At 71.7% G+C, this 114971-nt stretch carries 99 protein-coding genes, 3 tRNA genes and 2 pseudogenes (1 of these 104 cut by a window edge); 52 read left to right on the plus strand and 52 right to left on the minus strand.

The features are described 5' to 3' along the window. Window positions 1-559 carry the 5' portion of an ABC transporter ATP-binding protein gene (locus tag ABZX96_RS11270; RefSeq protein ID WP_355541826.1) on the minus strand. 119 nt of this gene lie to the left of the window's left edge, so only the first 559 of its 678 coding nucleotides appear in the window; its start codon is at window positions 557-559; its stop codon lies beyond the left edge, outside the window. A 335-nt stretch (window positions 560-894) separates the two neighbouring features. Between ABZX96_RS11270 and ABZX96_RS11275 the strand changes: the two genes are divergently transcribed. From ABZX96_RS11275 to ABZX96_RS11290, 4 genes are all read left to right on the plus strand, one after another. Next, window positions 895-2115 (plus strand): sensor domain-containing protein, encoded by a 1221-nt coding sequence (locus ABZX96_RS11275; protein ID WP_355541532.1) that lies wholly within the window; start codon window positions 895-897, stop codon window positions 2113-2115. 62 nt (window positions 2116-2177) lie between these two features. Beyond that, a complete protein-coding gene (locus ABZX96_RS11280) occupies window positions 2178-2849 on the plus strand; it encodes a response regulator transcription factor (protein ID WP_355541534.1) in 672 nt (223 codons plus the stop codon). A 321-nt stretch (window positions 2850-3170) separates the two neighbouring features. Next, window positions 3171-3980 carry an HD domain-containing protein gene (locus ABZX96_RS11285; protein WP_355541536.1) on the plus strand — a complete coding sequence of 270 codons (810 nt, stop codon included), beginning with the start codon at window positions 3171-3173 and terminating at the stop codon, window positions 3978-3980. A 223-nt stretch (window positions 3981-4203) separates the two neighbouring features. After that, a complete protein-coding gene (locus ABZX96_RS11290) occupies window positions 4204-4989 on the plus strand; it encodes a TSUP family transporter (RefSeq protein ID WP_355541539.1) in 786 nt (261 codons plus the stop codon). Window positions 4990-5040: 51 nt separating this feature from the next. On the opposite strand, the gene ABZX96_RS11295 is transcribed toward ABZX96_RS11290, so the two are convergent. Further along, window positions 5041-5391, minus strand: coding sequence for a cupin (locus ABZX96_RS11295; protein ID WP_355541542.1), 351 nt, complete (start codon window positions 5389-5391; stop codon window positions 5041-5043). 329 nt (window positions 5392-5720) lie between these two features. Here ABZX96_RS11295 and cutA point away from each other — a divergent pair. Continuing rightward, window positions 5721-6083, plus strand: a pseudogene (gene cutA / locus ABZX96_RS11300) (divalent-cation tolerance protein CutA); the annotation flags it as partial. Between the two features lie 150 nt (window positions 6084-6233). On the opposite strand, the gene ABZX96_RS11305 reads toward cutA, so the two are convergent. Next, window positions 6234-6959: an ElyC/SanA/YdcF family protein gene (locus ABZX96_RS11305; RefSeq protein WP_355541545.1), complete on the minus strand. Its 726-nt coding sequence runs from the start codon at window positions 6957-6959 to the stop codon at window positions 6234-6236. A 341-nt stretch (window positions 6960-7300) separates the two neighbouring features. Here ABZX96_RS11305 and ABZX96_RS11310 point away from each other — a divergent pair, with 341 nt between their 5' ends. From ABZX96_RS11310 to ABZX96_RS11335, 6 genes are all read left to right on the plus strand, one after another. Then, a complete protein-coding gene (locus ABZX96_RS11310) occupies window positions 7301-8320 on the plus strand; it encodes an adenosine deaminase (protein ID WP_355541548.1) in 1020 nt (339 codons plus the stop codon). A gap of 233 nt (window positions 8321-8553) precedes the next feature. Further along, a complete protein-coding gene (locus ABZX96_RS11315) occupies window positions 8554-10080 on the plus strand; it encodes a deoxyguanosinetriphosphate triphosphohydrolase (protein WP_355541551.1) in 1527 nt (508 codons plus the stop codon). A gap of 397 nt (window positions 10081-10477) precedes the next feature. Further along, window positions 10478-11758, plus strand: a complete 1281-nt coding sequence (locus ABZX96_RS11320; RefSeq protein WP_355541554.1) for an FAD-dependent oxidoreductase — start codon at window positions 10478-10480, stop codon at window positions 11756-11758. Window positions 11759-11898: 140 nt separating this feature from the next. Continuing rightward, window positions 11899-12930: a threo-3-hydroxy-L-aspartate ammonia-lyase gene (locus ABZX96_RS11325; protein ID WP_355541557.1), complete on the plus strand. Its 1032-nt coding sequence runs from the start codon at window positions 11899-11901 to the stop codon at window positions 12928-12930. A 251-nt stretch (window positions 12931-13181) separates the two neighbouring features. Then, window positions 13182-15119, plus strand: coding sequence for a DNA primase (gene dnaG, locus ABZX96_RS11330; RefSeq protein WP_355541560.1), 1938 nt, complete (start codon window positions 13182-13184; stop codon window positions 15117-15119). 522 nt (window positions 15120-15641) lie between these two features. Beyond that, window positions 15642-16838: an RNA polymerase sigma factor gene (locus tag ABZX96_RS11335; RefSeq protein ID WP_355541563.1), complete on the plus strand. Its 1197-nt coding sequence runs from the start codon at window positions 15642-15644 to the stop codon at window positions 16836-16838. A gap of 97 nt (window positions 16839-16935) precedes the next feature. Here the strand turns inward: ABZX96_RS11335 and ABZX96_RS11340 are convergent, their stop codons facing one another. Beyond that, window positions 16936-18555, minus strand: coding sequence for an APC family permease (locus ABZX96_RS11340; RefSeq protein ID WP_355541566.1), 1620 nt, complete (start codon window positions 18553-18555; stop codon window positions 16936-16938). A 296-nt stretch (window positions 18556-18851) separates the two neighbouring features. Here ABZX96_RS11340 and ABZX96_RS11345 point away from each other — a divergent pair, with 296 nt between their 5' ends. From ABZX96_RS11345 to ABZX96_RS11365, 5 genes are all read left to right on the plus strand, one after another. After that, the gene (locus ABZX96_RS11345) at window positions 18852-19814 is read left to right on the plus strand and encodes a LysR family transcriptional regulator (protein WP_355541569.1); all 963 of its coding nucleotides are present in this window, start codon (window positions 18852-18854) and stop codon (window positions 19812-19814) included. A 289-nt stretch (window positions 19815-20103) separates the two neighbouring features. Next, window positions 20104-21249 (plus strand): cystathionine gamma-synthase, encoded by a 1146-nt coding sequence (locus tag ABZX96_RS11350; RefSeq protein WP_355541572.1) that lies wholly within the window; start codon window positions 20104-20106, stop codon window positions 21247-21249. 203 nt (window positions 21250-21452) lie between these two features. Next, complete coding sequence (locus ABZX96_RS11355; protein WP_355541575.1) at window positions 21453-22022, plus strand: cysteine dioxygenase family protein; 570 nt, start codon at window positions 21453-21455, stop codon at window positions 22020-22022. Continuing rightward, window positions 22019-22444, plus strand: a complete 426-nt coding sequence (locus ABZX96_RS11360) for a rhodanese-like domain-containing protein (RefSeq protein WP_355541578.1) — start codon at window positions 22019-22021, stop codon at window positions 22442-22444. Before ABZX96_RS11355 ends, ABZX96_RS11360 begins: the two co-directional genes overlap by 4 nt. Next, a complete protein-coding gene (locus tag ABZX96_RS11365; protein WP_355541581.1) occupies window positions 22441-23331 on the plus strand; it encodes a sulfite exporter TauE/SafE family protein in 891 nt (296 codons plus the stop codon). The genes ABZX96_RS11360 and ABZX96_RS11365 overlap by 4 nt, the downstream gene beginning before the upstream one ends. A gap of 96 nt (window positions 23332-23427) precedes the next feature. On the opposite strand, the gene ABZX96_RS11370 is transcribed toward ABZX96_RS11365, so the two are convergent. Further along, window positions 23428-24867 carry an FGGY family carbohydrate kinase gene (locus ABZX96_RS11370; protein ID WP_355541584.1) on the minus strand — a complete coding sequence of 480 codons (1440 nt, stop codon included), beginning with the start codon at window positions 24865-24867 and terminating at the stop codon, window positions 23428-23430. 217 nt (window positions 24868-25084) lie between these two features. Further along, window positions 25085-25393 carry a YtxH domain-containing protein gene (locus tag ABZX96_RS11375; RefSeq protein WP_355541587.1) on the minus strand — a complete coding sequence of 103 codons (309 nt, stop codon included), beginning with the start codon at window positions 25391-25393 and terminating at the stop codon, window positions 25085-25087. A 286-nt stretch (window positions 25394-25679) separates the two neighbouring features. Here ABZX96_RS11375 and ABZX96_RS11380 point away from each other — a divergent pair. The 3 genes from ABZX96_RS11380 (at window position 25680) to ABZX96_RS11390 (ending at window position 26095) form a co-directional block, all read left to right on the plus strand. After that, window positions 25680-25752: transfer RNA gene (locus tag ABZX96_RS11380), tRNA-Asn, on the plus strand. Between the two features lie 5 nt (window positions 25753-25757). Further along, window positions 25758-25830, plus strand: a tRNA-Asn gene (locus ABZX96_RS11385). A 191-nt stretch (window positions 25831-26021) separates the two neighbouring features. After that, window positions 26022-26095, plus strand: a tRNA-Ile gene (locus tag ABZX96_RS11390). 635 nt (window positions 26096-26730) lie between these two features. Here ABZX96_RS11390 and ABZX96_RS11395 read toward each other — a convergent pair. The 3 genes from ABZX96_RS11395 to ABZX96_RS11405 all read right to left on the minus strand — a co-directional run bounded on the left by ABZX96_RS11395 (window position 26731) and on the right by ABZX96_RS11405 (window position 29189). Next, complete coding sequence (locus ABZX96_RS11395) at window positions 26731-27501, minus strand: hypothetical protein (RefSeq protein WP_355541590.1); 771 nt, start codon at window positions 27499-27501, stop codon at window positions 26731-26733. 152 nt (window positions 27502-27653) lie between these two features. Beyond that, on the minus strand, window positions 27654-27920 hold the full coding sequence (locus tag ABZX96_RS11400) for a DUF4235 domain-containing protein (RefSeq protein ID WP_355541593.1): 267 nt from the start codon (window positions 27918-27920) through the stop codon (window positions 27654-27656). Window positions 27921-27995: 75 nt separating this feature from the next. Next, entirely contained in the window at window positions 27996-29189 is a 1194-nt protein-coding gene (locus ABZX96_RS11405) for a YihY/virulence factor BrkB family protein (protein ID WP_355541596.1), read from the minus strand. Between the two features lie 123 nt (window positions 29190-29312). Between ABZX96_RS11405 and ABZX96_RS11410 the strand changes: the two genes are divergently transcribed. The 4 genes from ABZX96_RS11410 (at window position 29313) to ABZX96_RS11425 (ending at window position 34875) form a co-directional block, all read left to right on the plus strand. Then, on the plus strand, window positions 29313-30155 hold the full coding sequence (locus tag ABZX96_RS11410; RefSeq protein ID WP_355541599.1) for an FAD binding domain-containing protein: 843 nt from the start codon (window positions 29313-29315) through the stop codon (window positions 30153-30155). 95 nt (window positions 30156-30250) lie between these two features. Next, on the plus strand, window positions 30251-33385 hold the full coding sequence (locus tag ABZX96_RS11415; protein WP_355541601.1) for a molybdopterin-dependent oxidoreductase: 3135 nt from the start codon (window positions 30251-30253) through the stop codon (window positions 33383-33385). A 482-nt stretch (window positions 33386-33867) separates the two neighbouring features. Next, window positions 33868-34263, plus strand: a complete 396-nt coding sequence (gene trxA / locus ABZX96_RS11420) for a thioredoxin (RefSeq protein ID WP_355541604.1) — start codon at window positions 33868-33870, stop codon at window positions 34261-34263. Between the two features lie 6 nt (window positions 34264-34269). Beyond that, window positions 34270-34875, plus strand: coding sequence for a histidine phosphatase family protein (locus ABZX96_RS11425; RefSeq protein ID WP_355541607.1), 606 nt, complete (start codon window positions 34270-34272; stop codon window positions 34873-34875). Window positions 34876-34974: 99 nt separating this feature from the next. Here ABZX96_RS11425 and ABZX96_RS11430 read toward each other — a convergent pair whose 3' ends face one another. The 5 genes from ABZX96_RS11430 to ABZX96_RS11450 all read right to left on the minus strand — a co-directional run bounded on the left by ABZX96_RS11430 (window position 34975) and on the right by ABZX96_RS11450 (window position 39255). Further along, the gene (locus ABZX96_RS11430) at window positions 34975-36006 is read right to left on the minus strand and encodes a rod shape-determining protein (protein ID WP_355541610.1); all 1032 of its coding nucleotides are present in this window, start codon (window positions 36004-36006) and stop codon (window positions 34975-34977) included. Window positions 36007-36307: 301 nt separating this feature from the next. Further along, a complete protein-coding gene (locus tag ABZX96_RS11435; protein ID WP_355541613.1) occupies window positions 36308-37438 on the minus strand; it encodes a YafY family protein in 1131 nt (376 codons plus the stop codon). Between the two features lie 96 nt (window positions 37439-37534). Continuing rightward, complete coding sequence (locus tag ABZX96_RS11440; RefSeq protein ID WP_355541616.1) at window positions 37535-37864, minus strand: hypothetical protein; 330 nt, start codon at window positions 37862-37864, stop codon at window positions 37535-37537. Window positions 37865-38033: 169 nt separating this feature from the next. Then, on the minus strand, window positions 38034-38405 hold the full coding sequence (locus tag ABZX96_RS11445) for a hypothetical protein (protein WP_355541619.1): 372 nt from the start codon (window positions 38403-38405) through the stop codon (window positions 38034-38036). A gap of 247 nt (window positions 38406-38652) precedes the next feature. Continuing rightward, a complete protein-coding gene (locus tag ABZX96_RS11450) occupies window positions 38653-39255 on the minus strand; it encodes a TetR/AcrR family transcriptional regulator (protein WP_355541622.1) in 603 nt (200 codons plus the stop codon). A 79-nt stretch (window positions 39256-39334) separates the two neighbouring features. Between ABZX96_RS11450 and ABZX96_RS11455 the strand changes: the two genes are divergently transcribed. Then, the gene (locus ABZX96_RS11455) at window positions 39335-40072 is read left to right on the plus strand and encodes a glucose 1-dehydrogenase (RefSeq protein WP_355541625.1); all 738 of its coding nucleotides are present in this window, start codon (window positions 39335-39337) and stop codon (window positions 40070-40072) included. A 137-nt stretch (window positions 40073-40209) separates the two neighbouring features. Here ABZX96_RS11455 and ABZX96_RS11460 read toward each other — a convergent pair whose 3' ends face one another. The 6 genes from ABZX96_RS11460 to ABZX96_RS11485 form a co-directional block, all read right to left on the minus strand. Next, a complete protein-coding gene (locus tag ABZX96_RS11460) occupies window positions 40210-40542 on the minus strand; it encodes a hypothetical protein (RefSeq protein ID WP_355541829.1) in 333 nt (110 codons plus the stop codon). A 204-nt stretch (window positions 40543-40746) separates the two neighbouring features. Beyond that, window positions 40747-41331 carry a hypothetical protein gene (locus ABZX96_RS11465; RefSeq protein ID WP_355541628.1) on the minus strand — a complete coding sequence of 195 codons (585 nt, stop codon included), beginning with the start codon at window positions 41329-41331 and terminating at the stop codon, window positions 40747-40749. Between the two features lie 103 nt (window positions 41332-41434). Continuing rightward, window positions 41435-41626, minus strand: coding sequence for a DUF397 domain-containing protein (locus ABZX96_RS11470; protein ID WP_355541832.1), 192 nt, complete (start codon window positions 41624-41626; stop codon window positions 41435-41437). Window positions 41627-41662: 36 nt separating this feature from the next. After that, the gene (locus ABZX96_RS11475) at window positions 41663-41884 is read right to left on the minus strand and encodes a DUF397 domain-containing protein (RefSeq protein ID WP_355541631.1); all 222 of its coding nucleotides are present in this window, start codon (window positions 41882-41884) and stop codon (window positions 41663-41665) included. A 101-nt stretch (window positions 41885-41985) separates the two neighbouring features. Next, window positions 41986-42177, minus strand: a complete 192-nt coding sequence (locus ABZX96_RS11480) for a DUF397 domain-containing protein (RefSeq protein WP_355541634.1) — start codon at window positions 42175-42177, stop codon at window positions 41986-41988. An 11-nt stretch (window positions 42178-42188) separates the two neighbouring features. After that, a complete protein-coding gene (locus tag ABZX96_RS11485) occupies window positions 42189-43040 on the minus strand; it encodes a Scr1 family TA system antitoxin-like transcriptional regulator (RefSeq protein ID WP_355541637.1) in 852 nt (283 codons plus the stop codon). A 242-nt stretch (window positions 43041-43282) separates the two neighbouring features. Here ABZX96_RS11485 and ABZX96_RS11490 point away from each other — a divergent pair, with 242 nt between their 5' ends. Beyond that, entirely contained in the window at window positions 43283-43750 is a 468-nt protein-coding gene (locus tag ABZX96_RS11490) for an ATP-binding protein (protein WP_355541640.1), read from the plus strand. 75 nt (window positions 43751-43825) lie between these two features. On the opposite strand, the gene ABZX96_RS11495 is transcribed toward ABZX96_RS11490, so the two are convergent. Continuing rightward, window positions 43826-44887: a GntR family transcriptional regulator gene (locus tag ABZX96_RS11495; RefSeq protein WP_355541643.1), complete on the minus strand. Its 1062-nt coding sequence runs from the start codon at window positions 44885-44887 to the stop codon at window positions 43826-43828. A 169-nt stretch (window positions 44888-45056) separates the two neighbouring features. Between ABZX96_RS11495 and ABZX96_RS11500 the strand changes: the two genes are divergently transcribed. Continuing rightward, a complete protein-coding gene (locus tag ABZX96_RS11500) occupies window positions 45057-46697 on the plus strand; it encodes an MFS transporter (RefSeq protein WP_355541646.1) in 1641 nt (546 codons plus the stop codon). Between the two features lie 224 nt (window positions 46698-46921). Here the strand turns inward: ABZX96_RS11500 and ABZX96_RS11505 are convergent, their stop codons facing one another. After that, window positions 46922-47365 carry a MarR family transcriptional regulator gene (locus ABZX96_RS11505; RefSeq protein WP_355541649.1) on the minus strand — a complete coding sequence of 148 codons (444 nt, stop codon included), beginning with the start codon at window positions 47363-47365 and terminating at the stop codon, window positions 46922-46924. Window positions 47366-47484: 119 nt separating this feature from the next. Between ABZX96_RS11505 and ABZX96_RS11510 the strand changes: the two genes are divergently transcribed. From ABZX96_RS11510 to ABZX96_RS11545, 8 genes and pseudogenes are all read left to right on the plus strand, one after another. Then, on the plus strand, window positions 47485-48504 hold the full coding sequence (locus tag ABZX96_RS11510; protein ID WP_355541652.1) for an NADP-dependent oxidoreductase: 1020 nt from the start codon (window positions 47485-47487) through the stop codon (window positions 48502-48504). Window positions 48505-48828: 324 nt separating this feature from the next. Beyond that, the gene (locus tag ABZX96_RS11515) at window positions 48829-49257 is read left to right on the plus strand and encodes an organic hydroperoxide resistance protein (protein ID WP_355541655.1); all 429 of its coding nucleotides are present in this window, start codon (window positions 48829-48831) and stop codon (window positions 49255-49257) included. A gap of 510 nt (window positions 49258-49767) precedes the next feature. Continuing rightward, entirely contained in the window at window positions 49768-51063 is a 1296-nt protein-coding gene (locus tag ABZX96_RS11520) for an MFS transporter (RefSeq protein ID WP_355541658.1), read from the plus strand. Between the two features lie 171 nt (window positions 51064-51234). Next, the gene (locus tag ABZX96_RS11525; RefSeq protein WP_355541661.1) at window positions 51235-52650 is read left to right on the plus strand and encodes a hypothetical protein; all 1416 of its coding nucleotides are present in this window, start codon (window positions 51235-51237) and stop codon (window positions 52648-52650) included. Between the two features lie 704 nt (window positions 52651-53354). Beyond that, window positions 53355-54479: a LacI family DNA-binding transcriptional regulator gene (locus tag ABZX96_RS11530; protein WP_355541664.1), complete on the plus strand. Its 1125-nt coding sequence runs from the start codon at window positions 53355-53357 to the stop codon at window positions 54477-54479. 171 nt (window positions 54480-54650) lie between these two features. Further along, a complete protein-coding gene (locus ABZX96_RS11535) occupies window positions 54651-56312 on the plus strand; it encodes a sugar ABC transporter ATP-binding protein (RefSeq protein WP_355541667.1) in 1662 nt (553 codons plus the stop codon). A 55-nt stretch (window positions 56313-56367) separates the two neighbouring features. Continuing rightward, a pseudogene (locus ABZX96_RS11540) lies at window positions 56368-58331 on the plus strand (substrate-binding domain-containing protein). Between the two features lie 97 nt (window positions 58332-58428). Beyond that, on the plus strand, window positions 58429-59334 hold the full coding sequence (locus tag ABZX96_RS11545) for a ribokinase (protein WP_355541670.1): 906 nt from the start codon (window positions 58429-58431) through the stop codon (window positions 59332-59334). Between the two features lie 348 nt (window positions 59335-59682). On the opposite strand, the gene ABZX96_RS11550 is transcribed toward ABZX96_RS11545, so the two are convergent. The 8 genes from ABZX96_RS11550 to ABZX96_RS11585 all read right to left on the minus strand — a co-directional run bounded on the left by ABZX96_RS11550 (window position 59683) and on the right by ABZX96_RS11585 (window position 69273). Then, on the minus strand, window positions 59683-61251 hold the full coding sequence (locus ABZX96_RS11550; protein WP_355541673.1) for a nitrilase-related carbon-nitrogen hydrolase: 1569 nt from the start codon (window positions 61249-61251) through the stop codon (window positions 59683-59685). 125 nt (window positions 61252-61376) lie between these two features. Next, window positions 61377-62471, minus strand: a complete 1095-nt coding sequence (locus ABZX96_RS11555; protein WP_355541676.1) for a DUF1152 domain-containing protein — start codon at window positions 62469-62471, stop codon at window positions 61377-61379. A gap of 224 nt (window positions 62472-62695) precedes the next feature. Beyond that, complete coding sequence (locus ABZX96_RS11560) at window positions 62696-63181, minus strand: hypothetical protein (RefSeq protein WP_355541679.1); 486 nt, start codon at window positions 63179-63181, stop codon at window positions 62696-62698. A 258-nt stretch (window positions 63182-63439) separates the two neighbouring features. Beyond that, on the minus strand, window positions 63440-64753 hold the full coding sequence (locus tag ABZX96_RS11565) for a pyroglutamyl peptidase (RefSeq protein ID WP_355541682.1): 1314 nt from the start codon (window positions 64751-64753) through the stop codon (window positions 63440-63442). 483 nt (window positions 64754-65236) lie between these two features. Beyond that, on the minus strand, window positions 65237-66496 hold the full coding sequence (locus ABZX96_RS11570) for a VCBS repeat-containing protein (protein ID WP_355541685.1): 1260 nt from the start codon (window positions 66494-66496) through the stop codon (window positions 65237-65239). Beyond that, window positions 66493-67221 (minus strand): hypothetical protein, encoded by a 729-nt coding sequence (locus ABZX96_RS11575; protein ID WP_355541688.1) that lies wholly within the window; start codon window positions 67219-67221, stop codon window positions 66493-66495. The genes ABZX96_RS11570 and ABZX96_RS11575 overlap by 4 nt, the downstream gene beginning before the upstream one ends. Further along, on the minus strand, window positions 67218-68417 hold the full coding sequence (gene wecB / locus ABZX96_RS11580) for a UDP-N-acetylglucosamine 2-epimerase (non-hydrolyzing) (protein WP_355541691.1): 1200 nt from the start codon (window positions 68415-68417) through the stop codon (window positions 67218-67220). Before wecB ends, ABZX96_RS11575 begins: the two co-directional genes overlap by 4 nt. Before the next feature lie 64 nt (window positions 68418-68481). Continuing rightward, entirely contained in the window at window positions 68482-69273 is a 792-nt protein-coding gene (locus tag ABZX96_RS11585; protein WP_355541694.1) for an SDR family NAD(P)-dependent oxidoreductase, read from the minus strand. Window positions 69274-69433: 160 nt separating this feature from the next. Here ABZX96_RS11585 and ABZX96_RS11590 point away from each other — a divergent pair, with 160 nt between their 5' ends. Then, window positions 69434-70216 (plus strand): SDR family oxidoreductase, encoded by a 783-nt coding sequence (locus ABZX96_RS11590; protein ID WP_355541697.1) that lies wholly within the window; start codon window positions 69434-69436, stop codon window positions 70214-70216. Window positions 70217-70413: 197 nt separating this feature from the next. Here the strand turns inward: ABZX96_RS11590 and ABZX96_RS11595 are convergent, their stop codons facing one another. Then, window positions 70414-71616: an acyltransferase gene (locus ABZX96_RS11595; protein ID WP_355541700.1), complete on the minus strand. Its 1203-nt coding sequence runs from the start codon at window positions 71614-71616 to the stop codon at window positions 70414-70416. 318 nt (window positions 71617-71934) lie between these two features. After that, the gene (locus ABZX96_RS11600; protein ID WP_355541703.1) at window positions 71935-72345 is read right to left on the minus strand and encodes a MarR family transcriptional regulator; all 411 of its coding nucleotides are present in this window, start codon (window positions 72343-72345) and stop codon (window positions 71935-71937) included. Window positions 72346-72509: 164 nt separating this feature from the next. Here ABZX96_RS11600 and ABZX96_RS11605 point away from each other — a divergent pair, with 164 nt between their 5' ends. Continuing rightward, window positions 72510-73733: an MFS transporter gene (locus tag ABZX96_RS11605; protein ID WP_355541706.1), complete on the plus strand. Its 1224-nt coding sequence runs from the start codon at window positions 72510-72512 to the stop codon at window positions 73731-73733. A 319-nt stretch (window positions 73734-74052) separates the two neighbouring features. After that, window positions 74053-74868 (plus strand): alpha/beta hydrolase, encoded by an 816-nt coding sequence (locus tag ABZX96_RS11610; RefSeq protein WP_355541709.1) that lies wholly within the window; start codon window positions 74053-74055, stop codon window positions 74866-74868. A gap of 85 nt (window positions 74869-74953) precedes the next feature. Here the strand turns inward: ABZX96_RS11610 and ABZX96_RS11615 are convergent, their stop codons facing one another. From ABZX96_RS11615 to ABZX96_RS11625, 3 genes are all read right to left on the minus strand, one after another. Then, window positions 74954-76315, minus strand: a complete 1362-nt coding sequence (locus ABZX96_RS11615; protein ID WP_355541712.1) for a phosphomannomutase/phosphoglucomutase — start codon at window positions 76313-76315, stop codon at window positions 74954-74956. 48 nt (window positions 76316-76363) lie between these two features. After that, a complete protein-coding gene (galU, locus tag ABZX96_RS11620) occupies window positions 76364-77299 on the minus strand; it encodes a UTP--glucose-1-phosphate uridylyltransferase GalU (protein ID WP_355541715.1) in 936 nt (311 codons plus the stop codon). Between the two features lie 150 nt (window positions 77300-77449). Then, a complete protein-coding gene (locus ABZX96_RS11625) occupies window positions 77450-78529 on the minus strand; it encodes a ParB N-terminal domain-containing protein (protein WP_355541718.1) in 1080 nt (359 codons plus the stop codon). Window positions 78530-78966: 437 nt separating this feature from the next. On the opposite strand from ABZX96_RS11625, the gene ABZX96_RS11630 reads away from it, so the two are divergent. Next, window positions 78967-79659, plus strand: a complete 693-nt coding sequence (locus ABZX96_RS11630; RefSeq protein ID WP_355541721.1) for an IclR family transcriptional regulator — start codon at window positions 78967-78969, stop codon at window positions 79657-79659. 374 nt (window positions 79660-80033) lie between these two features. Here ABZX96_RS11630 and ABZX96_RS11635 read toward each other — a convergent pair whose 3' ends face one another. Next, window positions 80034-81080, minus strand: coding sequence for a helix-turn-helix domain-containing protein (locus tag ABZX96_RS11635; RefSeq protein ID WP_355541724.1), 1047 nt, complete (start codon window positions 81078-81080; stop codon window positions 80034-80036). A 279-nt stretch (window positions 81081-81359) separates the two neighbouring features. On the opposite strand from ABZX96_RS11635, the gene ABZX96_RS11640 reads away from it, so the two are divergent. Then, window positions 81360-82199, plus strand: coding sequence for an NAD(P)-binding domain-containing protein (locus tag ABZX96_RS11640; RefSeq protein ID WP_355541835.1), 840 nt, complete (start codon window positions 81360-81362; stop codon window positions 82197-82199). Between the two features lie 162 nt (window positions 82200-82361). On the opposite strand, the gene ABZX96_RS11645 is transcribed toward ABZX96_RS11640, so the two are convergent. Both ABZX96_RS11645 and ABZX96_RS11650 read right to left on the minus strand, forming a co-directional pair. Further along, window positions 82362-83177, minus strand: coding sequence for a DUF4097 family beta strand repeat-containing protein (locus ABZX96_RS11645; RefSeq protein ID WP_355541727.1), 816 nt, complete (start codon window positions 83175-83177; stop codon window positions 82362-82364). A 416-nt stretch (window positions 83178-83593) separates the two neighbouring features. Then, window positions 83594-84544, minus strand: a complete 951-nt coding sequence (locus tag ABZX96_RS11650; protein WP_355541730.1) for an SGNH/GDSL hydrolase family protein — start codon at window positions 84542-84544, stop codon at window positions 83594-83596. A gap of 327 nt (window positions 84545-84871) precedes the next feature. Between ABZX96_RS11650 and ABZX96_RS11655 the strand changes: the two genes are divergently transcribed. Beyond that, window positions 84872-85366: a DUF3145 domain-containing protein gene (locus ABZX96_RS11655; RefSeq protein ID WP_355541733.1), complete on the plus strand. Its 495-nt coding sequence runs from the start codon at window positions 84872-84874 to the stop codon at window positions 85364-85366. Between the two features lie 60 nt (window positions 85367-85426). Further along, on the plus strand, window positions 85427-86431 hold the full coding sequence (locus ABZX96_RS11660) for an NAD(P)-dependent oxidoreductase (RefSeq protein WP_355541736.1): 1005 nt from the start codon (window positions 85427-85429) through the stop codon (window positions 86429-86431). A 388-nt stretch (window positions 86432-86819) separates the two neighbouring features. Here the strand turns inward: ABZX96_RS11660 and ABZX96_RS11665 are convergent, their stop codons facing one another. The 5 genes from ABZX96_RS11665 to ABZX96_RS11685 all read right to left on the minus strand — a co-directional run bounded on the left by ABZX96_RS11665 (window position 86820) and on the right by ABZX96_RS11685 (window position 91788). Further along, window positions 86820-88085 (minus strand): beta-ketoacyl-[acyl-carrier-protein] synthase family protein, encoded by a 1266-nt coding sequence (locus ABZX96_RS11665; RefSeq protein WP_355541739.1) that lies wholly within the window; start codon window positions 88083-88085, stop codon window positions 86820-86822. A 76-nt stretch (window positions 88086-88161) separates the two neighbouring features. Next, a complete protein-coding gene (locus ABZX96_RS11670; RefSeq protein ID WP_355541742.1) occupies window positions 88162-88410 on the minus strand; it encodes an acyl carrier protein in 249 nt (82 codons plus the stop codon). Window positions 88411-88515: 105 nt separating this feature from the next. Further along, a complete protein-coding gene (locus ABZX96_RS11675) occupies window positions 88516-89559 on the minus strand; it encodes a ketoacyl-ACP synthase III (RefSeq protein ID WP_355541745.1) in 1044 nt (347 codons plus the stop codon). 13 nt (window positions 89560-89572) lie between these two features. Continuing rightward, entirely contained in the window at window positions 89573-90514 is a 942-nt protein-coding gene (locus ABZX96_RS11680; RefSeq protein ID WP_355541748.1) for an ACP S-malonyltransferase, read from the minus strand. 89 nt (window positions 90515-90603) lie between these two features. Beyond that, window positions 90604-91788: a helix-turn-helix domain-containing protein gene (locus tag ABZX96_RS11685; protein WP_355541751.1), complete on the minus strand. Its 1185-nt coding sequence runs from the start codon at window positions 91786-91788 to the stop codon at window positions 90604-90606. A 59-nt stretch (window positions 91789-91847) separates the two neighbouring features. Between ABZX96_RS11685 and ABZX96_RS11690 the strand changes: the two genes are divergently transcribed. Continuing rightward, window positions 91848-92567, plus strand: coding sequence for a pirin family protein (locus ABZX96_RS11690; RefSeq protein ID WP_355541754.1), 720 nt, complete (start codon window positions 91848-91850; stop codon window positions 92565-92567). Between the two features lie 258 nt (window positions 92568-92825). Here the strand turns inward: ABZX96_RS11690 and ABZX96_RS11695 are convergent, their stop codons facing one another. Next, entirely contained in the window at window positions 92826-93638 is an 813-nt protein-coding gene (locus tag ABZX96_RS11695; protein ID WP_355541757.1) for a serine hydrolase domain-containing protein, read from the minus strand. 206 nt (window positions 93639-93844) lie between these two features. Between ABZX96_RS11695 and ABZX96_RS11700 the strand changes: the two genes are divergently transcribed. Together ABZX96_RS11700 and ABZX96_RS11705 are read left to right on the plus strand one after the other, a co-directional pair. After that, window positions 93845-94312: a MerR family transcriptional regulator gene (locus ABZX96_RS11700; protein ID WP_355541760.1), complete on the plus strand. Its 468-nt coding sequence runs from the start codon at window positions 93845-93847 to the stop codon at window positions 94310-94312. 9 nt (window positions 94313-94321) lie between these two features. Further along, on the plus strand, window positions 94322-95368 hold the full coding sequence (locus tag ABZX96_RS11705; RefSeq protein WP_355541763.1) for an aldo/keto reductase: 1047 nt from the start codon (window positions 94322-94324) through the stop codon (window positions 95366-95368). 78 nt (window positions 95369-95446) lie between these two features. On the opposite strand, the gene ABZX96_RS11710 is transcribed toward ABZX96_RS11705, so the two are convergent. From ABZX96_RS11710 to ABZX96_RS11740, 7 genes are all read right to left on the minus strand, one after another. Further along, a complete protein-coding gene (locus tag ABZX96_RS11710; protein WP_355541766.1) occupies window positions 95447-96889 on the minus strand; it encodes an acyltransferase in 1443 nt (480 codons plus the stop codon). A gap of 79 nt (window positions 96890-96968) precedes the next feature. Continuing rightward, on the minus strand, window positions 96969-98135 hold the full coding sequence (locus tag ABZX96_RS11715) for an alpha/beta hydrolase (protein WP_355541769.1): 1167 nt from the start codon (window positions 98133-98135) through the stop codon (window positions 96969-96971). Window positions 98136-98544: 409 nt separating this feature from the next. Beyond that, window positions 98545-99225 (minus strand): response regulator transcription factor, encoded by a 681-nt coding sequence (locus ABZX96_RS11720; protein ID WP_355541772.1) that lies wholly within the window; start codon window positions 99223-99225, stop codon window positions 98545-98547. Further along, entirely contained in the window at window positions 99222-100562 is a 1341-nt protein-coding gene (locus ABZX96_RS11725; protein WP_355541775.1) for a sensor histidine kinase, read from the minus strand. The genes ABZX96_RS11720 and ABZX96_RS11725 overlap by 4 nt, the downstream gene beginning before the upstream one ends. Window positions 100563-100804: 242 nt before the next feature. After that, window positions 100805-101680, minus strand: a complete 876-nt coding sequence (locus ABZX96_RS11730) for a DUF4429 domain-containing protein (protein ID WP_355541778.1) — start codon at window positions 101678-101680, stop codon at window positions 100805-100807. A gap of 371 nt (window positions 101681-102051) precedes the next feature. Beyond that, the gene (locus ABZX96_RS11735) at window positions 102052-103272 is read right to left on the minus strand and encodes an alpha/beta hydrolase (RefSeq protein ID WP_355541781.1); all 1221 of its coding nucleotides are present in this window, start codon (window positions 103270-103272) and stop codon (window positions 102052-102054) included. A gap of 372 nt (window positions 103273-103644) precedes the next feature. Continuing rightward, complete coding sequence (locus tag ABZX96_RS11740; RefSeq protein ID WP_355541784.1) at window positions 103645-104367, minus strand: TetR family transcriptional regulator; 723 nt, start codon at window positions 104365-104367, stop codon at window positions 103645-103647. 116 nt (window positions 104368-104483) lie between these two features. Between ABZX96_RS11740 and ABZX96_RS11745 the strand changes: the two genes are divergently transcribed. The 3 genes from ABZX96_RS11745 to ABZX96_RS11755 all read left to right on the plus strand — a co-directional run bounded on the left by ABZX96_RS11745 (window position 104484) and on the right by ABZX96_RS11755 (window position 107349). Further along, complete coding sequence (locus ABZX96_RS11745; protein WP_355541787.1) at window positions 104484-106088, plus strand: MFS transporter; 1605 nt, start codon at window positions 104484-104486, stop codon at window positions 106086-106088. A gap of 346 nt (window positions 106089-106434) precedes the next feature. Next, window positions 106435-106854: a peptidase inhibitor family I36 protein gene (locus ABZX96_RS11750; protein ID WP_355541790.1), complete on the plus strand. Its 420-nt coding sequence runs from the start codon at window positions 106435-106437 to the stop codon at window positions 106852-106854. A 165-nt stretch (window positions 106855-107019) separates the two neighbouring features. Further along, window positions 107020-107349: a DUF4190 domain-containing protein gene (locus tag ABZX96_RS11755; RefSeq protein WP_355541837.1), complete on the plus strand. Its 330-nt coding sequence runs from the start codon at window positions 107020-107022 to the stop codon at window positions 107347-107349. 129 nt (window positions 107350-107478) lie between these two features. On the opposite strand, the gene aceE is transcribed toward ABZX96_RS11755, so the two are convergent. Further along, on the minus strand, window positions 107479-110211 hold the full coding sequence (gene aceE, locus ABZX96_RS11760; RefSeq protein WP_355541793.1) for a pyruvate dehydrogenase (acetyl-transferring), homodimeric type: 2733 nt from the start codon (window positions 110209-110211) through the stop codon (window positions 107479-107481). Window positions 110212-110680: 469 nt separating this feature from the next. Here aceE and ABZX96_RS11765 point away from each other — a divergent pair, with 469 nt between their 5' ends. From ABZX96_RS11765 to ABZX96_RS11785, 5 genes are all read left to right on the plus strand, one after another. After that, window positions 110681-111121 (plus strand): DUF3052 domain-containing protein, encoded by a 441-nt coding sequence (locus tag ABZX96_RS11765; RefSeq protein WP_355541796.1) that lies wholly within the window; start codon window positions 110681-110683, stop codon window positions 111119-111121. Between the two features lie 393 nt (window positions 111122-111514). After that, a complete protein-coding gene (locus ABZX96_RS11770) occupies window positions 111515-111973 on the plus strand; it encodes a peroxiredoxin (RefSeq protein WP_355541799.1) in 459 nt (152 codons plus the stop codon). A gap of 220 nt (window positions 111974-112193) precedes the next feature. Next, on the plus strand, window positions 112194-112769 hold the full coding sequence (locus ABZX96_RS11775) for a TerD family protein (protein ID WP_355541802.1): 576 nt from the start codon (window positions 112194-112196) through the stop codon (window positions 112767-112769). Window positions 112770-113086: 317 nt separating this feature from the next. Beyond that, on the plus strand, window positions 113087-113662 hold the full coding sequence (locus ABZX96_RS11780) for a TerD family protein (RefSeq protein WP_355541805.1): 576 nt from the start codon (window positions 113087-113089) through the stop codon (window positions 113660-113662). 54 nt (window positions 113663-113716) lie between these two features. Beyond that, on the plus strand, window positions 113717-114871 hold the full coding sequence (locus tag ABZX96_RS11785; protein WP_355541808.1) for a DUF475 domain-containing protein: 1155 nt from the start codon (window positions 113717-113719) through the stop codon (window positions 114869-114871). Window positions 114872-114971 lie beyond the last annotated feature (100 nt).

The raw sequence follows: 114971 nt of genomic DNA on the forward strand, positions 1-114971 counted from the left end.
CGGCGACGGCCGCCGCCATGGGGTCGTGGGTGACCATCAAGGTGGTCTGGCCCTCGCGGTCGACCAGGGTGCGCATCAGGTGGAGCACCTCGCGTGAGCCGGCGGTGTCCAGCGCGCCGGTCGGCTCGTCGGCGAAGAGCACGGCGGGACGGGTGACCAGGGCGCGGGCGAGGGCGACGCGCTGTTGCTGACCGCCGGAGAGCTGGTGGGGACGGTGATCGGCCCGTTCGGACAGCCCGACCGCGGCGAGCGCGGCGGCCACCTGGTCGCGGCCGACCCGGCGACCGGCGAAACGGGCGGGGAGCTCCACGTTCTGCGCCGCCGTCAGGGAGTCCACCAGGTTGAACGCCTGGAAGACGAACCCCACCCGGTCCCGGCGCAGTGCGGTCCGGCCGCGCTCGTCCAGGGCGCCTACATCGGTGCCGGCCAGGAGGACCGTGCCGCCGGTGGGCCGGTCCAGGCCCGCCGCGCAGTGCAGCAGGGTGGATTTGCCCGAGCCGGAGGGGCCCATGATGGCGGTCAGCGTGCCGGGCCGGAAGGACAGCGTCACGTCGTCCAGCGCGACGACCGCGCGGTCCGCGGAGCCGTAGGCCTTGCGGACGGACTGGAGTCGGACGACCGGGGCGGAGGGGCTGTCCGCCGTGCCGGGGGCCGGCGTGCGCCTCGTGAATTCTCTCGTGAATTCTCTCGCGGTTTCCCTCGTGATTTCCCCCGCGGCTTCTTTCGTGGCTTCTCTTGAGGATTTTCTCGTGGGTTTTCTTGTGGGGTTCCTTGTCATTCGCACGGTATGGATTCCACCGGATCCCTTGGGGCTCGGGCACTGATCGCAGCTCCACTTCCGAGGTAGAGCTGGCTCTACCCGCATCGCTTCGGTGATCGGCTAGCGTTCGAATCATGCGACCGAGAACGGCCTGGCAGGCCATGGCCCAGCAACCGCTGCGCTTCCTGACGTCCCTGTGGCCCTGGCGTGCGGTCGCCTACCTGGTGAGTGGGGTGCTGGTCGGATCGGTGGCCCTGGCGGTGCTGGTTGGCGCGCTCGTCGCCGGGCTCGTCCTGCTGGTCGTGCTGGTGGGGGCGGTGCTGCTGGTCGGCGCGGTGATGTGGGGGGTGTGCGTCGCGGCGGTCGAGCGGCGGCGGTTGCTGCTGGTCGATCCGGACGCGATGCCCGCGCCCCACCGCCGGCCGGACGGGCCGGGCCTCAAGGCATGGGTTTGCACTCGTCTGTCGGAGCCCGTGACCTGGCGGGAACTGGGCTTCACGCTCGTCTCGGCCGCCGCGCTGTGGTGGCTGGACGCGCTGGTGCTCGGCTTCTCCTTCGTCCTGCCGGTGCTGTTCATCGCCGCCACCGACGGCTCCACCTGGCCGTGGACCGTCTTCGCCGCCTTCGTGCTGATCGCCTCGCCGTACACCGTCACCTCGTGGGCGGGTGCGCGCGCCGCGCTGACCCGCACGTTCCTGGGACCTCGGGACGACGAACTCGGGGCGGAACTGCGCGAGGTGCGCGCCTCCCGTGCCCGGCTGCTCGACTCCTTCGACGGGGAACGCCAACGCATCGAACGCGACCTCCACGACGGAGCACAGCAGCGCCTGGTGTCCCTCGGTATGACGCTCGGGCTGATGCGACTGGACGCCCCGGCCGGAAGCCCATTGCTGGAAAGCATCGGAAAGGCCGAGGAACAGGTGTCGGAAGCCCACCGGGAATTGCGCAATCTGGTGCGCGGGCTCAACCCGCCGGCACTGGCCGATTACGGTCTGGCCGCCGCCGTCACGGACCACGCGAGCCGACTGGCCATTCCGTTCGAGATCGACCTCGACATTCCGCGCAGCGTGGGACGGAAAATGGAGTCCCAGCTCTATTACGTCATCAACGAGGCCATGACGAACATCGTCCGGCACAGCGGCGCGACCCGGGCGAGAATCAGCGGCCGGTACCATTCCGACATGCTGGTCGTCGAAATCACCGACAACGGGCGCGGCGAAGCCGATCCGGACGGGGGAAGCGGTCTGACCGGCCTCGCCGACCGCATCGCGGCGCTCGACGGCCGTATGCGCCTTTCGAGCCCGCCGGGCGGTCCGACGCTGCTGCACCTGGAGGTTCCGTGCCACTTCGGTTGATGGGAGCCCCGTGCCGCTTCGGTTGAGTGAGGTCCCGTGCAGCTTCGACTGATGGAGGTCCCGTGCCGCTTCGGCTGATCGTCGCCGAGGACTCGGTCCTGCTCCGCGAGGGGCTGGTGAGCGTGCTGGAACGGTTCGGTCACACGGTGCTCGCGGCGGTGGGCGACGCCGACGCCCTGGTCCGCGCCGTGGCGGCGGAACGGCCGGACGCGGTGATCACCGATGTCCGGATGCCGCCCTCGCACGGGGACGACGGGCTGCGCGCGGCACTGGAACTGCGCACCGCCCACCCCGGCCTCCCCGTCCTGGTCCTCAGCCAGTACATCGAGCGGTCCTATGTGACGAAGCTGCTCGACTCGGGAGGCGGGGCCGGCGTCGGATACCTCCTCAAGGAACGCGTGGGCGCCGTCCCGGATTTCATCGCCGGACTGGAACGCGTCGCCGGTGGCGGAACGGTCGTCGACCCCGAGGTGATCCAGCAACTCGTCAGGCTCCAGAACGATCCGCTGGCGCGCCTGAGCCCACGCGAGAGGGAAGTGCTGGCGTTGATGGCCGAAGGGGCGTCGAACGCGAATCTCGCAGCCCGGCTGTTCATCAGCGAGGCCGCCGTGAACAAACACATCGGCAATATCTTCCTCAAGCTCGATCTGCCGGTGTCCACGGACGGGAATCGGCGGGTGCTGGCGGTGCTGAGGTTCCTTCGGGCGAACTCGACGGCGGCGTCGGGGACGTAAGCCGGGACGTAATCCGGGGTGGTGTCGGGGACGGATTCCGGGTGGTGCCGGGGACGGAATCCCGGACGTTCTCGCGCGATGGTCCCTTCGTCGGGCAATCCGCCGCCAGGTTCGAGCCGGTCCCCTTCGGCCCGGTCGTCATGTTGCTCACGGCGGGCCGGACGGCAGAGGTACTGCCTCGGCGGCGCGTCGCGCCACCGCACGGCGGGCCGCGATCCGGCCTGGCGATAATCCGGGGTTTACCGGCACTTTCGCCACTGTCGGCCCGGTAGCGCCATTCGTAGGCTCCTGGCATCAACTGCCGAAGGGGAGTCAATTCGTATGGCTGACAAGGGTAATGAGTCGAGCGGTGTCACCCGGCGTACGGCGCTGGAGCGCGGTGCCGGAATCGCCGCGATAGGCGCTGCGTCGGCGTTCGCCGCCACGGTGTCGAACGCCCCGGCCGCCGCGGCGGCTACGGGTTCCGAGCGGCTGCGTTCGCATGCCGGTGCCCTGCCGAGAAAAGTAGCCGGAATCCGCATACCCGACAGCGAAGTAGCCCGGAAATCCGTGGCGTTCGTGCGCGAGGTGGCCTCCGAGACGCTCTTCCATCACGTGATGCGGACGTACCTGTACGGTGCCGCGCTGTTCGACCGGCGCGGCGTCCGCTATGACCGCGAACTCGCCTTCGTCGCCGCCATCCTGCACGACCTCGGGCTGGTCAAGGCGTACCAGAGCCCGAACGAACGCTTCGAAGTCGACGGCGCCGACGCCGCGCGGCGGTTCCTGCGGGAACAGCGCATGTCGGCCGATCGAGTGGCGGTCGTCTGGGACGCGATCGCCCTGCACACCAGTGTCGGTATCGCGACGCGGAAGAGGCCGGAGATCGCCATGATTTCCGTCGGCTCGGGACTCGACTTCACCGGGAACGGCCTCCAGGACTTCCCGTCCGATGTCCTGGAGGAAATACTCGCCGCCTACCCCAGGGCGGGGTTCAAGCGGGAAGCCGTCGACAACATGCTGTCGCTGTGCCGTACCAAGCCGATGTCGGTCGTCATGCACCCCTTCGCCGAAGTCGGCCGCCGTCACCTTCCGGGCTTTCCGGTGCCCACGGTGGAGGACATGGTGTTGGGCGCGCCCTTTGAGGAGTGAGTGATGGGCTGAGGGGATATTCGGCGGGTCGGTGGGTCGGGGTGCGTGGGGGATGTCCACGAACTTCGCGCTTGACGGGAATGCGGGATTTTTGCGCGCAACGGGGGCGGAGCCCCGGGCGGGGGTGTCGGCTCTGGCCCACCGTCCAGCCCGGTCGGCCGGGCTCCCAACGGAGGGTCCCAAATGAAGTGGCTTCCGAGGCCAACGCTTCTAAGATCAACCGGTGGTTCATGACATATCCCTGACGACTCTGCTCCTGCTCTGTGTCGCCGCCCTCGCGGCGGGGTGGATCGACGCGGTCGTGGGCGGCGGCGGGTTGCTGCTTCTGCCGGCGCTGCTGGTCGGCCTGCCGCACACGCCCGCCGCGTTCGTGCTGGGTACCAACAAGTCCACGGCGATCGTCGGCACCACCGCCGCCGCGATCACGTATGTCCGCAAAGCCGGCATCGACGTGCGGACGGCGCTGCGGATCGGTGTGGCGGCGCTCGGCGGTTCGCTGGCCGGGGCGTTCTTCGCGGCCGGGATCGACAGTGACGTGCTGCGGCCGTTGATCATGGCCGTGCTGGTGGGGGTGCTGCTGTTCGTCCTCTTCCGGCCCGCCTTCGGGACCGCGCCCGCGCCGTCCGGGCCGGTCACCCGGCGGCGGGTGCTGGCCGCCGTCCTCATCGCCGGGCTCGGCATCGGTTTCTACGACGGGCTGATCGGGCCCGGGACCGGGGCGTTCCTCGTCATCGCGCTCGCCGCCGTGCTGCGGATGGACCTGGTGTCGTCCTCGGCCACCTCGAAGGTCGTCAACGTCTGCACGAACTTCGGCGCGCTGGTGATGTTCGCCTGGCAGGGGACGGTGCTGTGGCAATTGGGCGCGCTGCTGGCGGTGTTCAACCTGGTGGGCGGGTTGGTGGGGGCCCGGATGGCGTTGAAGCGGGGGGCCGGGTTCGTGCGGGGGGTGTTGGTGGTGGTCGTGGTGTGCCTGTTGGTGAAGTTGGGGTTCGATCAGTGGGCGGGATGAGGGGCGGGGCGGTGGGCTGCCGGTTGCTCGCCGCCGAGTAGGAGCGGCGGGTCAGCCCACCTGGGTCCCGTTCGCGGTGACCGCCGTGGCCGTGACGACGGTGAGCAGGACGGCGGAGTCGACGAGCGCCGTCAGGCCGTTGCGTTCCTGGGGAATGGGGATCACGTGGCCCGTCACCAGGTCGCGGTCCCCCTCGGGCGTGGTCAGCCGGACGTGTCCGTGGAGGACCTGGAGGCTGGCCGCCGGCGGCGCGTTGTGCTCGTCCAGCGAGGCGCCGCCGATCAGCGCGATCACCGTCTGCCGCAGCGGGCCCTCGTGCAGGAAGAGGTGCGCGCTGCGCCCGTGGGCGGAGGCGCGGGCGTCGTCGAGCTGCTGGCGGGTGAGGGCGGTGAGGTCGTCCATGGCGCGGGCCTTTCGTCGTGGGACCTGCGGCGGGGGTCCCGATCCATCCTGGCCCGTGTGCCGGGGCACGCAAGTGGGACGATCCGGTCGTGGGCGCGGCGGGGAGGTGAAGCGGAGAATCCGCGTGACGGGTCGGCCCCGGCCCGTCACCGACCCCGCCACCCAGGAGGACACCCGCCATGGCCGATTCCGAGCGATCCGAGCGATCTGAGCGGTCCGGACGATCCGGACGATCCGAACGGGACGCGCTCACGTCCGGAGGAGATGTGACCGCGTCCGGGCGAGACGGGCTCGCGTCCGGACAAGACGCGCTCGCGTCCGGACCAGATGTGACCGCGCGCGACCCCTCAGCTCCGGACGAGTCCCGAAGCGCCGGCGCCCGCACCGGCTTCCTGACCGTCCTCACCACCACCGACAGCCCGCGCAAGGCGCACGCGCTGGCGCGCGGCGCGGTCGAGCGGCGGCTGGCGGCCTGCGCGCAGATCGGCGCGCCCGTCACCTCCGTCTACCGGTGGCAGGACGCGATCGAGACGGCGCAGGAGTGGCAGGTGCTGTTCAAGACGGCCACCGCCCGGTACGACGAGCTGGAGGCGTACCTCCTGACCGCCCACGACTACGACACCCCGGAAATCATCGCGACACCGATCACGCGCGGCTCGGCGGGCTACCTGAGCTGGTTGGCGGAGGAGACCGGGGAGGAGACGGGGAAGGGGGCACCGGCCGCCGGGCTCGCCGGGCCGGAGCCGGGGCCGGAGTCGGGGCCGGGGCCGGAGTCGGGGCCGGGGCCGGGGTCGCGGATGGACGCGGACCCGAGTGCCGGGCAGGGGTGACGGCGCCTGGCCTCAGTCGCCGGGCGAATCCGCCAGCGCCCGCGTGACCCCCTGCTCGCGCGGCCCCAGGAAGTGCGGGTCGGGCCGGAGCACCGCTTCGGCCGCCGCCTTCCCGGATGCGAAGATTTCGCGTACGCCGCCGTAGTACCAGGTGGCGTCGTGGGCGTCTGTCACGCCCACCCCGTACGCGTCGATCCCGGCCGCCCCGCACAGCGTCAGCGCGCGCCGGATGTGGAAGCCCTGGCTGACGAGGATGGCCCGGTCCACCCCGAATACGCGGTGGGCCCGGGTGCAGGAGTCCCAGGTGTCGAATCCCGCGTAGTCGCTGACGATCTTCCGGTCGGGCACGCCGTGCGCCCGCAGGTAGGCGCGCATGGCGTCCGGCTCGTCGTAGTCCTCGCGGCCGTTGTCGCCGGTGACGAGGACGGCGCGGACGGTGCCGCGTTCGTAGAGGCCGATCGCCGCGTCGAGGCGGCGTGCCAGGTAGGGCGTCGGCTTGCCCTGCCACAGACCGGCGCCGAAGACGATGGCGACCGGCGCGGACGGCGCGTCCTGGACGGTGCGCAGCCGGGGCGCGGCGACCGCGTGCATCCAGGTGGAGGGGAGGAGCGCGAGGACGGAGGCGAGCACTGTGAGCTGGAAGGCGCGGCGCCACCCACGGCGCGTGCGGGGCAGGCGTAGGCGTAGGTGTGGCAGATGCGGGCGTGGCAGACGTATGTGTCCCGGTGCCTTGCCCATGCGTCGTCTCCCCGTTCTCGTGCTGTCCCCGCCGGCGCTGATGGGCGCCGGCCCTCTTGGCCGTGACTCTTCGCCGCCGTTTCCCGGGGCACGGGTGAACGGTGCGCAGGGTGGGACGACGATTCCGGTGCGATGGTTGCGGACACGCCAAGGGGACGGGGTACCTGACCCTCCGGTTCGTCGCATACGCGAAGGCTGCGGGCCTGGGAGCGGAGGCCCGTCCGGATGGCCGATGGGTGACCGGATACCTTCTTGCGTACCGTCCGAATCAGCCACCACTCCAGCACCATTCCCGCACCACTCCACACTCCGTCCGTCCCCCCGAAACAGGTGTGACCCCCATGCCCCCGGTGACCCCCCTCCCCAAAGCCGAACTGCACCTCCACATCGAAGGCACCCTGGAGCCCGAGCTGGCGTTCGAGCTGGCCGCGCGCAACGGGGTCCGGCTGCCGTACGCGTCCCAGGAGGAGCTGCGGCAGGCGTACTCCTTCGCGGACCTCCAGTCCTTCCTGGACCTCTACTACGCCCTGATGGCCGTCCTGCGGACCGAGGACGACTTCGCCGAGCTGGCCGACGCCTACCTCGCCCGCGCCAAGGAGCAGGGCGTACGGCACGCGGAGATCTTCTTCGACCCGCAGGCGCACACCTCCCGCGGCGTCTCCGTCGGGACGGTCGTCGGGGGCCTGACCCGCGCGCTGGACGCCGCCGAGGAGAAGTACGGGATCACCACCCGCCTGATCATGTGCTTCCTGCGTGACCAGAGCGCCGAGTCGGCGCTCGCCACCTTCGAGGCGGCGCGGCCGTACCTGGACCGGATCGCGGCGGTGGGGCTGGACTCGGCCGAGGTCGGGCACCCGCCGTCGAAGTTCGCGGAGGTGTACGCGCTGGCGCGGGAGGCGGGGCTCAAGTGCGTCGCGCACGCGGGGGAGGAGGGGCCGCCGGCGTACGTCTGGGAGGCGCTGGACGTCCTGAAGGTGGACCGGATCGATCACGGGGTGCGCTGCATGGAGGACGAGCGGCTGGTCGCGCGCCTGGTGGCGGACCAGGTGCCGCTGACGGTCTGCCCGCTGTCCAACGTACGGCTGCGCGTTATCGAGGACCTGGCGGACCACCCGCTGCCCGCGATGCTGGACGCCGGGCTGCTCGTCACCGTCAACTCGGACGATCCGGCCTATTTCGGCGGCTACGTTCACGACAACTTCACGGCCGTGCGGGACGCGCTGGACCTGGACGGGGAGACCCTGCGCACCCTGGCCCGCAATTCCTTCCGGGCCGCCTTCCTGGACGAGGCGACGCGCGAGAAGTACCTCAAGGAGGTCGACGCGCACGAGGGGGAGGACGCGGGCGCGTCCGCGTCCTGAGCCGCTGAGCCCCTGCCCCCTGAGCCGGTCCCGTCCGCCGTCCTCGTTCGGCTCCTGGGGCTTTCGTCCTGTCCGCCGTCCCCGCTGGGCCCCGGGGCCTTCGCCCCGTCCCATCGGCTGCCTCCGTCCGCCGTCCCCGCCCTGGCGCGTTCCGGTCCATCCGCCCGCGAACAGGCACTCCGTGCGCGTACCCCCTCCGGCCGGGACGGCGCCCGGGCGGCTACCGTCGCGTTATGACGGGCACACAACCGACCACCGGACACGGCCCCGACAACCACGGGACGGGACACCCCGCAGGCCCCGGCCCCTCCGGCCCCGGCCCCGAGCCCGGGCCGTCCGGTCCCTCCGGCACGCCCTCCCGGCCCTCCGGCCCGTCCGGCTCGCCCGCCCCCGTACCGCTCGCCCCGGAGGCCGCCGGCCCGGACACCCCCGGTTACGGCCTCGCCGACACCGAGCGCTGGGTGACGGAGCCCGACAAGCGGCCGGGGCGCACCGCCTTCCAGCGCGACCGGGCCCGGGTGCTGCACTCCGCCGCGCTGCGCCGCCTGGCGGGCAAGACCCAGGTCGTCACGCCCGGCGCCGTCCCGGGCCACGCGTGGGACGCCAGCCCGCGCACCCGCCTGACCCACTCCCTGGAGTGCGCTCAGGTCGGCCGGGAGCTGGGCGCGGCGCTGGGGTGCGATCCGGACCTGGTGGAGGCCGCGTGCCTGGCGCACGATCTCGGCCACCCGCCCTTCGGGCACAACGGCGAGGAGGCCCTCGACGCGGTGGCCGAGCCCTGCGGGGGGTTCGAGGGCAACGCGCAGTCGCTGCGCCTGCTGTCCCGGCTGGAGCCGAAGCGGTTCGTGGCGGCGGCGGACGGTTCGACGGTGAGCGTGGGGCTCAATCTGACGCGGGCCGCCCTGGACGCGGCGACGAAGTACCCGTGGACGCGCGGCGGGCACCCGACCGATCCGGGGTCCCGCAAGTTCGGCGTGTACGAGGACGACCTGCCGGTGTTCCGGTGGTTCCGGCAGGGCGCGCCCGAGGGGGAGCGGAGCTTCGAGGCGCAGGTCATGGACTGGGCGGACGACGTGGCGTACTCGGTGCACGACGTGGAGGACGGGCTGCACGCCGGCTACCTGGACCCCAATTGCCTGCTGGCGGACCCCGAGCGGGCGGAGATCTTCGCGGTCGCGGCGGGCCGCTACGCGCCCGGCGCCGATCCGGAGGCGCTGGGCGAGGCGCTGGACCGGCTGCTGGAGCAGGAGTGGTGGCCGCACGGGTACGACGGCACGGCCGTCGCCCAGGCCCGGCTGAAGGACGCCACCAGCCAGCTCATCGGCCGGTTCTGCCTGGCCGCCGAGACCGCGACCCGGGACGCGTGGGGGGACCTGCCGGGCCGTCCACCGGCCGGGAGCCGTAGCGTGCGAGAGGAGAACGGCGCCGGGCGGCTCACGCGGTACAGGGCGCGCCTGGTGGTGCCGTACGAAACCTGGCTGGAATGCGCTGTTTTGAAGGCCGTCGCCGACCGCTATGTGATGCAACGACCCGATCAGGAGGCGCTCCGCGCCGATCAGCGCGTGGTCATCGCCGAACTCGCCGAGGCGCTCCTCACCCGCGCGCCGGACGGCCTCGACCCGCAGTTCCGCTCGCTCTTCGACGCGGCTCAGGACGACCGCGCCCGGATGCGGGCCGTCATCGATCAGATCGCCGCCCTCACGGACGCCTCCGCCCGCACCCTTCACTCCCGCCTCACCCGTCCGCCTGGTAACGGTTGAGACAGGTGGTGAACGGGGTCGGCAGGAAGGGGCGGGTGGCGTCGCCGTGCCCGTTCGGAGCGGGAAAGGCCGAGGTGAGAGGGGTGACGGCGGGCGAGTGAGCCCCGGTGAGGGCGCCGGGAGGGCCGCGCAAGGGGCCACCAAGGGCGATCTCCGACCCGCCGTCCCTCTTCCCGCAGCACCCTCTGTGCGGGACGCTCAGGCTTGGCCGTTTCGAACGCAGGGCACCAAAAGGGAGCACCACCGGACCGGCGGGGCACGTCCCGAAGCACCTCGAAGCCGATCCCGGAGTGGGCGGCCATGGGCGCCCCAGGGCGGCTCCAGGGGGGAAACACCAGGTACGACCGGGGGCGTTTGACGGGCGCGGAGGCACCGCGCCGCGACGAGGAGGAAACAAGTGGTCGACGCACACCAGACGTTCGTCATCGTCGGGGGTGGCCTGGCCGGGGCGAAAGCCGCCGAGACCCTGCGCGCGGAGGGGTTCAACGGGCGGGTGATCCTCATCTGTGACGAGCGCGACCACCCGTACGAACGCCCCCCGCTCTCCAAGGGCTACCTGCTCGGCAAGGAGAAACGCGACAGCGTCTTCGTCCACGAGCCCGCCTGGTACGCGCGCTCCGACATCGAGCTCCACCTGGGCCAGCCCGCCGTCCACCTGGACCGCGTGGCACGCACCGTACGGCTGGGCGACGGCACGCTCATCGCGTACGACAAGCTGCTGCTGGCCACCGGCGCCGAACCGCGCCGCCTGGAGATCCCCGGCACCGGCCTGGCGGGCGTGCACCACCTGCGCCGCATCGCGCACGCGGAGCGGCTGCGCGGCGTCCTGGCCTCGCTCGGCCGGGACAACGGCCACCTCGTCATCGCGGGCGCCGGGTGGATCGGCCTCGAAGTCGCCGCCGCCGCCCGGACGTACGGCGCCGAGGTGACGATCGTGGAGCCCGAGCCGACGCCGCTGCACCACGTCCTGGGCCCGGAACTCGGCAGCCTCTTCACCGACCTGCACAGTGAGCACGGCGTCCGCTTCCACTTCGGCGCCCGCCTCAGCGAGATCACCGGGCAGGACGGCGTGGTGCTCGCCGTACGGACCGACGACGGCGAGGAGCACCCCGCCCACGACGTGCTCGCCGCGATCGGCGCCGCCCCGCGCACCGCCCTGGCCGAACAGGCGGGCCTGGAGCTGGCCGACCGCTCCTCGGGCGGCGGGGTGATCGTGGACGCCGGGCTGCGCACCTCCGACCCGCACATCTACGCCACGGGCGACGTCGCCGCCGCGCCGTACGCGCTCGCGGACCCGGCCTCGGACGCCGCCCGTGGCCTGCGCGTCGAACACTGGGCCAACGCCCTCAACGGCGGCCCGGCCGCCGCCCGCTCCATGCTCGGCCAGGACGTCGGTTACGACCGGGTGCCGTACTTCTTCTCCGACCAGTACGACGTGGGCCTGGAGTACTCCGGCTACGCGCCACCGGGCACCTACGACCAGGTGGTGTGCCGCGGTGACGTCGGCAAGCGCGAGTTCATCGCCTTCTGGCTGAGCGAGGGGCGGCTGATCGCGGGCATGAACGTCAACGTCTGGGACGTGACGGAGACGATCCAGCGCCTGATCCGTTCCGGCCGGACGCTGGATGTGGCGGCGCTGGCCGATCCGGAGGTGCCGTTGGAGTCGTTGGCGGGCTGAGGGGGCGTCAGGGCCGGACGAGGAGGGGGAGCCCCCTGCCCGTCCGGCGCACCGTGCCTATTCGGACGCGCCGGGCGTGCTCACCGGCCCCTTCGTTCACAGAGGTACCCCTGACGAGAGGGCTCACCTACCGTGGGCTCATGAGTGACAGAGCCGACACACCTGTTGGTACCACCCGGGGAGAAGCCGCCGCGGTCCCGGAGGGGGACGGACATCCCGTCACCCTCCAGGACGTCCGCGACGCCGCGCGGCGGATCGCGGGCGCCGTCCACCGCACCCCCGTCCTGCGGTCCCGCACGCTGGACGCGCTGGTGGGCGCCGAGGTCTTCCTCAAGTGCGAGAACTTCCAGCGCATCGGCGCGTTCAAGATCCGCGGCGCCTACAACGCGGTCTCCCGGCTGAGCCCCGAACAGCGCGCCCGAGGGGTGGCCGCGTTCTCCTCCGGCAACCACGCCCAGGCGCTCGCGCTGGCCGCCCGGGAACTGGGTTCCAGCGCGGTGATCGTCATGCCCGAGGACGCCCCGAGCTCCAAGCGGGACGCCACCGTCGGGTACGGCGCCGAGATCGTCACCTACGACCGCTACACGGGCGACCGCGAGGCCATCGGCGCCCGGCTGGCCGCCGAACGCGGGCTCACTTTGATCCCGCCCTACGAGCACCCCGACATCATCGCCGGGCAGGGCACCGCCGCCCTGGAGCTCATCGAGGAGACCGGCCCGCTCGACGCGCTGCTCACCCCGATCGGCGGCGGCGGCCTCATGGCGGGCTCGGCCACCGTCGCCACCGCGCTGGTCCCCGGCATCCGCATGATCGGCGTCGAGCCGGAGACGGGCGACGACCACCACCGGTCGCTGGCGGCCGGGCACCGGGTGGCCGTCCCCGTCCCGCGCACCATCGCCGACGGGCAGGCGATCGAGACCCCCGGCGAGCTGACGTTCTCGATCAACCGGCGGCTGCTCGACTCGGTGGCCCTGGTGAGCGACGACGAGATCCGCGCGGCCATGCGCTTCGCCTTCGAACGACTCAAGATCGTGACGGAGCCGAGCGGCGCGACGGGCCTCGCCGCCCTCCTCGCCGGGAAGGTCTCCTCGCTTCCGCGCCGGGTCGGCGTGGTGATCTCCGGCGGCAACATCGGGCTGCCGCGGTTCCTGGAGGTGATGGGGGGAGCGTGAGGGGCGGCGGACGGGGCCGGTGCGGGGGTCGCCACAGGCCCCGGCGAGCCCCCCCCGCGAGCCCGCTCGGACGGGGCCGCGCACGGCTCCGTCCGCCGTCCCCGTCCTGTCGCGGCGAGCCCCCGCGAGCCCGCCCGGCCGGGCCCCCGCACGGCCCCGTCCACCGTCCCCGTCCCGTCCCCGTCCCCCCTGACCAGCGGCGGAGCCCCGCGCGCCCGGGACTGTCGGACCCCACCCGTAGAATTTCGTCTGTGGCAGGCAGGATCAACGATGACGACGTGAAGGCGGTGCGGGACGCGGTCCCGATCGACACCGTCGTGTCCGAGTACCTCCAGTTGCGCAACGCCGGCGGCGGGAACCTCAAGGGCCTGTGCCCGTTTCATGACGAAAAGTCCCCTTCGTTCCATGTCAGCCCGGCCAAGGGCCTGTACCACTGCTTCGGCTGCCAGGAGGGCGGCGACACCGTCGACTTCATCATGAAGATCGACCACCTCTCCTTCGCCGAGACCATCGAGCGGCTGGCCGCCCAGGCCGGCATCACCCTGCGGTACGAGGAGGGCGGCTACACCCCGGGCCGCCAGCAGGGCGAGCGCACCCGCCTGGTGGAGGCCCACAAGGTCGCCGCGCAGTTCTACGCCGAGCAGCTCGACGGCGCCGAGGCGGAGATCGCCCGGAAGTTCCTCGCCGAGCGCGGCTTCGACCAGGCCGCCGCCCAGCACTTCGGCGTCGGCTACAGCCCGGCGGGCTGGGACCACCTCACCCGGTTCCTGCGCGGGCGCGGCTTCACGGACAAGGAGCTGGTCCTCTCCGGCCTCTCCCAGGAGGGACGGCGCGGCCCCATCGACCGCTTCCGGGGCCGCCTGATGTGGCCGATCCGCGACATCTCGGGCGAGGTCGTCGGCTTCGGCGCCCGCAAGCTCCGCGAGGACGACAACGGGCCCAAGTACCTCAACACCCCCGAGACCCCGCTCTACCGCAAGTCCCAGGTCCTGTACGGCATCGACCTGGCCAAGAAGGAGATCGCCCGCACCAACCGCGCCGTGGTCGTCGAGGGCTACACCGACGTCATGGCCTGCCACCTGGCCGGGATCACCACCGCCATCGCCACCTGCGGCACGTCCTTCGGCGAGGGCCACATCAAGATCCTCCGCCGCCTCCTGATGGACAACTCCGCCTCCGAGGTCGTCTTCACCTTCGACGGCGACGCGGCGGGCCAGAAGGCCGCGCTGCGCGCCTTCGAGGACGACCAGAAGTTCGCCGCCCAGACCTCCATCGCCATCACCCCCGGCGGCATGGACCCGTGCGACCTGCGGCTCGCCGAGGGCGACGGCGCCGTCGCGGGCCTGGTCGAGTCGCGTACGCCGCTGTTCGAGTTCGCCCTCCGCCAGGTCGTCGCCAAGCACAACCTGGACACCACCGTCGGCCGGGCCGCGGCGCTGGACGAGGCGGCCCCCATCGTCGCCAACATCAAGAACAGCTCGATCCAGCACGAGTCGGCCGTCCAGCTCGCCGGGATGCTCGGCATCCTCGACACCCAGTTCGTCGTCCGCCGGGTGAGTCAGCTCGCCCGCTGGGCCCGCGAGCGCGGCCGGGACGGCCAGGGCCAGGGACGCCCGGCCGGTGGCGCCAACGGCCGGCCCGGCGCCTCGGACCACCGCGCCCCGGCGGCCCCCGCCGAGCAGCCCATAGGCTCCCGCGGTCCCGCGCTGAACCTCCGCAGCCCCGCCCACCGCGTCGAACGCGAGCTCCTCAAGCTCGCCCTCCAGCGGCCCGACCTCGTCTCCCCGGCCTTCGACGCCTACGGGGCGGACGAGTTCACCGCCCCGCCCTACGCCGTGGTGCGCCGCTGCGTCGAGGAGGCCGGGGGCGCCATGGCGGGCGCCTCCGACAGCGAATACCTCACCCGCGTCCGCGCCGCCGCGCCCGACGACACCGTCCGCTCCCTGATCACCGAGCTCGCCGTGGAGCCGCTGCACACCCGCCGCGAGCCCGACGAGGCGTACGCCGGCGTCCAGCTCGTCGCCGTCCGCCTCGCCGCCGTCAACCAGCGCGTCACGGAGATCCGCGGCACCCTCCAGCGCCTGGGCCCGCACGCCGACCCCCAGCACCTCAGCGCGGTGCAGAACGAGCTCTGGGTCCTCCAGCAGTACGGCCAGTCCCTGCGCGAGCGGGGGTACGCGGCGCTGTAGGGGAGCGGCGGCCGGGCACCGGGGAACCCGTCCCCGCCGCCCCGACCACCGGCCGGTACGGGGACGGCGCGCCCGATCCCGTCCCGCCACCCCGGGCCTCGCGCGCCAACCCCCGCCCCGCCGGTGAGGTGAAGCCGTTTCGGGGTACTCGCGCCTCGCCGAGCAGACGAACGGGCAAAAGAAGCGGCCCGGAATACGGTCCGGAATGGGACCGGAATACGAGCCGAAAACAGGCCAGAAAGCGGTGCGGAACGAACGGGACCGATCGCACGCGGCGGTGCCGGGGCGAACCCCGTGACGGAAACGGCAATGCGTCTGGCAAACGCCATCGGCAAGACAAGCGCCACCGGGGAAGCCACCGCCACAAGGGCGCGCGCGAGCAGCACGACAGCTGTGCGAAAGGCGCTCGGTGGTTTCGACCACTGACACGCCCGAAGGTAATTGCCCGGTCACGGACCGGACTCAAAAAGTGCCCGCACGCCCCTCGTGGCGGGCATGTGTCGTACTCCACACTGAGGAGCGGTGCCTGAGTCCCCGGAGCGCGGTGGGTCCGGTCGTCCGGAGCCGGAATCCCCCGCCGACCCGCTCTTGATGTACGGGACGGACAGCGGTTCGGCCGCCGTCGTTCCCGGCCTTTCCGCCGCCTCAGCAGCGATGACACTGGAGGTCGCCCCCGTGCAGACCCAGACCCTCACCGGCGCGTCGACCGCCGAGACGGCCACGGTGCCGCACCAGGCCGAACCGCCGGGCCCCGAGATGCTCGTGGAGGAGATCACCCCTGAGCTACCGCCGCGCCCCGACACCGGAGGCCCGTCCTCCGACCTCTTCCGCCAGTACCTGCGCGAGATCGGCCGGATACCGCTGCTCACGGCCGTGGAAGAGGTGGAGCTGGCCCGCTGCGTGGAGGCGGGCCTGTTCGCCGAGGAGCGGCTGCACAACACCGTGGACATGGACACCCAGCTCGCCGTCGACCTCGACAAACTCGTGGTCATGGGCCGGATGGCCAAGCGCCGCCTCATCGAGGCCAACCTCCGGCTGGTCGTCTCCGTGGCCAAGCGCTACGTGGGCCGCGGGCTGACCATGCTCGACCTCGTCCAGGAGGGCAACCTCGGCCTGATCCGCGCCGTGGAGAAGTTCGACTACGCCCGCGGCTACAAGTTCTCCACCTACGCCACCTGGTGGATCCGTCAGGCCATGTCCCGGGCGCTGGCCGACCAGGCCCGGACGATCCGCGTCCCCGTCCACGTCGTGGAGCTGATCAACCGCGTCGTCCGGGTGCAGCGCCGGATGCTCCAGGAGCGGGGGTACGAGCCCACGCCCGAAGAGGTCGCGGCCCAGCTCGACCTGCCCGAGGAGCGGGTCAGCGAGGTCCTGCGGCTCGCCCAGGAACCGGTCTCCCTGCACGCCCCCGTGGGCGAGGAGGACGACGTCGCGCTCGGTGACCTCATCGAGGACGGCGACGCCGCGTCCCCCGTGGAGTCCGCCGCCTTCCTGCTGCTCCGCGAACACCTGGAAGCCGTCCTGTCCACCTTGGGCGAGCGCGAACGCAAGGTCGTCCAGCTGCGGTACGGGCTCGTGGACGGACGCGCCCGCACGCTGGAGGAGATCGGCCGGATCTTCGGCGTCACCCGCGAACGCATCCGCCAGATCGAGTCCAAGACCCTCAACAAACTCCGCGACCACGCGTTCGCGGACCAACTCCGGGGCTACCTGGACTAGTTGACGGACTGGTTGGCGGACCGGCTGCCGAACCGGCTGGTGGACCGGTTGGCGGCGTGGCCCGGAATGTGTGCCGGCCGCCGCGCCGTCGCCGTCGTCATCCCTTGGTGCGGGGCCGACGCTCCATGAAGGCGGCACCGGAATCCGGCGCCGTCACGGGCTCGTCCCCGGGCCCCGGTGCCGCCGCCCGCTCCCGCTGCCAGGCGAGGCCGGCGCGCACCCCGTAGTGGTAGAAGCCGAGCGCGGCGGCGCCGACCAGCAGGGAGTCCCAGGGCGCGGCCAGCAGGCCGTGCCCGCCGAAGCTCCCCACGTACGAGACGGCGGCGACGAACAGCATCAGGTAGCACAGCCACAGCCCGTGGCGCACCGCCCGCAGCCCGAGGCGGTCGCGCCGGGTCGCCGCGCGCAGCGCGTACAGCGGCAGAGCGAGCAGGAACAGGACGATGGCGGTGCGCATCTGCTGCCAGCCGGACCAGTAGGTGATCAGTACGGAGATGACGAAACTGGCGGGGGCGATCACCGGCAGGCCGCGGGCCCACGGGCGGGCGCCGTCGGTGCGGCGGAAGACCATGACGGCGACGGAGATCGCCGCGTAACCGACGGCGAAGAACACACCCAGCGCGCTGACCAGGGCGTGCCAGCTACCGAAGAGGAGCAGGCACACGGCGGCGACGGCGATGTTGAGGGCGAGGGCGCGCCGCGGGATGCCGGAGCGCGGGTGGACGGTGCCGACGGCCGGGGGGAAGACGCCGTTCTGCGCGAGCCCGTAGGTGACGCGGGTGTTGATCCCGATGCCGACGAACAGCGAACCGGCCGGGGAGACCACCGCGTCGGCGAGCAGCAGCCAGGACAGCCAGGTCAGGTTGACCAGCACGGCGAGCTGGGCGAAGGGCGAGTGGAAGTTCAGGCCCTGCCAGCCGTCGCCCAGCAGCGACTGCGGCACGGCGCCGATCAGGGCCGCCTGGAGGCCGAGGTACAGCACGAAGGCGAGGCCGAAGCCGAGGAACGTGCCTCTGGCCACGTCGCGGCGGGGGTCGCGGGCCTCGCCCGAGAGGGTGGCGGCGGAGTGGATGCCGCCGAAGGCGTAGATCAGACCGCCGCCGATCACCGCGGAGAGCGCCGACGCGGTGCCGTACGGGGCGAACCCGGCGGTCTCGCTCAGGTTCGCGGTGTCGAATCCGGCGGCGATGAACAGGGCCACGGTGACGAAGGGGATGAGCACCTTGCCGACGGTGATCGCGTTGTTGACCCGGGCCAGCAGCGTGACGCCGAAGTAGTTGACGGCGGCGAAGCCGACCATGACGGCGACGGCGACGAGCAGGCCGAGGCCGTTCAGCTCCTCCCCGTCGAAGAGTCCCGGCCACCACCGCTGCCCGTATTGAAGGAGCCCCGCCGCCTCACTGGGGGCGCCGATGGCCACCTGGAGGAAGGCGATCCAGCCGACGAGCGCCCCCACGAAGGGCCCGGAGGCCAGGTGCGGCCAGCGGACGTTGCCGCCGGACAGCGGCCGGGTGAGACCGAGCTCGACGAAGACCACGGCGATCAGCGAAGTGGCGATCCCGGCGATGACCCAGGAGAGCAGGGAGAGCGGCCCGGCGAGCTTGGCCGCGTAGTAGGCGGCGAACAGCCAGCCCGAGCCCAGCATGTTGCTGAAGGTGATGGCGGCGAGGGACAGCCCTCCGAGTTTTCGGCGGAGCAGGGCGTCGTTGGAGGTCACGAGGGATCCGATCGTTCGGCGGCGCACGGGGGCGGGCGCGGGGGCGGGCCTGGGGGAAGGCTTCGGTGCGGGGGAGTTCTGCGCGGTGGGAGGGGGAGGTATGCGCGGCGGGTGGGTGAGGGCATCCCCGGTGGGCGGGGGAGGCATCCCTGGCAGGCAGGGAAGGCACCCCCTGACAGATGAGGGAAGGCATCCCTGACAGATGGATGAGGTGGACGTCAGCCTGCCTCTTGCCCGAAAGCAAAGTCGATACGCGGGTCTTTAAGAACTCCCAAGATCATTTTTATACTTCAAGCATGTTCGAGTCACGTCATCTGAGGACGTTCCGTGTGGTGGTCCGCACCGGCTCCTACTCCTCCGCCGCCCGGGAGCTGGGCTACACCCAGCCCGCGATCAGCCATCAGATGCGCCAGCTGGAGAACGCCGCCGGTACCCCGCTGTTCACCCGTGCCGGCCGGTCGCTGCGGCTGACCGAGGCGGGCGAGATGCTCGCCCGCCACACCGAGCACATCCTCGACAGCCTGGCCTACGCCGAGGAGCAGATCGCGGCCGTCAAGCGGCTGCGCGCGGGCCGGGTGCGGGTGTGCACGTTCCCCAGCGCCAGCGCCACGATCGTCTCCCAGGCCGTGGCGCGCCTGTCCGTCGAGAACCCCGGCGTCCGCGTGGAGCTGGTCGACACCGAGCCGCCCGAGTCGCTGTGCGCCCTGCAACGCGGGGAGTGCGACGTGACGCTGGCCTTCGACTACCCCGACATGGCCGACGCGCCCGCCCTGGCCGAGCAGCTGCCGCCCGAGGACGCCGTGACGGTCCCGCTGCTGGACGACCCCGTGATGGTGCTGCTGCCGCGCGGCCACCCGCTGCGGCGCAAACGCGGCGTGCGCCTCGCCGACCTCGCGGACGAGCGCTGGATCGCCGGCTGCCCGCGCTGCCGCACCCACTTCGTCCAGCTCTGCGCCCAGGCGGGCTTCGACCCGGACATCACCTTCACCACCGACGACAACCTGGCCGTACAGAGCCTGGTCGCGGCCGGCGTGGGCATCGCCGCCATGCCGGGGCTGGTGCTGTCGTTCCTGCGCCATCCCCAGGTGGCGGCGCTGCGGATCGAGCCGGTCACGCACCGCCGGGTGGTGGCCTGCACGTTGAAGGACTACGTGCGCATCCCCGCCGTACGGCTCCTGCTGGAAACCCTGCGCAGCACGGCCGAGCAACTCGCGCCAGGGGCCGACCGGCCCACGGTCGGCGTCGTCGGCGGCTTCTGAGGACTTCGGACACCTATAAAAGATTTTTCGCACCCTGCGAAGAAAGACGCAGTCGATTTATGAGTCGGACCGGTGCAGGCTCGTGGCATGCCCTCGTTCCCGTCCCTCGGCGGACGGAGACGGGGCACCGCGGTTCCTCCGGTCGCGGATCTCCCGATCGCACGTCGCCGATCCCCTGACGGCACGTCGTCGATCGCCGTTCCTTCGACCGGAGTTCCTTCGAGTTTCGTTCGGGCTCTCTTCGAGTTCCTTCGAGCTCTTACGAGTCCCTTCGACGACGAGGAATGCCATGTCGCTGCCACACGGTTTCGCCACGCTCAGCATCCATGCGGGCCAGGAACCCGACCCGGCCACCGGCGCCGTCGTCCCCCCGCTCTACCAGGTGTCCACCTTCAAACAGGACGGGCTGGACGTCACCCGCGCCGGCTACGAGTACAGCCGCGTGGCCAACCCCACCCGGTCGGCGCTGGAGGAATGCGTCGCCACCCTGGAAGGCGGCCACTCGGGCCACGCCTTCGGCAGCGGCCTCGCCGCCGAGGACGCCCTGCTGCGCGCCGTCTGCCGCCCCGGCGACCACGTCCTCCTCCCCAGCGACCTGTACGGAGGCACCCACCGCCTGGTGACCGGCATCCTCGAACCCTGGGGCCTCACCCACTCCACCGTCCCCATGGACGACCTCGACGCCGTCCGCGCGGCACTGCGCCCCGAGACCCGGCTCGTATGGTGCGAGACGCCCACCAACCCCTACCTCGGCATCGTCGACATCGCCGCGCTCGCCGAGATCACGATCGCCTCGGGCGTCCTCCTGGCCGTCGACAACACCCTCGCCTCGCCGTGGCTCCAGCGCCCCCTGGACCTCGGCGCCGACCTCGTCGTGCACTCCACCAGCAAGTACCTCGGCGGCCACAGCGACGTCATCGGCGGCGTGGTCGTCGCCCAGGACCCCGGGATCGGCGCACGCCTCGCGGCACTGCAGTCGGTCGCGGGCGCCATCGCGGGCCCCTTCGACGCCTGGCTCACGCTGCGCGGCATCAAAACGCTGGTCGTCCGGATGGAAGCGCACTGCGACAACGCCGAGCAGATCGCCGACATGCTTGCCACCCACCCCCAGGTGAGCGAGGTGTTCTACCCCGGCCTGCCCGGACACCCCGGCCACCGGACCGCGGCCAAACAGATGCGCCGCTTCGGCGGCATGGTGTCCTTCCGCGTGCGCGGCGGCCGGGAGGCGGCGGCCGAACTCTGCTCCCGCACCGAACTGTTCTCCCTCGGTGTCTCCCTCGGCGGCGTCGAATCCCTGATCACCCACCCCGCGAGCATGACCCACACCTCACTGAACGGCACCGAGCAGGAAATCCCCGGCGACCTGCTGCGCCTCTCGGTGGGCATCGAGTCCACCGGCGACCTTCTTGAGGACCTGCGCCGGGCTTTGGGGTGAGGGGGAGGCTCCCCCTTCCCTCCTCTTCCCCGGGTTGCCCGGCAGCTTCGTCCCCGTCCTACGCATCGCCCCTTCCGCGGGCCCCTGCGGCAGCTCCGGCGCAGCCCCGTCCCGCCCCTTCCCGCGGACGCGGGCTCGTCACCACTTCTCCGCCACTCGCCACCCACCACCCACCGCACCTTCGCACCCTCGAAAGGACACCCATGCCCACCCAGGCCCCCGCCCCCGTCACCACACCCCGCCTGACGGCCCTCACCGACGCCATACGGGCCGTCGTGCGCCAGGACCTGCCGCCCCAGGAGACGTCCGAACTGGTCGCCGAGCGCCTGCGTCCCTTCCTCGCCCAGCCCGACCTGGTGCCGGACGAGTACCTGCGAGGGGACCCCGGCGGCTACACCCAGCACCTGCTGCACGCCGAGGACGACGGCAGTTTCTCCATCGTCGCGCTGGTCTGGCTGCCCGGGCAGCAGACGCCCGTGCACGACCACGTGGCCTGGTGCGTCACCGGCGTCCATCTCGGCGCGGAGCAAGAGGATCGGTACGAGATCGCCGGGCCTCCCTCGGACCGGTTCCTGCTCCCAGCGGAGACCGCCGTCAACGACACCGGGAGCGTGTGCGGCTTCGCCCCGCCCGGCGACATCCACCGCGTCCGCAACAGCGGCTCCGGCCTGGCCGTCTCCCTCCACATCTACGGCGCCGACATCAGCCGGCTCGGCACCAGCATCCGGCGCGAGTACCGGCTGCCCGTCCGCACCCGGGCCGAACTGTCATGACGGCGCTCCCGGACGCGAACGGGGCCGGGCGCGAGGGGCCCGGGGCGCGCGAGATCGCCATCGAGGAGTACGCCGCGCGCGGAGCCGAGCCTTTCGCCGCGCGGGAAGACGAGCCGACGGCCCTCCTTCTGGACGTCCGCGCTCCCGACGAGTACGCCGAGGGCCACATCCCCGGGGCCGTAAACGTCCCCTTGGAGGAAGTCGCGGAACGAGCCGCGGAGTTGACCGCCCGGACCGGCCCCGTCGTGTACCTCGTCTGCCGGTCCGGTCGGCGCAGCCTCACCGCGGCACGGCTGCTGGCCGAGCACGGGGCCGACGCCCGCTCCCTGCGCGGCGGCACGCTGGCCTGGGCCGAGGCCGGGCGCCCGCTGGCCACCGGCCGCGAACCGGAGATCGGCGCCGAGGGCCGGAGCCCGTCGTGATCGTCGTCTCCGCCCTGGCCATCGGCGCCGTCGTCGGCCTCGTCCTGGGCGCCCTCGGCGCGGGCGGCGCCATGCTCACGGTGCCGGCCCTGGTGTTCGTCCTGGGGCTGCCGATGTATACGGCCGGAACCGTCGCCCTCCTGGTGACGACCACCGCCGCCGTCACCGGACTGCTGCCCCGCCCCGGCGCCCCGGCGCCCCGTATCGGAACGGGGCTCACCTTCGGCGCGGTGGGACTCCCGGCCGCGTGGCTCGGCGGCCGGCTGGCCCCGCACGTCCCCGAACGCTTGCTGCTGGCCGCCTTCGTGACGCTCGCCTTCGCGGCGGCGGCGCGCATGCTGTGGCGGGAGCGCGGAGAACGGCGCGATCGGGACGGGAACGGTCGGGGTCGGTGTGATCGGGACGGGGACGATCGGAGCTGGCGTGACCGTCCAGGCCAGGACGCCGACGACGTGCCGGGCCGACGGCGGGCGCATCCAGCACATCCAGCCCATCCGGCACATTCAGCCCATCCGGCGGGTCCGGCGCGTCCCTTGCGCGTGATGGCCGTCGCGGGTGGCGTCGGACTGCTGACCGGCCTGCTCGGCGTCGGCGGCGGCTTCCTGATCGTGCCCGCCCTCGTCCTCACCCTCGGCCTGTCCATGCCCGAGGCGGCCCGCACCTCGCTCCTCGTCATCACCGTCAACGGAGCGGGAGCGATCGCCGGACGCTGGAACCAACTCCCCGACCTGCCCTGGCAGTTGGTGGCCGTACTCGCCTGCGGAGCGGTGCTGGGCCGAGCGGTCGGAGGCCGCATCGCCACCCGTACCGACCCCACCGTCCTCTCGCGCGCCTTCGCCCTCCTGCTGGTGTGCGCGGCCCTGGCGACGGCGGCGAGCACGGCGTGACGGGGGTAGGGAGCGCTCGGGCTCGTCAGGCCGTTGGGGTGCCCAGCGCCACCCGCCGCCACACCCCCACAAGACACAGGACGACGAACCCCGCCCCTACCCCACGGCGTCGAACGCCCCCGGATGCTGCTCGTCCCGCACCGCCGCGTACTGCTGGCGCACCGCCTGCCAGACGGCCAACTCCTCACCGGCCTCGAACACCTGGCTCGCCGCCGCCGGCCACAGGGGCGGTTCGTGCGGCAGGAGCGTTCCGTGCGCCGCGCCCAGCGCCCAGGCCGCCTGCCGTGCCGCGCCCAGCGCCGCGTAGTCGGCGGCCTGCGGCACCACGACCTGCGCCGCGAACAGCCCGGGGGCGGCGGCCTGCACCGCGCCCAGTTCCGCCGCCGCGCCCAGCAGGAAGACCCGGCGCACGTCCACGCCGCGCCCGCGCAGCACGTCCAGAGCGTCCGCCAGCCCGCACAGCATCCCCTCGACGGCGGCCCGCGCCAGGTGCTCGGGCTTCATGCTCTCCCGCCGCATGCCGTGCAGCGAACCCGCCGTGTGCGGGAGGTGCGGGGTGCGCTCGCCCTCCAGGTAGGGCAGCAGCACCATGCCGTACGCGCCGGGCGTGGACCGCAGCGCCAGCTCGGACAGCCCCTGGAGGTCGGTGCCCAGCATCTCGGCCGCGCCGCGCAGCACCCGCACCGCGTTGCTGACGTGCACGACCGGCAGGTGCCGGCCGGTGGCGTCGGCGAACGAGGTGATCGTCCCCGCCGAGTCGGCCAGCGCCTCGTGATGGATCGCGAACACCGACCCGGAGGCCCCCAGCGACACCACCGCGTCACCCGGCCCGACCCCCAGCCCGAAGGCGGCGGCCATCGTCTCGCCCGTACCGGCCGAGATCAGCAGCCCCTCCGGCGTGAGCCCGGCCGTCCCGGACGGGCCCAGGATCTCGGGCAGCCGCACCTGGTGGCCGAGGGCGAGTTCGATCAGGTCGGGGCGGTAGGCGCCGGTCACCGCGGACCAGTAGCCGGTCCCGGAGGCACCGCCCCGGTCCGTGGTCCGGCGCGCCGGCCGTCCCAGGAGCTGCCACGCCAGCCAGTCGTGCGGCTGCATGACCTCGGCGACCCGCACCGCGTTCTCCGGTTCGTTGCGGGCCAGCCAGCGCAGCTTGGTCACCGGGTGCGCGGCCTGCGGCACCGCCCCGACGGCCTGCGCCCAGGCGGCGCGTCCGCCCAGCGCGTCGATCAGGTCGGCGGCGGAACTCTGCGCCCGCCGGTCGTTGCCGACCAGCGCGGGCCGGACGAGGTGCCCGTCGGCGTCCAGCGCGAGCAGCCCGTGCTGCTGCCCGGACACCCCGATCGCCTGGACGCCTTCGAGCAGCCCGTTCCCGGCCGCCTCGCCGAGCGACATCAGCCATGCCTGGGGGTCGACCTCGGGCCCCTTCTCGACCGGGTGCGGGGCATACCCCTGTCTGATGACGGCACCCGTGTCCGTATCGCAGACCACGATCCGTGTGCTGTCGGACGAACTGTCCAACCCGGCGACTATCCCCATGACCCCAGATGATGCCCCATGCCACGACGGCGAACGGAGCCAGGTCGGGGGGCGTGCGGGGCCGCCGGGAGCCGGAGGTGCGGACGACCTCCGGCAGGGGCGGGCACGGCCGGGAGGCCCGGGTGAGCGGGGCGGCTCCCGTGCCTCTGCCGCTCCCGTGCCCCGGCCGCTCCCGGCCACGGGACCCGCCCGCCCCGAACACCGAGTCCCGAGCCCGCTAGGTGTTGCTGGTCCCCCAGTCGTCCGTCGTCGTCTCGGAGGAGGTCTGCTGGGCGCGCCGCGAGCGGAAGCGGTCGGTCACCGCGTCGGGCAGCCGGTCACCGACCTTCGACGAGACGACGTTGAACGCCTTCGTCGCGGCCTCGCGCCCGCCCATGGCCACGGACTCCGTGGTGTTCCGGACGGCGGGGTTCTGCGCGACCCGCTGGGCGCTCTTGCGCAGCTGTTCGTACCGCTCCCGCCCGGCCCGGGAGCCGAGCACGTATCCGATGGCCAGTCCCGTCATGAACGTGAGCCGGTAGCGCATCGCTCCACCCTTCCCTTCGTCGGTCTCGCCCGCGCCGTGCGCGAGCTCCGCCCCGGAACCTCGTGCCGGGGCCCTCGTACGTCCGGGTGCCCGGTGGTCGGGCCTCGTGTGGCCTGTGACCTGGAACACCTTCCGGCCGCACTGACCGCCTACCCGCCGGGCCCCGGGTCACCCGGGGCGGTACCGATTGGCAAAGCACCCCCCTGCTTGCGCTAATGTATGTCTCGCAGCGAGCGCACGCCGCCCGGGGAACCGGACGACAGTACGATCGAGGCACACAGAGCAATCCCCTGTAGCTCAATTGGCAGAGCAGCCGGCTGTTAACCGGCAGGTTACTGGTTCGAGTCCAGTCGGGGGAGCTCGGTCCCCTGTAGCTCAATTGGCAGAGCATTCGGCTGTTAACCGGAGGGTTACTGGTTCGAGTCCAGTCGGGGGAGCAGGAAGAAGAAGGACCCCGCGAGGGGTCCTTTTTCGTGTCCGATCCGCGTTCCGGGGAACCGGGGAGACGTGATCGAAGTCCTCCCGTACGTGCACAGCCGCCCATCGGGACCCCGCACGGGCAACAGATCGTATGAGCGGCTATGCTGCGGCACACGGCGCGCACAAATGTGCGCGGCGCGCCGAGACGGGGGCGGTAGCTCAGCCGGTTAGAGCAGCGGACTCATAATCCGTCGGTCGTGGGTTCGAGTCCCACCCGCCCCACCGTCGCTCATGGTGCAGAAACGATCTTGCTCGCACCATCGAGCGAAAGACGAGGCCGTGAGGGCCGTCACAGAACTCTGTGGCGGCCCTCATTGTCGTCTCTGGAGCGGCGGGCGGGGCGGCGGCGCGCCGGGTGGGGGTGAGGCGGGTCACAAGAGGCGCGCGGGCTTCGGCGGGGGAGCGGAGTGCGTCGGGGCCACGTGTGAGCCCGGTGCGTCGGGTTTCGCACGTCGGGGCTGCCTGGGGTGGGGCCGATGATGCGTCGTCGCGAAATGGCCGGGCTCGGCCCCTCGGAGCGCACGGCGACCCCCTTCGGAGCGCACGGCGACCCGGCCCGGCTGCTGCCCGTGCCACCCCCGGCCGTCCTGGGCTTCTTCGGCGCACTGGCCGTGGGCGGACCTGGAACGGCCCGCGTTCGTCCGGCTCCTGGACAACTACGGCCGCTGGGCGGAACGGAACAGCGCTCCCGGCACCTCGTCCGCACGCTGTACGGCGAGCTGCTCGCGGGCCGGCACAACCCGGGGGGCGAGCCGGAGGGGGAGGTCCTGCTGACGGGGCAGGTGTCCGCGGCGCGGGGCTATCTCGGTCAGGTTTCCGTTATGCGGTGGGTGGGAGGCGGTTGGGGCCTCTGCCCGTCAGCCGAAGGGGTTGTCGGGGAAGCGGGTCGTGGGAACGAAGGAGTTGGCGGCGGACACTGGGGCCTTGGGCACGGTCGTCGGTGCCGGGGCTGAGACCTGTTCCTGTTTGGTGCCGGGCGGTAGGAAGCAGGGAGTGTCCACCGAGAAGGTGAGCTGGTCGGATGGCATGTAGCTCTCGACCGAGACGAAGAGATTGTCCTTGCCGCCCTTGGCGTCCAAAAGCGCCCAGGGCTTCACGGCCTTGTCCTCCCGATAGCCGACGATCCGGTAGCCGTCCGCTTCAAGCCTCTTGCGCATGGCGCGGATGGCTTTGCCGTGCTCGGACTCGAAAATCCGAGCTCTCGCGGCGTAGTTCAGGGTGTAGCGGCCGTCGTTGGCGGACTCTCTATTCTTGCCGTAACAGTTGAAGGATTCGCTGTTGACAGACTTATCGTCGATCTTCAGTCCGTACTCCGCGGCCAGCGAGTCGAGCAGACCACGCGCCATCTGTTCGGCCTGCTTCTGGCCTTTCACCGGCAGTGGCTCGTTCTTTCCGCCGCCGTTCATGCAAGCTGCCGATGTGAGCAGGGCGAGTGCGGCAAGGCTGATGCGCGTCAAATTCTTCAGGCGCCGTATGGCTACCGGTCCGGGCCGGGTGCGGCGGGCCTCGGGCGTTGGTGCTGGACCTCGGTGTCCACCAGCTTCTTCGGGACTTTGACGGTTGGCGTCGGCGGCACTTGCCGAGGCCCGTAATTCGTCGGGATCGACCGAAATGTTGTTGGCTGACACAGTCCTTGTCCCCGTTCTGCGGGCCCTTTGTGACCCGTCACACGATCATGACGGTTGGACTCGGCAGGTCGGTTGCGGGGGGATGTTCAGCAGTCGGTTTTCGGACGGATCGGGAGTGGCGGACCGTAGGCCCCGGACGAAGTTTCCGCGAATCAGCTCGGCCAGGTTCCCGTCACCCGGCGCGTGGCCGTGGCGCCGCCTCGGTCTACGGCGGCTTTGACCGCGGCGAAGATGGCGCCCTGGAGCATGGCGGCCAGGAGGATTTCGCGCCAGCCGCGTTCTTCGTCGGTGGCGGAGGGGGCTTCCTGGTTGGTGCCGACGAGTTTCCAGACCTGTTTGAAGACTGTGCCGGCCAGGACGCCGCTGAGGGCTCCCAGGGCGATGCCGACCGGCTTGTACATGATTTTTGAGGCGTTCATGGGGGCGTTCGTCCTCCGTCGCCATGGTGTGGTGTGTGTGGTGTCCGGTCGCGGTGTGGTGTTGTGCGCTGCCGGTTATTCGGAGCCGTTGGCTCGGCGGCGTTCCTCGTCCGTCCATTTGCGGGTGTCGCGAGGTGGGACGTATGGCTCGCGGTCCTTGGGGTGGCCGCCGGAGACGGCGCGTTCGCGTGCCATTTCGGCGTCGAATTCCAGGCCGAGCAGGATCGCCAGGTTCGTCAGCCACAGCCAGATCAGGAAGATGATCACTCCCGCCAGCGTCCCGTACGTCTTGTTGTACGAGCCGAAGTTCGCCACGTAGACGGCGAACAGCGCCGAGGTCACCATCCAGATCAGCAGCGCCAGGAGGCTGCCGGGGGTGACCCACTTGAAGCCGCGGGCCTTGGCGTTCGGTGCCCCCCAGTACAGGAGGGCGATCATGATGACGACGAGAATGATCAGTACCGGCCATTTGGCGATCGTCCACGCCGTCATCCCCGCGTCGCCGACCCCCAGCGCCTTGCCCGCCTGCTGGGCGAGACCCCCGGAGAACACCACGATCAGTGCGCTGGCCACGGCCAGCAGCATCAGGACGATGGTCAGGCCCAGCCGGAGCGGGGTGAGTTTCCAGGCGGGGCGTCCTTCGGGCATGTCGTACACGGCGTTGGACGCGCGCATGAACGCGGCCACGTAGCCGGAGGCCGACCAGATGGCGCCCAGGAGGCCCACGATCGCCAGGGCCGAGCCGGTGCCGCCGCTGTTCTGCAATTGCTCGACGGCGTTGGTGATCACCTGCCGGGCGGCGCCGGGGGCGATCTGCTGGAGGTTGTCCAGCACCTTGTCCGTCGTCGACTTGCCGGCGATGCCGAGGATGGAGACGAGGACCAGGAGGGCCGGGAAGAGGGACAGCACGCCGTAATAGGTCAGCGCGGCGGCCCGGTCGGTCAGCTCGTCGTCCTTGAACTCGGCGAGCGTGCCGCGCAGCACCGCCATCCACGAGCGTTTCCGCAGCTCGGTGGGCTGGTCGGGGGCGGCGTCCTCGACGCGCGGGTCGGGGCCCGGCGTGCGGTCGGTGTCGAACGAACGGTCGGTGTCGGATGGGCGGCCGGTGTCGGAGGAGAGGCCGGTGTCGGATGGGCGGCCAGGTCCGCTCCGGCTTCCGGTGCCGCCGTCCGCCCGGTCGGGCCGACCGGTCCCCGGGCCGGTGCTGCTGCCCGCGCCCGCGCGGTACCTGCCTCCGCCGTCCGGCTCGGGTGTTCCTGTCTGTGCCATGTCCGGCGGGTAACCCACCGGGCGCGGTTGAACCCGGGGATCGCCCGGTGGCGTGGAAGGCGTTGCCGGAAAGCCGGGCGCCGTCGGTCGTCGTTCCGCGAGCGGGACCGTTTCACTGGCTGTATGGATCTGAACACCGTGACGGAGATGGTCGACGCCCGGCAGTACGACGGATGGCGGGCGGGGGACGCGTGGCTGGCCGGGGGGACGTATCTGTTCTCGGAGCCGCAGCCGCACGTCCGGCGGCTGGTCGATCTGGGGCGGATGGGCTGGGCGCCGCTGCGGCGGACGGCGGACGGAGGGCTGGAGATCGCGGCGACCTGCACGATCGCCGAGCTTTCGGGCGGTTTTCGGTCCGGTTTCGGGGCCGGTTGCCGCGCTGAGAGCGGGCAGGTCGGGTCGGTCGTCGAGCGGTGCTGCCGGGCGTTCGTCGCCTCGTTCAAGGTGCGGAACGTGGCCACCGTGGGCGGGAACCTGTGCCTCGCGCTGCCCGCCGGGCCGATGATCGCGCTGACCGCCGCTCTCGACGGGAGCTGTCTGCTGTACGCGCGGGACGGGGGACGGCGCCGGGTGGCGGTGGCCGACTTCGTGACCGGGGACGGCCGGACCGTCTTGCGGGAGGGCGAGCTGTTGCGGTCGGTGACGTTGCCGGGGCGCGCGCTGGAGCGTCGTACGGCCTTCCGGAGGGCGTCGCTGTCCGACGAGGGGCGGTCGGCGGCGTTGCTGATCGGCGCGCTGGACCCGGGCACGGGTGCGTGGACGCTGACGATCACCGCCGCCACTGTGCGGCCCGTGCGGCTGTCCTTCCCCGGTGTGCCGGGGGCGGGCGAGCTGCGGGAGGAGATCGAGCGGGCGGTGCCTGAAGGGGATTACGTCGATGACGTGCATGGTCTGCCCGAATGGCGGCGGCATCTGACCTTTCGGCTGGGGGAGGAGATTCGGGAGGAGCTGGCGGGGCAGGCGTGACGGCCGGCGATGTCGGCCGAGGCCGGCCGGGGATGCCTGATGGCCGGTGTTCGCGGGGACTCGGGTGTGGGCCGGGCAGGTGACGAGGAGGTGCGGTGGGTTTCCGGGTGGAGGTCAACGGCAGGGCTTACGACGTACGGCCCCGGGCGGGGCAGTGCCTGCGGACGTATCTGCGGGAGCGCGGCTGGTACGGCGTGAAGAAGGGGTGCGACGCCGGGGACTGCGGGGCCTGCACCGTGCATGTGGACGGGGAGCCGGTCCACAGCTGCCTGTATCCGGCGCTGCGGGCGGCCGGGCGCGCGGTGACCACGGTGGAGGGGCTGGCCGGACCGGACGGGGCGCCGCATCCCGTGCAGCGGAGGTTCCTGGAGGCGCGGGGTTTCCAGTGCGGGTTCTGCACGCCGGGGTTCGTGATGACGGCGGCGGCGTTGGGGGAGGAGGGGCGTTCGGACCTGCCGCATTTCCTGAAGGGGAATCTGTGCCGGTGTACCGGTTATCGGGCGATCGAGGACGCGGTGCGGGGGATGGGTGAAGAAGGGGCGGGTGAAGAAGGGGCGGGGGTGGTGGCTGGGAGCGGGGCGAGCGCGCCCGTGGGACGCAGTGCGCCCCCGCTCGCCGGTGCCGAGGTGGTCACCGGGACCGCCCGTTACGCCTTCGACGTCGACGTTCCCGGGCTGCTGCACATGAAGCTGCTGCGCGCGCCGCACGCGCACGCGCGCATCCGGGCGCTCGACACCGCCGAGGCGCTGCGGGTGCCGGGCGTTCGCCTCGTCCTCACCCACCGCGACGTGCCGGACCGCCGCTACTCCACCGCCGCCCACGAACTCCCCGCGACCGACCCGGCCGACACCCGCCTCCTGGACGACACGGTGCGGCACATGGGCCAGCGGGTCGCCGCCGTCGTGGCGGAGAGCGAGGCGGCGGCCGAGGAGGGCTGTCGCCGGATCTCGGTGGACTACGAGGTGCTGCCGGCCGTACTGGACCCGGACGAGGCCATGCGGCCGGGCGCGCCGGTCGTCCACGCCAAGGGGCCGGAGGCGCGGATCGCCCGGCCGGCGGACAACGTGGCGGCGGAGGTGCACGGCGAGGTGGGGGACGTGGCCCGAGGGCTCGCCGAGGCGGATGTGGTGTACGAGGAGACCTTCCACACGCAGCGGGTGCAACCGGCGAGCATGGAGACGCACGGGGCGGTGGCGTATTTCGAGCCGTGGGGAGGGGGCGGGGCGTCCGGTGCGCCCCTTGGGGACGGGGGTCCCTATGGGGAGGCCGCCGGGGAATCCGTCCCCTGGAGCGCCGATGGGCCGTGGGCCGGGCTCGGGGACGAGACCGTGCCGCCGGCCGAAGCAGGGTCCCCGGGCGGCACGCCGACCCCGGACAGCCCGCCCGAGGGCCACCGGCTCGTGGTGCGGACGAGCACCCAGGTGCCGTTCCTGGCCCGACGGAAACTGTGCGCGGTGCTCGGGCTGGCCCCCGAGCGGGTGCGGGTGGTCGCGGGCCGGGTGGGCGGCGGGTTCGGGGGGAAGCAGGAGGTGCTGGTCGAGGATGTCGTGGCGCTGGCGGCGCTGCGGACCGGGCGGCCGGTCAAGCTGGAATTGACCCGGGAGGAGGAGTTCCGGGCGACCACGCACCAGCATCCGTTCGCCGTACGGGTCACCGTGGGCGCACGGCGGGACGGCACGCTGACGGCGCTCGCGCTGCACGTCGTCACCGACACCGGCGCCTACGGGAACCACAGCCAGGCCGTCCTGCTGCGCGGCTGCGGCGAGGGCCTGGCCCTGTACCGCTGCCCGCACAAGACGGCGGACGGGTTCGCCGTCTACACGCACACCGCTCCGGCCGGCGCCTACCGGGGCTACGGCGTCGGACAGATCGCCTTCGCGGTCGAGTCGGCGATGGACGAACTGGCCCGGAGGCTGGGCATCGATCCGCTGGACCTACGGGCGCGCAATGTCGTCCGGCCCGGGGACCCGCTGGTCAAACCCGGTGACGCGGAGCCCGACCTGCGGCTGGCCAGCTACGGCCTGGACGCGTGCCTGGAGGCCGTTCGGCGGTGCCGGGCGGGGGGTGACGTGGACGGGGGGCAGGGGGGTGAGCGCGGTGTTACCGCCGGGGCGTCCGGATCGGCTCAGGCGTCCGAGGCGATCGAGGCGTCCGGATCGGCCGGGGCGTCCGATGCCTCTGGGGTGACCGGGGTATCCGATGCCTCCAGGGCGTCCGATGCCTCCGATGTCTCCGAGGCGTCCGAAGCGTCCAGGGCGTCCGAAGCACCCGAAGCGCCCGACGGCTGGCTGGTCGGCGAGGGGCTGGCGATCTCGGGGATGGCCAGCGGTCCGGCCGACGGGCACCACGCCCACGCGCGGATCGCGCTGCGCGCCGACGGGACGTACGAACTCGCCGTCGGGACGCCGGAGTTCGGCAGCGGAACCACCACCGCTCAGCAACAGCTCGCGGCCGGTGTGCTGGGCACCGCCGTCACCCGGATCACCGTCCGGCAGGCCGACACGGACGCGGTGCGGCACGACACCGGGGGGTTTGGTTCCACCGGGACGATGGTCGCCGGTGAGGCGGTGTGCCGTGCGGGGCGTGCGCTCGCGGACCGGCTGGTCGGGCTGGGCGCCCGCCACCTGGGCGCGGCGCGCGGGGAGTGCGTGCTCACGGCGGACGCGGTGGAGTGCGCCAGCGCGGGGCGGCGTGTGTCGCTCGTACGGCTGTACGAAATGGCGCGGGGGGACGGGGTGGAGCCGACGGGGGAGGGGTGGTTCGGGGGGAGGCCGCGGTCGGTGGTGTTCAACGTGCAGTGGTTCCGGGTGGCGGTCGATCCGGGGACCGGCGAGGTCCGCGTCCTGCGCAGCCTGCACGCGGCGGACGCCGGGCGGCTGGTGAACCCGGCGCAGTGCCGCGGCCAGGTCGAGGGCGGGGTGGCGCAGGGGCTGGGCGTCGCGCTGTACGAGGACGTGCGGCTGGACGAGAGCGGTGACGTCGCCAATGCGGCGTTTCGGCATTACCACCTCCCGGCCTTCGCGGACATTCCCCGTACGGAGGTGTTTTTCGCTGACACCCACGACGCCATCGGACCGCTCGGCGCCAAGCCTGTGGGCGAGAGCCCCGTCATCCCGGTGCCTCCCGCGCTGGCGAACGCGGTACGGGACGCCACGGGGGTACGTTTCACCGCCCTGCCGATGAGTCGGGACCGGGTGTGGCGGGCTTTGGCCGGGCGGCCGGTCCGGTGAGGTGGGGGCGGGGTGGGTGTCGGCGTTGATGCCCGGAGGCGCGGGGCGACCGGCCGATCCGTCCGGCGGCGTGACGTACGGAGCGGCACACGGCGTGACATATCAGACACGACGCATCGGGGCCCGCGGACGCGGGCACGTCGTACGGGCGGCCCGTGACGCCGGGCGTCCGCGGGGAGGGCGGCGGCGGACGGGGGACGGGAACGGTCTTGAGCAGGTACGGTCAGCCGTGTCTGACGTACCGTCAGCTCAGCTCGGTGACGGGGGGAGATCCAGAGGGCGGTAGCGAGCGCTCACCACCCCCATATGGCGGACGGACGACGTCCGTGGGAGGCGTGGTGATCGGCGTGGAATACCTCCCGTGGTGCCCCCGTTACCGCGACAGCACACCGATGACAGCACGCAAGACAGCACGCAAGACGACAGCACAGCGATGACAGCACGCCGATGACATCCGACCGGAACCGGAAGCAGGGAAAAGCATGAGCACGGTAGAGCTCACCAAGGACAATTTCGATGAGATCGTCTCCGACAACGATTTCGTCCTCATCAACTTCTGGGCTACCTGGTGCGGTCCCTGCCGGAGGTTCGCGCCGGTCTTCGAGCGTTCCTCCGAGAAGCACAAGGACCTGGTGTACGCCAAGGTGGAGACGGACTCGCAGCCCGAGTTGTCGGCGGCCTTCCAGATCCAGTCCGTGCCCACGCTGATGATCGTCCGCGACAACATCGCCGTGTTCGCACAGCCGGGAGCGCTCCCGGAGGCCGCCCTGGAGGACGTCATCGGTCAGGCCCGCGGCCTGGACATGGACGAGGTGCGGGCCTCCGTCGCCAAGGCGCAGGAAGACGCCGAGAACGAGTCGAAGAACGGGCAGGCGTAGGAACAAGTGAGCGAACTCCTGTTGGTCCGGCACGGCGAGACGGCGTGGAGCCGCTCCGGACAGCACACGAGCTGGACGGACGTGCCGCTCACCCCCGACGGCGAGGAGCAGGCCCGCGCGCTGCGCCCGCTCCTGTCGGCGCGGAAGATCGGTGCCGCGTTCGTCAGCCCCATGGGGCGGGCGCTGCGCACCGCCGAGCTGGCCGGGCTCCCCGACGCGCGGATCGAGCCGGACCTGCGGGAGTGGGACTACGGCGGGTACGAGGGCATCACCACCGCCGAGATCCACCGCACCAAACCGGACTGGTTCCTGTTCGCGGACGGGGTCGCGCCGGGGCCCCCGGGCCATCCGGGGGAGACGCCGGACGAGGTGGGGCAGCGGGCCGACCGGGTGCTCGCGCGGATCGAGCCGTACCTGACGGGCGGGGAGGGCGAGGGCGGCGACGTGGTTCTCGTGGCCCACTCGCACTTCCTGCGCGTGCTGACGGCGCGCCGGCTCGGACTGCCGGCGTCCGCCGGGGCGCTGTTCACGTTCGAGACGGGCCACGTGGGCGTCCTGGGCGAGGAACACGGGCGGCCGGCGGTGGTGGCCTGGAACGCGCGCACGTTGTGAGGGGCGGGAGAGGCGGGGCGGGGCGCACGGAACGTGACGACGATCCCGCGGCCTGACGCCCCCGCCCTGCCCCTACCGCCCCTACCGCCCCTACCGCCCCTACCGCCCCACCGAGTCCAGCAGCAGCGGACGCACCTTGCCCTCGATCATGGCGCCCAGCCCCTCCACGGCGCAGGTCTCGGGCCGTTCGGCGAGGGCTACCGGCATGGCCGTGGCCCGCCGGATCATCGGTTCCAGTCCGGGTGTCATGGCGCTGCCGCCCGCCAGGGTGATGCCGCGTTCGCCCAGGTCGGCCACCAGGTCTGGGGCGCAGCGGTGCAGGACCGAGCTGATGGCGTCCAGGATGGCGGTCAGGGGTGTGGTGATGGCCTGCCGGACGCGTTCGATGTCCACCAGGACCGAACGGGCCTGGCCGCTCACCACGTCGCGGCCGTGCACCTCGGTCGGGCCGGGCGCGGGACCCCCGTCGCCGACGAGCATCAGGTGGAGCGGCCGGACGTGCTGGTTGGGCAGCCGCAGCCCGTGGTGCTGGCGCAGGTGCTGGACGACGGCGTGGTCGATGGCGTCGCCTCCCACCGGCACGGTCTCCGCGGCGACGATCGACCCGAGGGACAGCACCGCGATCTGCGTCGTCCCGGCGCCGCACACCACGATCATGGTCGCCTCAGGGTGCTCGACCGGGAGCCCGCAGCCCACGGCCGCCGCCACCAGCGTGTCCACCATCTCCACCCGGCGGGCACCGAGCCCGCTCAGCGTCTCCACGACCGCGCGCTGGGTCAGCGGTTCGCTGCCGTAGGGGAGGCACACCGCGGCGCGCATCGCGGGCTTGCGCCGCCAGGCCCGGCGGAGCTTGTCGCCCACCAGGTGGCGCAGCAGCCGCTGGGTCATGTCGATGTCCACGATGGTGCCGTTGGACACCGGGCGGACCACCTGAATGTGGCCCGGGGTGCGGCCGTCCATCATGGCGGCCTGCGAACCGACGGCGATCAGGGAGCCGGTGCGGGTGTTGACGGCCGCGACGGTCGGTTCGTCGACGACCACCCCGAGGTTCTTCACGTAGACCCGCGTACGGGCCCCGCCGATGTCGAGGGCGGCGGTACAACGGTGCAACTGCGCCAGGCTGTAGGTCATGGCGGGTCTCTCCCGATGGGCCGAACGGGTCCGGACGGCCTGGCTGACCGCCCGCGGTCCTGCCCGGCTTTCGGCCAGGACCGGGTGCACGCCCTGACCGCGTTCGGCCAGGACCGCGTGCGCGGCCCGGCAGGGGAAGCCGGCCGGGTCGCTCGTCGGCCATCGTGCGGGCGAGCGCGGTCAGCCGCCTCTTGAAGGGGTCCAGTCGGGGGACGGGGGGTCGGGCGAGGCGGGGGAGGCGTCCTTCGGAGCGTCCCCCGAGGCGTCCACTGACGCGCCTCCCGGGCCGTCTCCCGCTCCGTCACCCAGAGGCGTCTCCGGGGGTGCCTCCACGGCCGTCCCCCGAGGTGTCAACTGACGCGTCTCCCGGGCTGTCTCCCACTCCGTCTCCCGAAGCGTCCCCCAAGGCGTCCCGTGGCACGTACCCCGAGGCGTCTCCCGAGGCGCCCCGTGACGCGTCCCCCGAAGCGCTCACCATGCGCGTGCCCAGCTCCCGCAGGAACGCGATCAGCTCGGGCGGCTCGTGGACGACGAAGGGCACGCCGAGCAGGCCGAGGCGGACGGCGAGCCAGTCCAGGGCGTCGCCGCCGGTGCGCAGCAGGCAGCTCTCCGGTGTCAGTGGCTCCAGCAGTCCGGTGCCCGGCGGCAGGCGCTCGGCGGCGTCCTCCAGTGTGGTGTGCAGGGTGACCAGCGCGCGGTACCGGGCGCGGTGGCTGAGGACGGACTCGGCGACGAACGCCGCGGCGTCGGCGGCGGGGAACGGGCGGCCGGGCGCCGCGCGCACGCCGGTGAGCAGCGGCTCGGTCACGCGGTCGGCGCGGAAGGAGCGCCAGTCGGCGCGGTCGAGGTCGTACGCCACCAGGTACCACCGCTGGTCGGCGTTCACCAGGCGGTACGGCTCGGTGTGCCGACTGCGGACCTCCCCCTCCCGGGACCCGTACGTGAACCGCAGGCGCTCGCCGCGACGGCAGGCGGCGGCGAGCGCGGAGAGCACCCCGGGGTCGGTGGCGGGCACGTCACCGCCGCCGGTCAGCAGGCCGTAAAGGGGGACGGTGGTCTCCCGCAGGGCGGTGACGCGGTGCCGCAGGTGCGCGGGCAGGACCTGTTCGAGCTTGGCGAGCGCGCGGACGGAGGTCTCCGCGATGTCCGTGACGGCGCCGCTCGCCGCGGTGTGCAGCCCGACGGCGATGGCCACGGCCTCGTCGTCGTCCAGCAGGAGCGGCGGCATGGCGGTGCCCGAGGCCAGGCGGTAGCCGCCGATCGCGCCGATGGTGGAGTCCACGGGATAGCCGAGCTCGCGCAGCCGCTCGATGTCGCGGCGGACGGTGCGCGCGCTGACGCCCAGCCGCTCGGCCAGCTCCGCACCGGTCCGCTCGCGCCCGGACTGCAAGAGCGTGAGGAGCGTCAGGAGGCGGGCCGGTGCGCTGGTCATGCCCCCAGGGTGCCGCAGAAGGAGGACAGGGTCCGTCCTCGTTCACTCCTCGCATGAGCCTCGTCGGCGGTACGGGGCCCGATCACCGGCTCACGACTACGGCACCGCTCGCACGGCAGCCCCGGCAGCGGCGACATCCAGGCTGACGACCACCTCCTCGCCCTCCCAACGACCACGCTCCGAGATCGCCAGACCGATCAACGCCAGCTCGGCGGCCCGATCCCGCAATACATACTGCTCCCGGCTCTCCACGCCCGGCTCAGCCGACTCGTCACGCTCCCAGGCCGCCACCGCCGCCTCGGCCACGGCCCTCGGCAACCGCACGGTGACCCGATCCACCTGCGCCTGCACGCACACCCCGATCGCCGCCAGCACCTCCGCGTCTTCTCGGTACCGCGCGTACCGCTGCTGCTCTTGGCCGTCCATGCTGCGAGGCTACTCAGGGCAGGGGGATTCGGGTGATGTATGCCCCGGCCACTGGGCCGCGTAGGGCGGGTGTGGGCGGGGCGTCGGACGAAAAGGCCCGATTTTTGGGCCAGTTCGGGGTGTGACCCGAGTGCCGCACCCCCGCCCGTGGACCCGGCGGCCGATCGGGTCACCGGGCCTGCACAGCTCCGTGGAATTCGTGCACCAACTCGATCCTGCCGACGATATGAGCGTTGAACTCGTCAAGCTCCTCGGCCGGTACCCACAGTTCGAGAATCGTCTGTCCGCCCGCCTGCTGGACCGGATACCTGCGCAGGAAGTCGGACTCGACTTCGAAGCGGGTGACGAAGCCGGCACCGTCGTGCTTGACGTTCCAGTCCCGCGCGATCGTGACGGCGTAGTCCTCGTTGAGGACCGGATAGAAGATCGGCTGCTCCGGAAGCCGGGGCGGCCAGGCGCGCCAGTCCAGCGCCCGCACCAACTCCAGTTCCTCGGGGCCGGTGGGCCGCCACAGAGTCGTCGTCGCTTGCGGGCTGTTCACGGGGATCGCTCCTGGATGAGGGAACCGCGGACACGGCTCGCCGGGAACCCGATGATATGGACGCGACAAGGACAGTGACCAGCGAGTTTCGACGTCCTTGCCGGTCACGTGATTGAACCCCGGTACGTGGTTGTGCCTGTCGCGTGGTTGAACCCGGCACGCGGCTGCGCCCGGCACGTGACTGCCGGGGCGCCGCGCCCGGTGGCGGGCACCGTCTTGCCCTGGAGGAGATCGCGGACGCGGCGTCCTACGTGTGTGCGTGGTGACTGCCGCGCAATAGCCGTATGCCGAGATCCAACGCGGCTTCCAAGTGGGTGAGGTGCCCGGTGGAGAGCATGATCGTCACGCCGCCCTGGATGCCGGCCAGCAGGGCCGCCGCGTGCTGGTCGGCGTCGAGGTCTGCCGCCACCTCGCCTTGTTCCTGCATGGCGCGGATTCCGGTGGTGATCTCCGCCTGCCACTTGCGCAGGAGCTCGGTGACGACGGCCTGGGCGCCGGGCGTGCTCCGCCCCAACTCGGACATCAGGACGCTCAGTGGGCACCGCTGCCCCTGGCTCTTGTAGCGGGCCACGACCTTGTCCCGCCACGCGGCCCAGGCGGACCACGACGTCAGTTCGCCCAGGTAGGGCTGCTGGTCTTCGAGAACCCGGTCCGCCTCGAAGCGCGCCACGGTCAGCAGCAGTTCCTCCTTGCCGCCCGGAAAGTAGTGGAAGAGCTGGCTTTTGCTGGTGTGGGTGTGTTCACGCACGTCGTCCAGCGTGGTCGTGGCCACTCCGCCCTCACGGATGACGGCCGCGGCTCCCTCGATGATGCGCAGGCGGGTCGCGGCACCCTTCGGCGTCAACTTCACCGTTCCTCCTTTGGACTTGCCGGTCCATTTTTATCCTGCCACGTTGGCATCTCCACCGAATCTCTTCAGGAGCACCAACATGAACACACGCCTCAACGGCCGACGCGCACTGGTGACCGGATCCACCGACGGCATCGGAGTCGCCATCGCCCAGGCCCTCGCCCGCGAGGGGGCACACGTCGTGGTCAGCGGACGCAACGCCGAGCGCGGCGAGAAGGTCGTGGCCGAGATCGTCGCCAGCGGAGGTGACGCCCGGTTCGTGGCGGCGGACCTCGGCACCGGCAGCGGTGTCCGGGCGCTCGCCGAGGCGGCCGGGGACGTGGACATCCTCGTCAACAACGCCGCGATGCTCCTCCCGCAGCAGCCGACCGCCGAGGTGCCGGAGGAACTCATCGACGCCGCGCTGGCGACCAACATCAAGTCCGTGTTCCTGCTGACCGGCATGCTGGCACCCGGTATGGCGGAGCGCGGGCACGGCGCCATCGTCAACCTCGGCTCGATCAACGGCCTGATCGGCATGGCCCACAGCGCCCTGTACAGCGCGACGAAGGCCACCATCCACTCCCTGACCAAGGCCTGGGCGGACGAGTACGGGCCGTCCGGAGTACGGGTCAACACGGTCGCCCCGGGGCCGACGCTGACCGAGAGGAACGCTCGGATAAGCGAGTTGCTGGAGCAGATGGTGGTCCGCGCGCCGTCGCGCCGACTGAGCCGGCCGGAGGAGATCGCCTCTGCCGTCGTCTTCCTCGCCAGCGACGACGCCTCGAACATCCACGGGGCCACCCTCACCGTCGACGGCGGCTACACCGCGGTCTGAGGTGGCGGAAAACGGGGCGGAGGGGGCGTTTTGGTGGGGCCGTTGGGGCCTGATGCGGGGGGTAAGGGGTGAGGCGGAGCTGCCCCTTACCCGGTGCCGCCTCTTACGCGGCGCCGCCCCTCACCCGGTGCCGCCTCTTACGCGGCGTCGGACGCGTCAGGGGACTCGTCCAGGAATCGGAGCAGCACGGCGGCCTCCTCGCGGAGTCGCGCGGCGCGGTCCGCGTGGGCGGGCGCGGTCAACTGCGCCGCCGCCTCCAGACGTTCGGCGGCCTCGGCGCGCACCACGTCCACCACATGGCTCTCGCTCAGCTCGCGCCGCGTCGCTTCCGTGACGCCGACCCCGACCGGCGAGTGTTCAAGGGCCGCGGCGCGGGGCGCCGACTCGTCCACGGGCACCGCCTCGGCGTTGTCCAGCGCGGCGAGGGTCGCGCGCAGGGCGCTGACCGCGGCCTTGTCGCGGGCGCGCATCGCTTCCGGCAGTGCTTGACGCAGACGAAGACGTAGAGACATGCCGGTGACTTTATGTCGGCGTTTTCGGGCTCACCAAGCGATATACGGACGCGACATCAGACTGCAATGTGTGGTGGCTGTTCTGTTCCGGCGGCGGTGTGCTTCTGCTCTGGCAGCGGTGCGCTCTGGACTTGCGGTTGCCTGCCAAGGCGAGGCGGCCTTTCACATGGGTGCGTCGCCGCTCCGTTGCAGCAATCCCCAGGTGAATTCCGCGACGGTCGGGCGGGGTTCGCCGTTCCGGTCGGGGGCCGTGAAGGCGAGGCGCCACCGGGTGGGGGCGGTGCCCTCCATGGGGCGGGCCGGGGCGAAGGCGCGGGCCACCTCGTCGACCGTGCAGCACCAGGGATTCAGGTCCGTGGTCGTGCGGAGGGCGGGTGCGGGGCGGCCGGGAGCGCGGACCAGCCACTCGTTCCAGACGGCGCCTTGCGGCGTCGTCAGGACCTCGAACCGCAGGTCGGGCCAGAGGGGGACCGGCCAGGCGAGCGCCTCGCAGACAAGATCGCCGATCCGGCGGGTGCTGCTCGACTCGGGGGCGCCGAGGAGCGAACGGTAGCGCGCGAGCGCGCCGCGCGACTTCGGCGAGTGCGCCCACGCCTGCCAGCGGCGATTGGCCTCCCGCATATCGGCCCGGGAGACCCCGAGCGCGCGCAGCGCGTCCTCGACCAGGCCGGGCTGGTGGTCCGCCATCCGCCGGAGAAGGACGAGCTGGAAGGCGAGGGGGCCGGGGAGGTCGGGGAGGTCGGGCATCGGGGGGGGCTCCGGTTCTGCCGTGGGGGCGTTGGTGATGTGCGGTGAACAGCCCCCCGATACATGACGCGGGGGGCTGTGTGCGTTCAAACGATCGAGTTCCTCAGTCCACGTGGTCGAACTTCCCCGCCTTCATGCCGGCGAGGAAAACACCGACAGATGACACGGGTGCTGTAAGGATGACATCCGGGTCGTCGCTTTCTCGCAAGGCGATGACGCCGTTGAGTCGTCCCAATTCCATGCAGTCATCCTTCTCGCTGGAGAAATTTGCTTTTTGCCAACCAGTTTCCTCCATGCCGGTCACCCTTCCGGTTGCTCTTGGTCGAGTGGGTCAAATTCGGGGCGTGAGGTCAAGATCGCCGTTTTTGATCCCTTCCAGCAGCCCATCGAACATCGAGGCCGAGGTCTCGATGATTGCGGATGGGTGGTCACCCTCACGTACAAGGAGAATCCCTGCGTGCGTCGAGTGGCCTACTTCAACGCAGGCTCCTCCCTCGGACTGATCGGAGAGCGAAGATTTCTGCCATCGCGCGTCCATGATTTCTTCCTTCACGCGGCGTGTATGACCTTGTGGACGAAGTCCATTGATTTCCTCGGGGGTGAGGGGCCGCTCCTGAATTCGATCCGCAAAGCCCGATAGAGTTCGCGTGAAAGTCAGGTCAGGTGATCGAACTTGTCGGTCTTGATGCTCGAAAGGAAAGCCCTCATCTTTTCGGTGCTCGTTGTGATGACCGCTTCCGGGTCATCGCTCTCGCGCACGGCAATCGTGCCGTTGAGTCGCCCCAATTCCAGACAGTCATCCCTGTCGCTGGAGAAACTTGATTTCTGCCAGCAGGTATCTTTCATTCCCGTTGTCCTCACAGTTCCTTCATGATGGTTCGAATGAAATCCTGCGACTCTTTCGGATCACGGGACGCCGCGAGCGTGCGCTGCATGATGCGGCGGTAGTTTTCGAGGTGTGTTTCCGCGTCCAGAAGCAGGGAGCCGTGCGGTGTGTCGAGCGAAGCGGTGTCCAGTTTCGGTACCGGGCCCGTCGCGTACGTGAGGGCGGTGTGAGCGCTGGGGAAACCGCCGGCCGAAAAGGGGATGACGCGAATGGCGACTGCGCCCTGATCGGCGATTTCCAGCAGTCTCTGGAGTTGTCGCGCTTGGCCGCCGCGCTCCGCGAACAACATGCGAAGTGCCGCTTCGTGGATGACGAACGTGCAGGGCGTGGGACGCTCGCGCTCAAGGATGCACTTGCGCCTCATGCGGTAGGAAACGCGCCGCTGTACCTCTATCGGGGTCAACTCGGGAACGGCCTGCGTGAAAAGGGCGCGTGCGTATTCCTCGGTTTGGAGGAGTCCCGGGATGTAGACGACCTGTATGACGGTCAATGACTGCGCGTGATGTTCCGTCTCCGCGAGATCGAGGGCCGATGTGGCGAGAACACCGTGGTATTCCTCCCACCACCCCCGGACGCGTTCTTCCGCCATCGCGACGAGAGCATCGACATATGCGTGATCGGCGCATGCGTAGATGTTCGCGAGGGCGCGGATGCGTTCGGCGCTGACGCCTACCCGTCCGGCCTCGATATTGGAGATGCGTGTGCGGTCGGCACCGAGTGCGTGTCCGGCTTCCCCGGCGTTGAGACCGGCGTGCTCCCGCATCTTGCGCAACTCGGTGCCGAGCCGCTGTTGTCGTGCGCTTGGTACTGCCCTCGGTGGCATCCGGAGCCCTCCCTGCCGGTGTCGTGCTCAGTGTTCCGTGCGAGCGGACCCTGGTCTACTCAGTGCACGCTTTTCGGTATTGGGTAGCAAGCGTGTCTTCCGGTGCCCTATGGTCTCCCCTGTACCGCGCGGCGCGCCGTAATCCCGAAGTGCAGCCGGACGTACGGGAGTTGAACACTCGTGCGGAGGGTCATCGCCACGGTGGACGGGCCGCGTGCCGGAACCGCGTTGGGAGATCTGTCATGAGCCCCGCACCCTCCGCCCCTCTCCTCCGACCACCCGCAGTCCGCCGCCCCTACGCGCTGCGCGCTCCGCGCGACGCGGTGGCGCCCAAGCTGATGCGTGCCTGGGTGTGCGTCCTCCTCGTCGCCACCGGGCACCGGCACCACATCGACGATGCGCGGCTGCTCGTCGCCGAGTTGGTGACCAACGTCGTCCGCCACACGCGCGCCCCGCGCGTGGAGGTGACGGTCGTGGTCGAGCCGACCAGTGTCCGGGTCTCCGTGTGGGACAACTCGCCAGGGTGGCCGCGCGTGCGCGAGGCGGCGCTGGAGGACGGGGGTGGGCGCGGGCTGCTCCTGGTCGCCGCGCTGGCCTCCGACTGGGGCGTGACCCGGTCGGCGGGGCGGAGCTGCCGGAAGAGCGTGTGGGTCGTCCTCGGTGACGGAAGCGGCACGGCGTGTCCGGACGACGGAAGCGGCACGGGGTGACTCGCATACCCGGCCCGGCGCTCCTTGGGTGTCGGTGGCGGGGTGCCGGTCGCCGGAGCCGGGGAGCGCCGGGGCTCAGTCCTTCCGGCCCTCCAGTCCCCCTCGTCCCTCGATGAGCAGGCCGAATCCGTCCAGGAGCCGGGCCAGGCCGAAGTTGAAGATCGTGTAGAGGTTGATCTCCGCCTCGTCCAGCTCGCCGATGCGCGCGTACATCGGGTAGGCGCCGGTGCTGACGGTTCGTTCATAGAGAGGCTCTATGAAGGCCATCCACTCCTCGTTGGACATGCCGGTCTCCTGCTCGGCCTCCCGGTCGTCGGCCAGGTTGACGGCCGCTCCTCGTACGTACGTCAGGAGCGAGGTGGCCATGTGGAGCTTGGTGAGCGGGTCGAGGCCGGGCGTACGGGCCAATGTCCACTCCGCCAGCGCCATGGCGTTCGGCATCGGCTGCGGCCGGGTGATCGTCAGGTAGTGCGCCACCCAGGGGTGCCGTTCGTACAGGTCCCATTGGAGACGGGCGCCCGCCTCCATACGGCCGCGCCAGTCCTCGGGCGCGGGGTCGGGCAGGACGACCTCGCGGAAGAGTTCGTCCGCCATCAGCATGAGGAGTTCGTCCTTGTTGGCGACGTGGCGGTACAGCGCCATCGAGGACACCCCGAACTCCGCCGCCACCCGGCGCATGGACATCGCCCGCAACCCCTCGGCGTCCGCCACCCGGATGCCGGCCCGCACGATCCGGTCCCGGCTCAGGCCCTGGTCCGGGTCGGAGCGGCGTCGGTGTTCGCGAGGGAGGGGGCGCCGTGCCGGGGGCTCGGGCCGTTCCTGCTGTTTCGGTGGGTGGGGGTGGAGTGTCGCGGGCCCGGTCTCCGGGTCCCCGGCTCCCGGCTTCGCGGGAAGCATGGGGCGAACGCCGCGTGGCGGCCCGGCGACCACCGTGCCCACCCCCGGGACCGCCCGCACCAGCCCTTCCTGACGGAGAACGGTCAGGACCTTGGTCGCGGTCGCCATCGCCACGCCCCATTCCCGGGTGATCTGGCGGGTGGACGGCACGCGGTCGCCCACCCCCAGTTCCCCGGCGGCGATCCGGCGCCGGATCTCGTCGGCGATCTGAACGTAGGGCGGCACTGCCGAGCGACCCACAACGCTTCTCCGTACTAGTGCACCAATGACGCCCGCAGCGTACCAAGGTGCCGGGGCGGCCGGCACGGCTCTAGTGCACTAGGTGTCGGTGTTAGTGCACCTGTCGCAGCAACGACCGCACTAGAGCGCATGTTTGCGCACGGGCGCGCGTCAGGTTTACGGTGCCAACATGGCGTTTACGACGTACGCGCAACCTTCTCGTGCGGGCCGTCGGGAGTGGATCGCCCTGAGCGTCCTCCTGCTGCCCTGTCTGCTCGTTTCGATGGATGTCTCGGTGCTGTACTTCGCGGTGCCGTTCCTGACCAAGGGACTGGGGGCCACCGGCGTAGAGCAGCTCTGGATCCTGGACATCTACGGGTTCGTCCTGGCCGGGCTCCTGATCATCATGGGGGCGCTCGGCGACCGGGTGGGCCGGCGGCGGCTCCTGCTGACCGGGGCGGTGCTCTTCGGGGCGGCGTCCGTACTGGCCGCCTACGCGCAGAGCCCCGAAATGCTCATCGGAGCCCGGGCGTTGCTCGGTATCGGCGGGGCGACGCTGATGCCGTCCACCCTCGCGTTGATCCGCAACCTGTTCCACGACGACAAGCAGCGCGGCACGGCCGTGGCGATCTGGTCCGTGGCCATGACGAGCGGCATCGCGATCGGGCCGGTGCTCAGCGGGGTGCTGCTGGAGCACTTCTGGTGGGGGTCGGTGTTCCTGATCAACGCCCCCGCCATGGTGCTGCTGCTGGTCTGCGGGCCGCTGCTGCTGCCCGAGTTCAAGAACCGTTCCGCCGGACGGTTCGACCTGATCGGGGCAGTGCTGTCCCTGGCGGCGATGCTGCCGCTGGTCCACGGCATCAAGGAGCTGGCCCGGGACGGCCTCGGGGTGTTCCCGGTGCTGAGCGTGGTGTTCGGGCTGCTGGCCGCCGTCGCGTTCGTGTGGCGCCAGCGCACCGCCGCGCGGCCGATGCTGGACCTCGCGCTCTTCCGCAACCGGGGGTTCTCCGGCTCGGTGCTGCTGAACCTCCTGTCCATGTTCGCCCTCGTCGGCTTCGCGGTGTTCTTCACCCAGTACCTCCAGTCCGTACGGGGCATGAGCCCCCTGGAGGCGGCGCTGTGGAACGTGGTGCCGACCGTCGCGGTGGGCGGGGTCGCGCCGGCCGTCACCGTGCTGGCGCGGCGGCTGGGCCGGACCCGCGTCATCGTCCTCGGCTTCCTGATCTCGATGGCGGGCTTCGTGTCGCTGGTTTGGCTGGAGCCGGACACGCCGCTGTGGCTCCTGCTGGTGCAGGCGTCCCTGTACGCGGCGGGAATGGTCATGGTGATGACGCTCGGCAACGAGCTGGCCATCGGGGCCGCCCCGCCGGAGCGGGCGGGTTCCGCCTCCGCCGTAGTGGAGTCGGGGACCGAGCTGGGCGGCGCGCTGGGCATGGCGATCCTGGGCAGCGTCGGGGGCGCCGTCTACCAGGCGAGCGTGCAGGACGCCCTGCCCGCCGGACTGCCGCCGGGCGCGGCCGACGCGGCACGGGAGACGCTGGCGGGGGCGGCTTCGGTGGCCGGGGAACTGCCGGGCCGGGCGGGCGAGGCGCTGCTCGCCGTCGCCCGGGGCGCCTTCACCGATGGGATGCACGCCGTGGCGCTGGGATCCGCCGTGGTGATGGCCTTGGGGGCGCTGTTGACGGGGATCGTGCTGCGTGGGGTGCGGACCGGGGCGGTGACGGGGGAGCCGGGGGGCGAGGGGGAGCCGGTGGGCTCGGCGTCGTCGGCGTCGTCGGCGTCGTCGGTGGCGTCGTCGCCGGAAGGCGGGGTGCGGGCGTCGAGTCGGTGACGCGGGTGGTGCGGGGGGCGGGGTGGTGTGGTGGGACCGGGGGTGCGGTGGAACCGGTGGTGTGGTGGGGACGCGGACGTGTGCGGGTGAAGCCCGGTGTCCCAGCTTCCCCGCCCCGGCTCCGTTCCCCTGTTACTCCGCCGCGTCGGCTCCGTCTCCCCGTTGCTCCGCCGTCCAGGCTCCGTCCTCCGCGCTACTCCGCCGCCTCGGCTCCGTCCTCCGTACTACTCGGCCGCCTCGGCCGCGTCCTCTCCCAGCATGCGGCGCAGCAGCTGCTTGAGCAGGGTGCGTTCGGCGACGGTCAGTTCGCCGAGTGGTTCGCGGGCGAAGTGGAGCGACGCGCGCAGCCGCTCGGCCGTGGCGATGCCCTCTTCCGTGGGGGCCGCGAGCTTGACCCGCCGGTCGGCGGGGTCGGGGTGGCGCTCGACGAGGCCGCGGGCCTCCAGGCGGTCCACGATCCCGGTGACGTTCGACGGTTCGCACTTCAGGTGCCGGGCTATCCGGCGCATGGGCAGCGGCTCGCGGGCCAGTAGGCCCAGGACGCGGGCCTGGGCGCCGGTCAGCGCGTGCTCGGAGGCGGCCTGCTCGTATTCCTCGTGGTAGCGGGCGACCACGCTGCCGATCAGCTCGACAACCTCAAGGGTCAGGGGGTCCGAGCGAGGGGTCATACACATCAGAATAGCGGGTTGCTTGACAACATGAAATATCGAGGAGCATGATTGTTTCAGTACCTGAAATACTTGGGGAGCCAGGCCCCGGCTTGAGGGGCGGCTCCGAGGAGGCCTCCATGACGCAGCCCACCACCAGCCGGGAATGGCACCTGATCGCTCGTCCCGAGGGGTGGCCGGATCCGGAGCGCGACTTCGCCCTGCGCGAGGCGGAGGTCGCCCAGCCCGGCGAGGGCCAGATCCTCGTTCAGAACCTCCACCTGTCCGTCGATCCGTACATGCGCGGACGGATGAGCGCCGCGAAGTCCTACGTCGAGCCGTTCGAGCTGGGCAAGCCGATGCTGGGCGGTGCCGTCGGCCGGGTCATCGCCTCCAAGGCGGAGGGTTTCGCGGAGGGTGATCACGTCCTGCACCACCTTGGCTGGCGCGAGTACGCGACGGTCAACGCCAAGTCCGCCGTGAAGGTCGATCCGCAGGCGGCGCCGCTGACCACCTACCTCGGCGTGCTCGGCATGCCGGGCCTGACGGCCTACGCGGGCCTGCTGCGGGTGGCGGAGTTCAAGGAGGGCGACACCGTCTTCGTCTCCGGCGCGGCGGGCGCGGTCGGCAGCCAGGTCGGCCAGATCGCCAAGCTCAAGGGGGCCGCCCGGGTCATCGGCAGCGCCGGCTCGGACGAGAAGGTGCGGACCCTGGTGGAGGAGTACGGCTTCGACGCCGCCTTCAACTACAAGAACGGCCCGGTCGCGGAGCAGCTCCAGAAGGCCGCTCCGGACGGCATCGACGTGTACTTCGACAACGTCGGCGGCGATCACCTCGAAGCCGCCATCGCCTCGATCAACCTGCACGGCCGGATCGCCGTCTGCGGAATGATCTCCCAGTACAACGCCACCCAGCCCACCCCCGCCCCGCGCAACCTCGCCCAGATCATCGCCAAGCGCTTCCGGATGGAGGGCCTGCTGGTGGGCGACCACTACGACCTCCAGCCGAAGTTCGTGGAAGAGGTCTCCGCCTGGGTGCGCTCCGGCGAGCTGAAGTACCGCGAGACGACGGTCACCGGCATCGAGAACGCCGTCGACGCCTTCCTCGGCCTGCTGCGGGGCGAGAACACCGGCAAGATGCTGGTGACGCTGCCCGAGTGATCCGTTGGCCGGGGCGGGCTCCGGGAGGAGCGCGACCCCGGCTCCGGGCGCGGCGCGTGCTTGCGTGGTCGCGGGGCTGCGGGCCCGCTGTCCGCGGGTCTGCGCGTTCCGCGTGCCTGCGTGTCGGCGCGCCTGCGTGTTGGCGTGCGGGGCTCCGGAAAGCGGAGTTCATCGTTCCGCAGGCGTTCTGGGGGCTTTCCGCAGGCTTTCCGCAGGTCCTTGAAACACCCCGTACGCACGCCTGTTTGGATCAAACCGCTAGGCTCAGCATCAAGCTGTCGCGATCGTGGGCGCGAGTCGCGGCGAACCACAGGAGGATCGTTCATGTCCATCCAGCCCGTAGACGTCGTCTACACCGCTGTCGCCACCGCGGAGAACGGCCGTGACGGCCGCGTCGCCAGTGACGACGGCAAGCTCGACGTGGTCGTCAACCCGCCCAAGGAGCAGGGCGGCAGCGGCGCCGGCACCAACCCCGAGCAGCTTTTCGCCGCTGGTTACAGCGCCTGCTTCCAGGGCGCGCTGAGCGTCGTGGCCCGCCAGGAGAAGGCCGACGTCTCCGGCTCCCGCGTGACCGCGAAGGTCGGCATCGGCAAGACCCCCGACGGTGCCTTCGGCCTCAAGGTCGAGATCGCCGCCAAGATCCCGAACCTGGACGCGGACGCCGCCAAGGCCCTGGTGGAGAAGGCGCACCAGGTGTGCCCGTACTCCCACGCCACCCGCGGCAACATCGAGGTCACGCTGACCGTTCTCTGACGGCAGGCTGGGCGCGTCGTCCGTAGGCGCGGCGTCCGTAAGCGCGGACCGGCTCGGGTTCGGGCCCGGGCTCGGATGTGGGCCTGGGTCTGGGGTCGGATTCGGGTTCGGGCCCGGGCTGCGGCTCGGCTGACGTTCTCCGGTCGTCGGCCTCCGAGCCTTCCGGCAGGGCTCCGGCTTTCTGCTTGATGTTTCCTGCCGGGTTTCGGCGCGCGAGACCCCTGAGGGCCGCATCCCGTACGAACGGGATGCGGCCCTCGGCCGTTTGTGTCCGATGGGTTCGTCTGGCCGCTTTGCTTGGTCGGTTTCGTTCGATCGGGCCTCGTCCGCACGCTGTCCCTTCGGCGTCGAGGAGAAGCGGGGGGCGAGCTGAACCCGGCACCCACAACGGTCGGTTGTGGGAAGCCCGAAATTGGTTGTTTGCCCGGCGGACGTGCCGCTCGCTTTGATGTCCCCGGTCCACGGAACGCCGTTCCGGACGGGACCGCGAGAGAGGACGGGCGCGCGGGCATGGTGGGCAGGCGGTCGCTGGGGCGGCGGTTCGGGTGGCTCTGGGCGGCGTACGCGATCAGCGCGTTCGGGACCCGGCTCGCGTTCGACGCGTTTCCCCTGATCGCGGTGCTCGTGCTGCGGGCCGGGCCGGCGGAGGTGGCCGTGCTCGCAGCCGCCGGAGCGGCGGTGGGGGCGGCGGTGGCGGTGCCGCTCGGTCCGTGGGTGGAGTTCCGGCGCAAGCGGCCGGTGATGCTCGCGATGGATCTGGTCCGGTGTGCGGCGCTGCTGAGCGTCCCCGTCGCGTTCGCGCTCGGGTGGCTCGGCTTCGTTCAACTCCTGGTGGTGTCGGTCGTCGTCGCCGGGGCGGACATCACCTTCAACGCGGCGAGCGGCGCCTACGTGAAGGCACTCGTGCGGCCGGAGGACCTGCTCGTCGCCAACGGACGGTTCGAGGCCACGACCTGGACCACCACCATGCTCGGACCGCCGATCGGCACGGCCGCGCTCGGGCTGTTCGGCCCGGTGGTGACCGTGCTGGCCGACGCTGTCAGCTATCTGCTGTCGGCCCTGGGCCTCTGGCGGATCGGCGGGGAGGAACCGCGTCCCGTGCGGACCGGCGCCCCGTCCCGGTCACGCGTCGGTGAGCCGCCCCGGTCACGCGCCGGTGACCTGTTCGACGGGTGGCGGTACATCCTGACGAGCCCGGCGCTGCGCCCGCTGTTCCTCAATACAGTGCTGGTCAACGGCCTGATCATGGCGTCGGCGCCGCTGCTCATCGTCCTCATGGTCGGCCAACTCGGCTTCGCCCCGTGGCAGTACGGCCTCGCCTTCGCCGTTCCCTGCCTCGGCGGCCTGATCGGCTCGCGGTTGGCGCCCCGGCTCGTCGAACGGTTCGGGCGGCGCGGGGTGCTGCGCACCACTGGAGTGCTGCGTGTGTGCTGGCCGCTTGGGCTGGCCTTCGTCGGCCCCGGGGTCGCGGGGCTCGTGCTCGTCATGGTCGTCGAGTTCGGGCTGATCGCCTGCATGGGCGTGTTCAATCCGGTGTTCGCCACCTACCGGCTCGAACGGACCCCGGCCGACCGGATCGTCCGCACCCTGTCCGCGTGGTCCGTCACCAGCAAGGCCGGTATCGCGGGTCTGACCGCGCTCTGGGGCCTGTTGGCCACCCTCACCAGTCCCCGCGTCGCGATCGCGGTCGCCGGGCTTCTGCTTCTGGCGACCCCGCTGCTGCTGCCGCGTCAGGAAGAACGGACGAGGGAGGGTGAGCGACGGTCGGACGGGGGCCATGCGCCGTACAGCGCGACTCGCGCTTGATCCTTGGCCAACGCTGCCGGAGGAAGAGGCCGTCACCGACCCGTCCCCTACGGACGCGTGATCTTGCGATCGGGTTGTACGGAAAAGGGCGGATTGACCCGTCACGGGGCGGACGGCTGTCATGTCGTGTGTCCCTGGTGCAGGGCCGGGGGCCGGACTTTCGGGGGAAGCATGACCACGGGCAGACGCCGCGCCCTCAAGGGGTGCTCCAGCACGACGGCGACGACGGCGACGATAGCAACGACAGTGACGACAGCGACGACAGTGATGCCGGCCATGACGGCCTTGGGGGCGATCCTCGGGACCGTCGCCCTTCTCGCCACCGCGACACCGGCGATAGCCGATCCGTCCGGGGCAAACGCCACCGCTCCCGCGGCGACCGTCGCCACGTCACCGTCCGATCACCCCTCAGCGCCACCCACCCGCCCCGCCAACGAACGCCCCGCCATCGAACGCCTCAGCGTCACCGCCGACGGCACGCAGGGCGACGCCTCCTCGACGTCCCCGTCGATCAGCGCGGACGGCCGGCGCGTCGCCTTCGGGTCGTACGCGTCGACGTTCGTACCCGGAGAGACGGGGAAGGTGGCGGGCGTCTATGTCAAGGACGTCCGCAGCGGCCGTCTGGAGCGGATCGCCGCGGGGGACGCGAGGCCCGGCGGTTCCGTGGGGGAGCCGGTGATCAGCGGGAACGGCCGGTACGTGGCCTACCGGTCGGAGTGGGTGGACGTGAACACCCCGGGTCCGTACCACGGTTACGTCTCCGACATCCTCGTGCGCGACCTGCGCACCGGGCGTACCGAGCAGGTCGACGTGGGGTTGGAAGAGGGCTACGGCGTTTCCGCGCACGGCCCGGCGATCAGCCACGATGGCCGGTACGTCGCCTTCGGGGCCAGTAGCTTCCCCGTGACGCCGGGTCCGAGCCGACCTTTCCGGATCTTCGTGCGGGACCGTGTCGCCGGCACCACTGAAGTGGTCAGTGCACCGCCGGAGGACGGTGCCACGGCGGCCACCTCGGCGCGGATCAGCGCCGACGGCCGGGTGGTCGCCTACCAGGCGCACGTTCCCATTCTGGGTGGCAAGATCCCGCGGGACGTGTACGCGGTGGACCGGCGTACCGGACGCGTGCACCGGGTCGACGCGCCGTACGACGGCAGTCCTTCGCAGCGCCAATCCGAGCTGACGGGGATCAGCGCGGACGGCCGGTACGTCGTGTTCGATTCCCCGGCCGCCAACATCACCGCGGACGACCCCAACGGGGACGGGGCGAACGTGTTCGTGCGCGACCTGTGGCGGGGTACCACGCGCCGGATCGATGCCGCCGACCCGGCGAGGACGACGGAGCACGGCGAACTCACCGCCGACGGCCGCCACCTGGTCTACCGGGACTCCGGCGTCGGCTGGGTCGTGCGGGACCTGCGGACCGGGCGTACGCGAACGGCCTTGCCGCCGAGCGCCGGTGGCGATCGTGCGGCGGTCGACGCCGACGGCCGTTCGCTCGTCTTCGACGCGTACGGGGCGCTGGTGCCGGAGGACACCAACAACACCTATGACGTCTACCTGCGTCGGGTGCGTCAGCCCTTGCCGTGACGGGACGTGAGGCCGCGTCCGGCGCCCTGTCGGCGGACGGAAGTGCCTCCCGCCTGGGCGCCCCGCCCGGCCTGACGCCCTGGCCCCTGACCGGCCTCCGGGCGCCCCGCCTGGCGGCTCCGCCCCATGACGGGTCCCCGGGCGCACCGCCTACCTCATCCGCCGCGGACGCCCCACCCCGTAAACAACCAAGCCCCGCCCCGGCAGCGCCCTCACCGCTGCCGGTCCCCGAGAGCGCCCCGGAGCCGCCCCCCTCGGCTCCGGGGCGCTTCCCCATGCCTGAGCTCGTCCGGAACCGCACCCGGGCTCGTCCGAAACCGCACCCGGGCTCGTCCGAAACCGCACCCGGGCTCGTCCGAAACCGCGCCCGGGTTCGTCCGAAACCGCGCCCGGGTTCGTCCGAAACCGCGCCCGGGTTCGTCCGAAACCGCACCCGAACTCGTCCGAAACGGTGATCACGCCCGCCCCGAAACCACCTCGGCCCAAAGAACACGCCCCCGCCCCTGTGACGCACCCCACAACCCCCCAGGTCTTGACGCCCACCCCATGTAATCGATTTCTTAGGTGAAGAGAAAACGATTACACAGGCGCATCGGGGACCCCGGACCTGCTCCTCCGGCACACCCACCCCACGGCGTACGCGCGCCCCGCCGCGACGCCCACCCAACCCATACACCCACCACGACGGGAACGGCAGGGACCCCATGGCGAACATCAAGGACGTGGCCCACCGGGCGGGCGTATCCGTCGCCACCGTGTCGCGGGTGCTCAACGGCCGCAGCCCGGTCGCCGAGACCCGCGAACGGGTGCTGGCGGCCGTCCGGGAACTGGGCTACCGGCCCAACAACGTCGCCCGCGCGCTGCGCACCGCCCGCACCGGCGCGCTCGGCCTGATCATCAGCGACCTGACCAACCCCTTCTTCACCGAACTGGCCGACGCCGTCGAGGACGAGGCCCGCGGCCTCGGCTACAGCCTGGTGATCGGCAACGCGGGCGAGAGCCCCGAGCAGCAGGACGACTACATCCGGACGCTGCTGGACCGCCGCATCGACGGGCTGCTGGTCAGCTCCGCGGGCACCGGTTCGGCGATGCTGAGCGAGGTGGTCGCCTCCGGGACGCCGCTCGTTCTGCTGGACCGCACGGTCCCCGGCGTCGAGGCCCCGTGCGTGCGGGCCGACGGGCGGCGCGCGCTCGCCGACCTCGCCGCCCACCTCGCCGCGCACGGCCGCCGCCGCCCCGCGATCATCGTCGCCCCGGCCGGCACCCCCACGGGCACGGAGCGGCTGGAGCTGTTCCGCACCGCCCTGGCCGCGCACGGCATCGACCTTCCGGACGAGCGCGTGGGCGCCACCCCCGACCTCCAGCACACCGGCGGGCGCAAGGTGATGCGGCAGTTCCTGGACCTTCCCGAGCCGCCCGACGCGGTGCTCGCCACCGACAACCTGATGGCGCTCGGCGCGCTGGACGAGATCCGGGCGCGTGGCCTGCGCGTTCCGGACGATGTCGCCCTGGTGGTGTACGACGACGTGCCGTGGTTCGCGCACCTCGCACCGCCGCTCACCGCCATCGCCCAGCCCACCCGCGAGCTGGGCCGGGCCGCCGTGCACACGCTGCTGGAGCGGATCGAGGGCCGCCCCGCCGAGTCCGTCCTGCTGCCGGCCCACTTGGTGCGGCGCCGCTCCTGCGGGGAACGGGACTCCGGTGACGAGCAGGCCCCCGGTGGCGAGCGGGGCCCCGGTGACGAGCAGGTCCCCGGTGGCGATCGGGACCCCCGTGACGAGCCGGTGGACGCCCCCGCGCCCGCCGGAAACGACCCGTCCCCGGCATAAGAGCCGGAAACCCCGCGCGACGAAACCATCCGTGCCGACGACCGTCCGCAGCGCGCGAAGCCCGGGAACGACAGGGCGCAAGCAGGCACAACCAGGTACGACCAGGCGCAACCAGGCACGACCAGCCACAACCAGGCACGAGGACCAGGACCGACAAGAGAGGGGCAGCGCATGACCGGCGTCAACGACGACGTACCGGGTGGCCGCGAACTGCTGCGCGTCGAGGGGGTGACGAAGTCGTTCCCGGGCGTGCGGGCGCTGGACGGCGTGGACCTGAGTCTGCGCGCCGGCGAGGTGCACGTCCTGCTGGGCGAGAACGGCGCGGGCAAGAGCACGCTGATCAAGATGCTCTCCGGCGCGCACCGCCCGGACGAGGGCCGCATCCTGGTGGACGGCGAAGAGGTCGCCATCCGTTCCGCGCAGGACGCCGAGCGGCTCGGCATCGCCACCATCTACCAGGAGTTCAACCTCGTCCCCGGGCTCACCGTCGCCGAGAACATCTTTCTCGGACGGCAGCCGCGCACCGCCCTAGGGCTCGTCGACAAGAAGACGATGCGCGCCCGCGCGGCGGAGCTGCTGCGGCGTGTGCGGCTGGACGTCTCCCCGAACACCCCCGTCGCCGAACTGGGCATCGCCCGCCTCCAGATGGTGGAGATCGCCAAGGCGCTCAGCCTCGACGCGCGCGTCCTGATCATGGACGAGCCGACGGCGGTCCTCACCTCCGAGGAGGTCGAGACGCTGTTCGCGATCGTCCGCGAGCTGCGCTCGTCCGGCGTCGGGATCATCTTCATCACCCACCACCTGGAGGAGATCGGCGCGCTCGGCGACCGGGTCACCGTCCTGCGCGACGGCCGCTCGGTGTGCGAGGTCCCCGCCCGGACGGACGAGGACGAGCTGATCCGCCTCATGGTGGGCCGGGACATCGCCGAGCAGTACCCCCGGCAGCGCCCCGACGAGCCCGGCGCCCCGCTGCTGCGGGTGCGCGGCCTGGGCCGGAAGGCGCCGGGGGCCGCCGGGCCGGTCTTCGAGGGCATCGACTTCGAGGTGCGGGCCGGCGAGGTGGTCGGCCTGGCCGGGCTCGTCGGCGCCGGGCGTACGGAGGTGGCGCGGGCGATCTTCGGCGTGGACCGGTACGACACCGGGACGGTCGAGGTCGACGGCGTCCCGCTGCCGCGCGGCGACGTGCGGGCCGCGATGCGCGCCGGGCTCGGCCTCGTCCCCGAGGACCGCAAGGCCCAAGGGCTCGTCCTGGACGCGACGTTGCAGGACAACCTCACGCTGGCCCGGCTGGACCGCGACGTGCGGGGCGGCCTGGTGGACCGGCGCGCCCAGCGGCGCGCGGCGGACCAGGTGGCCGCGCGGCTCAAGGTGCGGATGAGCGGGCTCCAGCAGACCGCCCGCACCCTCTCCGGCGGCAACCAGCAGAAGATCGTCATCGGCAAGTGGCTGCTGACGGACACCAGGCTGCTGATCCTCGACGAGCCGACGCGCGGCATCGACGTCGGCGCCAAGGTCGAGATCTACCAGCTCATCAACGAACTGACGGCCTCCGGGCACGCCGTACTGATGATCTCCAGCGATCTGCCGGAGGTCCTCGGGATGAGCGACCGGGTGCTGGTCATGGCCCAGGGCCGACTGGCCGGCGAGCTGCCGGCCGGGGAGGCCACGCAGGACGCGGTGATGGAACTGGCCGTGCAGACGGGCCCCAAGGGCACCGAGCCATCGGGCCCCAAGGGCACCGAGCCATCGGGCCCGAAGGGCGCCCCGGCCGCCACCACCGGTAAGCACCACACGAAGGATCAGAGCGCGATGGAGGGCTCCGATGTCGGCTGAGCTGAAGACGGGAGCCGCCGCGGAGGCGGCGGGACGGGCACCATCCACGGACGGCATCGGCCCGTGGTTCACCCGGGCGGTTCTCAAGAACGGCCCCTTGGGCGGCCTGATCGCCTTGGTCGTCGTGATGGCGATCCTCTCCGGGGACTTCCTCAACGGGCAGAACCTGCTCAACGTCGGCGTCCAGGCGTCGGTGACCGCGATCCTCGCCTTCGGCGTGACCTTCGTGATCGTCTCGGCGGGCATCGACCTGTCGGTCGGCTCGGTCGCCGCGCTCTCCGCCACCGTCGTCGGCTGGGCGGCCACCCAGCAGGGTCTGCCGGTCTGGCTCGCGGTGGTCCTGGGACTCGCGGTGGGCGCGGCGGCCGGACTGGTCTCCGGCGCGCTGGTCGCGTACGGGCGGCTGCCCGCCTTCATCGCGACGCTCGCGATGCTCTCGGTCGGGCGTGGTCTCGCGCTGGTCATCTCCGGCGGCTCGCCGATCGCCTTCCCCTCGTCCGTCAGCGCGCTCGGCGACACGCTGGGCGGCTGGCTGCCGGTCCCGGTGCTGGTGATGATCGCCATGGGGCTGATCGCGGCGCTGGTGCTGGCCCGTACGTACACCGGCCGCGCGATGTTCGCGATCGGCGGCAACGAGGAGGCGGCCCGGCTCTCGGGCATCCACGTCAAGCGCCGCAAGCTGGTCATCTACGCGCTGTCCGGCCTGTTCGCGGCCGTCGCCGGCATCGTCCTGGCCTCCCGCCTGACCTCCGCCCAGCCGCAGGCCGCCGTGGGTTACGAGCTGGACGCCATCGCCGCCGTCGTCATCGGCGGGGCCAGCCTCTCCGGCGGCTCCGGCAAGGCGTCCGGCACCCTGATCGGCGCGCTGATCCTGGCCGTGCTGCGCAACGGCCTCAACCTGCTGAGCGTCTCGGCGTTCTGGCAGCAGGTGGCCACCGGCCTGGTCATCGCGGTCGCCGTCCTTCTGGACACGCTGCGGCGCCGGAGCGCGCGATGAGGGCGCGGGGGACGCGGACGGAGCGGACGACGGGCCGGGGGATGGAGGCCCCTACGAGGTCGGCCCGGATGACGGACCGAGGGACGGGGCCCCGTATGAAGTCGGCCCGGAGGCGGGCGGTGCTCGTCGCGACGGTCGCCGTGGCGCTGACCGCCACCGTGTCCGGATGCGACCGGGGCGGCAACACCCACCTCGGGCTCGCGCTGTCCACGATGAACAACCCGTTCTTCGTCGGCATCAAGGAAGGCGCCCAGGCCGAGGCGGACGCCCGCGGCCTGAACATCAACATCACCGACGCGCAGAACGACCCCACCCAGCAGATCAACCAGATGGAGACCTTCACCAGCCAGAACGTGAAGGCCGCCATCATCAACCCCGTCGACTCCGACGCCGCCGTCCCCGCCGTGGGCGTCGCCAACCGGGCCGACGTGCCGGTGATCTCCATCGACCGCGGGGTCAACGGCGGAAAGGTCGGCTCCACCATCGCCTCCGACAACGTCGAGGGCGGGCGGCTGGCCGCCAAGAAGCTGGCCGACGCGCTCGGCGGCAAGGGCAAGGTGGCGTTCCTCGAAGGCCAGCCGGGCACCTCGGCCGCCCGCGAACGCGGCAAGGGTTTCGAGGAGGGCATCAAGCGCTACCCGGGCATCCAGGTGGTCGCCCGCCAGCCCGCCGACTTCGACCGCACCAAGGGCATGGACGTGATGTCCAACATGCTCCAGGCCCACCGCGACCTCGACGGCGTCTTTGCCGCGAACGACGAGATGGCCCTCGGCGCGTCCAAGGCCCTGGGCGCCAGGTCCGGCAAGGACGTCAAGGTCGTGGCGTTCGACGGCACACCGGACGGTGTGGCGGCGGTCCGCGCGGGCACCCTGACCGCGACCGTGGCCCAGCAGCCCAGACTGCTCGGCAAGCAGGCGGTGCGCTGGGCCCTGAAGGCGGCGCGCGGCGAGAAACTGCCGCACGAGATCAAGGTGCCGGTGGTCCTGGTGACGGCCCGGAACGCGAAGCAGTACGAGGGCTGAGGGCCGCCGGGGCAGGGGGTGGCGGTTCTCCATCCGTCGGCCGCCCGATGTGATCTTTGAACGAGTGACGGACGATCCCGTGGGAGAGAAGAAGCCGATGTATGACGTACTGGTGGTCGGTTCGGCCAACGCGGACCTGACCGTCCGGGTGGACCGGCGCCCCGGCGCGGGCGAGACCGTGCTCGGCACGGACCTGGACGAGTCGGCGGGCGGCAAGGGCGCCAACCAGGCCGCCGCCGCGGCGCGCCTGGGCGGCCGTACGGCCCTGCTGGCCCGGATCGGCGGTGACGCGTACGGCGAACTGCTGCTGGACGCCCAGCGCGCGGCCGGCACCGACGTACGCCACGTGATCACCGACGCCGGGGCCCGCACCGGTACCGCGATGATCATCGTCGGGCCGGACGGGGACAACAGCATCGTCGTCTCGCCCGGAGCCAACGCCGCGCTCACCCCCGAGGACGTGGCGGCGGCCAAGGACGTCATCGCGGCGGCGGCCGTCGTCTCCCTGCAACTGGAGACCCCGATGGAGACGGTGCGGGCCGCCGCCGCCACGGCCGTCGAGACCGGCACCCGCGTCGTCCTCAACCCTTCCCCGGTGCCCGCCGACCTGCCGGCCGACCTCCTCGCCGCCGCCGACCCGCTGGTGGTCAACGAGCACGAGGCCCGGCTGCTCTCCGGCCTGGACGACGGCTCCCCGCAGGAGTGGGCCCGCGCCCTGCGCGCGCGGGGTGCCCGTTCGGTGGTGGTCACCCTGGGCGGTGCGGGCGCCTTCGTGCTGGACGCGGCGGGGGAGGAGACCGCCGTCCCGGGCGAGCGGGTGGAGGTCGTGGACACGACGGGCGCGGGCGACGCGTTCACCGGCGCCCTCGCGGTCCGCCTGGCCCGCGGGGACGCGCCGGCCGAGGCGGCGCGCCTCGCGGTCCGGGTAGGCGCGGCGGCCGTGACCCGGGCGGGGGCACAGGCGTCGTACGAGGTGCTGGGGGAGCTGGCCTTCGGCGAGTGAGGGCCGGACCACCGGCCCGGCGGCAGCGTCGTCCGGCGCACCCGCGCGGGGAGGCGGCAGCCGACGCCTCCCCGCCTCCGCCCCCAGGCAGGAGGCCGGAGGGAAGACGGACGCTGCGGCCCACCCCGACGCCAGGCCGGGCCCAGGCCACGGCGGCACCGCTGAACGGCAGGACTGGGCGACAGGGCTGAACGACACCGCTGCGCGACGCCGCCGGGCGATCCCCGTATCAGGGGGCCGGTATCGCCTCAGTCTCCGGCTCGCCCGAACCGGAGGGTTCCTTCGGGCCGTACAGGGCGTGCGGGGCTGAACGACGCCCCTGCGCGACGCCGCCGGGCGACCCTCGTATCAGAGCGCCGGTATCGCCTCCGTCTCCGGCTCGTCCCGACCGGAGGGTTCCTTCGGCCCGTACAAGGCATGCGGGGCGCCCGTGAGCAGGGCCCAGTAGCGGTCGCCGTAGGACCAGTGCCACCACTCGGTCGGATAGTTGACCAGCCCGGCGGCCGACAGGGCGGCGCCGAGGACCCGACGGTTGGCGCGGGCCGTCTCGGAGATGTTGGGCGCCTCGGTGTAGCAGGCGCCGTCGCTCTGCTCCGGGGTGGCGTCGAGGGGCGTGCCCATGTCCACGAGGGTGCCGTCGGCCGTGACGAGCGTGAGGTCCACGGCACCGCCCGCGCAGTGCGGCGCCACCTCGGGCGGCGAGACATAGCGGCTGGCGGCGGCGCGCAGCTCGTCCGCCGTCCACTCCGGATGCGCGGCGCGCAACTCCTCCTCGTACTCCGCGAAGTACCGGCGCTGGAGGGCGGGCGGCCGGTACCCCTCCACGACGAGCAGCCGCAGCCCGTCCGGCAGCAGTTCCTGCGCCTTGAGCAGCCGCAGCAGCAGCCCCTCCCGCAGGTGCGCGAAGGCCCCGTCCTCGTCCTCCCGCATGACGTCCAGCCGCAGGGCGGGGGCCTCGGACCGCAGGTCGAGCAAGGGCTCGCCGCTCTCCACGACGGGGATCGCGGCCACCCGCGGGTCCGACATCAGAGTGATGGCGGCCGGTCTGTCACCGCTGGTGGTTCCCGTACCGGAGGCCACTTCCCCGTCCACCGCGAGCCCGCCCCCACCGGCTCCCCACGCGCCATCCGGACCCGAACCCACCTCCACCAGCACCAGCCGGGGCCCCTTGGCCACCTCCGCCGCACGTCCCGCGTCGGTGATCTCCGTGGCCCGCGCCACCTGCTCGCCCGAAGGCGACCACGCGCCACTGTGGCCGCAGGCCGGGCCGGCGCTGCCGACGCCGGTGCCGTTGGCGAGCACCACGTACAGGCCGTTGTTCCGCGCCAGATCCGCGTACTGTGCGACGCGCTCGGGCGTGCCGTGGAACGAACTCGCCAGGTACACCTGGCACCCGTCAGCGGCGGCGGACGCGGCGACCTCCGGGAAGGCGTTGTCGTAACACGTCGCCAGCGCGAAGCGCAGCCCGTCCAAGGCGAACCGGCCCTCGGCCGCCCCGGGCACGAACACATCATTCTCCGGCCCGTACAAATGCCGCTTGTCGTAGCGCGTCAGCAGCTCACCGTCCGGCCCGAAGACGAAGGACGCGATGGCCAACCGCACTCCCACCGCCACCTCATCGGAACCGTCCGCCCCCACCGGCCCACCGACCCGCCCCGGCGCGTTGACCACCGCCGCGACCCCCGACGCCCGACAGGCCTCGCGGACCGGAGCGAGCCGGACGTCGTCCGCGGTGACCGACAGCCGCTCCGGCTCGGCCGCTATGGCACCCAGCTCGTAATGCGTCAGAGCCAACTCGGAGAAGACGACCAGACGGGCACCGCGCCCGCCGGCCTCGGTGACGAGCGCGGCCATCCGCGCGGCGTTGGCATCGATGTCCAGCGGCGCGGAGGCGAATTCTGCTGCGGCGACGATCATTGCCCCATCATGCCCGCTGCCACTGACAACGCCGGGCGTGAACGACCGCTCGCTCCCACCCCCGCCGGTCCCCGAGCCCCGCTCACATCAGGCCTTGCGGAGTCACTCAGCCTTTGGGGAGTCACTCAGCCATTGGACGGGACGCGCCACAGGGGAGCCGCGTACTGCTCCGGGCGATTGTTGATGAGCAGTCGGCGCAGGGCGTCCCTGTGCGAGCCGCTGAGGTGCAGGGCTTCGGTGATGTGGCGGAACGTCGTATGGGTGACCCCACGGGCCCGGGCCTCGCTCTGGAACCGGTCGAGTCGCGTCAGTACGTCGTCGGGCTCCAGCTTTGTCGACGGCTGCCCGGTGAGCCGCGCTGCCTTTCCGCGCTCGTAATCGATCTCCGAGAAGCCGCAGACCTCGCGGCTGTACGCCTCGGCCTCGTCCAAACTGGTCGTCGCGGTGATGGCGCGGGCCAGGCGGTTCCGGCCGATCGCGTCGTCCAAGTCGACTTCGTGCGCCGTGGCTCCCTCGTCGGTGAGGCCAACGGGGAGGTTGGCGTCGCGTACCTCGCAGATGCCGCGGACTCCGCGGGCCGTCGCGGCGAGCATGGCTGTCGCCTCCGAGGGGTGCCACTCCAGCACAGGACCGATCGCCTCCACGTCCTTCGCCGTAAAGACATGAACGAGGGATCCGAACAGGGGCCGCAGTTCATCGGGTGGGACCTCGCCGTCCAGCCCCGGGCCTGCGACCAGCAACCGGATCGGGGCGTTCACCTGGCAGCAGGCGGCAAGCGTGAGAGCGTCGGCGAGCGGGCTCTTTAGCGTCGGTTCGTCGCCCCTGGCGAGAATGTCTCCGCCGACATCGAGAAGGTCGATCGAGGACGGAGCCAAGCGGTGTGCCATCTCCTCCAGTTGGCGCGTAATGCCCACGGCACCGTGGTGCGGGTCGAGCAGAGCGAAGGTGTGCGGGAGCTCAGCCGCGAGCCGGGGGAGCGTAGAGCCCGCTGGGGCGATCGGCCGGGCTTCGGCCGGTACCGACCAGACGGAGCGAGTGACGGGTTCGAGTCCCGCGAAACTGTCGGGTCCTCGGGGCCCCGGGACAGGGTCGACCAGGAGGCGGTCCCAGGCGTAGGTGAGAATCACCGCGTGGTCCTCGTCGCCGTACAGGGCGGCGTGAAGCATCGCGGCGGCGACTGCGTCGCCCCCGCCTCCTGCTGCGACGATCAATCGCGTCATGCGCTGAACGTTACGGGCTTGGCCGCCTACCCCATAGTGGCCATCGGCACAGCCACTTCACGGGGAGGGCAGGTGCCGAAGGCCCGCCGAAGACCGATGAGGCTCAACCTCGGCCGGAGTATCTCCGGGCCCTCTAAAGGTTTCGGTGCCGCCATACCCATAAGTATCGCGGCACCGAAATTCTGCGTGGTTCTCGCCGCATCAAGCGGCACGCGCCCTGACGATTAGTAAATGGTGAACGACGTACCGGTCACGAGCGTGCCGCCGAAGGTCGCGGACACGCGAGGGGGGAGCTTTGCTTGGCTGCACACGGCGCTTCCGCCGGTGGTCCAGCAAGCTCGCGCGGTGTACTTGCCGGTGTAGTAGCCGCTGCGGTAGGGCCAGTTGCCCCGCGCGGTTCCGGCGGAACCATAGAACCCTTGGTGGGCGTAGGGGACTTTACCGCTGTAGTAACAGCCGTCGTCGCTTCCGCAGCTGTTCTTGACGCTTATGGAATTCTCGATCCGGGCCCCGATGATGTGGCCGGTAGCCGGGTCGATCGTCACGGAATTGGCCCGGCCGGAGTCCAGCAACTCCTGTTCCTCGGCGCTGAGATACGGGGACTTGACCGGCTCGCTTTGTTCCACCGCCTGGGCCGAACCCGCTCCTAACGCGGCGAGCGCGACCAAGGCCACGGCCCCCTGCGACAGACGACGCGCGAGAAGACGCATGGCTGTCTCCATTCTCTGAAGTTGTCAGCAGTGATCGCATCGCACCGTACAGGGCATCGGCGCTTTGCAGTGTCATGTACACGAAAACCACACAAGATTGGCAGGTCCGGCGCAGCGGCGTTCCCGCGATCCTCGCCTCTTGGCCATGGCGTAGCGGTCATAGTGGTCATAGCGGAACGAAACCGCGCCAGGGCGACCCATGGGGAAGACAGTGGCCGCACGCGGGCTTCGTCGACGCGCACGCGCCGGACGTGGGCCTTACGACGTCCCGCCCCGTGCCCCCGACAAGGCGGCGACGAGGATCGAGCGGATCTGACCGGTGATGGCGGTCCGGTTCCGTACGAAGACGGGATCGGTGACCGTGCCGGTCGCCGGATCGGTATTGCCGGGCCCGAACTCCAGGACCGGCGTGTGCACATGCCCGCCCGGAACGTTCAGGCGCACCGCGTCCCGCAGGAGGGTCGCCCGGTAGGCGATCTCGTTGGAGAGGTAATCCCCGCCGCCACCGGCGCGGGCCGTCGAACCCGGCGTCGGGCCGTTCGGCCGCTGCACGGGCTTGTCGCCGCCCGCGGGGATCTCCGTGACGGAGGTGTTGTCGTGCACCGGGAACGGTCCGGTGCCGGCCGCGATGATCTTCTCGTAGGGGAGCGTGGTGCTCGTCCACTGGGGCTGCGGGCGCACGGTCGGGACACCGCGCGGAATCGGCGCGAGCTCGGGCTGCCCCTCCCGGGCGTTGTCCGCGGCGCCGCCGCGCCAGGCGCCGTTGGTGCGCTCCAGGTCGAAGCGGCCGGGGCGGCCCTGGCTGATCGTGGTGAACAGGTCCACCCGGCGCGGCCCCCGGAAGTGCGGCAGCAGCGTCCGCTCGACCGTGCCCCGAGCGAAGTCCGCCCAGCGCACCGGGAAGACGGCGGTCTCGACGCGGGCGAGCCGCCCGGAGGCCGTCCGCACGGTCGTTCCGTCCAGGGCGAGCGCCGCCGCGCCCGAAGGGTTGCTGCGCCGGATGTCGCCGTCCAACTGGAACGGGTCGAAGCCGGTCACCACCACCCGCAGGACGTGCTTGCCGCCGGGCAGATTGATGGAGTCCTGGCCGCGCGAACCCCGCTCCAGCGCATCGATGAGCGCCGCACGCCGGGCCCCGGACAGCGGGAAGTCCGGCTGCCAGGTGCGCAGCGCCTTGGTCATGGCCAGCCGCGCCCAGTACAGCGGCCGGTCGTCGTCCCGGCTCAGGTCGCCGCCGGCAGGCCCGCGCCCCTGCACGCGGTCCACGGCCCGTCGCCACAATTCCCGTCCCGCGTGCGCGGCGTACCGCTCGGCCGCGTGGTACGAACCGATCCGCGTCAGCCCGTGAGCGAACCGCTCGGCCGGCCGGTCGAAGCCGCTCCGCCGCAGGATCTCCTGGGGCACGGCCTCGGCCAGCCGCTGCTCCTCCACGGTGGGCGACGCGACACCGGACTCGCGGACCTTGGTCGACGCTGCGACGGACGGGGACGCCGCCGCGAGCGGCAGGGCAAGCGGCAGGACAGTGATCAACGCGGCGCCGAACAGCCCCGCCTTGGTGCGTATGGGTCTCATGGGGCGAATGAAACCCTCCGGGACGCCGTGGGGGGAAGAGGGCGGTGCGAAGGCGCGTCCGTCGGGCGCGGCGGCGGGTTCGTCTCTGGGGGCTGCCGTGGGCCGGGTGGCGGTCTCGTTTACGGCGGGGGAGGCGGGCGTGGAGCAGAGGGCGGTGCGGAGGTATGCGCGTGGGCTCGTACGGAGGGGGTGCGCCTCCCGGAGCTGCCGTGAGGCGGAGTGGTGTTCTGGCTCGTGGGTGGGGAGGCGGGCACGAAGTGGGGGGCGGTGGGGGGTAAGTGCGGCGGGTGCGCCTCCCGGAGCTGCCGTGAGGCGGAGTGGTGTTCTGGCTCGTGGGTGGGGAGGCGGGCACGAAGCAGGGGGCAGGCGGTGGGGGGTAAGTGCGGCGGGTGCGCCTCCCGGAGCTGCCGTTGACCGGAGTGCAGTGCCGTTCTCGCTCACGGCGGGGGGAGGCGGGCACGGAGTGCCGCCTCCCCCGTTGCGTCAGCGGTCCTTTCGCGCCGTCTGGTTCTGGTAGAGCATCAGCTTCGCGTCCTTGGCGACGTAGTAGTTGTCCACTGCGTAGGCGATCGTGGCGAAGTCCAGGCGTCCGTCACCGTTGAAGTCTCCGGTCGCGATGCGGGCGACGGATTCGTCGGCCACGCGCCACTTGGTGAACACCCCGTTCTCCAAGTCGATCGCCTTGTAATACATCACTCCCTGCCAGGGCCACGGGCCCCGCAGGGCCACCAGGAACTCGTCCTCGCCGTCTCCGTCGAAATCGGCGCAGACGATCTGGTGCCCGGGGCCTTCGCCGTTCTCGTTCGGGTCGCCGTAGACGTCGAGGAGGAACCGCTTCCACGAGGGTTCCTTTTCCGTCCCCTTGGAGTCCTTGACGTATACGGCCACCGTGTTGCCGTGGAAGGGCTCGACGGCCGCCACATACGCCATGGGGTCGTCTCCCACGCGGCCGGCGTCCAGGTCTCCGCTGCCGCGGAAACCGGTCTGCTGGAACTGGGTCAGTTCGCCCGTTCCGATCAGGACGCGCTGCCAGCTCTGCGTGGGTTCGTCGAAGTACAGCCAGGTGACGCCCTCGTCCGACGCGAGCAGAATCGACTCCAGGTCGGAGCCCGGAATCAATCCGCTCTTCTTCTCCGCGCCGTGGATCATCCTGAAGTGCGTGTCGTCGATAACCGTCATCGGCCATTCCTCCGCGGACCGGACATCGTCCGGCTGGGTGAACATGACGACGGGCAGTACGGCATGGACGTCCTCGACGGCCACGATCGGCAGGCCGATGACCTCAAGACGCTCGCGCTGAGTGAAATAACCGACCCGCAGCCGGTGCATTCCGGTGGTGCGCCCGATGTAGTGGCGCTGCCAGCGGTCCTCGGTCTTTCCCGCGTCCCCGGGGTTCTCTATCCAGTCGATTTTGCCGCCCCGCGGGTCCGGGTCGTGGATCGTGCCGATCGGCCCGTACAGCTCGTGGCAGACGATGATGTCGGGGTGGCCGTTACCCGTGATGTCGGCGTAGTCGGCTCCCACCGGCATCCTGACGCGGTCCACGACCAGGCGCCGGGTCCAGTCCGGGTTCTGGTACCAGTAGATCTCCCCGAGCGCCAGGCCGTAGCCGAACAGGTCCGGCTGCCCGTCGCCGTCGATGTCGGGGGATTCCAGCCAGTAACCGTCACGGAGCTGGTCCGCGACGACCTGCGGCGCGAATGTGGGGCGGGTGATCTCTCTCCGGTATTCGGCGGGCTTCACTGCGTCTCCCTGTGGTATTCGACGGCAAGCCACACGCTGTCGGTGTCCGCGTAGTACTGGTGCCACGGATACCTGAACGAGCCGTCCGGCTGAAGTGAGCAAAAGGGCTGTGGCGTTGTGTAACCAGGAGCCATGTAAAGGTCTTCGTACAGGCTTTTGTGGTCGCGTTCGCGGAACTTCTGCATGCGGCCGTTGCCGAGGACCTGGGTGTGCACCTCGATGAAGCCGTGTTCGTTGTGGATGGCGCAGTCGGTACCGGCCGGTGCGAACCACAGGTTCACCTGGACCCGGAATCTCTCCGGATTCCTCGCCGGTGCCTCGTCGCCGCCGAGGACGGCCGCCGCGTCCATGAGCACGTGCCCCGCGGGGGACTGGGGGCCGCGCCACAAGGGGATGCCGGCGGGGAACGCGTCCGGGTTCCCGGTGGTCTCGGCCAGGATGTCGCCGAGTGTGGCCCATCCCGGTTCCCGGGTGGTGCGGTGGGCGAGGGCGCCGTCGTGGACACGCAGCAGGACGACGGATTCCGCGCGGCGGATCACGGTGTCGACCAGCACGGTGGAGTGGAAGGGCGGCAGCGGCTTCGCCGGGTCCCCGTCCACGAGAGCCGGCCGGGTCCCGGTGTTGACGACGATGCGGCGCCCTTGGACGAGGAAGTCCTCGGCGTCCTCCAGCAGGTGCACGTCGATCTCGGACGTGCCGCAGGAGAGCGGGGTGGTGCGGTTCACCGGACCTCCGCCAGCACGCTGTCGGAAACCAGCGCGGAGGCGGCGGCGTCGATCTCGCTGCCCGGGACGAAGGGCGGAACCGCCGGTCCCTGGCCGAAGAAGCGGGCGAGCGCGCCGACCGTGCGTTCCGCCGCCCTGCCGTCTCCGTAGGGGTTGGCGCTGGTGGCCATGCGCCGGTAGTTCTCGTCGCTGTCCAGGAGCGAGGCGACCTCCGCCACCAGGCGGTCGGTGGAGCGGCCCACCAGCCGTGCGGTGCCGGCGACGACGGCTTCCGGGCGCTCGGTGATGTCACGCAGCACCAGGGTGGGCTTGCCCAGGGCGGGGCCCTCCTCCTCCGCGCCGCTGCTGTCGGAGAGGATGATGTCGCAGCGCTGCATCAGGCGGCAGAAGCTGAGGTAGTCCAGCGGGTCCACCACGGTGATGTCGGGGTGCCCCGTCACGATGGGGAGCATGGCCTCGCGGACGACGGGGTTGCGGTGCAGCGGCAGGACGACGCGGGTGTCGGAGCGGTCGGCGATCCGCACCAGGGCGCGTGCGATGTCGGGAATGTGCGCCCACCCCTCGCGGCGGTGGGCCGAGGCGAGGACGATGCGGCGGGGGTCCTCGTCGAGGTCCTCCAGGCGGGGGTCGCCGTAGCCTTCGGCCTTGTCCGCCGCCCAGCGCAGGGCGTCGATGACGGTGTTGCCGGTGACCACGATCCCCTGCTCGGCGATGCCCTCGCGGATGAGGTTGGCGCTGTTGCCCGGGGTGGGTGCCAGGTGCAGCGAGGCGAGCTGGCCGACCAGGCGCCGGTTGCCCTCCTCGGGGAAGGGGGAGCCCAGGTCGCCGCTGCGCAGGCCCGCCTCGATGTGCACGACGGGGATACGGTGCTGGAAGCCGAACAGCGCGCCGGCCAGCGTGGTGGCGGTGTCGCCGTGCACCGCCACCGCGTCGACCTGGATGTCCTCCATGACCTTGGGCAGTTCACGCAGGATTCTGTAGGTCACACCGGAGAGCGTCTGCTTCGGCCTCATGATGCCCAGATCTATGTCGGGCTTGAGATCGAAGGCGTCGAGCGTTTCCTCCAGCATCTCCTTGTGCTGCCCGGTGGAGACCACGATGGTGTCGAACCGCGGGTCGTTCCTGAGGGCCTTGATCACGGGCGCGCACTTGATGGCTTCCGGACGGGTTCCAAGAACGATCGCTACTGTCCGCATGTGTGTTCCTTATCGTCTGGCGAGGGGCGAGTTCTGCTCGGCGTTGGCGGGGTGGCCTTGCCTCTCAGGCGACGGGGGTGACGCCACCGTCGATCACGAGGTCGGCGCCGGAGACGAAGGCGGAGAGGTCACTGGCCAGGTACACCGCGAGCGCCGCCACCTCTTCGGGGCTGCCGAGACGCCCGGCGGGAATTTTGTTGATCTCGACATAGCGTCGCAGTGCTGCTTCCTTTTCCATTCCGAACTCTTCCGACAGGGCGTCTGCGATGCCTCCGGGCCGGTCGTAAATGGGGGTCCTGATGAATCCGGGGGACACCACATTGGACCGGACACCGCGGACGGTGAATTCACGGGAGAGGGTTTTGGAGAGCATAACGATAGCGGCCTTGGAGACGCTGTAGTCGGGAAGCCTCGGATTCGGCATCCGGGCGGCTTCGGAAGCGGTGTGGACGAGGGCACCGCGCCCCTTTTCCAGCATGTGGGGTATGACCGCACGCGCCATGCGGACATACCCCATGAGGTTGATCCCGAGCGTGGTCGTCCATTCGTCGTCCGTGACGCCGAGGAAACCATTCTCCCGGACCGGGGCGATACCGGCGTTGTTGTGCAGGACGTCGATGGTGCCGAATTCTTCGAGGGCCTTTTCGGCCACATGCCGCGCTGCGTGTGGCTCGGAGAGGTCGACGGACACGGGAAGGACCCGGCCGGTGTCCGCCAGGGCCTTGAGTTCGGTGGTGTCGATATCCGCGCCCACGACCAGGGCACCTTCGGCGAGGAAGGCGCGGACGCTCGCGAGTCCGATGCCCGATCCGGCCCCGGTCACGATGACGACGCGGCCCGATATCCCGTAGTCCATTGCCTTCTCCTCGGCTTGTCAAGTTTCTTGCACAACGTGCGCTGCGCGGTTGTGGTTTATCGATTGCAGCTACATTCTGTAGGCGGCTGGGACGTTTCTGTCCAGTGCGTTCAATTTTGCTGTGCAATGTTTTCCTCCCCGCGGATCAACAGGAGTCTTCATGCGCATTGATCTCACCGGTCGTACGGCTCTGGTGACGGGTTCCACGGCGGGCATCGGGCTCGCCATCGCCAAGGGGCTGCGGGCCGCCGGCGCCACCGTGGTGGTCAATGGCCGCACTCCGGAACGCGTTCGGGCGGCCATCGAGGAATGCGGAACCGAGGGAATTCGTGGTGTGGCGGCCGATGTCGGGACCGCGGAGGGCTGCGAGGCGCTCATCACCGCGGAACCCAAGGTGGACATTCTGGTCAACAATGCGGGCATCTTTTCCCCGCAGCCGCTCTTCGAGATTCCCGACTCCGAATGGGAGCGGTTCTTCGCGGTCAACGTGATGAGCGGCATCCGCCTCGCCCGGCATTACGTTCCGCAGATGGTGGAGCGGCAGTGGGGCCGGACGGTCTTCGTTTCGAGCGAGTCGGCGATTCAGGTGCCGCCGGAGATGGTGCACTACGGCACCACGAAGACGGCCCAGCTCACGGTCGCCCGCGGGATGTCCGAGGCGGTCAAGGGCAGCGGCGTCACGGTCAACAGCGTGCTGCCCGGGCCGACGATGAGTGAGGGCGTCGAGCAGTTCGTGCGCGAGATGGTCGGCGACGAGGTGGAGTCGATGGAGGAGGCCGGGCGGATCTTCATCGAGCGCGAGCGGCCCACCTCGCTGCTGGGTCGGCTGGCCACGGCCGAGGAGGTGGCCAACATGGTGGTGTACCTCAGCTCCCAGCAGGCGGCTGCCACCACCGGCGCCGCGCTGCGGGTCGATGGCGGGGTGCTGCGCGGCGTGGTGTAGCCGACGGTCCGGGTGGCGAAGACGCCCGCCCCACGAAGACGCCCGTCCCACGGTGTGGGGCGGGCGTCTTCGTCTTCGCAACGGGCCGGGCCTGCCGGTGTGGTGGTCGGCCGGCCGGGCCCGGCGGCGCACGGCGGGCGGCCCGGCCCGGCGGCGTGGCACCGTCGGCCCGCCGGGCCGGTCGGCGCGGGACCGGTTCAGCCCACGGGCTCCGGCTCCGGCTCTGCGCCGTGGCCCTTGGGGACGGCGAGGGGGACGGGCCGCGGGCGGGGGCGGCGCGGGCGGCCCCAGCGCCGCATGGCGGGGCGCTCCACGCACACGTACAGGAGCCAGCCGGCCACTTGGCACAGCACGAAGGCGCCCAGTACCAGCAGCAGCGCGGCGGGGGTGGGGAACCGGCGGTCGGCGAGCACCTGCTGGATCCCCAGCAGCACGAGGAAGTGCGTGAGGTAGAACCCGAAGGAGATCTCGCCGAGCCACACCATCTTCCGGCCGCTCAGGCCGGTGGCACGGCCGCTGACGTCGCGGGCCGCCACCGAGGTGATCAGCAGGGCGAGGGGGACGACGGTGGTGGCGTTCAGGCCGAACTGCCAGGGGACGAAAAGGGCCGCCACGTACCCGGCGACCGTCAGCGCCGCCGCGAGCAGTGGGCTGACGGGGATCCACTGCCGGGTCCGGAGGATGCGGGCCATCAGCATGCCGAGCGCGAACTCGAAGAGGCGCAGCGGCGGGAAGTTGTAGGACAGCCACCACTGCCACTCGGACAGGGGCCATTCGGCCAGGTGGGGCGTGCCCGGGACGAGGGTGTATATGGCGGTCTGGGCGACGACCAGGCCGGCGACGACGGCCCCCGCCCACCACCACAGCCGGGCGGCGGGGATCCTCCGCACGACGGTGGCGAGGAGGGGGAAGAGGAGGTAGAAGAGCAGTTCGCTGCAGAGCGACCAGCTGGGCTGGTTGACGCTGACGAAGGTGTCCAGGTCCGGAATCCACGAGTGCAGCAGGAAGAGGTTCGGCAGCCACACGCTGATTCCGGGCATCGTCGAGGCGAACAGCACCATGGCGATGGCCCAGGTGACGACGTGGTTGGGGAAGATCTTCAGAAGTCGGCGCCGGTAGAAGCCGCCCAGCGGTTCTCCGGGGCGTGCCGACCAGGTCATGACGAAACCGCTCAGGACGAAGAAGAAACAGACGCCCAGCCAGCCCGCCTTGCTCAGGACGAGGCTGTAGCCGTGTGCGAAGTCGCCGTCTTCGAACGGGTTGAGCATCTTCGCCAGTGAGGTGTGGAAGAAGAACACCAGGGCTGCCGCGATAAAACGCATGCCGGTGAGGGACGGCAGTTTCGGCGGCTTTTCGAACGTCGTCGGCATGGGCGGGGCATGCGTGGGTTTGCTGCTCACGGATTCCGTTCCTTGGAAATGGACGCTGCCCGGTGACGGGCTGAACGCGTCGTGCGGAGTGGCCGCTTGGCAGAGCGCCGAGCCGCGCTCCTTGCGAACGGCGGCAACGCGGCTAGAGAACCATTTCCCGGCGAATGACGCATCCGGCGGTGTTCGCCGTGACTTTCCGGACGACGCGTTCGGTCATGCGCGGAATCGGCGTCGGGAGGAGCAGAATCTCATGTCCTTTCTTTTTCCTGCCATGACGGCGCGTGCAACTGCGGACGGTCGGCAGTTGCACAGCGCTGCCCCGGTCTCCCGCCCGGGGCCGGAGGAGGGTCATGGGGACTTCTCAAGTGCCTCGACGAGAGGGGCGAGTTCGTCGATGAGGGCCGCTCGGTCCAGGGTTTCGTCGAGGGTGCGGTCGTGCAGGGGCCGGACGCGGTGGAGGAGGTCGGCGCCGGCCTCGGTGAGTTCGGTGTAAACCCGGCGCCTGTCGCTGGTGCACAGTTGGCGTTCCAGCAGGCCGCGTCGCTCCAGCCGGGCGACGAGCCGGGTCGTGGCGCTGCTGCTGAGCGCGGCGGTCCGGGCGAGTTGGTGCATGTGCATGTGCCAGCCGTCCTGGGAGTGGAGGGCGTCGAGGACCGTGTACTCCACTACGGACAAGTCGTGGTGTCGGAGCGCTTCTTCGAGCGCGATCTCCAGGGTGCAGTGCAGCGCCACCAGTCGGCGCCAGCCCCGGACGCGCACTTCCACAGCGTCGTCGGCGATGTAGATGGCTACCTCCCGTTACAGCCCGTCAACTACTCGGCATGTTGCACAGGGACTCTAGTCGCTTGCGCCTTTATGAGGCGTCTGCAATGTTTTCTTACGCCTCAAGTCTTCGCACGCAACGTTGAAAGGTGCCCGTTCCCATGCCACTTGCCCTGCTCGCGCTGGCCATCAGCGCGTTCGCGATCGGCACCACCGAGTTCGTCACCAACGGCCTGCTGCCGGAGGTGGCACAGGACTTCTCCGTGTCCATCCCCACCGCCGGTCTGCTGACCTCGGGTTACGCGCTCGGAGTGGTCGTCGGCGCCCCGGTCCTGACCGCCGTGACGACGCGTCTGAAGCGCAAGAACCTGCTGGCCGGACTGATGGGGCTGTTCATCGCCGGCAACCTGGTGGCCGCCCTGGCCCCCAGTTACGCGCTGCTGATGACGGGCCGTGTGCTGTCCGCCCTGTGCCATGGCGCGTTTTTCGGCGTCGGGTCCGTGGTCGCCGCCGGCCTCGTCGCCCCGGACAAGAAGGCCGGCGCCATCTCCCTGATGTTCACCGGCCTGACCCTGGCCAACGTGCTGGGCATGCCCATGGGCACCCTCCTCGGCCAGCACTTCGGCTGGCGTTCCGCCTTCTGGGGCGTCGTCGCCCTCGGTGTCATCGGTCTGCTCGGCATGCTCGTCCTGGTTCCCGCCAGCGACGAGACCGGTGGCAGCCTGCGCCGCGAACTGGCCGCCTTCCGCCGCCCCCAGGTCTGGCTCGGCCTGGCCGTCACCGCCATCGGCTTCAGCGGTCTGCTGGCCTCCTTCACCTACGTCACGCCCATGATGACCGAGGTGGCCGGGTTCTCCTCGTCCAGCATGACCTGGCTGCTCGCCCTCTACGGCCTGGGCCTGGTGGTCGGCAACTACGTCGGTGGCAAGGCCGCCGACCGGGCCCTGGTGCCCACCATCTTCACCCTGCTGATCGGCCTGTGCGCCGTCCTGGTGCTGTTCACCTTCACCGCGCACAACAAGCCCGCGGCCGTCGTCACCCTCTTCGTCCTCGGCGGCGTCGGCTTCGGCACCATCCCCCCGCTGCAGACCCGGGTGATGCAACTGGCCGGCGGTCCCGCCACCCTGGTCTCCGCCGCCAACATCGCCGCCTTCAACCTCGGTGCCGCCGTCGGCGCGTGGCTCGGCGGTGTCGCCATCGACGCGGGCCTCGGCTACACCTCCCCCAACTGGATCGGTGCCCTCATCACCGCCACCGGCATCGTCCTCGCCGTCATCTCCACCGTGATCGAACGGCGTGGCCGGGGCACCGGCACCGTGACGACCGAGAAGGCGGCACCGCACACCCCGGCGACCGAGACCGCCGACGCCGCGCCCACGGCCTAGTGCCCCTCCCGGCAGGCTCCGCCCCATCGCGCCCCCAGCACGCACGCTCGCGGCACTGGCCAAAAGCCCTGGTAGCTCCGCTACAAGGACGTCCGACTGCCTTGCGATCGCACGCACTGGACGACGCTCCTCTCCGGGCGAGCATCGCCGGTCGCGGCACCAGTGCCCCTCCCGGCACGGTCCGCCCGTCGCTGCCACCAGCCGCCACCGCCCCGCACAGCCCGGCCGCGGCCCTCACCCCCGTTTCAGGGGTCGCGGCCGGCCTCGTCCCCTCACATCCCCCCGCTGCCCCGGGCAGCCACGAGCAAGGGAGTCCCGCATGCCTACCGTCAGCGTTCCGGTCTCGAACGGAGAGAGCCGGGTGGAATACCTGGTGACCGGCTCCGGTCCCGGTCTGGTGCTGGTGCACGGGACCGGCGCCTCGCCCGAGGCCAACTTCGCGGCGCTCATCACCGAACTGCGCGACCGGTACACCATCGTGGCCCCGGTGCTGTCCGGCTCGGGCGCCACCACCGACCCCGGGGGCACCCTGACGGTGGACGACCTCGTGGCGCAGACGCTGGGCGCGGCACAGGCGGCGGGCCTGGAGCGGTACCACCTCGTCGGCCACTCGCTGGGGGCCTCGGTGGCCGCAGCCGCCGCGGCGGCGGTGCCCGAGCGCGTCGACTCGCTGGTGGCACACGCCGGCTGGGTCCGCGCCGACGCGTGGGTGACCTTCCAGTTCGACCTGTGGCTGCGCCTGCTGCGCACCGAGCCGGACCTGCTGGCGCGGATCATCCAGTTGACCGCCATGAGCCCGCGGGCGCTGCGGCTGTCCTCCGCCGCGCGGTTGGAGGAGTCGGCCCGGGGGTTCGCGGAGCTGTTCGACGCCGAGGGGATGGCCCGGCAGGTGGAGGTGAACCTGCGACTGGACCTCACCGACCGGCTGTCCCGCGTCACCGCCCCGACCCTGGTGATCGCGGGCATCCACGACGTGATCGTGCCGCCGCACCACCAGGAGGAAATGGCCGCGTCGATCCCGGGGGCGGAGCTGGTCTCGCTGGACTGCGGGCACGGCCTGCCCTTCGAGGACCCCCAGTTGTTCGTGAAGACGGTGACAGCCCACCTGCGGGCGCACACGTCACGGACTCCGTGAGGCGGGTTCCCGCCGGAAGGGGCGCCGGCCCGCGAACCGGTGAGCCGGTCCGCGGGCCCGGGGCGGCGGGCCCCGCCGGGAGCGCTCAGGCCCGTACCAGGGCCAGCACCTCGTCCCGCACCCGGTTCACGGTGGCCGTGTCCCGCGCCTCGGCGTTCAGGCGCAGCAACGGCTCGGTGTTGGAGGGGCGCAGGTTGAACCACCAGTCGGCGGCGGTGACGGTCAGGCCGTCCAGTTCGTCCAGCTCCACGCCTTCGCGGCCCTCGTAGGCGGCCCTGACCGCGGCGAGCCGGCCGGCCTGGTCGCCGACGGTGCTGTTGATCTCTCCGGAGGCCGCGTACCGGTCGTACCGCGCGGCCAGGCGCGAGAGCGGGCCGTCCTGGCCGCCGAGCGCCGCCAGGATGTGCAGGGCGGCGAGCATGCCGGTGTCGGCGTTCCAGAAGTCGCGGAAGTAGTAGTGCGCGGAGTGCTCCCCGCCGAAGACCGCGCCGGTTCTGGCCATCTCGGCCTTGATGAAGGAGTGGCCCACCCGGGTGCGCACCGGCGTGCCGCCGCTCTCCTCGACGACCTCGGGGACGGACCAGGAGGTGATGCAGTTGTGGATGACCGCGGCGCCGGGATGCCTGGCCAGTTCGCGGGAGGCCACCAGGGCGGTGATGACGGAGGGGGAGACCGGATCGCCGTTCTCGTCCACGACGAAGCAGCGGTCGGCGTCCCCGTCGAAGGCCAGGCCGATGTCGGCGCCCACCTCGCGCACCCGGGCCTGGAGGTCCACGATGTTCTCCGGCTCCATCGGGTTGGCCTCGTGATGGGGGAACGTTCCGTCCAGCTCGAAGTACAGCGGGTCCAGCTCGACCGGCAGGCCCCGGAAGACCGTGGGGACGGTGTGGCCGCCCATGCCGTTGCCCGTGTCCACGACGACCTTCAGCGGGCGGATGTGCGCCAGGTCGACCAGGGAGCGCAGGTGGGCCGCGTAATCGTCCAGCACGTCGCGCCGGGTGACGCGGCCGGTCCGCGCGACCGGCCCGGGGGCGCCGCCCTCGGCCCACTTCTCGACCAGGGCGCGGATCTCGGCCAGGCCGGTGTCCTGGCCGATCGGCGCGGCGCCCGCCCGGCACATCTTGATGCCGTTGTAGCGGGCCGGGTTGTGCGAGGCGGTGAACATCGCGCCGGGGAGGTCCAGCGCGCCGCTGGCGTAATAGAGCTCGTCGGTCGAGCACAGCCCGATCTCGGTGACGTCGGCCCCGCGCGCCGCGGCGCCGCGTCCGAACGCCCGGGACAGCCCCGGCGACGAGGGCCGCATGTCATGCCCGATCACGATCGCGGACGCGCCGGTGACCTCGGCGAACGCCGCGCCGAACAGCTCGGCCAGCGGCTCGTCCCACTGGTCGGGGACCACGCCGCGCACGTCGTACGCCTTCACGATGTCCTCAAGCGGTGTGCTCATCGTTCCTCTCCGGCCAGCGGGGTACGCGGTGCGGTCGCTGCGGCGGGTTCATGCCACCAGCGCCGTGGTCAGCTCGTCCAGGTCGTCGGCGGGCATGCCGTCCAGGACGTAGGCGCGCAGCCAGGCCCGGAAGTCCCGGCCCAGTTCCTGGTGTTCGGCGGCCAGGCGCACCACGGTGCGCAGGTAGTCGGCCCGGTCGCCGGTGTCGTAGCGGCGTCCGGTGAAGACCACCCCGTGCACGGGGCCGGCGGTGGTGCTCTGGGCGAGCCGCTGCAGGGCGTCGGTGAGCTGGATCTCGCCGCCGCGCCCCGGGGGCAGGGTCCGCAGGACGTCGAAGACGCCGGGGTCGAGGATGTACCGGCCGATGACGGCGTAGTTGCTCGGCGCGGTGCGGGGGTCGGGCTTCTCCACCAGGGCGCCGACGCGCACGACGTCCTCGGTGTCGGTGGGGGCCGCCGCGGCGCAGCCGTACAGGCCGATCTGGTCGGCGGGCACGTCCATCAGCGCCACCACGCTCCCGCCGAACCGCTGGTGCACCTCGCTCATGCGGGTCAGCAGCGGGTCCCGGGGGTCGATGAGGTCGTCTCCCAGCAGGACGGCGAACGGTTCGTTCCCTACGTGGGGCGCGGCGCACAGGACCGCGTGGCCGAGGCCGAGCGGGTCGCCCTGCCGGACGTAGTGCACGTCTCCCAGGCGCGCCGATTCACGGACGCGGGAGAGCCGGGCGGTGTCGCCCTTGCGCTCCAGGGCCTCTTCCAGTTCCCAGTTGCGATCGAAATGGTCCTCCAGGGGGCGCTTGTTGCGGCCGGTCACCATCAATATGTCGTCCAATCCGGCACGGCACGCCTCTTCCACGACGTATTGCAGAGCCGGCTTGTCCACGACCGGGAGCATTTCTTTGGGAGTCGCCTTTGTCGCGGGCAGGAATCGGGTTCCGAGACCGGCAACGGGGATAACTGCTTTTTTGATTTCGGTTCGCCGCATGCCGATAACCATAGGAGTTCCCGTTGCAAAGGGAAACAGCGTGCAACCGAGGCCCGCGCGAATGCATGCCGTGCGCGGTGAGCAAGTGTTCATTTCCTCAGTTGCACGCTGGTTCGGCAATACGGGTTTTATTTCCCGGTGGCGGCGCGGTTATCCTGCGCGCGAATCCCCGAAGGGGTCGCTGCGGTCCAGTTGCTCGGCGAATTCGTGCCAGGATTCGGCGCATTGCCGCAGCGCGGTGGAGAGGGTCGGCATGCAGTGCTGCGGGAGGGTGTCCAGCAGCTGGCTGCGCTGGGTGATGAAGACCGACCGCGTCTCCAGCAGGCGCAGCACCAGGCGCCCGGCGTCGGTGAACCGCAGGGCGGGGTCCTTGCGCAGGACCCGCAGGGCGGCGTCGAAATCCCGCAGCACCTGCCGGCCGGCGGCCTGCTCGTCCTGCGCCGCGCCGCGCGGGGACGCGCCGGGGGTGCGCGGCTGCGCCTCGGCCTGGGGGGCGGCGGGCCGGTTCGTCCGCTGGCGCGGCGGTACCGGGTCCTGGCCCCGGGTGATCCGGTCCCGGACGTTGCGGACGGTGCCGGGGGAGATGCCGGCCGCCTTGGCGACTTCGCGCAGGGAGGCCGTGGGGCACTGCCTGAGCAGTTGCGCGGCTCGTTCGCGTCCCGCCGCGCTGCTGACCGGGCGGACCCGGCCGTCCCGTCCGGTGCGGGCCGCGGGCATGGCCTGGTCGGTGAGTTCGCGGCGGCGGAGGTCGGCGACGGTCTTCGCCGAGAGTCCGGCCGTCTCGGCGATGCGCCGGTCGGACCAGGCGGGGTAGGAGGACATGATGCGGACGGCGGCGGCGCAGCGTTCCTGGACGGTCAGCGGCAGGCCGTGGCGGACGTTCTTGCCCACCGCGAGGACAAAGGCCTCTTCCTCCGTGCCCTCGAAGAGCCGCGCTTCGATCTCCGTGTCGCCGCGCAGCTGTGCGGCCTTGAGCCGGTGCACGCCGTCCACGACGCGCATCGTCGGCCGGTGCACGGTGATGGGGGGCAGGCGGGTTTCGAGCTCGGCGAGGGCTCGTACGTGGTCGGTGTCGACACCACCGCTCCGCGGCGAGTCGGAGGGTGTCAGTAATAACGCCAGGGGGAGGGTGACGGTCTCCTGGTGCATCGCCAGCCAGAAGTCTCCCGTCGCCTGCTCCGCCGCAGGCAGTGCTTCGGCATCGATATCCGTTCCTGCAACGCTTGGCATCAAACCCACTCCTCAACTGGATGTACGCGAGAAGGAGGAGCCTGCCCGTGCGACGCTGCACAGCAAGACTGAAAACCGCGGTCCTCGGCGACCGCCGTGGAGGAATGCGGAAGGAGTAATCGACATGTGCCCGTCTCGTCCCGTCCGCTTCCTTCGCCGGCAGACTTCGAAAACGTTGGCACCCCCCATGCCGCCCATCACGCCGGGACACACCCGGTTACGGATGGCAACCTTTTAGCCCAATCGATTGGCTAATATTGAATTGGGTGCAACATTCGATCATGTTGTCCCACATCGCGGAACTGACACTCCGTGACGTGGCGGTGCGAGTGTAGCATGCACGGTTTTACGATGCGGAAACGTCTACATAGAGAGCTTGTGAATTCTATATGGTGGAACATACAGGCGAGAGTGGCGGCCCTCGCCGCATCCAGTCCGTGGTACGCGCCCTGGGGCTCCTGGAAGTGATCGGGGCCTCGCCGGACGGCGTCAGGCTCAGCGACGCCGCGGAGGCGATGGGCCTCTTCCGCAGCACCGCCCACAACCTCCTGGCGACCTTGGAGTCCTGCGGTTACCTGACCCAGCATTCGCACGGCGGCCGGTACTTCGTCACCGAACGCGTCGCCGAGATCGCCCGCGGCGCGGTGGGCAACGACGAGGCCCTGCGCGCCCAGGTCCGCCCGGTACTGGAGGAACTCTCCTCGCTCAGCGGGGAAACCTGCTACCTCGCGGCCCCGGCCCTGCGGGACTACGTCTACCTCGACGCCGTGGAGTCGTCCCAGCCCTTGAAACTCGCCGTCCCCGTCGGCGGACGCGAGCCCTTCTTCGACACCGCCATCGGCCATGTCCTCCTGGCCTTCTGTACCGGGGCGGCGCAGGCCGCCCACAAGGAGTCCCCCGCCAAGTGGGAGCAGTGGCAAGACCAAGTCGAGATCATCCGCGAGCGCCAATACGCCCTGGACCTGGAGAACTTCCAGCCCGGCCTGTGCTGCGTGGCCGTCCCGGTCCGCCGGCAGGGCCGCGTGCAGGCCGCCCTGGGCATCTCGGGGCCCGCCGCGCGCCTGCCCCGGCAGCGCCTGAACGACCTGGCGACCACGGCACTGCGCGTGCTGGCCGGCGCCGGCCTGTGACCTTCCGCCCGCCCCCCGCGCGCCCATCGCGGGCGGGCCCACCGCTCCACGGCAGCCCTCGCCACCTCGCGCAGGACCTGCGGTGGTATCCGCGGCACGCTCGGCCGCCGACGCATGGACCGGCCCACCACCCCTGATCCACGCCCCGGCGAGTTCTCCGCAGTCTGGCCTTCCGCACACCCACCCCCCTGAGGGGAAGGTCGGACTGCCCCCCTCGGACTTCAGGTCAGCGTGGCGCCCCTTCTCCGCATGCGCCTTTCACGCCGTCGAGCCGCGCCCCGCCTTCGAGCCGCGCGCCCGCGTCCGGCCGTGCACCGCCTTCGAGCCGCGCCCCGCCGTCGAGTCGTCCGCGCCCTTCGGGCCGCGCGTTCCCCTCAAGCCGCCCGCCGCCGTCCGGCCGCGCTCGCGGCGTCCGCCGCCCCGCCCCCCGGGAACGCCCTGCGGTACTCCACCGGGCTCACCCCCACGTGCCGGACGAAGTGATGGCGCAGGTTGTTGGACGTGCCGAAGCCGCCGAGTTCGGCGACGCGCTCGACCGGCAGGGTGGTGGACTCCAGAAGGTCGCGCACGCGGGTCAGGCGCTGGTGGAGGAGCCAGCGCAGGGGGGTGGTGCCGGTGGTCTCCAGGAGGCGGCGGTGGAAGGTGCGGGGGCTCATCGCGGCGCGGCGGGCGAGGTCGGCGACGGTCAGGGGCTGGTCGAGGCGTTCGCAGGCCCAGGCCAGGACGGGGGCGAGGCTTTCGTCGTCCGTGGCGGGTACGGGCGTGCTGATGAACTGGGCCTGGCCACCGGGGCGGTGGGCGGGCACCACCAGGCGGCGGGCCAGTTGGTTGGCCACCCGGGCGCCGAGGTCGCGGCGGACGAGGTGGAGGCACAGGTCGAGGCCGGCCGTGGACCCGGCGCTGGTCAGGACGTCGCCGTCGTCCACGTACAGCACCGAGTCGTCCACCCGGACCTTCGGGTAGCGCTGGGCGAGTTCGGCCGTGTGCTGCCAGTGGGCGGTGGCGCGGCGGCCGTCCAGCACCCCCGCCTCGGCCAGCGCGAACGCGCCCGCGCACAGGGAGACCATCCGTGAGCCGCCGTCGTACGCCCGGCGGAGCGCGCGGATCAGACCGGCCGGGAAGGGGCGTTCACCCGTGATGCACGCCTCGGGGACGGACGGCACGATCACCGTGTCGGCGTCCACCAGGTCCTCGAAGCCGTACCCCGCCCGCAGCATCAGCCCGGAGCCGCCGGGCGCGGGCGGCGCGCCCTCGGGCGGGGGCGCGTCCCGTGAGCCGCACAGCCGGACGGTGTACCAGCGGTCGGCGAGGTCGGGCTGCGGGATGCCGAAGACGGTGTACGCGACGCTCAGTTCGTACAGGTCCCACAGCGGAATGTCGGCGTCGTCCGTCACCACGATGGCGACCGTCCCGGGATTCATGCGGGTCAGGCTACGACACCCGGCGGCAGGATTTTGGTGGTGGCCGTCAGTTACGCCACTGTCCCGCCGTAGCGCGTCCTGCGAGCGTGGTCCGTACGAGATCACCGCGGCCCGGCGGACGGATGTCAACGGACGACATCCGCCGCCGCCGGCGCGGACGTTGCGAGGAGAGCACCCATGCACGACCACACGCGAGACGCCGCACAGGAGCAGCAGGAGCAGCAGGAGCAGCAGGGACAGGACGGGCGCGAGGCCGTCACCGTCCTCGGGCTGGGGCAGATGGGCACGGCGCTGGCCGCCGCGTTCCTGGACCGGGGCCACCCCACCACCGTGTGGAACCGTTCCCCGGAGAAGGCCGCCGCCCTGGTGGAGCGCGGTGCCCGGCGGGCCGACGACCCGGCCGCCGCCATCACCGCGAGCCGTCTGATCGTCGCGTGCGTACGGGACTACGACGCGCTGCACGAGGTGCTGGACCCGGTGGCCGCCGACCTCGCCGGCCGGACCCTGGTCAACCTGACCTCCGGCTCCCCGGAGCAGGCCCGGGAGATGGCGGAGTGGGCGGAGTCGCTGGGCGCCGGCTACCTCGACGGCGGGATCATGACCACGCCGCCGGGCGTCGGCAACCCGGACATGATGTTCCTCTACGGCGGCGCGAACGACACCTTCACCGCCCACCGCCCGGCCCTCGCCGCCCTCGGCGACCCGCTCCACCTGGGCGCGGACCACGGGCTGGCGTCCCTGTACGACACCGCGCTGCTCGGCACGATGTGGGCCACCTTCACCGGCTGGCTGCACGGCGCCGCCGTGGTCACCGCCGAGGGCGCCGAGGCCGTCGCCTTCACGGAGCTCGCCAACCGCTGGCTGCTCGCCGTCTCCGGCTTCATGACGCGGTACGCGGCGCAGGTGGACGAGGGCGAGTACCCCGGCGACGACGCCACCGTGGACATCCAGATAGCCACCATCGACCACCTGATCCACGCGGCGGAGGCCCGGGGCGTGGACAACGCGCTGCCGCGCCTGCTGAAGGACATCATGGAGCGGGCGGCGGACGCGGGCCACGCCCAGGACAGCTACGCCAGCGTGATCGAGGTGCTGCGGAAGCCGGGCGCGGGAGCCTGAGCCCTGGTGCGGGGGCGCGATACGGGCCGCGCCGGGCCGAGGCCGCGGTCAGGCCGAAGTCCTCGTCAGGGGACGCCCGTTGGCAGTCCGTTGGCGGCCAGGGTCGTCATCGACCGACGGGCCCGGAAGCCGGACCGGTGGCGATCGGCCCGGGGGCTCACCTCAGGACGCCGACCCGACGATGACATCGCCGCCGTCGCTGCGCACCTTCACCTTGTGCGAGGAACCGGCGTCCGAGGGAACGGTGACCGAGCTCTCGCCGCCCTCGGTCCGGGCGTCCACGGCGTACGGGCCCTTCGGCAGGCTGACCTGGACGTTGCCGCCGCCCGTGGAGGCGTCCACCAGGTCGGGGGCGTCGGTGAGGCGGACGATGACGTTTCCGCCGCCGGAGCGCACGGTCGCCTTCTTGGTGGACACGTTCTCGACGCTGACGTTCCCGCCGTCGGTGTCCGCCTGGACGGTCCCGGTGGTGTCGCGGACCTGTATGTTCCCGCCGGCGGTGTCCGTCTGGACGGCGCCGGTGGTGCCCCGGACCTGGATGTTGCCGCCGTCGGTGCGCAGCGTCACGGCCAGCGTCCGGGGGACGCGCACCTCGTAGCCCACCTCGCAGGAGTCCGTCACGGGTGCGCAGTCCTCGGCCTTGAGGGTGAGGACGCCGTCCTTGAGGTGGTGCTCGGTCTTGGGTTTGCGGTCGGCGTAGCGGTAGTGCTCGGTGACGCGGACGGGCCCGCCGTCCTCGTCGGCCGCGACGATGTCGATGTCCCCGCCGTCGGTGACCGCGCTGATCGCGGTGACCTTGCCGTCCACCATGTACGTGCGCTCGCTCGTCCGCGTGTCGTCGGTCACCTGGCACCCGGTGACGACCGCGGCCAGCGCCGCGCAGACCAGCACGGCTCCGGCGGCGCGGCGCACGGTGGCGGCCCGCCGTCCGGAGCGGGGGGCTTGGTGCGCGGGGGCGGCGGTGCGGGATCCGGTCATGGGCGGCGGGTCTCCAAGTCTCCGGGGCAGGGGCCCGGTCGGCGGCTGGGCTCCATCCTCGTCGCCCGGACGGCGCGGGGCGGTAGCCGCCGGGAGGATTTCGATCCCCGGGATCCCCTAGGGGGCGGGTGCCCTTCAGGCGGAGGCGTGCGTGCGGCCGTTGACGGAGCGCCGGGTTCTCCCGCGAGGGACGGCCGGGTTTCCCCTAGGGGGAACGGGGGTTCACCTAGGGGCCCGAGCCTCCTCCCGGGGCGACGCGGAACGACCACGGAACGATCCCGAACGAGCTTGGGGCGACCCGGAACGGCCGTGGGACGACCAGGAGTGGCCTTGGGCCGACCCGGAACGAGCTCCGGCCGACCAGGAACGGCCGTGGGCCGACCCGCCGCCGGATCGAACCGACTCCGGGGGCCCGCTCACCCCACTCCCGTAACCGGCTCCTCCCGGCGGGTGATCTCCTTGTACGCCAGGCCCGCCAGCTCGCGCTGGCCCTCCTTACTGGGGTGGAACCAGTCCCAGGCGCTCAGCTCCCCGGTGGTGAACCGGTAGTCGGACACCGCCCGGTCGAAGCGGCACAGCGTGTCCTTGCGGCACACGTCCCGCAGCGCCGCGTTGTACGCCGTCACCCGGTCCTGCACGGACTGCCGCCGGTCCGCCGCCGCCTTCGAGAGGTCGTCGGGGTCGCGCAGCATGGACGCGCAGATGCCCAGCTTCCACACCTGCTTGCCCAGCGGGTTCTCCCGTCCCTCGGACCACAGCCGCATCAGGTCCGGTACCCCGGCGACGTACACCTGGGTCTTGGGCAGCGCGCGCCGCAGCTTGCGCATCGACGCCTCGAACGTGGTGCGGAAGTCGGCGGCGGGCGTCATGGCGGCGGTGGTGGGCCGGCAGGCGTCGTTGGCGCCGATCAGGACGGTGACGAGCTCGGGCCGGCGGGCCACCGCCCGGTCGACCTGGGCGGGCAGGTCGGCCATCACGGCGCCGGTCTGCGCGAGGTTCCAGCTGTGGGTGGCGGGGTTCTTCACCAGGCGCCGGGCGAGGCTGTCGACCGCGGGGTCGGTGCCGGTGGACCAGGAGACCTCCGGGCATTCGGAGAGCACGCCGCACGCGTCGAACCCGACGGTGATGGAGTCGCCGAGCGCGGCGATCGAGGCCGGATCGGTGCGCCAGGCGGGCGTGGGGCGGGGCGCGGGGGAGGACGGCTTGGTGACCCGGCCGCCGGCCCGGTCCGGCGCGCCCCCGGAACCGTCGTCGTCCGAGCCGGAGGAACACCCGGCGAGGGAGAGCAGCAGGCCGGTGGCGGCCAGCGCGCCGACCACGGCCGAAAAGGGACGACGGTACCGGGTGGACCGGCCGACCTTCGCCATCCTCTGTCCCCCTCCGGTGTGCGAGTGATATCTGTTCCGGTACCGACGGTACGTCACTCTTCGTCCGTCCCCGGCCGCGCGCCACCTTTCACGGCAACGGTCGGGCCTGCGCCCGAAGGGGCGAGTGCGGTCGGCACGGAGAACGCAACACGTCATCCCTTGTCCCTTTTGCGGCAAATTGAGTCTCATGGTGTTTACTGTTGGTTACCTCGCAAGCTGGTGCCGAAGTGATCATCGGGGCAGAATGTCGGCAACTGTCCCGGCCGCGACCGGAACGGGCACGAGGCCGCTGGGGAAGGCGAACCTCGAACCGCACTGGAGGTCCCGGTGACGACACGTGGAGTTCTGTACGTCCACTCCGCCCCACGCGCACTGTGCCCGCACGTCGAATGGGCGGTGGCGGGTGTTCTCGGTGTGCGCGTCCATCTCGACTGGATCCGTCAGCCCGCGTGCCCCGGCACCTGGAGAGCTGAGTTCTCCTGGCAGGGCGAGGCCGGTACGGCCTCCAAGCTCGCCTCCGCCCTGCGCGGCTGGCACCTGCTGCGCTTCGAGGTGACCGCCGAGCCCTGCGCCACCGCCGAGGGCGAGCGCTACAGCGCCACCCCTGACCTGGGCATCTTCCATGCCGTCACGGGCATCCACGGCGACATCCTCATCCCCGAGGACCGGCTGCGCGCCGCACTGGTCCGCTCGGCGAGCGGCGAGACGGAGCTGGCGGCGGAGGTCGCCAAGCTGCTCGGCAAGCCGTGGGACGACGAGCTGGAGCCCTTCCGGTACGCGGGCGAGGGCGCTCCCGTGCGCTGGCTCCATCAGGTGGTCTGAAGGCCGCCACCTCGGCCCTGAGGTTGCCTTCGAGTGGACTCCAACGTCTAGCGTTCCGGTATGGCGGACATGACGAACGCGAACATGGAGACGAACACGGGAACGGCGCGGACCGACGGGAACCCGGCCCGCGGTGACGCGGAACAGGACACGCCCGGCACCCGTCCGGCCGAACAGGACGCGGGCCCGGACCCGGCCGGGCTGACCGTCGCGGTCCTCGGCACCGGCATCATGGGCTTCGCGATGGCCCGCAACCTCGCCCGCGCGGGGTTCGCCGTACGGGCCTGGAACCGCACCCGCGCCAAGGCCGAGCCGCTGGCCGCCGACGGCGTGGAGATCGCGGACACCCCGGCCGCGGCGGTCGCGGACGCCGACGCCGTCCTGACCGCCTTCATCGACGGCCCCGCGACGCTGGCCGCCATGCGGGAGGCCGCCATGGGGCTGCGCGCCGGGACGGTGTGGACGCAGACCGGCACCATCGGCCCCGAGGCCCTGACCGAACTGGCCGGGCTCGCCCAGGCCCACGGGCTGCGCCTGGTGGACGCGCCGGTCCTGGGGTCGAAGGGCCCGGCCGAGAGCGGTCAGCTCCTGGTGCTCGCGGCCGGTGCGCGGGACGCCCGGCCGGTGGCCGACCGGGTCTTCGACGCGATCGGGCGCAAGACCCTGTGGCTGGACGAGGACGCGTCGGCCGGGGCCGGCAGCCGCCTCAAGCTGGTGGTCAACAACTGGGTGCTGACGCTGATCAACGGCGCCGCGGAGACCGTGTCCCTGGCCGAGGGCCTGGGCGTGGACCCGCGCGACTTCCTGGAGGCGGTCGCGGGCGGCCCGCTGGACCCCGGATACCTGCGGATCAAGGCGGAGGCCATCCTGACCGGGGACTACACCCCGCAGTTCGCGCTCTCCGGCGCCCTCAAGGACGCCACCCTGATCGCCGACGCCGCCGCCCGCGCGGGCGTACGGCTGGACCTCGCCCCGGCCGGCGCGGCCCGCCTGCGCCGTGCCGAAGAACAGGGGCACGGGGCCGAGGACACCGTCGCGTCCTATTTCGCGAGCTTCCCGAAGTGAGCGAGCGCGGTGAGCGGGTGCTTTCCGCAGTGAGCGGGCGCTTTCCGCAGTGAGCAGGAGCTTCCCGAAGTGAGCACTCCTGGAGCGAGCGGGGACGGGTGACGGCAGCGGGTCGGCCTGATCCCGTACGAAGACGGCCGACCCCGTTCCCGTCGGAGAAACAGCCGGGCCCGTCCCCGTCCGTAAGACAGCCGGGCCCGTCCCCGTCCGGAAGACGGCCGACCCGAGCGCCGCCCGTTCCCGCCCAACGGCCCAACGGCCCAACGGCCCAACGCCCCAACGGCAAAGGTGGCCCCCCGGCGCAACCGCCGAGGAGCCACCCTGCTCAGATGTCGTCACCCACCCCGAAGCCGCGGGTCAGAAGACCCACCGCCCCGGGATCAGGCCCTCACACCGACCGGAACGCCAGCACCACGTTGTGGCCGCCGAAGCCGAACGAGTCGTTCAGCGCGGCGATGGTGCCTTCGGCCGGGAGGGCGCGGGCCTTGTCGCGGACGATGTCGCCCTCGGCCTCCGGGTCCAGGTTGGTGATGTTGATCGTCGGCGGCGCCACGCGGTTCTTGAGCGCCAGGATCGAGGCGACGGTCTCCACGCCGCCCGCGCCGCCCAGGAGGTGGCCGGTCATGGACTTGGTGGCGGAGATCGCCATGTGGTCGGCGTCATCGCCGAAGACCTTGCGCAGCGCCTTCAGCTCGGCCAGGTCGCCCTGCGGCGTCGAGGTGGCGTGCGCGTTGACGTGCACGATCTCGGAGGCCTTCAGGTCGGTGTTGGCCAGCAGGTTCTGCAGGGCGTGCGCGATGCCGTTGCCGGAGGGCTCGGGCTGCACGATGTCGTGGCTGTCGGCGGAGATGCCCTGGCCGACGGCCTCGGCGTAGATCTTGGCGCCGCGCTTGGCGGCGTGCTCCGCGGACTCCAGGACGATCACGCCGGCGCCCTCGCCCAGGACGAACCCGTTGCGGTCGGCGTCGTACGGGCGCGAGGCGCCCTGCGGGTCCTCGTTGTTCTTGGACATCGCCATCATGTTGCCGAACGCGGCGATCGGCAGCGGGTGGATGGCCGCCTCGGTGCCGCCCGCGACGACCACGTCGGCGCGGCCGGTGCGGATCATCTCGATGGCGTAGCCGATGGCCTCGGCGCCGGAGGCGCAGGCGCTGACCGGGGTGTGCACGCCGGCCCGGGCGTTGACCTCCAGCCCCACGTTGGCGGAGGGGCTGTTGGGCATCAGCATCGGCACGGTGTGCGGGGAGACGCGGCGGACGCCCTTCTCCCGCAGGATGTCGTACTGGCTGAGCAGGGTCGTCACGCCGCCGATGCCGGAGGCGATGACGGTGCCGAGGCGGTCGGGGTCCACGGACCCGTCCTCGCCGGCCTTGCCGGTGAAACCGGCGTCCGCCCACGCCTCACGCGCCGCGATGAGCGCGAACTGCGCGGAGCGGTCCAGCTTGCGGGCCTGGGCCCGGGGGATGATCTCGCCCGGGTCGACAGCGGCCTGTGCGGCGATGCGGACGGGCAGCTCGGCCGCCCATTCCTGCTCCAGCGTGCTGACGCCGGAACGTCCGGCGAGCAGGGCCTCCCAGGTCGAGGCGCTGTCGCCACCCAGCGGTGTGGTTGCGCCGATACCGGTGACGACCACGGTGCTCTTGGTCGCGTTCACGGAAATTCCTACTCCACGGGTAGAGGGTTGAGAATCAACGGCGCCACCGCGGGGTGGCGACATGCTTCGGGGCTGATCAGCCCTGGTGCTTCAGGATGTAATCGGCGGCGTCGCCGACGGTCTTGAGGTTCTTGACGTCGTCGTCCGGGATCTTGACCTCGAACCGCTCCTCGGCGGCCACGACGACCTCGACCATGGACAGCGAGTCGACGTCCAGGTCGTCGGTGAAGGACTTGTCCAGCTGGACGTCCTCGGTGGGGATCCCGGCGATCTCGTTCACGATCTCGGCGAGACCGGCGAGGATCTCTTCCTGAGTGGCGGCCATGATGGCGCTCCTTCGATGTTTTTCAGCGGAAACTGCGTTATTCGGGTAAAGCTCGGCGCGTGGCGCCGTACGCCCCGGAGGACGTACGGACCGCGCAGATCTTGCCTAGGGGAGGGTAACGACCGTCGCGGCGTAGACGAGACCCGCCCCGAAACCGATGACGAGCGCGGTGTCCCCGCTCTTCGCCTGCCCGGTCGCCAGCAGCCGCTCCATCGCGAGCGGAATCGAGGCGGCCGAGGTGTTGCCGGTGGTCTCCACGTCCCGGGCGACCTTCACATTCTCCGGCAGCTTCAGGGTCTTCACCATCGAGTCGATGATCCGCATGTTGGCCTGGTGCGGGATGAAGACGTCCAGGTCCTGCGGGCTGACCCCGGCCGCGTCCAGCGCCTGCTGGGCGACCTTGGCCATCTCGAAGACGGCCCAGCGGAAGACGGCCTGGCCCTCCTGGGTGATCGCCGGGTAGCGGACCTCCTCCACGGGGACCAGGGAGTCGGGCGCGCTGCCGGGCGCGAGCTTGGTGCGGTAGACGTCCCAGGGGAGCGTCTGCATGATCGTGTTGGCCTTGTCGCCCTCGGAACCCCACACCGTGGGGCCGATCGCCGGCTCCTTCGACGGGCCGACGACCACCGCTCCGGCGCCGTCACCGAACAGGAAGGCCGTCGCGCGGTCCTCCGGGTCGGTCAGGTCCGACAGCCGCTCCACGCCGATGACCAGCACGTATTCCGCGCTGCCGTCGGTGACCATGCCCTTGGCCAGGGTCAGGCCGTACCCGAAGCCCGCGCAGCCCGCCGAGATGTCGAACGCGGCCGGCTTGTCCGTGCCGATCTTGAACGCGATCTCCGTGGCCACGGCCGGGGTCTGCTTGAGGTGCGAGACCGTGGCGACGATGACGGCGCCGACCTGCTCGGGCCGGATGCCCGCGTCGGCGATCGCCTTGCCCGAGGCCTCCACCGCCATGGAGGTGACGGTCTCGTCCGGGCCCGCCCAGTGGCGGGTGGCGATGCCCGACCGCGAGCGGATCCACTCGTCGGACGAGTCGATGTGCTCAAGGATCACCTCGTTGGGCACCACACGGGTCGGGCGGTAGCCGCCGACACCCATGATGCGCGCGTACGGGGCGCCCTTGGCGGGCTTGATCTTCGCAGTCATGCTCTCGGGACTCCTATTCGGCCGGGGCGCCGTGCTCGGCGATCAGCGAGCGGGCCGCGTCGAGGTCGGCGGGGGTCTTCAGCGCCAGGGTCGGCACGCCGCGCATGGCCCGCTTGGCCAGACCCACGAGGGTGCCGCCCGGCGCCAGCTCGACGAAGGCGGTGGCGCCCAGCGCGGTGAACGTCTCCATGCACAGGTCCCAGCGCACCGGGTTGGCCACCTGGCCGACCAGTCGGCGCACCACGTCCTGTCCGTCGGACACGACCTGGCCGTCCTTGTTCGAGACGTACCGCGTGTGCGGGTCGGCGGCCTCCAGCTCGCCGACCGCGGCCTCCAGCGCCGACACGGCCGGAGCCATGTGCGCGGTGTGGAAGGCGCCCGCGACCTTCAAGGGTACGACCTTCCGGGTGCCCTCCGGCTTGTCCTCGGCCAGGGCCGCGAGCTGCTCGGCGGTACCGGCGGCCACGATCTGGCCCGCGCCGTTCACGTTCGCCGGGGTCAGGCCCAGCTTCTCCAGGTGCGGCAGCACGACCTCCGGCTCGCCGCCCAGCAGGGCGGACATGCCGGTCTCGGTGACGGCCGCGGCCTCGGCCATGGCCTGGCCGCGCTTGCGCACCAGCGTCAGGGCGGCCTCGTCGGTGAGGACCCCGGTGAGCGCGGCGGCGGCCAGCTCGCCCACGCTGTGGCCGGCCGCGGCGCCCACCTGGCGCGCGAGGTCGTCGGCCGCGGGGAAGAGCTGCCGCGCGGAGATCAGCGCCGAGGCGACCAGCAGCGGCTGGGCGACGGCGGTGTCACGGATCTCGTCCGCGTCGGCCTTCGTGCCGTAGTGGACCAGGTCCAGCCCGATGGCGTCCGACCACGCACGGAGGCGGTCTTCGACACCGGGGAGGTCGAGCCAGGGGGTCAGGAAGCCGGGCGTCTGAGCGCCTTGGCCGGGAGCGACGAGTACGAGCACCCTCACACTCTCTCTTGTCAAAGGCCCCATCCGCCCGTGGGGACAGGGACGAAGAACCATCAGGGGAATTGTCGGTGTCCGACAAAAGGCTAGGGCTGCGACCCACCGTCGGCCAGGCGCCCCAGGATCAGCGCGATGCGCAACGTGAACGCCGAGCGGACGTCGGACGGCGACCATCCGGTGACGTCCGTCACACGTCGGAGCCGGTAGCGCACGGTATTGGGGTGGACGAACAGCATCCTGGCGGCCCCCTCCAGACTGCTGGCCTGTTCCAGATACACGCTCAGCGTCTCCAGGAGCGCCGACCCCGCCTCCTGAAGCGGTCTGTAGATCTCCTCCACCAGCTGCCGCCGGGCCGTGGGGTCCGCGGCCATCGCGCGCTCGGGCAGCAGGTCGTCCGCGAGCACCGGCCGCGGGGCGTCCGGCCACGCCGCGCACGCCTTCAGACCGGCGGCGGCGGCCTGCGCGGAGCGCGTCGCGGCCAGCAGGTCGGCCACCACCGGACCGGCCACCACCGGGCCCGCCGCGTACGGACCGATGAGGGCCTTGGCGGCCTTGAGCGGGTCGTCGCTGCCGCCCGCGATCACCACCAGGCGGCGGCCGAGGACGCCGGTCAGGACCTGGAGCTTGGCGTGTCGGGCCGCGCGGCGGATGGCCTCCACCGTCAGCTCGCTGTCCCCGTCGGGCGCGGTGCCCAGGACGACGCAGACGTGCTCGGGCGAGTTCCAGCCGAGCGCCGCGGCCCGGGACACCGCGCCCTCGTCCGCCTCGCCGGACAGCACCGCGTTGACCACCAGCGACTCCAGCCGCGCGTCCCAGGCGCCGCGGGCCTCGGCGGCCTGCGCGTACACCTGCGCGGTGGCGAAGGCGATCTCCCGGGCGTAGACGAGCAGCGCCTCGCGCAGCACCGCCTCGTCCCCGGGGGCGGCCACGTCGTCGATCGCCGACTCCATGACCTCGATCGTGGTGCGGACCATCTCGACGGTCTGCCGCAGCGTGATCGCGCGGGTCAGCTCGCGCGGCGCCGTTCCGAAGACGTCGGTGCTGATCGCCTGCGGCGTCTCCGGACGCCGGAACCACTCGGTGAACGCGGCGATGCCCGCCTGGGCGACCAGGCCGATCCACGAGCGGTGCTCGGGCGGCATCGCGCGGTACCACGGGAGCTGGGCGTCCATGCGGGCGATGGCGCCGGCGGCCAGCTTTCCGGACGACTTCTCCAGACGGCGCAGGGTCGCCGAGTGCGGGTGCGCGTCGCGCGATGCGGGTTCAGACACGGGGACAAGCCTGCCTTATCGGGGCGGTGCGGTGACGGGGCGGGGGCTACCGTGTACCGGTGATCGAGGTACGCGGAAGCGAAGAACGGTACCGGGGCGGGGACACCGAGGTGGGCATCGAGACCCGCCACGCCTTCTCCTTCGGCCACCACTACGACCCGGACAACCTGCGTTTCGGCGCGCTGATCGCGTGCAACGAGGAGGCGCTGGCGGCGCACGCCGGGTTCGAGGAGCACCCGCACCGGGACACCGAGATCGTCACCTGGGTCGTCGAGGGCGCCCTGACCCACCGCGACTCCGCCGGGAACGTCACCGTCGTCCGGCCCGGCGACATCCAGCGTCTGAGCTCCGCGCGCGGCGTGCGGCACGTCGAGCGCAACGACGCGGACGTGCCGCTGCGCTTCGTCCAGATGTGGCTGGCGCCCACCTCCTTCGGCGGCGAACCGTCCTACGAGGTGGTGCGCGCCCTCCCCGACGACGCGCCCTACGCGGTGCCGCGGGCGGGCGCCACGCTGCGGGTGTGGCGTCCGAAGCCGGGCGACCGCACGGCGCTGCCCGCTGCCGCCCGGGTCTACGTGCACGTCGTCCGGGGCACGGTCACGCTCGGCGACGCCCGCCTCACGGCCGGGGACGCGGCCCGCCTGGCGGACGAGTCCGGGGCCGGGCTGATCGCGTCGGAGGCGGCGGAGTGCCTGATCTGGGCGATGGACGCGGAACCGGTGTACGGGGGCGAGGGGTCGGGCGGGCCGGAGGGGCTGCTGCCGGAGGGGACGTCGTGAGCGGGGGGTGACGGTGGCGGGGGCGGTCCGTTTCGGGGGCGCCCCGGGCTCGCCGCCCTCGGCGCGGCTCGGCCCGCCTTGGGCCCTTGAGCACGCCCGGCGCCGCGTCCACCGGAGGGGTGTGCGGCCCGGCGCCCCGTTCCGGGGTTGCCCCGGCCCCGCAGCCTTCGGCGCGGCTCGGCCCGGGCCCCTGAGCAGCCCCGGCGCCAAGCCGCCAGTGGGGCGTGCGGCCCGGCGCCCCGCTCCGGGGGTGCCCCGTCAGCCCAGCTCCGCCAGCACCGCGTCCGTCAGCGGCGGCCACGCCTCGATGGCCCACGGCCCGAAGGCCCGGTCCGTGAGCGCGACGCAGGCCGCGCCCGCGTCCGGGTCCACCCACAGGAACGTGCCGGACTGGCCGAAGTGCCCGAAGGTGCGCGGCGAGGACGCGCTGCCCGTCCAGTGCGGGGACTTGCCGTCCCGGATCTCGAAGCCCAGGCCCCAGTCGTTCGGCTTCTGGTGGCCGTAGCCGGGCAGCACGCCGGTCAGGCCGGGGAAGACGACGTTCGTCGCGTCCGCAAGCGTCTGCGGGGCGAGCAGCCGCGGGGCCAGCAGCTCGGCGGCGAACCGGGCCAGGTCGGCGGCGGTGGATATGCCGTCCTTGGCGGGGGAGCCGGGCAGGTCGGTGTCCGCCATGCCGAGCGGTTCGAGCACCGCCTCGCGCAGGTACTGGGGGAAGGGGATGTCGGTGGCCTTGGCGATGTGGTCGCCCAGGACCTCGAAGCCGGTGTTGGAGTAGATGCGGCGGGTGCCGGGCTGGGCCATGACGCGGTCCTCGTCGAAGGCCAGGCCGGAGGTGTGGGCGAGGAGGTGGCGGACGGTGGCTCCGGGCGGGCCGGCCGGCTCGTCCAGCTCGATCGCGCCCTCCTCGACGGCGAGCAGCGCGGCGTACGCGGCCAGCGGCTTGGTCACCGAGGCCAGCGGGAACCGCCGCTCCTGGGGCCCGTACGCACCGGCGGTCGTCCCGTCGGCCCGTACCACGACGGCCGCCGCGTGGGGCACCGGCCAGTTCTCGATCATCCGCAGGCTCTCCATGGCATGAGCGTAACGCGCCGGTACGACAGTCGGTCCGGCGTGCGAAAGCCCGGGGACGGCAACGGCGGGGGCCTGACCAGGGCCGGAACCGGCGCCCCGGAGCGCGGCAGCCCAAGATCGGGTCAAGACTCCGCTTGCTTGGAGTGCGCTCGAACTCTCTAGCGTTGAAGCCGTCGAGGGTCAGCCACGGCAACGGGAGGCACGCGATGACGGTGACGGTCACGGAGGAGGCGCGGGGCGGGACGGCGATCTGCGGGGTGGTCCCGAGCCGACCGGTCCACCCGCGCCCGGACGGCCAGGACCGATACACCATCGGCGAGGTCGCCGGGCACACCGGCCTCAGCGCGCACACCCTGCGCTGGTACGAGCGGATCGGCCTGATGCCGCACGTCGACCGCACCCACACCGGGCAGCGCCGCTTCACCAACCGCGACCTGGACTGGCTGGACCTGGTGGGCAGGCTCCGGCTGACCGGCATGTCGGTGGCGGACATGGTCCGCTACGCCGAACTGGTGCGGGCCGGCGATCAGACCGTCGCCGAGCGGGAGGAACTGCTCACCGCGCACCGTGAGGACGTCCGGCGGCGGATCGCCGAGCTCCAGAGCACGCTGCGGGTTCTCGACTACAAGATCGATCTCTATGCCGACGCCCGGCGGGCGTCCGAAAGGTTGTGAGTATTCCGCATGGTCTCCACAGGAAGTGCCGCGGGAACGAGCGGCGCCGGGCCGCTCCCCACCGTCGAGCTGGGCCGCGGCGGACCGCGCGTCAGTGTGCAGGGCCTGGGCTGCATGGGCATGAGCTTCGCCTACGGCCCCACGGACGCGGACGAGGCGCGCGCCACGCTGGAACGGGCGCTGGAGCTGGGCGTCACGTTCTTCGACACCGCCGACATGTACGGGATGGGGGAGAACGAGGAGTTCCTCGCGCCCTTCGTCCAGGCGCACCGCGACGAGGTGGTGCTGGCGACGAAGTTCGCGATCTCCCTGGACCCCGACGACCCCGCCAAGCGCGTCATCCGCAACGACCGCCCGTACATCCGCCAGGCCGTCGAGGCCAGCCTGCGGCGGCTCGGCGTGGACGAGATCGACCTCTACTACATGCACCGCCGCGACGTGAACGTCCCCATCGAGGAGACGGTCGGCGCGATGGCCGAGCTGGTGGCCGAGGGCAAGGTCAAGCACCTGGGGCTCAGCGAGGTCACCGGCGACGAACTGCGCGCCGCCCACGCCGTGCACCCGATCGCCGCCGTGCAGTCCGAGTGGTCGCTGTTCAGCCGCGACGTGGAGCGCGGGGTCGTCCCGGCCGTACGGGAACTGGGCGCCGCCTTCGTGCCGTACTCGCCGCTCGGCCGGGGCTTTTTGACCGGTGCGTTCGTCCACGCGGACAAGGAACTGAGCCGGGAGGACTTCCGTAAGACCATGCCGCGGTTCACCGGCGACAACGCCGCCGCCAACGCCGCGCTGCTGGAACCCGTACGGGAGATCGCCGAGGCGCACGGCGCCACGCTCGCGCAGGTCGCGCTGGCCTGGGTCCACGCGCGGGCCGCGGCCCACGACGTGACCGTCGCCCCCATCCCGGGGACCCGGCGCCGCACCCGCCTGGAGGAGAACGTGGCCGCCGCCCGCCTCGCGCTCACCGCCGGGGAACTGGAGCTGCTGGAGCCGATCGCGGACCGGGTCGCGGGGACGCGGTACGCGGACATGGGGTTCACCTCGGCGGGACGGGAGTAGGCGGGACGGGGGTGGGGAGGGGCGCTCAACAGCGTCCCTCCCCACCCCCCGGTTTCCTCCGCCGGTCTCCGGGACGCTTTACGCCAGCCCCAGCGCGAACGCCCCGAACCCCGCCGCCAGCACCGCCGCCACCGCGCGCAGGGCGCCCGTCACCCCGGTCCACGGCGTCTCGAACCGCCGGGTGAGGCGGGCGATGGCCATCAGCACGAGGGCGAAGACCGGCAGCCAGGCCAGCCGGGCCAGCACCCAGCCCACCGTCTCCGGGGCGGTGGTCAGGCCAGGGACGTGGCCGGCGAACGAGGCCAGCGGGACGGCGGTGGTGAGCATCGCGGTCTGGTGCCAGCACAGGATCGTCATCGCGCAGAGGTTGATGACGACGACGGGTGCCCACAGGGCGGGCCGGCGCAGCAGGGCGGCTATCCGGTCGCGCAGCAGGATCGCGGCGCCCGACTGGGCGGCGGCCAGGGCGAGGACCAGCAGGGACGGCGGGTGCGAGTTCGTCCGGGCCTCGCCGGGGACGCCGACCATGCTCGCCGGGTAGTGGAAGAACACCAGCAGCGCGGCGAACAGGGCGGTGCCGCCCAGCAGCAGCGACCACGCGGCCCGCCGCCCGAGCCGCCCCCCGGCCCACGAGGCGCCCAGCTGGTAGGCGAACATCCAGCCCGGCAGCAGGTTGAGCAGGCTCAGCCAGGACGGCATCGCGTCCGCGTACGGGCCGTAGCGCAGGAAGTCCACCACGGCCACGGCACCGAGCAGCGGCGCGGCGGCCCAGGCCCCCATCCGGTCCGCGGCGCGCAGGCAGTACGGCGTCAGCGCCGTGATCACCGCGTAGACGCCGACGAACCACAGCGGCTGGATCACCAGCGTGGCGCCCGTCCGCAAGGTGGCCTCCGGCACCCCGGCCGCGTACAGCAGCGAGGCCAGCGCCGCCCACACGGCGGTGACGCCGAGCACCGGACGGCCCAGGCGGACGAGCCGCCCGCGCAGCCACGCGCCCGTGGCGACCCCGCCCGCGGCGGCGCGGCGCAGCGACAGCGCGGAGGCGTAGCCGCCGACGAGGAAGAAGATGCCGAGCGTCTGGAGCACCCAACTGGCGGGCGCCAGCCCGGCGAGCGAGGACAGCGGGCTGGCGTTGTGCAGCGCGCCGCCCTCGTCCAGGGTGAACCCGCCCACGAGCCAGTGCCCGGCCGGCACCGTCAGCAGCGCGAACGCGCGCAGGCCGTCGATGGCGCGGTCGCGGTGCGCCGGGGTGCGGGCGTCGATGGACCGCGCGGCGGCGCGCAGCGCGGCGCGGGGACCCGGCCGCCGCTTCCGCCGGGGGCGGGGCGCGGGGACGGGCGCGGGCGCCGTCGCCGTGCGGGACGCTCCGTCGGCGGCGAGGCGGGGCGCGGGCCCGGATGCCGGGCCGGTCACGGACTCGGCGGCCGGACCGGTCACGGTCTCGGGGATCGGGCCGGTCACGGGCCCGTGCGCCGGGCCGGTCACGGACTCGGGGGCGAGCGCGCGGGGCACGGTGGTCATCGGGTGTCCTTTCACGAGCGGAAGTCGCAGGCGGGGCGGCGGGGCGCGAACCGCCGGGGGCGAGGGGCGGAGGCGCCGCTCAGCGCACGTCGGCGTAGTGGCCCAGGGCGATGTCGGCGAAGGAGCGCAGCGAGTCGGTGCCGGGCGCGAGGTAGCCGCTGTGGCCCTCGGCCCGCAGCGCGGAGACGTGCCGGGCACCGAACTCCGGGGCGCTCGGGTCCTCGCCGTGGCCCAGGCCCAGGAACTGGACGTTGGGCACCCGGCTCACCCAGTCCGAGGCGTCCCGCGCCGCCCACACCCGCGCGGTGGTGTGCAGGTCGGCGGCGCTGTCCGTCCGCATCCCGGGGGAGGCGAAGACCACGAGGTCGGTGACCTTGGTGCCCTTCAGCCCGGGGGCCGCCAGGCCGCAGACGACCGACCCGTAGCTGTGGCAGAGCACGGTGGTGGCCGGGGTGCCGGTGGCCGCGAGCCCGGCCAGGAACCGGGTCAGCCGGGGCGCGCCGGCCTCGGCGAGGCGCCCGGTCGCGGCGTCCGGGCCCAGGCCCACGGGCGTGGTGTAGCCGACCCAGGCGATCACGGCGGTCCGGGTGTCCGGGTCGCTCGCGGCCATCTGGGCGCGCAGCGAGCGGGCCATCCCGGAGACGGTCCCGTAGGGGTCGTGCGCCCGCTCGTAGGAGAGCAGGTCGGTGTCCGAACCCGGGACCACCACGGCCGTGTGCCGGGCCTCCTCCACGTCCCCGTACACCTCGGCGACCTGGCCGCGGCCCCGCGGATCGAAGGCGAGGATCTGCCGGCCGGGGGCGAGCAGTTCGGCGCACCGGCCGGCGATCCGGCGGGCCCGCTCGTGGTCCTCCGGGGTGAGGGACGGGTCGGTGGCGCGGGCCGTCTGCCGGTCCCGCTCGGTGGCCAGCGCCCGGGCGTTGGCCTGGTACCGCAAGCCGACGGGCGCGCCGTCCAGATTGCCGACGGTCAGCGGGTGACGGCGCGTCAGCCGCTGCCGCTCGTCCTCGGAGAGGGAGGCGAAGAAGCGGGCGACCTGGGAGGGCGTGGCGGTCGCGGGGTCGGGCAGCCGCTCGCCCAGCGTGCGGTCCGCGCGCCAGGCCGCGGCACCCGGCGCGGGACCGGTCACGGCCTCCTGGGATTCCCCCGCCACCCAGCCGCCCGTACCGGCGGCGACCACCACCGCCAGCGTGGCGGCGATGACGGTCCGCTTCCCGCGCCGGCTCAGAACGCGCAGCAGCGACATGATCGGGTCTCCCTCTTCCGTTGGCTTGACGGGGGGAAACGTAAAAACGGGGTGTGTGACCGGGCGTCACACCGAGGAGCCAACTCCCGGGTGATACCGGGGTAGGGGGTGCTCGTACCGCGGGGGGAGTACGAGCCCCCGGGAGACGGGGGCGCTCGTCCTCGGGGAGGAAGGGGAACCCGGGGGTGGCCCGCACGGCGAAGGCCCCGGCTTCATGAAGCCGGGGCCCGTCATGAGGGGCGGAACAGGTCGAGCGAAAGACAAAGGAACGCGCGGGTCGCGAGGGAAGCGTGGGTCGCGCGAGAGGCACGGGCCGAAAGGGGAACGCAGGTCGCGAAGGAAACGCGGGCCGAGAGGGAAGCGCAGCTCGCGAGAGAGGCCCGGGTCCCGAGAGAAGCCCGGAAGGACCTCACCGCCCGCCCGGCGCCACCAGCCCCGACTCGTAGGCGAAGATCACGGCCTGGGCGCGGTCGCGCAGGTCCAGCTTGGCCAGGACGCGGCCGATGTGGGTCTTCACGGTCTGCTCGGCCAGCACCAGCGTCTCGGCGATCTCCTGGTTCGACAGGCCGCGGGCGATCAGTTCCAGGACCTCGGTCTCGCGGGGCGTGAGCCCCTTGAGCCGCAGGGAGGTCCGGTCCTTGCGGGGCGCGGGGCGCTGCCGCGCGAAGTCGGCGATCAGCCGCCGGGTCACGGAGGGCGCGAGCAGCGCCTCACCGGCCGCGACGACGCGGACGGCGGAGATCAGGTCGGCGGGCGGCGCGTCCTTGAGCAGGAACCCGGACGCCCCGGCGCGCAGCGCCTCGTACACGTAGTCGTCCACGTCGAAGGTGGTCAGCATGAGCACCTTGGGACGGTGCACCACGCCGGGCGGCGGGTCGAGCAGCCGGCGGGCCGCCTCCAGCCCGTCCATCTCGGGCATCCGGACGTCCATCAGGACCACGTCCGGGTGGGTGCCGCGGCTCAGTTCGACGCCCTGGGCGCCGTCGGGCGCGTCGCCCACCACGTCGATGTCGCTCTGCGCGGCGAGCAGGGCGGCGAAACCGGCGCGCACCATGGCCTGGTCGTCGACGATGATCACCCGGATGGTCATGCGGAGGCGGATTCCTTTGCTGTTATGGGGAGTCGTGCGGCGACGCGGAAGCCGCCGTCGGGCAGCGGCCCGGTGTCCAACGTGCCGTCGACCAGGCGTACGCGCTCGCGCATCCCGACCAGTCCGTGGCCGGTGCCGTGGGTCTCCAGCGGCTCGGAGTCCCGGGGCGGGGCGGTGTTGACGACGAGAACGTTGACGTTCCCGCGTTCCGGATCGACGGTGACCGACACCCGCGTCCGCGCGCCCGGCGCGTGCCGGACCACGTTGGCCAGCGCCTCCTGCACGATGCGGTACGCCGACAGCCCCACCGCCTGCGGCAGCGCCACGTCCTCGCCGGACAGCGACAGTTCCACCGGCACACCCGCCCGCACGGTGCCCTCGACCAGCCGCGGCAGTTCGCCCAGGCCCGGCTGCGGCGCCTTCTCGGGCCCGTCGCCCTCCCGCTCGGTCTCCTCGCTGCGCAGCACGCCGAGCAGCCGCCGCATCTCCGCCAGCGACTCGCGGGCGGTGGCGGCGATGGTGCCGAACTCCTCCCGCGCGGCGTCCGGGATGCCGCTGATGCGGTACGGCGCGCTGTCCGCCTGCACCGTGATCACGGACATGTGGTGGGCCACGACGTCGTGCAACTCGCGGGCGATGCGCGCGCGTTCCTCCAGCAGGGTCCGGCGGGCGCGCTCGGCCTCGCTGATCGTCTCCTGCTCCTGGAGCCTGAGCTGGGCGTACTGGCGCTCGCGCAGGGTGCCGACGAGCAGCAGCACGACCCCGCTCAGGATGAACAGCATCATCCAGGTGCCCTGCCCCGACCCGGACACGACCGTTTCGAGGACGAACCCGGCGGCTCCGGTCATCAGCCAGACGGCGACGAGCGTGCGGCGCCGCTCGCGCAGTGCGAGGGCGACCATCAGGGCCAGGTAGCCGACGATCGTCGGGGGCGGCCAGGGCCAGGCGTGATCCGCCATGGTGGGCAGCGCGGCCAGCGACACGGCCACGACGGCGTCCGCCGTGAAGATCACCCACCAGGCCATCAGTGGGCGTGAGACGGCCAGCATCAGCGTGGCGGTCTGGGCGATGCCGAACGGCGCGGCCACCCCGCCGCTCAGGCCGTAGTCGTTCAGGAGGACGACGATCGTGGTCGGCAGCAGGGACGCCACGAACGAGAAGGCGACGACGTGCGGGACCCATCGGAGCCAGGGGTGCCGCGTCGAGTTCAGGAGCGGCGGGCCGGGGTCGGCGGGTTTGCCGAGGTCCGTGACGAGGGTGCGCGCCGTCCGCCGGACCGTTCCCGCCACGCGGTCACGGATCGACGAGGGGTCGGGAAGGCTGGGTGGTGTGGACATCTTCAGGTCAGAGTATGCGGGGTGGCCTGGGACGGGCGTCATACCAGGGTCCGGGCTGTGAGCTGATACCCCGGTATGACAGCGCCGCTGATACCCGGGTGGGAGGACGGGCGGAGGTCCCGGCGAGGCGGGGCGGGGCGGGCTCCGGGATCGCGGCCCTCGGGTGCGTCGGCCCCGCGCGGATGGGGCGCTCCCGCGCGGATGAGGCGCCCGCCCGCGGACGAGGCGCCCCCGCCGCCCTTCTACAGCTCCGCCAGCAACTCGGCCTTCTTCGTGCTGAACTCGTCGTCCGTCAGCAGCCCCGCCTGGTGCAGCTCGCCGAGCTGGCGTATCCGGTCGGCTATCTCGGCCGCGTCCCGGCGGACCTCCCGCGCGACCCGTACCGGCTTGCGGATCGGCGCGTTCCGTACCGGTTCGGCGCGGACGGCCTGGAGGACCGCGGCGGCGAACGGCAGCGACTCGTGGACCGGGCCGTAGCCGAGCCCGAAGACCACGGCCGCCGGGTCCTGGTCCGCGGCCCCGTTCCGCTGCCCCTCCGTACCGCGCTCCACCAGTCGCAGGTGCCCGTTGAAGATCTCCGGAGACCGCCACTCCACCCCGGCCAGCTCACCGACCGCGAACCTCTGGTCGCCGGACTTCCACTTCGCCGACGAGGCCCCCGTCCAGAACCAGCGGAAGGAGACCGCGCTCCCGTCGAAGGACGCCTTGCCGTCGTACGCCTTGAAGTGCAGCGGCGGCTCCGGCGCGGCCACCATGTGCGCGGGCGCGGGCGTCGCCGCCTCGGGGCCGAGCGCGTCGCGCAACTCGTCCGCGTAGAACTCGGCGAGCAGCCGGCGCTCCACCGGCAGCACCAGGCGGTACGGATCGGAGTCTTCCTTGAGCTGACCGTCCGCCGCCTCCATCAGCGGGTCGGCGCCGGGGCGCGGCGTGGCGCGCAGCACCACGGTGCCGCGTCTGCCCTCGGACACCTCGACGGAACTCAACGCCTCGTAGGGGATGCGCCGCTCGCCGAGCGCCTGAAAGAGCTTCGGCCTGCGGATCCCCCGTTCGAAGCGGATGAGCACGGAGTCCGACTCGAACTCCCAGACGGCGTGAAAACCGGCCAGCACATCACCCATGCGGCTCATCGTAAGCGGCGGTCGCCCGCCCGTCCCCCTTCCGGACTCCCGGTGCTCCGCGCGGTGCTACGCGCGTCACGCCGAACCGGCCCCTCCGCCCGTTCGACGCCTTTCACCCTTGCATGCCCGGCCGCGCGCCAGGTGTCACGCCGCGCCCGGAGCCGTACGCCGCCGTGCTCCCGTGCGCCCTGCGGACTCCCCGGAGGGGGACACATCAGACGAGAACGTGACGGATCGGCTCAGACCGGACGACCCGGCTCGCCCCGGATCACGGCGACCCGCCCCCGGGCCAGGCCCGATCCGCACCGCATTACGGCAGACCCGCACCGCGTCAAGGAAGACCCGCACCGCGTCGACGGACCCGCACCGCGTCAGGAAAGATCCGCCGCGCAGTACCGATCGTCCGCCGCGCACGTCACGCCGCCGAAGGCGCCCACGCCCACCAGCGCGAAGTTGCGCAGGCTGCCCGATCCCGGGACGAAGTAACCGGCGTGCCCCTCGGCGCCGGCGGCCGACAGGACCCGGGCGCCGAACCCCGGGGCGACCGGGTCCGCGCCGTGGCCGATGCCGCCGATCTCCAGGTACGGCACGTCCTGGATCCAGTCGTCGGCGTCCCGCGTCGCCCAGATCCGGCCGCGGGTGTGCAGCGCCGCCGCGTTCGGCACGCGCATGCCCGGGCTGCCCGCGACGACGATGTCCCGCACCGTGGGCGGCAGCCCGTTCCGGGCGGCGACCCCGCACACCACGGAGCCGTAACTGTGGCAGAACAGCGCCACCGCGGCGGACCGCGGCAGCCCGTCCACCAGTGCGCGCAGCCGCACCGCGCCCGCGGCGGCGAGCTGTCCGGTGACGGCCTCTATGCCGAGTCCGGCGGGCGCGGTGTAGTCGGCCCAGGCGATCACGGCCGTGCGGGTGCCGGGCCGGGCGGCCCGCTCGGCGGCGTACAGGGAACGGCCCATCCCTGCCGGGGCGGACATGGGGCGTTCGACGCGTTCGAAGGTGCTCAGGTTGGTGTCCACGCCGGGCACCACGACCGAGACCCGGCGCGCGTGCGCCAGGTCGCCGAAGACCTCGGCGGCCCGGCCGCCCCCGGCCGGGTCGAAGGCCAGGATCTGGCGGCCCGAAGCCCGCATCGCCGCGAACCGGTCCGCCAGGTGGGCCGCCTCCTGGCGCCCGACCGGTGTGAGGCGGCGGTCGGCTGTCCGCCGCCGCTCGACGGCGCGTGCCTGGTCCAGGGCGATCCGGTTGGCGCGGTAGCGCAGCGCGAGGGGCGCGCCGCTCATGTTGCCCACGGCCAGCGGGTACCGGGTGACGAGCGCGGCGCGATCGACGCGCCCGAGGGAGGCGAAGAAGCCCGCGAGCACACCCGGCGAGGCCAGCGGGTCCGGGAGGTGGCGGCCCCTCAAGGTGGCGTGCGCCCACGCGGTGCGCGCCGAGGCCAGCGGGTCGCCGGTGTCCTTGTGGCCCCGGACGGCCGTCCAGCCGGTCGTCGCCAGCATCACGAACACGACCAGCAGCGCCAGCACCGCGCGCCATGCGGCGGACTGGAGGAAGCCGAACGGGGGAGCACCGAGCCCCGGGAAGGAAGTCACCGCGAGCCACCCTAGGAGAAAGGGGCCCGCGCCCGCCGCCCGGGTGGGGGTTCTCATATGTCCCGGGGCGCATGCCCACCGCCGTGACGCGCCGGAGGCCGCGAACGCGCGGCGGAGCGCCGTCGGAGCCCCCGCTCACCGATCAGCGATCACCGCTCACCGATCCGCCCAACGCTTACCGACCAGCGATCACCGCTCAGCGATCACCGACCAGCGCTCACCGCTCAACAAGCACCGCTCAGCGATCACCGACCAGCGCTCACCGCTCAAGAAGCACCGCTCACCACTCACCGAGAACGGCCGGAAACCACCGCGCCCGCGTCCGTGATCGCCATGATCAGGTGATGCGCGGCGGTCACCACCCCCTCGCCCTCACCGCGTCCGCCAGTCCTCCGCCAGCGCCGGGCGTAGCTGGTCGAGGTAGGACACCGTCAGCTCGCGGATCGCCGTCACGCTGACGTCGTTCCGCTCGCTCCAGACCTTGCTCGCGACGCGCATGACGCCGCTGAACGCCGCGACCACCACCCGGGGGCGCGGATCGGTGCGCACGTCCAGCCCTTCGCGCCGAGCGATAAGGCAGGCCAGCTGCTCCTCTATCTCCGTGCCCCGCCGCAGGCCGGCCGCCACCAGCGCCGGTGTGGACTCGATCATCTGCTGGGTGCGCATGTGCAGTTCCAGCGGGATCACCGACTCGACGGCGACGGCGATGCCGTCCCACGCCTCCCTGACGGCGGCCCGCAGCGCCTCCAGTGGCCCTTCCGAGGCCGGCCGCGCCCGCAACTCCTCCAGGAACGCGGCCTCCATGATCTCCTGGACCGCGAAGACGACCTCTTCCTTGCTGGCGAAGTAGCGGAAGAACGTGCGCTGCGAGACGTCGACGGCCTCCGCGATCTCGTCGACCGTCGTCGCGTCGTACCCGTGGGCCGTGAACAGTTCCAGCGCCGCGCGGATCAGGGCGTCCCGGGTGCGCTGCTTCTTGCGTTCGCGCAGGCCGCCGGGGGCGGGAGCCGGGGGAGTGGCGGTGGGGACGGGGCCGGCCGCAGGGGAGGAGCCGACGGCCCCGGTGAGTGCCGCCCGTGACATCGGTCTCGGCATGGTGGCGCCGCCTTCCTGGTTCATCAGCGCTGCTCACCCTACCTGTGAGCAAAATGGCAGTTACCGACTCATGAAACGTTTTGTCAATTGTCAGTGGCTGTCACTAGCCTCGTGCCATGAGTTCTCAGACCCCGGTCGCCGACCGAGCGCCGGACCTTCCCGTACCGGAGCCCCGTAAGGGACTACGGGGCCACCCCTGGCTGACCCTCATCGCCGTCGCGATCGGCGTGATGATGGTCGCCCTCGACGGCACCATCGTCGCCATCGCCAACCCCGCCATCTCCCAGGACCTCAAGGCCTCGCTCGCCCAGGTCCAGTGGATAACCAACGGCTACCTCCTCGCCCTCGCCGTCTCGCTGATCACGGCGGGGAAGCTCGGGGACCGCTTCGGCCACCGCCAGACCTTCCTGATCGGCGTGGTCGGCTTCGCCGTCGCCTCGGGGGCCATCGGGCTCTCCGGCTCGGCGGGGCTGGTCATCACCTTCCGCGTGGTGCAGGGCCTGTTCGGCGCGCTGCTGATGCCGGCCGCGCTGGGCCTGCTGCGGGCCACGTTCCCGGCCGAGAAGCTCAACATGGCGATCGGCATCTGGGGCATGGTCATCGGTGCCTCGACCGCCGGTGGCCCGATCGTCGGCGGCCTGCTCGTGGAGCACGTGAGCTGGCAGTCGGTGTTCTTCATCAACGTGCCGGTGGGCGTCCTCGCCCTGGCGATCGGCCTGGTCATCCTCAAGGACCACCGCGCCGAGAACGCGCCCCGCTCCTTCGACGTCCCCGGCATCGTCCTGCTGTCGGGCGCGATGTTCTGCCTGATCTGGTCCCTGATCAAGGCCGGTGAATGGGGCTGGGGCGACCTGAAGACCTGGGGCTTCCTGATCGGCGCGATCGTGCTGTTCGCCCTCTTCGGCCTGCTGGAGAGCAAGGTCCGCGAGCCGCTCGTCCCGCTGCGGATGTTCCGCTCCCTGCCGCTGACGGCCGGCACGATCCTGATGGTGCTGATGGCCTTCGCCTTCATGGGCGGGCTGTTCTTCGTCACCTTCTACCTCCAGAACGTGCACGGCATGAGCCCGGTGGACAGCGGTCTGCACCTGCTGCCGCTGACGGCGATGATGATCGTCGGCTCGCCCGCCGCCGGCGCCCTGATCACCAGGTTCGGCCCGCGCGTGCCGCTGGTGGGCGGCATGGTCTTCACCGCGGTCGCCATGTTCGGCATGACGACGCTGTCGACGGACACCGGCACGCTGACGATGTCCGTCTGGTTCGCGCTGCTGGGCCTGGGCCTGGCGCCGGTCATGGTCGGCGCCACGGAGGTCATCGTCGGCAACGCGCCGCTGGAGCTCTCGGGCGTGGCCGGCGGCCTCCAGCAGGCCGCCATGCAGGTCGGCGGCAGCCTCGGCACGGCGGTGCTCGGCGCCGTCATGTCCAGCAAGGTCAGCTCGGAGTTCGCGGGCCAGTGGACGAAGGCCGGGTTGCCCGGGGCCCCCGACCCGGCGCTGTCGGCCACGACCGAGATGGGCGCCGTCCCGCCGCAGCTCGCGCAGGCGCCGGGCATGACGCCGGACGCTTTCGGGCGGATCGGCAAGGCGGTGCACGAGACGTTCATGTCGGGCATGGGCATGGCCTTCACGGTGGCCTGCGGCGTGTCGATCGTCGCCGCCGTCGTCGCGGCCTTCACCAAGCGCGGCGCGAACGCGGAGGCGGGCGCGGGCATGGGCCACATCTGAGGCCGACGCCGCACCGCCACGCGACGTTCAGCCGCATACTGACGCGCGGTCACCCCGGGACCGGTCCGGTTCCCGGGGCGACCGCGCGCCGGCCGTTCGCGCGCCCGGCCCGCCCGCTCCCTCCCCCTCCGTAACGCCTCCCCCTCCGTGCGCCTCCCCCGTACGCCTCACCCGTCCGGATGAAGCCCCGGACCGCCGGGATCAGGCGTCCCCGGCCCGTCCTCCCCGGCGCCCCCTCCGCCCCACCCCACCGCCCCTACGCTCGCCCGACGGGCCCGCCGCGGGGCGTTCCGCGGACGATGACGGGCCCGGCCTCGCCGAACGACTCCTCGGGGGAGTGACCCATATGCGTACGTCCCGGATCCTGCTGCTCCTGCCGCTCGCCGCCCTGGCGACCACGGCCCTGACGACGAACTCGTCCGCGCACCCCGCGCCGAACCCCACCACCGCGTCCCACTCGCCCACGGCCCGCACCGGACCCACGGCCGGTGACTGCGCCGCCGGACAGTTCTGCCTCTGGCCGGAGTCCGGCTTCCGCGGCGTCCGGCGGACGTACGAACTGTCCGGCACCGACATCGAGAGCTGCGTCCCGCTCCCCGCGAGCCAGGGCGGCAACGCGTTCGCCAACCGCACCGGACGCCCCGTCACCACCTACCAGAGCGCCGAGTGCGCGGAGACCGCCGAGTTCGACACCTATCCCGGCGGCGGTACGTGGGTTCCCCAATCCCCTTACCAGGTAAGGGCGTTCAAGGTCTGGGAGCGCTGAACCGGCGCACGGAACGGGCCGGGAGCACCGAACGCGCGCGCCCGGGGCGCGAAAACGGACCCCGGCGCTCGGAAGGCGGGGGCATCCCGTCACACCAGGTCTGGAACCGCCGCACCCGGGTACTCGCCGACCCAAGCCCGGAACCGAGACCCCATGGGAGGCAAGATGGCGGGCTTCGGACGCAGCGGCACCCGCACCCGTTTCCGCGACCACGGCACCACGCACCCCCGCTCACGAGGCCGGACGGGTCCGCGGAGCGGGTCGGACCGCGCGACGCTGGGCATCGTCGGCCTGGTGTGCGCGATCGTCGGTTTCTTCGTGTTCGGAATCGTGCTCGGCCCGATCGCGGTGGTCACCGGCTGGCTCGGCATGGGACGCCGGGCGAACGGTGGCCGGTCGGTGCCGGCCGTGGTCGCCGTGGTGCTCGGCGTGATCGACACCGTGCTGGCGATCGTATGGCTCGTCGGCACGAGCCCGTCGGTCAGCTTCTTCTGACGAGCCTGACGAACGGGCCCGGCCCGGCGCGGACCGAAAAGCTCCCCACATACGCCAAGCCCCCGGTCAGCGTGGCTGACCGGGGGCCCGGCGTGTGCTCAGCGGATCAGCGGAGCGAAGGGGTGGGGATCAGGCGTCGCCGCCGGCCTCGCCCGCCTCCGCGGCGGTGACGTCCAGGAGCTGGTAGCGGTCGATGGCCTGCTTCAGCAGCGAGCGGTCGACCTTGCCCTCCTTGGCGAGCTCGGTGAGCACGCCCAGGACGATCGACTGCGCGTCGATGTGGAAGAAGCGACGGGCCGCGCCGCGGGTGTCGGCGAAGCCGAAGCCGTCCGCGCCCAGCGACTGGTAGGTGCCCGGCACCCAGCGCGCGATCTGGTCCGGAACCGCCCGCATCCAGTCGGAAACGGCCAGGACCGGGCCCTGCGCACCCTTGAGCTTCTGGGTCACGTAGGGAACGCGCTGCTCCTCCTCGGGGTGCAGCAGGTTGTGCTCCTCGGCCTCGACGGCGTCGCGGCGCAGCTCGTTCCAGGAGGTCGCCGACCAGACGTCCGCCTTGACGTTCCACTCGTCCGCGAGGATCCGCTGCGCCTCCAGGGCCCACGGCACGGCCACACCCGACGCCAGGATCTGCGCCGCGTGCTCGCCCTTCTCGCCGCCCTTGAGGTGGTACAGGCCCTTGAGGATGCCCTCGGCGTCCACGTTCTCCGGCTCGGCGGGGTGCACGATCGGCTCGTTGTAGACGGTGAGGTAGTAGAAGACGTCCTCGCTGTTCTCGCCGTACATGCGGCGCAGACCGTCCTGGACGATGTGCGCGATCTCGTACCCGTAGGCCGGGTCGTAGGCGACACACGCCGGGTTGGTCGAGGCGAGCAGGTGCGAGTGGCCGTCCGCGTGCTGGAGGCCCTCACCGGTCAGCGTCGTGCGGCCGGCGGTCGCGCCCAGGACGAAACCGCGCGCGAGCTGGTCGGCCATCTGCCAGAACTGGTCGCCGGTGCGCTGGAACCCGAACATCGAGTAGAAGACGTAGATCGGGATCAGCGGCTCGCCGTGCGTCGCGTAGGCGGAGCCCGCCGCGATCAGCGAGGCGGTGCAGCCGGCCTCGGAGATGCCGTCGTGCAGCATCTGACCGGTCGGCGACTCCTTGTAGGCGAGCAGCAGCTCGCGGTCCACGGACTCGTACTGCTGGCCCAGCGGGTTGTAGATCTTCGCGGACGGGAAGAACGCGTCCATGCCGAAGGTGCGGTACTCGTCCGGCGCGATCGGCACGAAGCGCTTGCCGATCTCCTTGTCCCGCATGAGGTCCTTGAGCACGCGGACGAACGCCATGGTCGTGGCGATCTTCTGCTGCCCGGAGCCCTTCTTCGCACCCGCGTAGGCCTTCTCGGCCGGCAGCGGGAGCGGCTTGCTGCGCACGACGCGGGTCGGCACGTAGCCGCCCAGGCTCTTGCGCCGGTCGTGCATGTACTGGATCTCTTCGGAGTCCCGGCCCGGGTGGAAGTACGGCGGCAGGCCGTCCTCCAGCTCCTTGTCCGCGATCGGCAGGTGCAGCCGGTCACGGAAGCGCTTGAGGTCCTGGACCGTCAGCTTCTTCATCTGGTGGGTCGCGTTGCGGCCCTCGAAGTTCGGGCCGAGCGTCCAGCCCTTGACGGTCTGCGCCAGGATCACGGTCGGCTGGCCCTTGTGCGCCTTGGCCGCCGCGTACGCCGCGTAGATCTTGCGGTGGTCGTGACCGCCGCGGCCCAGGTGCTGGAGCTGCTGGTCGGTCATGTTCTCGACCATCTTGCGCAGCCGGTGGTCGTCACCGAAGAAGTGGTCGCGGATGTAGGCGCCGCTCTCGGTGGCGTAGGTCTGGAACTGACCGTCCGGGGTCGAGTTCAGCTTGTTGACCAGGATGCCGTCGCGGTCCTGCGCCAGCAGCGGGTCCCAGCTGCGGTCCCAGACCAGCTTGATGACGTTCCAGCCGGCGCCGCGGAACTGCGACTCCAGCTCCTGCATGACCTTGCCGTTGCCGCGGACCGGGCCGTCCAGGCGCTGGAGGTTGCAGTTGACGACGAAGGTGAGGTTGTCCAGACCCTCGCGCGCGGCCAGGGAGAGCTGGCCCAGCGACTCGGGCTCGTCCATCTCGCCGTCGCCCAGGAACGCCCAGACGTGCGACTTGGAGGTGTCGGCGATGCCGCGGGCCTCCATGTAGCGGTTCATCCGCGCCTGGTAGATCGCGCCCAGCGGGCCCAGGCCCATGGAGACGGTCGGGAACTCCCAGAAGTCCGGCATCAGCCGCGGGTGCGGGTAGCTGGACAGGCCGTAGGGGGCCTTCGACTTCTCCTGGCGGAAGGAGTCCAGGTGCTTCTCGTTCAGCCGGTCCAGGAGGAACGCGCGGGCGTAGATGCCGGGGGAGGCGTGGCCCTGGAAGAAGATCTGGTCGCCGCCGTCGCCCTCGTCCTTGCCCCGGAAGAAGTGGTTGAAGCCCACGTCGTACAGGGAGGCGGAGGACGCGAAGGTCGCGATGTGGCCGCCGACGCCGATCCCCGGGCGCTGCGCGCGGGAGACCATGACGGCCGCGTTCCACCGGGTCGCGTTCAGGATCTTGCGCTCGATCTCCTCGTTGCCGGGGAAGAACGGCTCGTCCTTGGTCGCGATGGTGTTCACGTAGTCCGTGCTGCGCATCTCGGGCACGGCCACCCGCTGCTCGCGAGCCCGCTCGATCAGGCGGAGCATGAGGTAGCGGGCACGTTCCCGGCCTCGCTCATCGACGGCTGCGTCGAGCGAGTCGAGCCATTCCTGGGTCTCTTCGGGATCGAAGTCCGGGACCTGGCTGGGAAGGCCGCCAATGATGATCGGGTTTCGATCGGATCCGGAAGCCACGCTGTTCCTTCGCTGTTCGGTACTGCTCTGCTTTGGGGTCGCGCCGTCTTCCATCGTGTACCGAGGCACCGGGATACGTCATCTCTACCGGCGGGTAACCACCCCCTAAGAGACGGGCGCTGAAAGCCGATTTCTTAGGTCGGCCAAATCGCAACCATACGCCCATGTCGAAAGTGCTTCGCCTACGGCCCGTACGCCCCCGGAAAGGCGCCCCGTCGGCCGAATGCCGCCCCCAAAGGGCCCAGTGGCCTGCCACTACCCCACAAACCCGGCAGATCGCTGTGGCGTGAATCACCCGCCGTGATGCGAGCGGGGTCGCAGTTGCGGCGAGACGGAGGTAATCGTCACCGTTTCGACGGTCTGAACGGCCGGGTACTTGCGCGATCCGCCCGGCCCGTGTGGACTACGCCCAATGCTCCGCGCACGCGCGGGGTCAAGGCATTTACCGAAACATGACAGGAGGCAATCCGTGAGCGCGACCGCGGACCACGCGGAGGAGCGGACCAACCCTGCCGCCAAGCTGGGGTTCGAGCCCGGACAGGTGGTCCAGGAGATCGGCTACGACGATGACGTCGAGCACGAGCTCCGCGAAGGTATTGAGGCCGTGATCGGCCAGGATCTCGTCGATGAGGACTACGACGACGTGGCCGACGCCGTCCTGTTGTGGTTCCGGGACGACGACGGCGACCTTACGGACGCGCTGGTGGACGCGATCGGCCTGATCGACGAGGGCGGCACCGTCTGGCTCCTGACCCCCAAGACCGGCCGGGACGGTTACGTCGAGCCGAGCGAGATCAACGAGGCCGCGCAGACCGCGGGCCTCTCCCAGACCAGGAGCATCAACGCGGGCAAGGACTGGACGGGCAGCCGTCTGGTCTCGCCGAAGGCGGCCAAGACCGGCAAGCGCTGAGCCGCGCCACCGCGGCCCGCGCGGTACCACCACCGCGCCGCCGCCCACCGGCCCCACCGGAGCCCTGAGCTCCGCGCCGCCCGGGATTCCCGACCGAGTCCCCCTCCGGAACGCTCCCGACGTTCCCGGAGGGGGATTCGTGTGTATGGAGGGGTGCTCCTCTTTCCTTGGGTGCGGGGACGGAGAGAGCCGCCCCCGTCACCACCGCGGGCGCCGGGGGAGGCCACCCCTGACCGGCGCGTGAGCCCGGTGGCTCCGGAGTGGGGCGCGGGGTGCCGGGCGGGGGTGCTTCCGGGGGCCGCCGGGAACGGGGGCGGAGGGGGCACCGGCGGCCGGAACCCGGCGCGTAGGGTGGGGCGAAACCTGTTGAACGTGAGCGGAAGGGAACCCCCCATGGCGATCGAGGTCGGCACGAAGGCTCCGGATTTCGAGCTGAAGAACCAGCACGGCGAGCTGGTCAAGCTCTCCGACTTCCGGGGCGAGAAGACCGTCGTGCTCCTCTTCTACCCCTTCGCCTTCACCGGCGTGTGCACCGGTGAGCTGTGCGCGCTGCGGGACGAGCTGCCCAAGTTCGTCAACGACGACGTTCAGCTCCTGGCCGTCTCCAACGACTCCCCCTTCTCCCTGCGCGTCTTCGCCGAGCAGGAGGGCCTGGAGTACCCGCTGCTGTCGGACTTCTGGCCGCACGGCGAGGCCTCGCGCGCGTACGGCGTCTTCGACGAGGACAAGGGCTGCGCGGTGCGCGGCACCTTCATCATCGACAAGGAGGGCGTGGTCCGCTGGACGGTCGTCAACGGCCTCCCGGACGCCCGCGACCTGAACGAGTACGTCAAGGCGCTCGACGCCATCTGATCGGCCGGTCGGCCCTTTCCGATCGGCCGGTCGGTGCCCTCTGATCGGCCGGTCGGTCCTCTCCGATCCCGCCGAAAGGCCCCTTGACGCGACATCGGCGGACACCGACGGCCGGAATCTGTATTCGCGGGGAACCCGTCACTAGGATCAAATCGTTGATCCGATGCCATGCACGATGGGGGCACAGCAATACGTACCCCTCGAATCTTTGGGAGGACTCGTGGGAGTCAGCCTCAGCAAGGGCGGCAACGTCTCGCTGACGAAGGAAGCCCCCAATCTGACCGCGGTCATCGTCGGTCTGGGCTGGGACGCGCGTACCACCACCGGTACGGACTTCGACCTGGACGCCAGCGCCCTGCTGACGAACGACCAGGGCAAGGTGGCCAACGACCAGAACTTCGTGTTCTTCAACAACCTGAAGAGCCCGGACGGCTCGGTCGAGCACACCGGCGACAACCTCACCGGCGAGGGCGAGGGTGACGACGAGCAGATCAAGGTGAACCTCGCCGCGGTGCCGGGCGACGTCGCCAAAATCGTCTTCCCGGTGTCCATCTACGACGCCGAGAACCGCCAGCAGAGCTTCGGCCAGGTGCGCAACGCCTTCATCCGCGTCGTCAACCAGGCCGACGGCAACGAGCTGGCGCGCTACGACCTCAGCGAGGACGCCTCGACGGAGACCGCCATGGTCTTCGGCGAGCTGTACCGCAACGGCGCGGAGTGGAAGTTCCGTGCCATCGGCCAGGGCTACGCCTCGGGCCTGCGCGGCATCGCGCAGGACTTCGGCGTCAACGTCTGATCGCGCGGCACCCGGGCCCCGCGCCCGTCCGCGGCGCTCGGTCGCGTGCCGATCGCAGCGCTCGTCCCGTGACCGGCGCCGTACGCCCCTGACGGGGGGTACGGCGCCGGGCGCGCTTTCCGCCCGCGCACCACCGCACACCCGCGGGCCACCACACGCTCGCGGACCGGCACACACCCGCGGGCCACCACAGCCACCGCGCCCCAGCCGCGGCGCGGGCGCCCCGCCCGACGGCCCGCGTCCGGCACCACCGGACGCCGCGGGCCGGAAGGCGGCAGACCACCCCACCGTCACCCCACCGGGAGGAAGCGAACACCATGGGCGTCACGCTCGCCAAGGGAGGCAACGTCTCCCTGACCAAGGCCGCGCCGAACCTGACCCAGATCATGGTCGGCCTCGGCTGGGACGCGCGCTCCACCACGGGTGCGCCGTTCGACCTCGACGCCAGCGCGCTGCTGTGCCAGGCCGGCCGGGTGCTCGGGGACGACTACTTCGTCTTCTACAACAACCTCAAGAGCCCCGAGGGCTCCGTCGAGCACACGGGGGACAACCTCACCGGGGAGGGCGAGGGCGACGACGAATCGATCCTGGTGGACCTGACGAAGGTCCCGGCCCAGGTCGACAAGATCGTCTTCCCGGTCTCGATCCACGAGGCCGACCTGCGCGGCCAGAGCTTCGGACAGGTCAGCAACGCCTTCATCCGCGTGGTCAACCAGGCCGACGGCAGCGAGCTGGCCCGCTACGACCTCAGCGAGGACGCCTCCAGCGAGACGGCCATGATCTTCGGCGAGGTGTACCGCTACAGCGGTGAATGGAAGTTCCGAGCGGTCGGACAGGGGTACGCATCCGGTCTGCGAGGCATCGCTCTAGACTTCGGGGTCAACGTTTCGTAAAGGCGCCGCGCGCTGCGCGCGGGGGAGCCCAGACAGCGAGGGATTGGGTAGGCAGTGCTCCTGAAAACCTTTGGCTGGTCGTTCGCCGTCACGGCGGCCGGACTGGCCTTGGCCGGCGTGCTCTGGGGGTGGCAGGGGCTCGCGATCGTCGGGATTCTGTCCATCCTGGAGATCTCGCTCTCGTTCGACAACGCGGTCATCAACGCCGGAATCCTGCGGAAGATGAATGCCTTCTGGCAGAAGATCTTCCTGACGGTCGGCATTCTCATCGCCGTGTTCGGCATGCGGCTGGTCTTCCCCGTCGTCATCGTCGCGATCACGGCGAAAATGGGGCCGATCGAGGCCGTCAATCTGGCGATCAACGACAAGGAGCAGTACGAGCACCTCGTCACCGCCGCGCACCCGGCGATCGCCGCGTTCGGCGGGATGTTCCTGCTCATGATCTTCCTCGACTTCATCTTCGAGGAGCGCGAGCACAAATGGCTGTCCTGGCTGGAGAAGCCGCTGGCCAAGATGGGCAAGCTGGACATGCTGTCCGTCATCGTCGCGCTGATCGTGCTGCTGGTCACGGCGATGACCGTGGCCACCAACGTCTCGCACGGCGGCGGTGACAAGAGCGCCACCGTCCTGCTGGCCGGCGTCGCCGGTCTGCTGACGTATCTGGTCGTCGGCGGCATCTCCGGCTACTTCGAGGACAAACTGGAGGACGCCGACGAGGACGAGGACGATGGCGAGGACAGTGCCGCGGGCGAGGCCGCGGCGGCCCTCAAGAAGAAGGGCGGCACCGGCTCCGCCGTCGGGCTGGCCGGCAAGGCCGCGTTCTTCATGTTCCTCTACCTGGAGGTCATCGACGCGTCGTTCTCCTTCGACGGCGTCATCGGCGCGTTCGCCGTCACCAACGACATCTTCGAGATGGCGCTGGGTCTGGGCATCGGCGCGATGTACATCCGCTCCCTGACGGTCTACCTGGTCCGCAAGGGCACCCTGGACGACTACGTCTACCTGGAGCACGGCGCGCACTACGCCATCGGCGCGCTCGCGGTCATCCTGCTCGTCACGATCAAGTACGAGATCCCGGAGGTCGTCACCGGTGGCATCGGCGTCCTCCTGATCCTGCTGTCCTTCTGGTCCTCCGTTCGCAAGAACAAGGCCGAGGGCAAGCACGAACAAAAATCCGGAGACAGATCGGAAGTCGCATCCGGCGTGTGACGCCGGTCCGATTGCGGAACGCTTTCAGCGGGGCGGGGCGGGGGGGGTTGACCGCCACGCCCCCCACGCTTCAAGGGGCCGAACCAAAGGGAGGGTGGGA

This window comes from Streptomyces sp. NPDC003077, assembly GCF_040611095.1.
GTDB lineage: Bacteria > Actinomycetota > Actinomycetes > Streptomycetales > Streptomycetaceae > Streptomyces.

Excerpts from the sequence above, each read along its gene's own strand:
- ABZX96_RS11275 (WP_355541532.1), top strand. The coding sequence starts at position 895 with ATGCGACCGAGAACGGCCTGGCAGGCCATGGCCCAGCAACCGCTGCGC.
- ABZX96_RS11285 (WP_355541536.1), top strand. The coding sequence starts at position 3,171 with ATGGCTGACAAGGGTAATGAGTCGAGCGGTGTCACCCGGCGTACGGCG.
- ABZX96_RS11295 (WP_355541542.1), bottom strand. The coding sequence starts at position 5,391 with ATGGACGACCTCACCGCCCTCACCCGCCAGCAGCTCGACGACGCCCGC.
- ABZX96_RS11305 (WP_355541545.1), bottom strand. The coding sequence starts at position 6,959 with ATGGGCAAGGCACCGGGACACATACGTCTGCCACGCCCGCATCTGCCA.
- ABZX96_RS11310 (WP_355541548.1), top strand. The coding sequence starts at position 7,301 with ATGCCCCCGGTGACCCCCCTCCCCAAAGCCGAACTGCACCTCCACATC.
- ABZX96_RS11315 (WP_355541551.1), top strand. The coding sequence starts at position 8,554 with ATGACGGGCACACAACCGACCACCGGACACGGCCCCGACAACCACGGG.
- ABZX96_RS11325 (WP_355541557.1), top strand. The coding sequence starts at position 11,899 with ATGAGTGACAGAGCCGACACACCTGTTGGTACCACCCGGGGAGAAGCC.
- ABZX96_RS11345 (WP_355541569.1), top strand. The coding sequence starts at position 18,852 with ATGTTCGAGTCACGTCATCTGAGGACGTTCCGTGTGGTGGTCCGCACC.
- ABZX96_RS11350 (WP_355541572.1), top strand. The coding sequence starts at position 20,104 with ATGTCGCTGCCACACGGTTTCGCCACGCTCAGCATCCATGCGGGCCAG.
- ABZX96_RS11355 (WP_355541575.1), top strand. The coding sequence starts at position 21,453 with ATGCCCACCCAGGCCCCCGCCCCCGTCACCACACCCCGCCTGACGGCC.
- ABZX96_RS11360 (WP_355541578.1), top strand. The coding sequence starts at position 22,019 with ATGACGGCGCTCCCGGACGCGAACGGGGCCGGGCGCGAGGGGCCCGGG.
- ABZX96_RS11370 (WP_355541584.1), bottom strand. The coding sequence starts at position 24,867 with ATGGGGATAGTCGCCGGGTTGGACAGTTCGTCCGACAGCACACGGATC.
- ABZX96_RS11375 (WP_355541587.1), bottom strand. The coding sequence starts at position 25,393 with ATGCGCTACCGGCTCACGTTCATGACGGGACTGGCCATCGGATACGTG.
- ABZX96_RS11400 (WP_355541593.1), bottom strand. The coding sequence starts at position 27,920 with ATGAACGCCTCAAAAATCATGTACAAGCCGGTCGGCATCGCCCTGGGA.
- ABZX96_RS11405 (WP_355541596.1), bottom strand. The coding sequence starts at position 29,189 with ATGGCACAGACAGGAACACCCGAGCCGGACGGCGGAGGCAGGTACCGC.
- ABZX96_RS11410 (WP_355541599.1), top strand. The coding sequence starts at position 29,313 with ATGGATCTGAACACCGTGACGGAGATGGTCGACGCCCGGCAGTACGAC.
- trxA (WP_355541604.1), top strand. The coding sequence starts at position 33,868 with ATGAGCACGGTAGAGCTCACCAAGGACAATTTCGATGAGATCGTCTCC.
- ABZX96_RS11430 (WP_355541610.1), bottom strand. The coding sequence starts at position 36,006 with ATGACCTACAGCCTGGCGCAGTTGCACCGTTGTACCGCCGCCCTCGAC.
- ABZX96_RS11435 (WP_355541613.1), bottom strand. The coding sequence starts at position 37,438 with ATGACCAGCGCACCGGCCCGCCTCCTGACGCTCCTCACGCTCTTGCAG.
- ABZX96_RS11440 (WP_355541616.1), bottom strand. The coding sequence starts at position 37,864 with ATGGACGGCCAAGAGCAGCAGCGGTACGCGCGGTACCGAGAAGACGCG.
- ABZX96_RS11455 (WP_355541625.1), top strand. The coding sequence starts at position 39,335 with ATGAACACACGCCTCAACGGCCGACGCGCACTGGTGACCGGATCCACC.
- ABZX96_RS11460 (WP_355541829.1), bottom strand. The coding sequence starts at position 40,542 with ATGCGCGCCCGCGACAAGGCCGCGGTCAGCGCCCTGCGCGCGACCCTC.
- ABZX96_RS11465 (WP_355541628.1), bottom strand. The coding sequence starts at position 41,331 with ATGCCCGACCTCCCCGACCTCCCCGGCCCCCTCGCCTTCCAGCTCGTC.
- ABZX96_RS11470 (WP_355541832.1), bottom strand. The coding sequence starts at position 41,626 with ATGGAGGAAACTGGTTGGCAAAAAGCAAATTTCTCCAGCGAGAAGGAT.
- ABZX96_RS11480 (WP_355541634.1), bottom strand. The coding sequence starts at position 42,177 with ATGAAAGATACCTGCTGGCAGAAATCAAGTTTCTCCAGCGACAGGGAT.
- ABZX96_RS11485 (WP_355541637.1), bottom strand. The coding sequence starts at position 43,040 with ATGCCACCGAGGGCAGTACCAAGCGCACGACAACAGCGGCTCGGCACC.
- ABZX96_RS11490 (WP_355541640.1), top strand. The coding sequence starts at position 43,283 with ATGAGCCCCGCACCCTCCGCCCCTCTCCTCCGACCACCCGCAGTCCGC.
- ABZX96_RS11500 (WP_355541646.1), top strand. The coding sequence starts at position 45,057 with ATGGCGTTTACGACGTACGCGCAACCTTCTCGTGCGGGCCGTCGGGAG.
- ABZX96_RS11505 (WP_355541649.1), bottom strand. The coding sequence starts at position 47,365 with ATGACCCCTCGCTCGGACCCCCTGACCCTTGAGGTTGTCGAGCTGATC.
- ABZX96_RS11510 (WP_355541652.1), top strand. The coding sequence starts at position 47,485 with ATGACGCAGCCCACCACCAGCCGGGAATGGCACCTGATCGCTCGTCCC.
- ABZX96_RS11515 (WP_355541655.1), top strand. The coding sequence starts at position 48,829 with ATGTCCATCCAGCCCGTAGACGTCGTCTACACCGCTGTCGCCACCGCG.
- ABZX96_RS11520 (WP_355541658.1), top strand. The coding sequence starts at position 49,768 with ATGGTGGGCAGGCGGTCGCTGGGGCGGCGGTTCGGGTGGCTCTGGGCG.
- ABZX96_RS11525 (WP_355541661.1), top strand. The coding sequence starts at position 51,235 with ATGACCACGGGCAGACGCCGCGCCCTCAAGGGGTGCTCCAGCACGACG.
- ABZX96_RS11530 (WP_355541664.1), top strand. The coding sequence starts at position 53,355 with ATGGCGAACATCAAGGACGTGGCCCACCGGGCGGGCGTATCCGTCGCC.
- ABZX96_RS11535 (WP_355541667.1), top strand. The coding sequence starts at position 54,651 with ATGACCGGCGTCAACGACGACGTACCGGGTGGCCGCGAACTGCTGCGC.
- ABZX96_RS11545 (WP_355541670.1), top strand. The coding sequence starts at position 58,429 with ATGTATGACGTACTGGTGGTCGGTTCGGCCAACGCGGACCTGACCGTC.
- ABZX96_RS11550 (WP_355541673.1), bottom strand. The coding sequence starts at position 61,251 with ATGATCGTCGCCGCAGCAGAATTCGCCTCCGCGCCGCTGGACATCGAT.
- ABZX96_RS11555 (WP_355541676.1), bottom strand. The coding sequence starts at position 62,471 with ATGACGCGATTGATCGTCGCAGCAGGAGGCGGGGGCGACGCAGTCGCC.
- ABZX96_RS11560 (WP_355541679.1), bottom strand. The coding sequence starts at position 63,181 with ATGCGTCTTCTCGCGCGTCGTCTGTCGCAGGGGGCCGTGGCCTTGGTC.
- ABZX96_RS11565 (WP_355541682.1), bottom strand. The coding sequence starts at position 64,753 with ATGAGACCCATACGCACCAAGGCGGGGCTGTTCGGCGCCGCGTTGATC.
- wecB (WP_355541691.1), bottom strand. The coding sequence starts at position 68,417 with ATGCGGACAGTAGCGATCGTTCTTGGAACCCGTCCGGAAGCCATCAAG.
- ABZX96_RS11585 (WP_355541694.1), bottom strand. The coding sequence starts at position 69,273 with ATGGACTACGGGATATCGGGCCGCGTCGTCATCGTGACCGGGGCCGGA.
- ABZX96_RS11590 (WP_355541697.1), top strand. The coding sequence starts at position 69,434 with ATGCGCATTGATCTCACCGGTCGTACGGCTCTGGTGACGGGTTCCACG.
- ABZX96_RS11605 (WP_355541706.1), top strand. The coding sequence starts at position 72,510 with ATGCCACTTGCCCTGCTCGCGCTGGCCATCAGCGCGTTCGCGATCGGC.
- ABZX96_RS11610 (WP_355541709.1), top strand. The coding sequence starts at position 74,053 with ATGCCTACCGTCAGCGTTCCGGTCTCGAACGGAGAGAGCCGGGTGGAA.
- ABZX96_RS11615 (WP_355541712.1), bottom strand. The coding sequence starts at position 76,315 with ATGAGCACACCGCTTGAGGACATCGTGAAGGCGTACGACGTGCGCGGC.
- galU (WP_355541715.1), bottom strand. The coding sequence starts at position 77,299 with ATGCGGCGAACCGAAATCAAAAAAGCAGTTATCCCCGTTGCCGGTCTC.
- ABZX96_RS11625 (WP_355541718.1), bottom strand. The coding sequence starts at position 78,529 with ATGCCAAGCGTTGCAGGAACGGATATCGATGCCGAAGCACTGCCTGCG.
- ABZX96_RS11635 (WP_355541724.1), bottom strand. The coding sequence starts at position 81,080 with ATGAATCCCGGGACGGTCGCCATCGTGGTGACGGACGACGCCGACATT.
- ABZX96_RS11640 (WP_355541835.1), top strand. The coding sequence starts at position 81,360 with ATGGGCACGGCGCTGGCCGCCGCGTTCCTGGACCGGGGCCACCCCACC.
- ABZX96_RS11645 (WP_355541727.1), bottom strand. The coding sequence starts at position 83,177 with ATGACCGGATCCCGCACCGCCGCCCCCGCGCACCAAGCCCCCCGCTCC.
- ABZX96_RS11650 (WP_355541730.1), bottom strand. The coding sequence starts at position 84,544 with ATGGCGAAGGTCGGCCGGTCCACCCGGTACCGTCGTCCCTTTTCGGCC.
- ABZX96_RS11660 (WP_355541736.1), top strand. The coding sequence starts at position 85,427 with ATGGCGGACATGACGAACGCGAACATGGAGACGAACACGGGAACGGCG.
- ABZX96_RS11670 (WP_355541742.1), bottom strand. The coding sequence starts at position 88,410 with ATGGCCGCCACTCAGGAAGAGATCCTCGCCGGTCTCGCCGAGATCGTG.
- ABZX96_RS11675 (WP_355541745.1), bottom strand. The coding sequence starts at position 89,559 with ATGACTGCGAAGATCAAGCCCGCCAAGGGCGCCCCGTACGCGCGCATC.
- ABZX96_RS11695 (WP_355541757.1), bottom strand. The coding sequence starts at position 93,638 with ATGGAGAGCCTGCGGATGATCGAGAACTGGCCGGTGCCCCACGCGGCG.
- ABZX96_RS11700 (WP_355541760.1), top strand. The coding sequence starts at position 93,845 with ATGACGGTGACGGTCACGGAGGAGGCGCGGGGCGGGACGGCGATCTGC.
- ABZX96_RS11705 (WP_355541763.1), top strand. The coding sequence starts at position 94,322 with ATGGTCTCCACAGGAAGTGCCGCGGGAACGAGCGGCGCCGGGCCGCTC.
- ABZX96_RS11710 (WP_355541766.1), bottom strand. The coding sequence starts at position 96,889 with ATGACCACCGTGCCCCGCGCGCTCGCCCCCGAGTCCGTGACCGGCCCG.
- ABZX96_RS11715 (WP_355541769.1), bottom strand. The coding sequence starts at position 98,135 with ATGTCGCTGCTGCGCGTTCTGAGCCGGCGCGGGAAGCGGACCGTCATC.
- ABZX96_RS11720 (WP_355541772.1), bottom strand. The coding sequence starts at position 99,225 with ATGACCATCCGGGTGATCATCGTCGACGACCAGGCCATGGTGCGCGCC.
- ABZX96_RS11725 (WP_355541775.1), bottom strand. The coding sequence starts at position 100,562 with ATGTCCACACCACCCAGCCTTCCCGACCCCTCGTCGATCCGTGACCGC.
- ABZX96_RS11730 (WP_355541778.1), bottom strand. The coding sequence starts at position 101,680 with ATGGGTGATGTGCTGGCCGGTTTTCACGCCGTCTGGGAGTTCGAGTCG.
- ABZX96_RS11740 (WP_355541784.1), bottom strand. The coding sequence starts at position 104,367 with ATGCCGAGACCGATGTCACGGGCGGCACTCACCGGGGCCGTCGGCTCC.
- ABZX96_RS11745 (WP_355541787.1), top strand. The coding sequence starts at position 104,484 with ATGAGTTCTCAGACCCCGGTCGCCGACCGAGCGCCGGACCTTCCCGTA.
- ABZX96_RS11750 (WP_355541790.1), top strand. The coding sequence starts at position 106,435 with ATGCGTACGTCCCGGATCCTGCTGCTCCTGCCGCTCGCCGCCCTGGCG.
- ABZX96_RS11755 (WP_355541837.1), top strand. The coding sequence starts at position 107,020 with ATGGCGGGCTTCGGACGCAGCGGCACCCGCACCCGTTTCCGCGACCAC.
- ABZX96_RS11770 (WP_355541799.1), top strand. The coding sequence starts at position 111,515 with ATGGCGATCGAGGTCGGCACGAAGGCTCCGGATTTCGAGCTGAAGAAC.
- ABZX96_RS11780 (WP_355541805.1), top strand. The coding sequence starts at position 113,087 with ATGGGCGTCACGCTCGCCAAGGGAGGCAACGTCTCCCTGACCAAGGCC.